The 113,767-nt window shown below is 67.7% G+C and carries 100 protein-coding genes (2 of these 100 running past the window's edge); 50 read left to right on the plus strand and 50 right to left on the minus strand.

The window, feature by feature from the left end; all coding sequences use genetic code 11:
• On the minus strand, window positions 1-684 hold the 5' portion of the coding sequence (locus tag ACTJKY_RS09430; RefSeq protein ID WP_440845641.1) for a phospholipid carrier-dependent glycosyltransferase. Its footprint begins 621 nt before the window's first position; only the first 684 of its 1,305 coding nucleotides appear in the window; it begins with the start codon at window positions 682-684; its stop codon lies beyond the left edge, outside the window.
• 230 nt (window positions 685-914) lie between these two features.
• Between ACTJKY_RS09430 and ACTJKY_RS09435 the strand changes: the two genes are divergently transcribed.
• The 4 genes from ACTJKY_RS09435 to ACTJKY_RS09450 are packed head-to-tail and all read left to right on the plus strand — an operon-like array spanning window position 915 to window position 4,910.
• Window positions 915-2,123 carry a trans-sulfuration enzyme family protein gene (locus ACTJKY_RS09435; protein WP_440845643.1) on the plus strand — a complete coding sequence of 403 codons (1,209 nt, stop codon included), beginning with the start codon at window positions 915-917 and terminating at the stop codon, window positions 2,121-2,123.
• Window positions 2,120-2,524 (plus strand): Co2+/Mg2+ efflux protein ApaG, encoded by a 405-nt coding sequence (apaG, locus tag ACTJKY_RS09440; protein WP_440845645.1) that lies wholly within the window; start codon window positions 2,120-2,122, stop codon window positions 2,522-2,524. Before ACTJKY_RS09435 ends, apaG begins: the two co-directional genes overlap by 4 nt.
• Window positions 2,521-3,315: a LysR family transcriptional regulator gene (locus ACTJKY_RS09445; RefSeq protein ID WP_440845647.1), complete on the plus strand. Its 795-nt coding sequence runs from the start codon at window positions 2,521-2,523 to the stop codon at window positions 3,313-3,315. The genes apaG and ACTJKY_RS09445 overlap by 4 nt, the downstream gene beginning before the upstream one ends.
• A gap of 32 nt (window positions 3,316-3,347) precedes the next feature.
• Window positions 3,348-4,910: an alpha/beta hydrolase gene (locus ACTJKY_RS09450; RefSeq protein ID WP_440845648.1), complete on the plus strand. Its 1,563-nt coding sequence runs from the start codon at window positions 3,348-3,350 to the stop codon at window positions 4,908-4,910.
• Here the strand turns inward: ACTJKY_RS09450 and ACTJKY_RS09455 are convergent.
• Window positions 4,907-5,686 carry an ABC transporter ATP-binding protein gene (locus ACTJKY_RS09455; RefSeq protein ID WP_440845650.1) on the minus strand — a complete coding sequence of 260 codons (780 nt, stop codon included), beginning with the start codon at window positions 5,684-5,686 and terminating at the stop codon, window positions 4,907-4,909. The two genes, ACTJKY_RS09450 and ACTJKY_RS09455, sit on opposite strands and share 4 nt — an antisense overlap.
• On the minus strand, window positions 5,677-6,648 hold the full coding sequence (locus ACTJKY_RS09460) for a FecCD family ABC transporter permease (RefSeq protein ID WP_440845652.1): 972 nt from the start codon (window positions 6,646-6,648) through the stop codon (window positions 5,677-5,679). The genes ACTJKY_RS09455 and ACTJKY_RS09460 overlap by 10 nt, the downstream gene beginning before the upstream one ends.
• A gap of 252 nt (window positions 6,649-6,900) precedes the next feature.
• Here ACTJKY_RS09460 and ACTJKY_RS09465 point away from each other — a divergent pair, with 252 nt between their 5' ends.
• From ACTJKY_RS09465 to guaA, 12 genes are all read left to right on the plus strand, one after another.
• Window positions 6,901-7,461, plus strand: coding sequence for a helix-turn-helix domain-containing protein (locus ACTJKY_RS09465; RefSeq protein ID WP_440845654.1), 561 nt, complete (start codon window positions 6,901-6,903; stop codon window positions 7,459-7,461).
• 111 nt (window positions 7,462-7,572) lie between these two features.
• Window positions 7,573-8,154 (plus strand): M17 family peptidase N-terminal domain-containing protein, encoded by a 582-nt coding sequence (locus ACTJKY_RS09470; protein WP_440845655.1) that lies wholly within the window; start codon window positions 7,573-7,575, stop codon window positions 8,152-8,154.
• A 68-nt stretch (window positions 8,155-8,222) separates the two neighbouring features.
• Entirely contained in the window at window positions 8,223-8,885 is a 663-nt protein-coding gene (locus ACTJKY_RS09475) for a response regulator (RefSeq protein WP_440845657.1), read from the plus strand.
• Window positions 8,886-9,135: 250 nt separating this feature from the next.
• Entirely contained in the window at window positions 9,136-9,792 is a 657-nt protein-coding gene (locus ACTJKY_RS09480) for a hydrolase (RefSeq protein ID WP_440845659.1), read from the plus strand.
• Between the two features lie 42 nt (window positions 9,793-9,834).
• On the plus strand, window positions 9,835-10,674 hold the full coding sequence (locus tag ACTJKY_RS09485; RefSeq protein WP_440845660.1) for an alpha/beta fold hydrolase: 840 nt from the start codon (window positions 9,835-9,837) through the stop codon (window positions 10,672-10,674).
• 27 nt (window positions 10,675-10,701) lie between these two features.
• Window positions 10,702-10,950: a DUF1427 family protein gene (locus ACTJKY_RS09490; protein WP_440845661.1), complete on the plus strand. Its 249-nt coding sequence runs from the start codon at window positions 10,702-10,704 to the stop codon at window positions 10,948-10,950.
• Between the two features lie 89 nt (window positions 10,951-11,039).
• Complete coding sequence (locus tag ACTJKY_RS09495; RefSeq protein WP_440845663.1) at window positions 11,040-12,893, plus strand: amidohydrolase; 1,854 nt, start codon at window positions 11,040-11,042, stop codon at window positions 12,891-12,893.
• A gap of 26 nt (window positions 12,894-12,919) precedes the next feature.
• Window positions 12,920-13,795, plus strand: a complete 876-nt coding sequence (locus ACTJKY_RS09500; protein ID WP_440845664.1) for a VOC family protein — start codon at window positions 12,920-12,922, stop codon at window positions 13,793-13,795.
• Window positions 13,796-13,797: 2 nt separating this feature from the next.
• A complete protein-coding gene (locus tag ACTJKY_RS09505; protein WP_440845665.1) occupies window positions 13,798-14,223 on the plus strand; it encodes a DoxX family protein in 426 nt (141 codons plus the stop codon).
• A gap of 247 nt (window positions 14,224-14,470) precedes the next feature.
• A complete protein-coding gene (locus tag ACTJKY_RS09510; RefSeq protein WP_440846320.1) occupies window positions 14,471-15,775 on the plus strand; it encodes an alginate export family protein in 1,305 nt (434 codons plus the stop codon).
• An 11-nt stretch (window positions 15,776-15,786) separates the two neighbouring features.
• Window positions 15,787-16,488 carry a YoaK family protein gene (locus ACTJKY_RS09515; protein WP_440845667.1) on the plus strand — a complete coding sequence of 234 codons (702 nt, stop codon included), beginning with the start codon at window positions 15,787-15,789 and terminating at the stop codon, window positions 16,486-16,488.
• A gap of 49 nt (window positions 16,489-16,537) precedes the next feature.
• Window positions 16,538-18,097 carry a glutamine-hydrolyzing GMP synthase gene (gene guaA / locus ACTJKY_RS09520; protein ID WP_440845668.1) on the plus strand — a complete coding sequence of 520 codons (1,560 nt, stop codon included), beginning with the start codon at window positions 16,538-16,540 and terminating at the stop codon, window positions 18,095-18,097.
• Between the two features lie 22 nt (window positions 18,098-18,119).
• On the opposite strand, the gene ACTJKY_RS09525 is transcribed toward guaA, so the two are convergent.
• Genes ACTJKY_RS09525 through ACTJKY_RS09565 form a run of 9 tightly spaced genes read right to left on the minus strand, consistent with a single transcriptional unit; the run spans window position 18,120 to window position 24,724 of the window.
• The gene (locus tag ACTJKY_RS09525; RefSeq protein ID WP_440845670.1) at window positions 18,120-18,530 is read right to left on the minus strand and encodes a c-type cytochrome; all 411 of its coding nucleotides are present in this window, start codon (window positions 18,528-18,530) and stop codon (window positions 18,120-18,122) included.
• The gene (locus ACTJKY_RS09530) at window positions 18,520-19,416 is read right to left on the minus strand and encodes a cytochrome c oxidase assembly protein (protein WP_440845671.1); all 897 of its coding nucleotides are present in this window, start codon (window positions 19,414-19,416) and stop codon (window positions 18,520-18,522) included. The genes ACTJKY_RS09525 and ACTJKY_RS09530 overlap by 11 nt, the downstream gene beginning before the upstream one ends.
• Window positions 19,404-19,730, minus strand: a complete 327-nt coding sequence (locus ACTJKY_RS09535) for a hypothetical protein (protein WP_440845673.1) — start codon at window positions 19,728-19,730, stop codon at window positions 19,404-19,406. Before ACTJKY_RS09535 ends, ACTJKY_RS09530 begins: the two co-directional genes overlap by 13 nt.
• Window positions 19,727-20,344 (minus strand): cytochrome c oxidase subunit 3, encoded by a 618-nt coding sequence (locus ACTJKY_RS09540; RefSeq protein WP_440845675.1) that lies wholly within the window; start codon window positions 20,342-20,344, stop codon window positions 19,727-19,729. Before ACTJKY_RS09540 ends, ACTJKY_RS09535 begins: the two co-directional genes overlap by 4 nt.
• Window positions 20,341-22,239 (minus strand): cbb3-type cytochrome c oxidase subunit I, encoded by a 1,899-nt coding sequence (locus ACTJKY_RS09545; protein ID WP_440845677.1) that lies wholly within the window; start codon window positions 22,237-22,239, stop codon window positions 20,341-20,343. Before ACTJKY_RS09545 ends, ACTJKY_RS09540 begins: the two co-directional genes overlap by 4 nt.
• Window positions 22,236-23,195 (minus strand): cytochrome c oxidase subunit II, encoded by a 960-nt coding sequence (coxB, locus tag ACTJKY_RS09550; RefSeq protein ID WP_440845678.1) that lies wholly within the window; start codon window positions 23,193-23,195, stop codon window positions 22,236-22,238. The genes ACTJKY_RS09545 and coxB overlap by 4 nt, the downstream gene beginning before the upstream one ends.
• Complete coding sequence (locus ACTJKY_RS09555) at window positions 23,192-23,665, minus strand: hypothetical protein (protein WP_440845679.1); 474 nt, start codon at window positions 23,663-23,665, stop codon at window positions 23,192-23,194. The genes coxB and ACTJKY_RS09555 overlap by 4 nt, the downstream gene beginning before the upstream one ends.
• Before the next feature lie 43 nt (window positions 23,666-23,708).
• Entirely contained in the window at window positions 23,709-24,089 is a 381-nt protein-coding gene (locus ACTJKY_RS09560; RefSeq protein WP_440845681.1) for a hypothetical protein, read from the minus strand.
• Window positions 23,984-24,724, minus strand: a complete 741-nt coding sequence (locus ACTJKY_RS09565; protein ID WP_440845682.1) for an ATP-dependent DNA ligase — start codon at window positions 24,722-24,724, stop codon at window positions 23,984-23,986. The genes ACTJKY_RS09560 and ACTJKY_RS09565 overlap by 106 nt, the downstream gene beginning before the upstream one ends.
• Window positions 24,725-25,450: 726 nt before the next feature.
• Between ACTJKY_RS09565 and ACTJKY_RS09570 the strand changes: the two genes are divergently transcribed.
• The gene (locus tag ACTJKY_RS09570; RefSeq protein WP_440845684.1) at window positions 25,451-27,670 is read left to right on the plus strand and encodes a hypothetical protein; all 2,220 of its coding nucleotides are present in this window, start codon (window positions 25,451-25,453) and stop codon (window positions 27,668-27,670) included.
• A 2-nt stretch (window positions 27,671-27,672) separates the two neighbouring features.
• Window positions 27,673-28,413, plus strand: a complete 741-nt coding sequence (locus tag ACTJKY_RS09575) for an SDR family oxidoreductase (protein ID WP_440845686.1) — start codon at window positions 27,673-27,675, stop codon at window positions 28,411-28,413.
• A 3-nt stretch (window positions 28,414-28,416) separates the two neighbouring features.
• Here the strand turns inward: ACTJKY_RS09575 and ACTJKY_RS09580 are convergent, their stop codons facing one another.
• Window positions 28,417-29,910 carry an MFS transporter gene (locus tag ACTJKY_RS09580; protein ID WP_440846322.1) on the minus strand — a complete coding sequence of 498 codons (1,494 nt, stop codon included), beginning with the start codon at window positions 29,908-29,910 and terminating at the stop codon, window positions 28,417-28,419.
• Between the two features lie 161 nt (window positions 29,911-30,071).
• Between ACTJKY_RS09580 and ACTJKY_RS09585 the strand changes: the two genes are divergently transcribed.
• The 3 genes from ACTJKY_RS09585 (at window position 30,072) to ACTJKY_RS09595 (ending at window position 32,454) form a co-directional block, all read left to right on the plus strand.
• Window positions 30,072-30,926: an MBL fold metallo-hydrolase gene (locus tag ACTJKY_RS09585; protein WP_440845687.1), complete on the plus strand. Its 855-nt coding sequence runs from the start codon at window positions 30,072-30,074 to the stop codon at window positions 30,924-30,926.
• Window positions 30,923-31,933, plus strand: coding sequence for a patatin-like phospholipase family protein (locus ACTJKY_RS09590; RefSeq protein ID WP_440845689.1), 1,011 nt, complete (start codon window positions 30,923-30,925; stop codon window positions 31,931-31,933). The genes ACTJKY_RS09585 and ACTJKY_RS09590 overlap by 4 nt, the downstream gene beginning before the upstream one ends.
• Before the next feature lie 95 nt (window positions 31,934-32,028).
• Window positions 32,029-32,454: an alcohol dehydrogenase catalytic domain-containing protein gene (locus ACTJKY_RS09595; RefSeq protein WP_440845691.1), complete on the plus strand. Its 426-nt coding sequence runs from the start codon at window positions 32,029-32,031 to the stop codon at window positions 32,452-32,454.
• Window positions 32,455-32,684: 230 nt separating this feature from the next.
• On the opposite strand, the gene ACTJKY_RS09600 is transcribed toward ACTJKY_RS09595, so the two are convergent.
• The 7 genes from ACTJKY_RS09600 to ACTJKY_RS09630 all read right to left on the minus strand — a co-directional run bounded on the left by ACTJKY_RS09600 (window position 32,685) and on the right by ACTJKY_RS09630 (window position 41,831).
• Complete coding sequence (locus tag ACTJKY_RS09600; RefSeq protein WP_440845692.1) at window positions 32,685-33,629, minus strand: formylglycine-generating enzyme family protein; 945 nt, start codon at window positions 33,627-33,629, stop codon at window positions 32,685-32,687.
• A complete protein-coding gene (locus ACTJKY_RS09605; RefSeq protein ID WP_440845694.1) occupies window positions 33,626-35,281 on the minus strand; it encodes an arylsulfatase in 1,656 nt (551 codons plus the stop codon). The genes ACTJKY_RS09600 and ACTJKY_RS09605 overlap by 4 nt, the downstream gene beginning before the upstream one ends.
• Before the next feature lie 67 nt (window positions 35,282-35,348).
• The gene (locus ACTJKY_RS09610; protein ID WP_440845696.1) at window positions 35,349-36,290 is read right to left on the minus strand and encodes a TauD/TfdA dioxygenase family protein; all 942 of its coding nucleotides are present in this window, start codon (window positions 36,288-36,290) and stop codon (window positions 35,349-35,351) included.
• Window positions 36,291-36,308: 18 nt separating this feature from the next.
• Entirely contained in the window at window positions 36,309-37,706 is a 1,398-nt protein-coding gene (locus tag ACTJKY_RS09615) for an MFS transporter (protein ID WP_440845698.1), read from the minus strand.
• 4 nt (window positions 37,707-37,710) lie between these two features.
• Window positions 37,711-40,116, minus strand: a complete 2,406-nt coding sequence (locus ACTJKY_RS09620; RefSeq protein WP_440845700.1) for a TonB-dependent receptor — start codon at window positions 40,114-40,116, stop codon at window positions 37,711-37,713.
• Window positions 40,117-40,361: 245 nt separating this feature from the next.
• Window positions 40,362-41,327, minus strand: a complete 966-nt coding sequence (gene cysK / locus ACTJKY_RS09625; protein ID WP_440845702.1) for a cysteine synthase A — start codon at window positions 41,325-41,327, stop codon at window positions 40,362-40,364.
• Between the two features lie 60 nt (window positions 41,328-41,387).
• Window positions 41,388-41,831, minus strand: a complete 444-nt coding sequence (locus tag ACTJKY_RS09630) for an RrF2 family transcriptional regulator (protein WP_440845704.1) — start codon at window positions 41,829-41,831, stop codon at window positions 41,388-41,390.
• A gap of 186 nt (window positions 41,832-42,017) precedes the next feature.
• Between ACTJKY_RS09630 and ACTJKY_RS09635 the strand changes: the two genes are divergently transcribed.
• Window positions 42,018-43,478 carry an MFS transporter gene (locus ACTJKY_RS09635; protein WP_440845706.1) on the plus strand — a complete coding sequence of 487 codons (1,461 nt, stop codon included), beginning with the start codon at window positions 42,018-42,020 and terminating at the stop codon, window positions 43,476-43,478.
• 835 nt (window positions 43,479-44,313) lie between these two features.
• Here the strand turns inward: ACTJKY_RS09635 and ACTJKY_RS09640 are convergent.
• Together ACTJKY_RS09640 and ACTJKY_RS09645 are read right to left on the minus strand one after the other, a co-directional pair.
• Window positions 44,314-45,465, minus strand: coding sequence for a YdcF family protein (locus ACTJKY_RS09640; protein WP_440846324.1), 1,152 nt, complete (start codon window positions 45,463-45,465; stop codon window positions 44,314-44,316).
• Window positions 45,465-47,966, minus strand: a complete 2,502-nt coding sequence (locus ACTJKY_RS09645; protein ID WP_440845708.1) for a TonB-dependent receptor — start codon at window positions 47,964-47,966, stop codon at window positions 45,465-45,467. Before ACTJKY_RS09645 ends, ACTJKY_RS09640 begins: the two co-directional genes overlap by 1 nt.
• A 124-nt stretch (window positions 47,967-48,090) precedes the next feature.
• Here ACTJKY_RS09645 and ACTJKY_RS09650 point away from each other — a divergent pair, with 124 nt between their 5' ends.
• Together ACTJKY_RS09650 and ACTJKY_RS09655 are read left to right on the plus strand one after the other, a co-directional pair.
• Window positions 48,091-49,224 (plus strand): ROK family transcriptional regulator, encoded by a 1,134-nt coding sequence (locus ACTJKY_RS09650; protein ID WP_440845710.1) that lies wholly within the window; start codon window positions 48,091-48,093, stop codon window positions 49,222-49,224.
• A gap of 254 nt (window positions 49,225-49,478) precedes the next feature.
• A complete protein-coding gene (locus tag ACTJKY_RS09655; protein ID WP_440845711.1) occupies window positions 49,479-52,502 on the plus strand; it encodes a TonB-dependent receptor domain-containing protein in 3,024 nt (1,007 codons plus the stop codon).
• 101 nt (window positions 52,503-52,603) lie between these two features.
• On the opposite strand, the gene ACTJKY_RS09660 is transcribed toward ACTJKY_RS09655, so the two are convergent.
• Window positions 52,604-53,713: an LLM class flavin-dependent oxidoreductase gene (locus ACTJKY_RS09660; RefSeq protein ID WP_440845713.1), complete on the minus strand. Its 1,110-nt coding sequence runs from the start codon at window positions 53,711-53,713 to the stop codon at window positions 52,604-52,606.
• 24 nt (window positions 53,714-53,737) lie between these two features.
• Between ACTJKY_RS09660 and ACTJKY_RS09665 the strand changes: the two genes are divergently transcribed.
• On the plus strand, window positions 53,738-54,841 hold the full coding sequence (locus ACTJKY_RS09665; protein ID WP_440845714.1) for a Gfo/Idh/MocA family protein: 1,104 nt from the start codon (window positions 53,738-53,740) through the stop codon (window positions 54,839-54,841).
• Here ACTJKY_RS09665 and ACTJKY_RS09670 read toward each other — a convergent pair.
• Together ACTJKY_RS09670 and ACTJKY_RS09675 are read right to left on the minus strand one after the other, a co-directional pair.
• Complete coding sequence (locus ACTJKY_RS09670; protein ID WP_440845715.1) at window positions 54,823-56,049, minus strand: MFS transporter; 1,227 nt, start codon at window positions 56,047-56,049, stop codon at window positions 54,823-54,825. The genes ACTJKY_RS09665 and ACTJKY_RS09670 overlap by 19 nt on opposite strands.
• The gene (locus ACTJKY_RS09675) at window positions 56,030-58,270 is read right to left on the minus strand and encodes a TonB-dependent receptor (protein ID WP_440845716.1); all 2,241 of its coding nucleotides are present in this window, start codon (window positions 58,268-58,270) and stop codon (window positions 56,030-56,032) included. Before ACTJKY_RS09675 ends, ACTJKY_RS09670 begins: the two co-directional genes overlap by 20 nt.
• A 264-nt stretch (window positions 58,271-58,534) precedes the next feature.
• Between ACTJKY_RS09675 and ACTJKY_RS09680 the strand changes: the two genes are divergently transcribed.
• The 6 genes from ACTJKY_RS09680 to ACTJKY_RS09705 all read left to right on the plus strand — a co-directional run bounded on the left by ACTJKY_RS09680 (window position 58,535) and on the right by ACTJKY_RS09705 (window position 66,412).
• Window positions 58,535-59,113 carry an RNA polymerase sigma factor gene (locus ACTJKY_RS09680; RefSeq protein WP_440845717.1) on the plus strand — a complete coding sequence of 193 codons (579 nt, stop codon included), beginning with the start codon at window positions 58,535-58,537 and terminating at the stop codon, window positions 59,111-59,113.
• The gene (locus tag ACTJKY_RS09685; protein ID WP_440845719.1) at window positions 59,110-60,087 is read left to right on the plus strand and encodes a FecR family protein; all 978 of its coding nucleotides are present in this window, start codon (window positions 59,110-59,112) and stop codon (window positions 60,085-60,087) included. Before ACTJKY_RS09680 ends, ACTJKY_RS09685 begins: the two co-directional genes overlap by 4 nt.
• Window positions 60,088-60,211: 124 nt before the next feature.
• Entirely contained in the window at window positions 60,212-63,391 is a 3,180-nt protein-coding gene (locus tag ACTJKY_RS09690) for a TonB-dependent receptor (protein WP_440845720.1), read from the plus strand.
• Window positions 63,392-63,499: 108 nt separating this feature from the next.
• Entirely contained in the window at window positions 63,500-65,035 is a 1,536-nt protein-coding gene (locus ACTJKY_RS09695; RefSeq protein ID WP_440845721.1) for a tryptophan halogenase family protein, read from the plus strand.
• 16 nt (window positions 65,036-65,051) lie between these two features.
• Window positions 65,052-65,768, plus strand: coding sequence for a SapC family protein (locus ACTJKY_RS09700; protein ID WP_440845722.1), 717 nt, complete (start codon window positions 65,052-65,054; stop codon window positions 65,766-65,768).
• Complete coding sequence (locus tag ACTJKY_RS09705) at window positions 65,765-66,412, plus strand: DUF6445 family protein (RefSeq protein ID WP_440845723.1); 648 nt, start codon at window positions 65,765-65,767, stop codon at window positions 66,410-66,412. The genes ACTJKY_RS09700 and ACTJKY_RS09705 overlap by 4 nt, the downstream gene beginning before the upstream one ends.
• A gap of 261 nt (window positions 66,413-66,673) precedes the next feature.
• Here the strand turns inward: ACTJKY_RS09705 and ACTJKY_RS09710 are convergent, their stop codons facing one another.
• The 3 genes from ACTJKY_RS09710 to ACTJKY_RS09720 all read right to left on the minus strand — a co-directional run bounded on the left by ACTJKY_RS09710 (window position 66,674) and on the right by ACTJKY_RS09720 (window position 70,475).
• On the minus strand, window positions 66,674-67,606 hold the full coding sequence (locus ACTJKY_RS09710; RefSeq protein ID WP_440845724.1) for a hypothetical protein: 933 nt from the start codon (window positions 67,604-67,606) through the stop codon (window positions 66,674-66,676).
• 90 nt (window positions 67,607-67,696) lie between these two features.
• Entirely contained in the window at window positions 67,697-68,395 is a 699-nt protein-coding gene (locus tag ACTJKY_RS09715; protein ID WP_440845725.1) for a DUF3142 domain-containing protein, read from the minus strand.
• 10 nt (window positions 68,396-68,405) lie between these two features.
• Window positions 68,406-70,475, minus strand: a complete 2,070-nt coding sequence (locus ACTJKY_RS09720) for a hypothetical protein (protein ID WP_440845726.1) — start codon at window positions 70,473-70,475, stop codon at window positions 68,406-68,408.
• Window positions 70,476-70,704: 229 nt separating this feature from the next.
• On the opposite strand from ACTJKY_RS09720, the gene ACTJKY_RS09725 reads away from it, so the two are divergent.
• The 8 genes from ACTJKY_RS09725 (at window position 70,705) to der (ending at window position 77,785) form a co-directional block, all read left to right on the plus strand.
• A complete protein-coding gene (locus tag ACTJKY_RS09725) occupies window positions 70,705-71,979 on the plus strand; it encodes a YceI family protein (RefSeq protein ID WP_440845727.1) in 1,275 nt (424 codons plus the stop codon).
• A 7-nt stretch (window positions 71,980-71,986) separates the two neighbouring features.
• Window positions 71,987-72,397: a GNAT family acetyltransferase gene (locus ACTJKY_RS09730; RefSeq protein WP_440845728.1), complete on the plus strand. Its 411-nt coding sequence runs from the start codon at window positions 71,987-71,989 to the stop codon at window positions 72,395-72,397.
• 6 nt (window positions 72,398-72,403) lie between these two features.
• Window positions 72,404-72,751, plus strand: a complete 348-nt coding sequence (locus tag ACTJKY_RS09735; RefSeq protein ID WP_440845729.1) for an ArsC family reductase — start codon at window positions 72,404-72,406, stop codon at window positions 72,749-72,751.
• Between the two features lie 138 nt (window positions 72,752-72,889).
• Entirely contained in the window at window positions 72,890-73,267 is a 378-nt protein-coding gene (locus tag ACTJKY_RS09740; protein WP_440845730.1) for a hypothetical protein, read from the plus strand.
• Window positions 73,268-73,315: 48 nt separating this feature from the next.
• Window positions 73,316-74,176 carry a 3-methyl-2-oxobutanoate hydroxymethyltransferase gene (gene panB / locus ACTJKY_RS09745; protein ID WP_440845731.1) on the plus strand — a complete coding sequence of 287 codons (861 nt, stop codon included), beginning with the start codon at window positions 73,316-73,318 and terminating at the stop codon, window positions 74,174-74,176.
• A gap of 73 nt (window positions 74,177-74,249) precedes the next feature.
• The gene (locus ACTJKY_RS09750; protein ID WP_440845732.1) at window positions 74,250-74,966 is read left to right on the plus strand and encodes a tetratricopeptide repeat protein; all 717 of its coding nucleotides are present in this window, start codon (window positions 74,250-74,252) and stop codon (window positions 74,964-74,966) included.
• Window positions 74,963-76,294 (plus strand): outer membrane protein assembly factor BamB family protein, encoded by a 1,332-nt coding sequence (locus ACTJKY_RS09755; protein WP_440845733.1) that lies wholly within the window; start codon window positions 74,963-74,965, stop codon window positions 76,292-76,294. The genes ACTJKY_RS09750 and ACTJKY_RS09755 overlap by 4 nt, the downstream gene beginning before the upstream one ends.
• A 123-nt stretch (window positions 76,295-76,417) precedes the next feature.
• Window positions 76,418-77,785, plus strand: a complete 1,368-nt coding sequence (gene der, locus ACTJKY_RS09760; RefSeq protein WP_440845734.1) for a ribosome biogenesis GTPase Der — start codon at window positions 76,418-76,420, stop codon at window positions 77,783-77,785.
• Window positions 77,786-77,855: 70 nt separating this feature from the next.
• Here the strand turns inward: der and bfr are convergent, their stop codons facing one another.
• The 7 genes from bfr to ACTJKY_RS09795 form a co-directional block, all read right to left on the minus strand.
• Window positions 77,856-78,338, minus strand: a complete 483-nt coding sequence (gene bfr, locus ACTJKY_RS09765; RefSeq protein ID WP_440845736.1) for a bacterioferritin — start codon at window positions 78,336-78,338, stop codon at window positions 77,856-77,858.
• A 69-nt stretch (window positions 78,339-78,407) separates the two neighbouring features.
• Entirely contained in the window at window positions 78,408-78,578 is a 171-nt protein-coding gene (locus ACTJKY_RS09770) for a (2Fe-2S)-binding protein (RefSeq protein WP_010545522.1), read from the minus strand.
• A 33-nt stretch (window positions 78,579-78,611) separates the two neighbouring features.
• Window positions 78,612-79,856, minus strand: a complete 1,245-nt coding sequence (locus ACTJKY_RS09775; RefSeq protein WP_440845738.1) for a DUF418 domain-containing protein — start codon at window positions 79,854-79,856, stop codon at window positions 78,612-78,614.
• A gap of 9 nt (window positions 79,857-79,865) precedes the next feature.
• Window positions 79,866-80,531 (minus strand): nitroreductase family protein, encoded by a 666-nt coding sequence (locus ACTJKY_RS09780; protein WP_440845739.1) that lies wholly within the window; start codon window positions 80,529-80,531, stop codon window positions 79,866-79,868.
• A gap of 80 nt (window positions 80,532-80,611) precedes the next feature.
• Window positions 80,612-81,013, minus strand: coding sequence for a hypothetical protein (locus tag ACTJKY_RS09785; RefSeq protein ID WP_440845740.1), 402 nt, complete (start codon window positions 81,011-81,013; stop codon window positions 80,612-80,614).
• A 66-nt stretch (window positions 81,014-81,079) separates the two neighbouring features.
• Window positions 81,080-82,108, minus strand: a complete 1,029-nt coding sequence (locus tag ACTJKY_RS09790) for a sensor histidine kinase (RefSeq protein ID WP_440845741.1) — start codon at window positions 82,106-82,108, stop codon at window positions 81,080-81,082.
• A 112-nt stretch (window positions 82,109-82,220) separates the two neighbouring features.
• On the minus strand, window positions 82,221-85,133 hold the full coding sequence (locus tag ACTJKY_RS09795) for a sensor histidine kinase (protein ID WP_440845742.1): 2,913 nt from the start codon (window positions 85,131-85,133) through the stop codon (window positions 82,221-82,223).
• A gap of 162 nt (window positions 85,134-85,295) precedes the next feature.
• Between ACTJKY_RS09795 and ACTJKY_RS09800 the strand changes: the two genes are divergently transcribed.
• Window positions 85,296-85,895: an alpha/beta hydrolase gene (locus ACTJKY_RS09800; protein WP_440845743.1), complete on the plus strand. Its 600-nt coding sequence runs from the start codon at window positions 85,296-85,298 to the stop codon at window positions 85,893-85,895.
• A gap of 10 nt (window positions 85,896-85,905) precedes the next feature.
• On the opposite strand, the gene ACTJKY_RS09805 is transcribed toward ACTJKY_RS09800, so the two are convergent.
• The 11 genes from ACTJKY_RS09805 to ACTJKY_RS09855 all read right to left on the minus strand — a co-directional run bounded on the left by ACTJKY_RS09805 (window position 85,906) and on the right by ACTJKY_RS09855 (window position 100,283).
• Window positions 85,906-86,706, minus strand: a complete 801-nt coding sequence (locus tag ACTJKY_RS09805) for a cyanophycinase (RefSeq protein WP_440845744.1) — start codon at window positions 86,704-86,706, stop codon at window positions 85,906-85,908.
• Complete coding sequence (locus ACTJKY_RS09810) at window positions 86,699-87,595, minus strand: isoaspartyl peptidase/L-asparaginase family protein (protein ID WP_440845746.1); 897 nt, start codon at window positions 87,593-87,595, stop codon at window positions 86,699-86,701. The genes ACTJKY_RS09805 and ACTJKY_RS09810 overlap by 8 nt, the downstream gene beginning before the upstream one ends.
• A complete protein-coding gene (cphA, locus tag ACTJKY_RS09815; protein ID WP_440845747.1) occupies window positions 87,588-90,350 on the minus strand; it encodes a cyanophycin synthetase in 2,763 nt (920 codons plus the stop codon). The genes ACTJKY_RS09810 and cphA overlap by 8 nt, the downstream gene beginning before the upstream one ends.
• A gap of 114 nt (window positions 90,351-90,464) precedes the next feature.
• On the minus strand, window positions 90,465-91,613 hold the full coding sequence (locus ACTJKY_RS09820) for an acyltransferase family protein (RefSeq protein WP_440845748.1): 1,149 nt from the start codon (window positions 91,611-91,613) through the stop codon (window positions 90,465-90,467).
• Window positions 91,610-93,943 (minus strand): alpha-N-acetylglucosaminidase, encoded by a 2,334-nt coding sequence (locus tag ACTJKY_RS09825; RefSeq protein ID WP_440845749.1) that lies wholly within the window; start codon window positions 93,941-93,943, stop codon window positions 91,610-91,612. The genes ACTJKY_RS09820 and ACTJKY_RS09825 overlap by 4 nt, the downstream gene beginning before the upstream one ends.
• Window positions 93,944-94,012: 69 nt before the next feature.
• Window positions 94,013-96,691: a TonB-dependent receptor gene (locus tag ACTJKY_RS09830; RefSeq protein ID WP_440845750.1), complete on the minus strand. Its 2,679-nt coding sequence runs from the start codon at window positions 96,689-96,691 to the stop codon at window positions 94,013-94,015.
• Between the two features lie 306 nt (window positions 96,692-96,997).
• Window positions 96,998-97,480 (minus strand): GAF domain-containing protein, encoded by a 483-nt coding sequence (locus tag ACTJKY_RS09835; RefSeq protein ID WP_440845751.1) that lies wholly within the window; start codon window positions 97,478-97,480, stop codon window positions 96,998-97,000.
• Between the two features lie 192 nt (window positions 97,481-97,672).
• Window positions 97,673-98,074, minus strand: a complete 402-nt coding sequence (arfB, locus tag ACTJKY_RS09840) for an alternative ribosome rescue aminoacyl-tRNA hydrolase ArfB (protein ID WP_440845752.1) — start codon at window positions 98,072-98,074, stop codon at window positions 97,673-97,675.
• Window positions 98,067-98,726: an RluA family pseudouridine synthase gene (locus tag ACTJKY_RS09845; protein WP_440845753.1), complete on the minus strand. Its 660-nt coding sequence runs from the start codon at window positions 98,724-98,726 to the stop codon at window positions 98,067-98,069. The genes arfB and ACTJKY_RS09845 overlap by 8 nt, the downstream gene beginning before the upstream one ends.
• A gap of 204 nt (window positions 98,727-98,930) precedes the next feature.
• Window positions 98,931-99,533 (minus strand): NAD(P)H:quinone oxidoreductase, encoded by a 603-nt coding sequence (wrbA, locus tag ACTJKY_RS09850; RefSeq protein ID WP_440845754.1) that lies wholly within the window; start codon window positions 99,531-99,533, stop codon window positions 98,931-98,933.
• Window positions 99,534-99,584: 51 nt separating this feature from the next.
• The gene (locus ACTJKY_RS09855) at window positions 99,585-100,283 is read right to left on the minus strand and encodes a pirin family protein (RefSeq protein ID WP_440845755.1); all 699 of its coding nucleotides are present in this window, start codon (window positions 100,281-100,283) and stop codon (window positions 99,585-99,587) included.
• A 113-nt stretch (window positions 100,284-100,396) separates the two neighbouring features.
• Here ACTJKY_RS09855 and ACTJKY_RS09860 point away from each other — a divergent pair, with 113 nt between their 5' ends.
• From ACTJKY_RS09860 to ACTJKY_RS09875, 4 genes are all read left to right on the plus strand, one after another.
• The gene (locus tag ACTJKY_RS09860; RefSeq protein ID WP_440845756.1) at window positions 100,397-101,308 is read left to right on the plus strand and encodes a LysR substrate-binding domain-containing protein; all 912 of its coding nucleotides are present in this window, start codon (window positions 100,397-100,399) and stop codon (window positions 101,306-101,308) included.
• Window positions 101,305-102,375, plus strand: a complete 1,071-nt coding sequence (locus ACTJKY_RS09865) for an AI-2E family transporter (protein WP_440845758.1) — start codon at window positions 101,305-101,307, stop codon at window positions 102,373-102,375. Before ACTJKY_RS09860 ends, ACTJKY_RS09865 begins: the two co-directional genes overlap by 4 nt.
• 134 nt (window positions 102,376-102,509) lie before the next feature.
• The gene (ctrA, locus tag ACTJKY_RS09870; protein ID WP_066722241.1) at window positions 102,510-103,217 is read left to right on the plus strand and encodes a response regulator transcription factor CtrA; all 708 of its coding nucleotides are present in this window, start codon (window positions 102,510-102,512) and stop codon (window positions 103,215-103,217) included.
• Window positions 103,218-103,322: 105 nt separating this feature from the next.
• Window positions 103,323-103,718, plus strand: coding sequence for a diacylglycerol kinase family protein (locus ACTJKY_RS09875; RefSeq protein WP_440845760.1), 396 nt, complete (start codon window positions 103,323-103,325; stop codon window positions 103,716-103,718).
• Between the two features lie 37 nt (window positions 103,719-103,755).
• Here ACTJKY_RS09875 and ACTJKY_RS09880 read toward each other — a convergent pair whose 3' ends face one another.
• Both ACTJKY_RS09880 and ACTJKY_RS09885 read right to left on the minus strand, forming a co-directional pair.
• Window positions 103,756-104,403, minus strand: coding sequence for an HPP family protein (locus ACTJKY_RS09880; RefSeq protein WP_440845762.1), 648 nt, complete (start codon window positions 104,401-104,403; stop codon window positions 103,756-103,758).
• 5 nt (window positions 104,404-104,408) lie between these two features.
• Window positions 104,409-106,064, minus strand: a complete 1,656-nt coding sequence (locus ACTJKY_RS09885; protein ID WP_440845763.1) for an amidohydrolase — start codon at window positions 106,062-106,064, stop codon at window positions 104,409-104,411.
• A 58-nt stretch (window positions 106,065-106,122) separates the two neighbouring features.
• Between ACTJKY_RS09885 and ACTJKY_RS09890 the strand changes: the two genes are divergently transcribed.
• Together ACTJKY_RS09890 and ACTJKY_RS09895 are read left to right on the plus strand one after the other, a co-directional pair.
• Window positions 106,123-107,367, plus strand: coding sequence for a threonine ammonia-lyase (locus ACTJKY_RS09890; protein ID WP_440845765.1), 1,245 nt, complete (start codon window positions 106,123-106,125; stop codon window positions 107,365-107,367).
• Window positions 107,367-107,966, plus strand: coding sequence for a TIGR02466 family protein (locus ACTJKY_RS09895; RefSeq protein ID WP_440845767.1), 600 nt, complete (start codon window positions 107,367-107,369; stop codon window positions 107,964-107,966). The genes ACTJKY_RS09890 and ACTJKY_RS09895 overlap by 1 nt, the downstream gene beginning before the upstream one ends.
• Here ACTJKY_RS09895 and ACTJKY_RS09900 read toward each other — a convergent pair.
• The gene (locus tag ACTJKY_RS09900; protein ID WP_440845769.1) at window positions 107,950-108,096 is read right to left on the minus strand and encodes a hypothetical protein; all 147 of its coding nucleotides are present in this window, start codon (window positions 108,094-108,096) and stop codon (window positions 107,950-107,952) included. The genes ACTJKY_RS09895 and ACTJKY_RS09900 overlap by 17 nt on opposite strands.
• A gap of 130 nt (window positions 108,097-108,226) precedes the next feature.
• On the opposite strand from ACTJKY_RS09900, the gene rnr reads away from it, so the two are divergent.
• The 3 genes from rnr to ACTJKY_RS09915 all read left to right on the plus strand — a co-directional run bounded on the left by rnr (window position 108,227) and on the right by ACTJKY_RS09915 (window position 112,024).
• A complete protein-coding gene (gene rnr, locus ACTJKY_RS09905; RefSeq protein ID WP_440845771.1) occupies window positions 108,227-110,470 on the plus strand; it encodes a ribonuclease R in 2,244 nt (747 codons plus the stop codon).
• Between the two features lie 133 nt (window positions 110,471-110,603).
• Entirely contained in the window at window positions 110,604-111,614 is a 1,011-nt protein-coding gene (locus ACTJKY_RS09910; RefSeq protein ID WP_440845772.1) for a LacI family DNA-binding transcriptional regulator, read from the plus strand.
• 245 nt (window positions 111,615-111,859) lie between these two features.
• Window positions 111,860-112,024, plus strand: a complete 165-nt coding sequence (locus tag ACTJKY_RS09915) for a hypothetical protein (RefSeq protein ID WP_440845774.1) — start codon at window positions 111,860-111,862, stop codon at window positions 112,022-112,024.
• A gap of 36 nt (window positions 112,025-112,060) precedes the next feature.
• Here the strand turns inward: ACTJKY_RS09915 and ACTJKY_RS09920 are convergent, their stop codons facing one another.
• The gene (locus ACTJKY_RS09920) at window positions 112,061-113,356 is read right to left on the minus strand and encodes an MFS transporter (RefSeq protein WP_440845775.1); all 1,296 of its coding nucleotides are present in this window, start codon (window positions 113,354-113,356) and stop codon (window positions 112,061-112,063) included.
• Between the two features lie 110 nt (window positions 113,357-113,466).
• On the opposite strand from ACTJKY_RS09920, the gene ACTJKY_RS09925 reads away from it, so the two are divergent.
• Window positions 113,467-113,767: the start of an APH(3') family aminoglycoside O-phosphotransferase gene (locus tag ACTJKY_RS09925; protein ID WP_440845777.1), read on the plus strand. Its footprint extends 500 nt past the window's final position; the window shows 301 of its 801 coding nt (coding positions 1-301); it begins with the start codon at window positions 113,467-113,469; the stop codon falls past the right edge of the window.

The raw sequence follows: 113,767 nt of genomic DNA on the forward strand, positions 1-113,767 counted from the left end.
CGCCAATGTCGACAGCCCCGGCCAGTGCGGCTGGTCGCCCGAGAAGAGCGCCGCGGCGATCGACCGACGGGCGTGGCGTGCGTCGCGCAGCCGGATCAGGAGCAGCGCGAGTCCGAACGCGGCGATATAGGGCGCGGCCGACCATTTGATCGCGGTGGCGAGGCCGAGCAGCGCCGCGCCTACGCACCAGCGCCACCGCACCTGCCCGCGAGTGCCGTGCATCGCCCAGAGCAGGAACACCATGCCCCACAGCAGGAAGGCGCCGAGGAACACGTCGAGCATCGCGGTACGCGCCTGGACGAACAGGCTCTGGTTGAGCATCGCCAGCACCGCGCCGGTGACCGCCACCCGCATCCGCCCGCGCATCAGGATCCACAGAAAGGCGAAGATGCCCAGCACGGTGGCGGTGCCGGCGATGGTCGGCATCAGCCGCCAGCCGAAGGGATTGTCGCCCAGCAGGTCCATCCCTGCGCCGATCAGCTCCTTGCCGAGCAGCGGATGCTCGGTGTTGCGCGGGCCGCTGAGCTCGATCAGCGACTTGGCCGCGGGCACATAATGCACCTCGTCGAACATGATGCCGCCCGGCTGGTCGATATGCAGCGAGAACAGCAGCTGCGCGGCAAGGCCGAGGAGGAGGGCGACGAGCCAGGGACGGGTGGCGAGAGCCGAGAGGCGGAGACGCATGGGGCAGGCGTAGCCGAGGCTGGAGCGGAGCGGAATACCATAGATCCTCCCCTGCAAGGGGAGGTGGCAGGCCGCAGGCCTGACGGAGGGGTGTCGCGGCTTAAGAGGCATGGCGCTGTCTCCACCGGGGACACCCCTCCGTCGCGCTACGCGCGCCACCTCCCCTTGCAGGGGAGGATTGCCAACGCAAAGGTTGACGCGCCGCCCCCAAGCGCCGCAAAGCAGCGCGCATGAAGCGTCGTACCGGACAGGATCCCAGCGTCACCCGCAACTGGAAGCCCGCGACTCAGGCAGTGCGCGGCGGCACCGCGCGCTCGGAGTTCGGCGAGACCAGCGAGGCGCTGTTCCTTACCTCGGGCTATGCATATGATTGCGCGGGCGATGCCGCAGCGCGCTTCGCCGGCGAACAGGCGGGGATGACCTATTCGCGTCTCCAGAACCCGACCGTGGAGATGCTGGAGCAGCGCATCGCCCTTCTGGAAGGCGCAGAAGCCTGCCGCACCATGGCGACCGGCATGGCCGCGATGACCGCCGCGCTCCTCTGCCAGGTGAGCCAGGGCGATCATATCGTCCAGGGCCGCGCCGCCTTCGGTTCGTGCCGCTGGCTGACCGACAGCCTGCTGCCGCGCTTCGGCGTCACCACGACGACGATCGACGCGCGCGATCCGCAGCAGTTCGAGGACGCGATCCGCCCGAACACCAAGATCTTCTTCTTCGAGACGCCCGCCAATCCGACGATGGACGTGGTGGACCTGGAAGCCGTCTGCGCGATCGCCCGGAAGCACGGCATTGTCACCGTGGTCGACAATGCCTTCGCCACCCCCGCGCTCCAGCGGCCGATGGACTTCGGCGCCGATGTCGTCGCCTATTCTGCCACCAAGATGATGGACGGACAGGGCCGGGTGCTCGCCGGCGCGGTCTGCGGCTCCGAGGATTTCATCACCAACACGCTGCTCCCCTTCACCCGCAACACCGGGCCGACGCTCAGCGCGTTCAACGCCTGGGTGGTGCTGAAGGGGATCGAGACGCTCGACCTGCGCATCCGCCGCCAGAGCGAGAATGCGATCAAGGTCGGCAGTTTCCTGGAACAGCGCGTGCCGCGCGTGAACTTCCCGGCGCTGCCCAGCCACCCGCAGCATGCCCTGTTCATTCGCCAGATGGCGGCGGCCGGCCCGATCTTCAGCTTCGAGGTCGATGGCGGCCGCGCCCAGGCGCACGCCCTGCTCGACGGGCTGGAGCTGATCGACATCTCCAACAATATCGGCGACTCGCGCTCGCTGATGACGCACCCGTCCTCGACCACCCATTCGGGTCTTGCCGAGGAGAAGCGGCTGGAGATGGGCATCACCGAAGGCATGATCCGCATCAATGTCGGTCTCGAGGACGCGGACGACCTGATCGCCGATCTCGACCAGGCGCTGCGAGGCGCCGGGCTGTGAAGGCGCTCTTCACCGACGAGGCGACGACGCGCGGCGTGGTCGTTCGCGTGTCGGTGTCGTATCTGCCCGAACAGTCCGAGCCGCATCGCGGCCGCTGGTTCTGGGCCTATCATATCCGCATCGAGAACGAAGGCGCGGTGGCGGTGCAATTGCTCACCCGCCACTGGATCATCACCGACGGGCGCGGGCTGCGCCACACGGTAGAGGGCGAGGGCGTGGTCGGCGAGCAGCCGATGATCGCGCCGGGCGGCAGCTTCGACTATGTCTCCGGGTGCCCGCTCTCGACGCCGAGCGGCTCGATGCAGGGCAGCTACCACATGATCGACGAGGACGGCGACGCGTTCGACGTGACCATCCCGCGCTTCGCATTGATCGCACCGGCGGTGGCGGGCGAGCAGTGAAGCGTACCCACCTCCCTTTGAACGGCATGCGCGTGCTTGACGCTGCCGCGCGCCATCTGTCCTTCACCCGCGCCGCCGACGAGCTGGCGGTGACGCCGGCCGCCGTCGGCCAGCAGATCCGTGCGCTGGAGGATACGCTGGGCGTCGTGCTGTTCCGCCGCACCACCAAGGGGCTGGAGCTCACCCCCGAGGCCGAAAGCGGGCTCACCGCGCTGCGCAGTGGCTTCCTCCAGTTCGAGGAAGCGGTGCGCGCGATGCAGGCGGGGCAATCCTCCAAGTCGCTGACCATCGCCGCGCCGCGCGACCTCACCGCCAAATGGCTGATGCCGCGCCTGTCGGACATCGCCCGTGCCGATCCCGACCTGCGCTTCGTGCTGGTCCCCGCCGACGATGCGCTCGACTTCACCGAGGCCAATCTCGATCTCGCCATCCGCTGGGGCGAGGGGCCCGGCGAGCATGAGGGCGAGGCGCTGGAAAGCGACGGCATGGTCACCGTGGAGCGGCCCGGCGGCGGCAGCATCGACGTGCGCATTTCCTGGCCTGGCTGCATGGCCGAGGATGCCGGATCGCTGGTCCGCGTCGCCGATGCCGGCCTTGCGATCGATGCGGCGGCGCAGGGGCTGGGCCGGGCGACCGTGCCCGAGCTGCTGGCCCGCGCCGATATCGAGGGTGGCCGCGTCGCCGTGGTCGGCGAGCCCAAGGCCTCGCGCCTCGGCTATTGGCTGGTCGCGCCGCTGCCGCAATGGCGGCAGAAGAAGGTGCAGACGCTGGTGGACGTGCTGGGCGCCTGAGCGGCTCTGCGGTGTGCAGGAGGGGGACGGTCATGCGGACGACGGCGGTGATTCTGGGAGCGTTGCTGCTGGGAGCCGCGGCGCCCGATCCCGTCACCGTGCCCGTCACCGTGGCGCCCGCGCTGGGGGCGCATTTTTCCGGCCGGCTGATCGTCTTCGTCGAGAGGGCCGGGGATGCGGACAAGCCCGATAGCCCGATCGACTTCTCGCCCTTCCAGCCGAGCAGCGCCTCGATCGCGGCGCGCGAGGTGATCGATCTCCAGCCCGGCCGCGTCGCCAGCGTCGACGGCGAGACCGACGTGTTCCCGGCGCCGCTCTCCGCGCTGCCCGCCGGGACGTACCGCGCGCAGGCGGTGCTCGATCGGAACCACGACTATAATTATGGCGGGCGCGGTCCCGGGGATCTCGTCTCCAAGAGCGTGACCTTCACCCTTCCGGGCAAGGTGCCGGTGGTGGTGCTGGACGAGGAACTGCCCTCGCAGAAGGAGGAAGGACCCGATCTCGAGCATGTTGCGCCGGCGACGCGGGCCAGGCTGGAGGCGGTGCTGGCGAAGGTGCAGCCGCTCGACATCCGCAGCGTCTCGCTGTCCGCGTTCCGGGGCACGCCGACCTCGATCCGCGGCTGGATCGCGCTACCTCCCGGCTATGACGGCAAGACGCGGTTCCCGACCGTCTACAGCGATGGCGGTTTCGGCAGCACGCTCCAGAGCGCGCGGATCAGCGCGATGCTAGCGGCGGCCGACATGGCGGAGGCTAAGCGGCCGCCGATGATCTGGGTTTTCCTCGATCACAGCGGCCCCACCGGCACCAACGAATTCGCCGATTCGGCCAATAACGGCCCCTGGGGCAAGGCGCTGACCGAGGAGTTCATCCCGGCACTGGAAGCGCGCTATGCGATGGACGCCAAGCCGACGGGTCGCTTCCTCACCGGCCACAGCTCGGGCGGCTGGTCTACGCTGTGGCTGCAGGTCCGCTATCCCAAGCTGTTCGGCGGCAGCTGGCCTACCTCCCCCGACCCGGCCGATTTCCACGACTTCACCAATGTCGACCTCTACCGCGCCGACGCCAATTTCTACCATGACGCGGCCGGCAAGCCGCTGCCGATCGTCCGGATGAACGGCAAGCTGGTCGCCACCACCGAACAGTTCGCCCGCGCCGAGGCGGTGCTGGGACCGGCGGGCGGGCAGATCGCCTCGTTCGAATGGGTGTTCAGCCCGCGCGGCGCCAATGGTCTGCCGGTGCCGCTGTTCGACCGCGCGACGGGCAAGATCGACCCGGCGGTCGCCGCCTATTGGCGCGAGCATTTCGACGTCGCGCATATCGTCACCCGCGATGCGGCGCGGCTGAAGCCCGATCTTTCGGGCAAGCTGCACCTGACCGTCGGCACGGCGGACACCTTCTATCTGGACGGCCCGGCGCATCGGCTGGAAGCCGCGATGAGCGCGGCCGGCATTCCGGCGCGCTTCACCTATCTGCCCAGCAGGACGCATTTCGATCTCTTCGAGCGCGATGGCGATCGCTCGGCGCTGCTGAAGGACATCGCCTGGCAGATGTACGCGATCGCCCGGCCAGGATGGGTGCGAGCGAAGCCCTAGGGTTTCACCCGGCCGATCGGCACCGGCAGCAGCCGGCCCTGGTCGTCGCCGATCACCATCACTTCCACCCCGAACGCATCGCGTAGCGGCTGGTGGGCGAGCGCCGTCTCGGCCGGGCCGAACGCCACCGGGCGGCCGTCGCGGAGCAGCAGCACGTCATCGGCGGCGCGGGCGGCCTGGAGCAGATCGTGGAGCACGATCACCACGCCCATGCCGCTCGCCGCAAGCGCGCGCAGGCGATCGAGCAGGTCCAGCTGGTGGACCGGATCGAGGCTCGCCAGCGGCTCGTCGGCGAGCAGCCAGTCGGGCTGGCCGGCCAGCACCCGCGCGAGCAGTACCCGCGCACGCTCGCCGCCCGAAAGCTGGGTGACCAGCCGATCGGCGAGCGGGTGGATCGCGGTCATCTCGATCGCCGCGTCGATGGCCGACCGATCCTCGGCGGACAGGCCGGCAAAGGGCGCGCGGTGCGGCAGGCGACCGAGCGCGACGAGGTCGGCGACGCGCAGGTCCCAGTGCACCGTGGCTTCCTGCGGCAGATAGCCGATCCGGCGGGCGCGCTCGCGCGGCTCCAGCCGGGCGAGCAACTTGCCTCCGAGCTTCACCTGCCCGGCATCGGGGTCGAGCAAGCCGGCGAGGGTGCGCACCAGCGTCGATTTGCCCGAGCCGTTGGGGCCGAGGATCGCGGTGACCTTGCCCGGCCGCAGCACCGCGTCGATCCCGTGCAGCACCCGCCGCTTGCCGAGGCTGACCGCGAGATCGGTGACGCTCAGTTCCATGTCGACCGCCGGAGCTTGAGGAGCAGCACGAAGAAGAAGGGGGTGCCGAGCAGCGCCATCGCCACGCCCAGGCGCACTTCGCTGGGGCCGGGCGACAGCCGCACCAGGCTGTCCGCCGCCAGCAGCAGCGCCGCGCCGCCGAGCGCGCTGGGGAGCAGCAGGGCCGAGGGCCGCGCGCCGGTGAGCGGGCGGAGCAGATGCGGCACGATCAGCCCGACAAAGCCGACGATCCCGGTCACCGCCACGCTGGCGCCCACTGCGAGGCCGGTGCCGAGCACGACGAGCAATTGGGTACGCTCCAGCCGCAGCCCCATCGAGCGTGCGGCGGCCTCGCCCAGCGTCAGCGCGTCGAGCGCGCGGCCGGTGAAAAGCAGCAGGCCGCAGCCGAGCGCGATGAAGGGCAGAGCCAGTTGCACCTCGGCATAGCTGCGATCGGTCAGCGCGCCCATGATCCAGTCGAGGATCTCGGCGGTGGCATAGGGGTTGGGCGCGATCGAAATCAAGAAGCTGGTGAGCGCCGCGCCCAGGCTGGCGAGCACCGTGCCGGCAAGGATGAAGGCGACCGCGCTCTCGGCCCGCCAGGCGAGCCCGGCCAGCAGCAGCATCGATCCGCAGGCCGCCGCCATCGCACAGCCGAACAGCACCAGCGGCGCGCTGCTCCCCAGCAGCACGATCGCACCGACCGCGCCGAGCGCCGCGCTGGAGGAAACGCCGACCACCGCTGGGTCCGCCAGCGGATTGCGCAGAAAGCCCTGCAGCACTGCGCCGGACAGCCCCAGCGCCGCGCCGATGCCGAGGCCCAGGATCGCGCGGGGTAGGCGCAGCTCGGCGATGATCCACCAGCGCGGATCGTGGCTGAACCAGGCGGCGGGCGGCACCCAGAACTTGCCCGCCATCAGCGAGCCGGTGAACAGCAGCGCGACCAGCAGCGCAAGTCCGCCATTGAGCGCGATTCGGTTCATGCGGCCGCCGCGCTCCAGTGGCGCGCGCGTCGTGCGAGAGGGTGGGCGAGGGCGATCGGCATGGAAGCGCCCATAGCATTTCGGCCGGGCACGCCTATCGAAACCTTGCTTCACTCCCGAACGGCGAGGCGGGCGCCACCCCAAACCTTGGTATAGCTACCCCAAATCAAAGCAATGTCCTGTGCTGCGGAGGTTCGATTCCGCCGGGCGCCCGGATGCGCGACAGTCCACCCGACAAGACGGGATGGAACCATGTACCACCAGGCGTTGATCGATGTTGCTGCTCCGACGCAGACGGGCGGAGCACCCGAACTCACCGCGCTGCTGGCGGGTGCGATGCGGTCGCTCGACGAAGACCCGCCGCTCGCCCGGCACTATCTCGAGCGGCTGTCGAGCCTGCTCGTCGCGCCCGATGTCGCCGAGCCGCAGGACCTGTTGCCCGAAGGGCCGATGCGCGCCGAGGGCGTCGTGAAAGGCGGGCTCGCCGGCTGGCAGCTCCGCCGCGTCGCCGTGCATGTCGACAGCTATCTGCAGGGGCCGATCCTCACCTCCACGCTGGCGGAGGTGGCGCAGCTGAGCACCGGCCATTTCTGCCGGGCGTTCAAGATCAGCACGGGCGAGACGCCGCACGGCTATATCATCCGGCAGCGCATTCGCCGTGCCCAGCAGCTGATGCGCGACACGCGCGACACGCTGTCGCAGATCGCCTGCGCCTGCGGGCTCAGCGATCAGGCGCACCTTACCCGGCTGTTCCGCCGGCTGGTCGGCACCACCCCGCTCGTCTGGCGCCGCGCCTGGCAGCAGGGCGGCTGAACGCAGCAGATTTCTTCAAGACAGGACGCCCCGCGCAGGGCAGCCGGGTTGCGGCGGCAGAATAGCGCGCCATTCCGGAGAGGCTTGCGGGGCAGGGAGCGCGTCGGCGGCATGAACAACAGGCAATCGCTGCCGATCGGCGCCTGGCGCGGCGTGTCGTTCGCGGTGGCGCAGATCGACGTTGTCGCGGCCGAAGACGACCTGCTCGTCGTCGGCATGCGCGAGAAGGATGTGGTCGGCGCGCATCGCGGCGGTGCCGACGCGGTCGATCACGCCCTGCACGGCACGCTTTCGCGATTGCGCGAGGGCGGGATCTTCGCCGGTGGCTTCGGCGAGACGCTGATGCTCACGCGCCCGTCCGCGCCCATTCGCGCGGCGACGCTGATGCTGATCGGCATGGGAGCATCGCTGAACGGCAACCCGGAGACGGTGGGCAACCTGACCGGCCTGGCGATGCGCGCGGCGCTGCGGATCGGGGCGGCCTCGGTAGGGTGCCTGCTCGGCTGGTCGGAGCTCGAATTGCCGGAAGCGCTGGTCGGGCCGAGTGCGGCGGCGATGATGCGCGGGGCGCTCGCGGCGATCGATGCGCACGATGCCGATGGCGTCCCGATGCAATGGACCTTCGACATCCGCAACGGCGCGGCGGCGCAGACCACCGCCGCGCTCTGTGATGCCCTGGCCGGCTGGCCCTGACCCATGGATGCGCAGCGCCGCCAAAGCTGCTATGCTCGGCGCTCGTCCGGGGAGTAGGTGCGCTTGCGATGTTGACCAGGGTTTCCAGCGGGCGCGCGCCGGCACGCGGCACGGCGCCGATCCGTATCCTGCTGGTGGACGATCACATGCTGCTGCGCGAAGGCGTACGCGCGGTGGTCTCCACGCAGGACGACATGGAAATCGTCGGCGAGGCGAGCGGCGGCGGCGAGGCGATCGAGGCCTATGCTCGGCTCCTGCCCGATCTGGTGCTGATGGATCTGCAGATGGCGGACATGTCCGGCCTGGAGGCGATCACGGCGATTCGCGCCGCCTCTCCGCACGCGCGGATCATCGTGCTTACCACCTATTCCGGGGACGGCCGCGCGATCAAGGCGTTGCGGGCAGGGGCGATGGGCTATCTGCTCAAGGCCAGCCTGCGCAACCAGCTGCTCGAGGCGATCCGCTCGGTCCATCATGGCGGCAAGCATCTCGATGCCAGCGTGGCCACCGCGATCGCGCTGCACGTGCTCGACGAGGACCTGACCGAGCGGGAAGTGTCGGTGCTGACGCTCGCCGCCTGGGGCAATTCGAACAAGCAGATCGCCGCCCGGCTCGAACTCTCCGAAGAGACGGTGAAGGGCCATATGAAGGCGCTGTTCGCCAAGCTGGGCGCCAATGACCGCACCCATGCGGTGACGATCGCCGCCAAGCGCGGGCTGATCGAGCTCTAGGGCACGCCTCCCGATCCGGCGCGACGCGCCCGATCGCATCAAACCCGTCCAATACCTGTTCGACTGCCGCGGCCTAGGGCTGCAGGCGGCGGTCTGCTGCTGCGCATGCTTCGGGCGATGCGGCGCTCGGACTGCCGACTGTTCGAAGGAATGGAACGGTATGCATAAGTTTATCCGAGTTTTCGGAAAACATGCGCCGGCTATTCTGCCGCCATCACCGCCGGACCCCGGCAGCAACAGGAGCCGCCTCATGACCCTCACCGCCACCGCCACGCCGGGCAAGTCGCTGATCTCGCCGACCAATCACGCGCTCGTCCTCATCGATTTCCAGTCCCAGATGGCGTTCGCCACCAAGTCGATCGACGCGACGATCCTGCGCAACAATGCCGCACTGATCAGCCGGGGCGCCAAGTCGTTCGGCGTGCCGACGATCCTCACCACCGTCGCCGAGAAGAGCTTCTCGGGTCCGATGTTCAGCGAGGTGACCGAGGCATTCCCGGGCCAGAAGCTGCTCGACCGCACCTCGATGAACACCTGGGAAGATGCGGCGGTGATCGAAGAGGTCAACCGCATCGCCAAGCCGCGCATCGTGTTTGCCGGCCTCTGGACCAGCGTCTGCATCGTCGGCCCGGTCGCCTCGGCGATCGACCAGGGATTCGAAGCCTATTTCATCGCCGATGCCTGCGGCGACATCTCCACCGAAGCGCATGAGCGCGCGGTGCAGCGGATGATCCAGCTCGGCGCGGTGCCGATGACTTCGCTCCAGTATCTGCTCGAGCTGCAGCGTGACTGGGCGCGCGGCGAGACCTACGACTCTACCACCGGCATCGCGAAGCAGTGGGGCGGGGCCTACGGCCTCGGCGTCACCTACGCCAAAACGATGTTCGGCGCCTCCGAAGGCCATTGATCACAAAGCCCGTTTCCTGACCCCAAGACAAGGAATATTGCCATGACTTCCACCGTGACAACCAAGGACGGCGTCTCGATCTTCTTCAAAGATTGGGGTCCCAAGGATGCCCAGCCGATCATGTTCCACCATGGCTGGCCGCTCTCATCGGACGATTGGGACGCGCAGCTGATGTACTTCCTGGCGAACGGCTTCCGCGTCGTCGCGCATGATCGCCGCGGCCATGGCCGTTCGGAGCAGGTTAGCGACGGCCACGACATGGACCATTATGCCGCCGACGCCGCTGCGGTCGCCGAGCATCTGGATCTGCGCAATGCCGTGCATATCGGCCACTCGACCGGCGGTGGCGAAGTTGCCCGTTATGTCGCCAAGTACGGCATTCCGCAGGGCCGTGTCGCCAAGGCGGTACTGGTCGCGGCCGTTCCGCCGATCATGGCGAAGACCGAAGCATATCCCGGCGGCCTTCCGCTCGAGGTGTTCGACGGCTTCCGCAAGGGCACCGCGGAGAACCGCGCGCAGTTTTTCCAGGATGTCGCCGCCGGGCCGTTCTACGGCTTCAACCGCGAGGGCGCGAAGGTCTATCCGGGCGTGATCGACAATTGGTGGCGCCAGGGCATGATGGGCAGCGCCAAGGCGCATGTTGACGGCATCAAGGCCTTTTCCGAGACCGACCAGACCGAAGACCTGAAGGCGATGACCGTGCCGACGCTGGTGCTGGCCGGCGATGACGATCAGGTGGTGCCGTACCACCAGGGCGCCGAGCTGCAGGCCAAGCTGCTGCCGAACCCGACGCTGAAGATCTACCCCGGCATGCCGCATGGCCTGCTGACCACGCACGCCGATGTGCTGAACCCCGACATCCTCGCCTTCGTGCGCGGCTGATCGACTGGCGCCGGGGAGGATCTGCAGATGAAACCCTATCTGATCTCGCTTGCCGTCGGCCTGCTGGTTGGGGTGATCTACAGCCTCCTCGGCGTGAAGTCGCCGGCGCCGCCCACGATCGCGCTGATCGGCCTGCTCGGCATGTTGCTGGGCGAGCAGGTGGTGCCGGTAGCGAAGCGGCTCTTCGCCGGCCACGACGTGGTGGCATACCTTCGCACCGACTGCGCCGAGCAAGTCCTCGGGCATCCGGTGAAGAAGCCTGACGACAAGGCATGAGCCTCACCCGCCGCCAGACCCTAGCAGCCGCTGGCGCCACCGCCGCCGGCGCGCTGCTGCCATCGCCTCTCTTCGCAAGGAATGCCCGCATGCCCGCTACTGACCTGATCCTCGTCAACGCCCAGGTGACGACGCTCGACCGGGAGAACCCGGTGGCCGAGGCGATCGCGATCCGCGACGGCAAATTTCTCGCGGTGGGCAGCGAAGCCGAGGTCCGCGCCGCCGCCGCGCCGGGCGCCCAGGTGATCGACGCGCATCGCCGCCGGGTGATCCCGGGGCTGATCGACAGCCACATGCACATCATCCGCGGCGGGCTGAACTATAACATGGAGCTTCGCTGGGACGGCGTGCCGACGCTGGCCGACGCCATGGCGATGCTCAAGCGGCAGGTCGACAACACGCCGGCGCCGCAATGGGTGCGCGTCGTCGGCGGCTTTACCGAGCACCAGTTCGCCGAGAAGCGGCTGCCGACGATCGACGAGCTCAACGCCGTCGCCCCCGACACGCCCGTCTTCATCCTCCACCTCTACGACCGCGCGTTGCTCAATGCCGCGGCATTGCGGGTGGTCGGCTATACCAAGGACACGCCGAACCCGCCGGGCGGCGAGATCGTCCGCGATGCCGCGGGCAATCCCACCGGGCTGTTGCTCGCGCATCCCAACGCGACGATCCTCTATTCGACGCTCGCCAAGGGCCCGAAGCTGCCCGAGGACTATCAGCTCAACTCCACGCGCCACTTCATGCGCGAAGTGAACGGGCTGGGTGTCACCGGCGTGATCGACGCCGGCGGCGGCTTCCAGAATTATCCCGACGATTACGCGATCGTCGAGAAGCTGCACGCCGATGGCCAGCTGACCGTGCGGATCAGCTACAATCTGTTCACCCAGAAGCCCAAGGAAGAGCTGGCCGATTTCGCCGGCTGGGTGAAGCAGGTGACGCCGGGGCAGGGCGACGACAGCTATCGCCACAACGGCGCGGGCGAGATGCTGGTCTATTCGGCCGCCGATTTCGAGGATTTCCGCGTCGCCCGGCCGGACATGCCGCCCAGCATGGAAGGCGATCTCGAACCGGTGATCCGCCTGCTCGCAGAGCATCGCTGGCCGTGGCGTCTCCACGCGACCTATGACGAGACGATCGGCCGCGCGCTCGACGTGTACGAGAAGGTCAATCGCGACATCCCGCTGACCGGCATTCACTGGTTCTTCGACCATGCCGAGACGATCAGCGACCGCAACATCGATCGCATCGCAGCTCTGGGCGGCGGCATCGCCGTGCAGCACCGCATGGCCTATCAGGGCGAGTATTTCGTCGAGGGCTACGGGGCGAAAGCGGCCGAGCGTACCCCGCCGATCGCCAAGATGCTCGCTGCCGGGATTCCGGTGGGTGCGGGCACCGATGCGACGCGCGTGGCGAGCTACAACCCCTGGGTGTCGCTCAGCTGGCTGGTGACCGGCCGCACGGTCGGCGGGCTCAAGCTTTATCCGGGCGCCAACCGCGTCAGCCGCGAAAAGGCGCTGGCGATGTGGACGCACGAGAATACCTGGTTCTCGAATGAAATTGGCAAGAAGGGGCAGATCAAGGCCGGCCAGCTTGCCGACCTCGCAATGCTCTCGGCCGATTACTTCTCGGTGCCCGAGGACCAGATCGTCCATATCCGCTCTGTGCTGACGCTGCTCGGCGGGGCGGTGGTGCATGGCGATGGCGACTATGCCCCGCTCGCGCCCACGCTGCCCCGCCCGATGCCCGACTGGTCGCCGGTCGCCACCTTCGGCGGCTATCACCAGTCGCCCGAGACCCGCGCCCAGCTCGCCTCCGCCTGTGCCTGCCACAGCAGCTGCTCGGTCCATGGCCACGACCATGCCGCTGCGCTGGGTGCCAATGTGCCGGCTGCCGACGTCCAGAGCTTCTGGGGCGCGCTCGGCTGCGGCTGCTGGGCGGTTTGAATCTCTTTCATTTTTAGGAGCCTGCCATGCGCCTCTTCCTCCTCGCCTCCGCCCTCATCGTCGCCACGCCGGCGCTCGCCCAGCAGACCGCCGACTATTCGGTCGGGCCCCAGTACGACACCACGCACGTCTATGTGCCGGAAGACCAGTTCGACAGCTTCGTTACCAGCTTCCAGGCGACCTTCGGGGGCACGACCAGCAAGCAGGGCGTGTTCCAGGTGACGCCCACCACCAGCCTCACTAAGTCGCAGCTGGTGCTGACCCCGGCCGGCACCGTCTCGGTGTTCGGGTTCAAGACGCCGATCCCGTTCCCCTTCGGCGACGAGCGCACCGGCTATCTGGTGACCGACATCGACGCCGCGGTGAAGTCCGCCGTGCAGCACGGCGCCGTCCGCCGTCTGGTGACCTTTCCCGATCCGATCGGCCGCGATTCGCTGATCCAGTGGCCGGGCGGGGTGAACATGCAGATCTACTGGCACACCACCAAGCCGAGCTACACGCCGCTGGAAACGGTGCCCGAGAACCGTATCTACCTGACCGAGGATGTCGCCGATCGCTTCGTGACGAGCTGGGTCGGCTATGCGCACGCCAAGGTTACCGCCGATGACCGCGCCGCGCCCGGCGCCGAGGTCGGCGAGCCCGGTAAGACGATCCGCCGCATCTCGATCACAAGCGGCTATGGCAAGATGGTGGTGTTCGTCACCGATGGCCTGCTGCCCTGGCCCTATGGCCGCGACATGACTGGCTATGCCGTGCCCGATCTCGACGCGACGCTTGCCAAGGCCAAGGCGGCGGGGGTCGAGACGCTGGTCCAGCCTGTTGCCGCAGCTGGCGGCCGCGCGGCGATCGTGCGCTTCCCGGGCAGCTATATCGCCGAGATCCACAGCCCCGCGAGCAAGTGACCATGAACGCGCCCGATCCGCGCTTCGTCGACGCCGTCCTCGACTGGCGGCCGACCTGGTTCCTCGCCCGGCTGCTGCTGGTCGGCGCCTATCTGCTCGGCGGGCTGGTGAAGCTTACCGACTGGCAGGGCGCAGTCGCGGAACAGGCGCATTTCGGCATGCACCCGCCGGCGCTGTGGGCGGCGCTGACCATCGCGATCGAGCTGATCGGGCCGGTGCTGATCCTCACCGGCCGCTGGGTGTGGCTGGGGGCGGGGATGCTGGGGGTGTTCACCCTGCTCGCCGCCTTCACCGCCAATGCCTTCTGGACCATGCCCCCGGGCCCCGAGCGGTTCGGCGCAACCAACGCGTTCTTCGAGCATCTCGGCCTGATCGGCGGCTTCGTCCTCGCGGCGCTGGTGGCCGAGCAGGCGAAGCGACGTGGCTAGCCTCGCCGCGGCGGTGGTGCTGGTGGCGCCCGTCGCCCAACTCCCGGCCTCTCCGCTAGCGTGCCCCTCCCGCTTGCGGGAGGGGCTAGGGGAGGGGCTGGAGCCTCGCAGCGCTCCTACCACGTCCGTCCCTCCCCCGACCCAGCTTCAGGTAAACGATGCCCCGCATCGTTTAGGTCAGGCCGGGGGCCTGACCGACCTGAAGCTCGCGAGCGGGAGGGGAGCGCCGACTGCGGATTCAGGAGAAATCTCCCCCATCCACGAACCTTGGCAGGCGCCGACGCTCAGCATCACCCGCTATGACGAGGACTGGTCGGACCTCGCCGATGCAGAGAAGCGCGCGCATCACTGGACCGGCCCTTTCAAATACATATCGCTCGGCGGCGATGCGTGGCTCTCCACCGGCATCGAAGTCCGACTGCGCAGCGAATCCTTCGCCAACAACGCGCTGGGCAACGCGGCCTCGCCGGACGACGCGAATCTCTGGACCCGCGTGCTGCCCTATGCCGATCTCCATGTCGGCCGCGTCCGCGCCTTCGCCCAGCCGATCCTCGCCTATGCCGCCGGCGTCCGCCCCGCCGCGGGCCCGGTCGATCAGACCCGCACCGACCTGCTTCAGGGCTTTGCCGAGATCGATCTCGGCGCGGTCACCCTGCGCGGCGGGCGGCAGATGCTGTCGCTGGGCACCGAGCGGCTGATCGGCACGCGCTACGGCCCCAATGTGCCGCTTGCCTTTGACGGCGTGCGCGGGATCGTGGCGATCGGCCAGGCCAAGATCAGCCTGCTCGCCGTCGCGCCGGTGGCGCCGCGGCTCGGCACCTTCGACGACCGCACCTCGCCGACAAAAACGCTCTGGGGCGCCTATGCGGTGCTGCCGGGCATCGACCTCTATTATCTCGGCTATCGCAACCGCACAGCGCATTTCGGCGGCCGCACCAGCCGCGAGTTGCGCCACAGCTTTGGCGCCCGCGTCTATGGCGCGCGCGACAACTGGCACTGGAATGTCGAGGGTGTCGCCCAGTTCGGCCGCTTCGCCGACGGGCCGATCGCTGCCTGGACGCTCGGCACCGAGCTCGGCCGCAAATTGCCCAGCCTGCCCTTCGCGCCGGACGCGGTGCTGCGCTTCAACGTGATCAGCGGCGACGGCCATGCCGGGGATCGCCGGCTGGGCACATTCAACGCGCTCTTTCCCAAGGGCAAATATTTCGGCGAGCTGTCGCCGGTGGGGCCGTACAACCTGATCAACCTCAACCCGCGCGTTGCCGGCACGCTGGGCGGCGGCGTCTCCGCCAGCATCGCCGGCAGCGCCTATTGGCGCTACAGCACGGCCGACGGTGTGTACGACATTCCCGGCAACCTGCTCCGCGCGCCCGGTACCAGCCGCGCCCGCTTCATCGGCAAGCAGGTCGAAGGCGCGATCGCCTGGCAGGCCACCCCCGAACTCGAGCTTTCCGCCTCGCTTTCCTTCTTCCAGGCCGGTCGCTTCCTGCGCGAAACCGGCGCGTCCCGCCCGATCCGGATGATCGGCCTGGAAAGCAACTTCCGATTCTGAGGACCCCCGCCATGGCCGACCCCAAGACCGCCGCTTCCCCGCTTCCGCCGCTGCTCCTGCTGCTCTCCGTCACCACGGGCCTTGTCGACGCGGTGAGCGTACTCGGGCTCGGCAAGGTGTTCACCGCCAACATGACCGGGAACATCGTGTTCCTCGGCTTCGCGGCGGCCGGCACGCCGGGCTTTACCATCGCGCCCTATATCGTCGCGCTGGCATCCTTCCTCGTCGGCGCGTTGGTGGCGGGCAAGGTCGGCGCGCATCTCGCCGGGCAGCCGCTGCGGCGCTGGCTGGTGCTGGCGGCAGTGACCGAGTCGGTGCTGTTCGGCGTGGCCGCAGGAGTCGCGGCCTGGGCCGGCGCGATGGGCATTTTGCCCGAGACCTGCGTGTTCGCGATCATCGCGCTGACCGCGATCGCGATGGGCTTCCGCAACGCGACGATCCGCCAGCTCAAGGTGCCCGATCTCACCACTACGGTGCTGACGCTGACGCTGACTGGCATCGCCGCCGATTCGCACTTCGCGGGTGGGCGCAATCCCAATATCGGGCGACGCCTTGCCGCGGTGGCGGCGATCCTGCTCGGGGCGTTCCTCGGCGCGGTGCTGGTCAACCGCTACGGCCTTGCCATTCCGCTGCTGGTGGCGGGGCTTACCGTGCTGGTCGGCACGCTGGCCTGCGTCCGCCATCCGATCGCTGCCGAGCCGCTGCGCGCCTGATCGCCCGCACCCCTTTGACAGTCCGGCGATCGCTCCCTATCGGCCAGCCATGACGCTCCAGCACACCGACTCCATCCTGATCGTCGATTTCGGCAGCCAGGTGACCCAGCTGATCGCACGCCGCGTTCGCGAAGCGGGGGTCTATTCCGAGATCGCTCCCTTCACCACCGCCGCCGAGGCCTTTGCCCGGATGCAGCCCAAGGGCGTAATCCTTTCCGGGTCCCCGGCTTCGGTGCTGGACGAGGGCAGCCCGCGCGTGCCGCAGGTGATCTTCGACAGCGGGCTGCCGGTGCTCGGCATCTGTTACGGCGAGCAGGTGATGATGCACCAGCTGGGCGGCCAGGTGGTGCTGGGCGACAGCGGCGAGTTCGGCCGCGCCTTTATCGAGATCGCCGATGGTTGCGCGCTGTTCGACGGCTTGTGGCAGACCGGCGAAACCCATCAGGTGTGGATGAGCCACGGCGACAAGGTGGCGGCACTCGCCCCCGGCTTCCGCCCGGTCGCGGCCAGCCCCGGCGCGCCCTATGCGGTGATCGCCAATGACGAGCGCCGCTACTATGCGATGCAGTTCCACCCCGAAGTGGTCCACACGCCCGACGGCGCCAAGCTGCTGGCGAACTTCGTGCGCCACGTCTGCGGCATGTCAGGCGACTGGACGATGGCCGAGTTCCGCGCCGCGAAGATCGCCGAGATCCGCGCGCAGGTGGGTGACGGCAAGGTGATCTGCGGCTTGTCGGGCGGCGTCGATTCCGCGGTGGCGGCGGTGCTGATCCACGAGGCGATCGGCGACCAGCTGACCTGCGTGTTCGTCGACCACGGCCTGATGCGGGCAGGGGAGGCTGACCAGGTCGTCACCATGTTCCGCGAGCATTACCATATCCCGCTCGTCCATGTGGATGCGGAAGAGCTGTTCCTCGGCGGCCTCGCCGGGGTCACCGACCCCGAGGCGAAGCGCAAGTTCATCGGCAAGACCTTCATCGACGTGTTCGAGGCCGAGGCGAAGAAGATCGGCGGCGCCGATTTCCTGGCGCAGGGCACGCTCTATCCGGACGTGATCGAGAGCGTCAGCTTCACCGGCGGCCCGTCGGTGACGATCAAGAGCCACCACAATGTCGGCGGGCTGCCGGCGCGCATGAACATGCAGCTGGTCGAGCCGCTGCGCGAGCTGTTCAAGGACGAGGTCCGCGCGCTCGGCCGCGAGCTGGGCCTGCCCGACGTGTTCGTCGGCCGCCACCCCTTCCCGGGGCCGGGCCTGGCGATCCGCATTCCGGGCGAAGTCACCAAGGAACGCTGCGACATCCTCCGCAAGGCCGATGCGATCTACCTCGAGGAGATCCGCAACGCCGGCCTCTACGACACGATCTGGCAGGCCTTCGCGGTGCTGACCCCGGTGCGCAGTGTCGGCGTGATGGGCGACGGCCGGACCTATGACAGCGTGCTGGCGCTGCGCGCGGTGACCTCGATCGACGGCATGACCGCCGAAGCCTTCGAGTTCCCCGGCGGCTTCCTGCCACGGGTGGCGACCCGTATCGTCAACGAAGTGCGCGGCGTGAACCGCGTGGCCTACGACTATACGAGCAAGCCGCCCGGCACGATCGAGTGGGAGTGAGGCCTATCTACAATCGCTCGACCTAGCGCCGCAGCGTGTAAAGGTAGGCGGCGATGTCGCGGGCGTCGCGCGGCTGAACGCCCTGGTCGGGCATGGCGTTGCCTGGCAGTACGTGCTGGGGATGCTCGATCCATTGTTGGAGATTGGCGGGGTTGTTCGGCAACATGCCGGCGATGAAGCTGCGGGTCGCGATACCGTTCAACGCTGGACCGGCTACACCGGTCGCGGCGCCGATGCCGGGAATGCGGTGGCAGGCGCCGCAGTTGTAGCGTCCGATCGCTGCCTTGCCTGCTGCCACGCTGCCGCCGGTCATCGCCTCGGCATGGGTGCGCGCCTGAGCGTTGTCCTGATAGTAGATTCCGGCCACCGAGAGCAAGCCGACGAGCGCGGCGAGTGCCGTCATTCCATAGACGAAGCGCAGCTCAGCGGGCATCGGCGGTCCTCGATGGGGCGATAAGGGTGCGGAAGAGGAGCAGCGCCGCGCCGAGATGGACGAGGCCGCCCGGCACCCACATGATCAGCCCCGCGACCTGCTGGTCCTCGGCCGGCCTGAGGCCGAAAGGGGCAAGCGCCAGTCGGGCATAGCCGGCGTACCAGGGCGAGGTGGCGAAGGCCATCAGCGCGCCTAGTGCCCCGGTGACGATCGAGGTGGCGAGCAGGCACAGCCCGGCAAGCGCGCGATCGGCAGCCGCACCGGCGCCTGCGCCGCGCCGCCCGAGCATCGCCGTCCAGAAGAGCAGGGCGCTCACCAGGAAGCAGAGGTGCTGGACGGCGTGCCAGGCTACATTGGCCAGCGCGAGGTCGAACAGGCTCGGCATGTGCCAGATCCACAGCACCGCCGCCTGCAGCAGCGTCGCGACCACGGCCCCGCTTGCCCAGCGATAGGCGGGCGCAAGCGGCGTGCCCAGAGCGCCGAGCGAGCGTCGTGTGGCGGAAGGGAAGGCCCAGAGCATCGTCGCGAGCGGCTCCGCCAGCACCAGCAAAGGGGCGGCGAGCAGCATGATCAGCTCATGCTCGATCATGTGCGCGGTGAAGCTCCGCTCGCCCGCTTCGTGCAAGGGAGAGACGAGCGCGCCCGCGAGCACCAGCCAGCCGATCGCGAACCAGGTGCCATGTCGCTGGAGGCGCGCTCGACCGCCGGTCGAGCGGGCGTGGAGGCGGCGCCATCCGCGACCGAATGCGACTGCTGCGATCAAGAGCGGCAAGGTAATCGCCGGATCCCAGGTCCAGCCCGGCGGCGCGGTGTGATCGTGGCCAGTATGGGCGAGCGCCACGCTCGGCAGCAGGAGCAAGAGGGCGGCGACGCTCAGCCGACGCATGGCGGCACGATCATAACGGCAAGCGTTTGGAAGGCGATGGCCAGCGCGAAGATAGCGGCCAGCAGCAGCGCAACGCGCGAAAGCCAAGCGCGCGGCGGCGTCTGGTCGCCGGCGGGCTTGGCGCAGGGCCAGGCGATCGCCATCGCCGCGGCGCAGACGGCCAGACTCCCCAAGCCCCAGCCCAGCCCTAGCCCGTTGCCGACGGGCGCGCACCGGACCTTCAGCACGCTGCCCAGACCCAGCTGGAAGACATACCAGGCCAGCGGCGGCGGGAGCAGCGCCGCCCAAGGGCGGATGCGATCCCAGCGGCTCATCCCAGCCTCGGCGCCAGGTAGATCAGCGCGCCGACCGGCAACCAACTGAGCACCACGAAGGTCCAGTAATTGGCATTGTCCTCAACATCGGCGAATTGGTCGTCGCCCACCTCATGGGTGAACAGCCACACTGCCTGCACCGCCGTGTCACCGATGTCGGTGATCAGGTGGCTGGTGTGGAGGATGATCAGCATCCATGTCAGCGATCCATAGGCATTGTCGCTCCAGTGGACGTTGAGATGCGCGAACTCGATCCCGCGCAGAATCAGCAAGAGCAGGCCGAAGATGGTCATGCCGAGCGTGCCGAACCGCACGCCCCATTCGTCCTTGGCGATCGCCCGGCAGCGCACCCAAAGATTGGGGATCTCGCTGAGGAGCAGACCAAGCGTGAGCACCGCCGGCCAGAAGAGGTCGGGTGGGCGGGTGCCCGCTGGCGGCCAGCCCTGCGTCTGACTCAACAGGTACAGGTACGTGCCGGCGGCGAGCGCGAAGGCGGTCCCTTCGATCGCCATGAAGCCGATATTGCCCCAACAGACGAGGTGCTTGGCCCCGCTGGCGCTCTCGGGCAGGTCGGAGACGTCGCCGACGATTCTGCAGGGGCGGGCGTCGCTCATCGGCGCACCCGCAGCGGCCCGGTGCGCGCCCGTTCGCGCTGTGGCCAGAACCATACGATCAGCGCGACCGCCACGGGCACTGCCCCCCAAACCAGCGCCCAGGGCGTGAAGATGCTGCCGATGAACAGGATCGTCACTGCCAGCGCCGACAGCAACGGCGCGATCGAAGGCTTGGGGCTCTTCTGCCGATATTCGGGCGTCGCCTCGATCACCGAGGTGACCAGCACCTCGCGGCGCTCCACAGCGAGGCCGGTCATCACCTGCAGGGCGTCCTTCTGCGTCCAGAGCGGGGTGAGGCTTTCGACCACGGGGAGATGATCGAAATTGTGCTGCGGGGGCGGGGAGGAGACCGCCCATTCGAGCGTCGACCCACCCCAGGGATCCGGCCCGGCGGGGGCGCCATGACGCCGGCTCCACCAGGCATTGGCGACGAACACCAGCCCGCCCACCACCGCGATCACTGAGCCCAGCGTGGCGACGAGGTTGAGCAGACCCCAGCCCATGCCCTCGCTGTAGGTGTAGACCCGGCGCGGCATGCCCATGAGCCCGAGCAGGTGCATCGGGAAGAAGCCGAGGTTGAACCCGCCGACGATCAGCCAGAAGGCAAGCTTGCCCAGCCGCTCGGACATCAGCCGCCCGGTCGCCTTGGGATACCAGTAGCAGAAGGCGCCGAGCAGCGGGAAGATTGCGCCGCCGATCAGCACGTAATGGAAGTGGGCGACGATGAAGTAGGTGTCGGTGATCTGCTGGTCGAGCGGGGCCGACGCGGCCATCACGCCCGAAAGTCCGCCGATCACGAAGGTGGCGATGAAGCCCAGCACCCAGAGCAGCGGCGTGTCGAAGTGCGGGCGGCCGCTCCACAGCGTCGCGATCCAGCAGAAGATCTGGAGGCCGGCGGGCAGCGCCACGGCCATGCTCGCCGCGGTGTAGAAGTCGTTGCCCAGCCGCGGCAGGCCGACCGCGAACATATGGTGCACCCACAGGCCGAAGGCGAGCGCGGCGATGCCGAGCATCGACAGCACCACCGCGACATGGCCGAACAGCGTGCGGCGCGAAAAGGTCTCGACGATCATCGAAACGAAGCCCGCGGCGGGCAGAAAGATGATGTAGACCTCCGGATGGCCGAACCACCAGAACAGGTGCTGGAACAGGATCACGTCGCCGCCCGCGGCCGGCGCGAAGAACTGCGTCGAGACGAGCCGGTCCGCAATTAGCATGCTGGTGACGAGCATCACTGCGGGCAGCGAGAAGATCGTCATCAGCCCGGCGATCGCCTGCGACCAGACGAACACCGGGATGCGCGCCAGCGTCATGCCCGGCGGTCGCATCTTGAGGACGGTGGCGACGACGTTCACCGAGGCGGCAAGCGCGGCGACTTCGGTGAAGGTGATCATCTGGGCCCAGATGTCGACACGGTGGCCGGGGCCGTATCCGGGGCCGGAGAGCGGCGGATATTCGAACCAGCCGAGATCCGGCGTGATGCCGAAGGCGTGCGGCACCCACAGCATCAGCACGCCGCCAAGATACAGCCAATAGCTGAACGCGGCGAGCCGCGGGAAGGCGAGCGCGCGCTGGCCCAGCATCAGCGGCACCAGCCAGATCGCCATCGCCTCCATCACCGGCACCGAGACGAGGAACAGCATCGTCGAGCCGTGCAGCGAGAAGCTCTCGTTGTAGAGCTGCGGCGTCATTCGGCCCATGTCCGGCCAGGCGAGCTGCAGCCGCATGTCGAGCGCGAGCATGCCCGCCAGGAACATCAGCAGCACGACGGTGAGGATGTAGCGCGCGGCGATCCGCTTGTGGTCGACGGTGGTGAGGAAGCCCCACAGCCCGGGCGCGTCACGCCAGGAGACGGCGAGCCGATCGGCCTGTTCGGGGGTGAGCGGTTCGGTCATTGTAGTCCCATCAGGTACCGTGACGCGGCATCGGCATCGGCGCCGGAAAGCGCGACCGGCGGCATCATCGTGCCCGGCTTCAGCGCCTGGGGCTGGGCGATCCAGCCCTGGATCGCGCCGCGGCTCATCGTCAGCGTGCCGGCGGCCAACGAGTGCCGGCTGCCGAGATGGGTGAGATCCGGCCCGGCGCGGCCCGTCGCGGGAGTGCCGCGGATGGCATGGCACATCCCGCACTGGCCGCCTGTCACCACCTGCTGCCCGCGCGCGGCCACGGGATCGGCGGGCGCAGCGACGGGCTTGGCCTGGCCGGCCAGCCAGCGGTCGAAATCTTCCTGCGGATCGACCTTCACGTCGAACGCCATATGCGCATGCTGGATGCCGCAGAACTCGGCGCATTGGCCGCGGAACCAGCCGGGGCGGGTGGGGGTGAGATCGAGCAGGTTGATGCGGCCGGGGATCACGTCGAGCTTCTGTGCGATGTTTGGCACCCAGAAGCTGTGGATCACGTCTGCCGATCCCAGTGCAACGCGCGTCGTGCGGCCGAGCGGCAAATGGAGTTCGTTCGCGGTCTCGATCCAGCCGCCGGTGCGCGGATCGCGATACTGGATGCGCCACCACCATTGATGGCCGGTCACACGCACTTCCAGCGCATTGCGAGCGCGGGCGGCGGCGATGTTGCGCTCGACGAGGAAGCTGGCGGTGATCAGCACGGTAAGCCCGACCACGACCAGCCCCGCCCAGCCGAGCAGGCCGCGATTGAGCCCCACGTCGGGCGGGTCGATCGTCGGCTCCCCCGCCGAGCGGCGCCGGCGTACAGCACGCCACAGCGCCCAGGCGACGCCACCAAGCACCAGCAGGTACATTGCGCCGCAGACGAGCATCATCAACCAGAACAGGCCGTGGATGCCTGCCGCCTGTTCGCCCGCCGGTGCTAGTGCCGATTGCAGCCCGTTCAACGCACCGGACCCGACCAGTTGCTCCCCTGCGGCTCGCCGACCTGGTCGAGATCCTGGCGGTGCCGCTTCTCCGGTGTCAGTCGGGGCAGGTTTCGCACATAGGCGGTAATCTGCCAGAGCTGCTCGGTGGGGATGCGGGCGGCATAGCCGGGCTGCGCGCCCGGGTGCCGATCGGCGATGAAGCCATAGACCTGATCGAGATCGCCGCCGTGCACCCATGCTCGGTCGCCGAGGTTCAGCGCGCCTCGCGCGGTACTGCCATGGCAGCTGCCGCAGCCATACCAGGTGAAATAGCGGCCGCCCTGCGCAACCTGATAGAGGTTGCGCTCATAGGCTGCCGCGCGCGGATCCTGCGCACCATTGGGCGCGGTCTGGGGCAGGTCTGGGCCTGCGGTACGGCTCTCCGCGCTGCAACTCGCAACGGGCAAGGCGATCATACCGGCAAGGAACGCGCGACGGAGAGAGTTCACACCGTTTTGTCGCGTGCCCAATAAGCCCTTTCAATTACACATATTAGTTTTGCCGAGCGTTTGCGCCGGCACCCGGAAGCGTCGACAGTTCGGCCGGGCAAACCTCGTGGATCAGTTGTTCCAACCGGCATTGTGCCGGCGCCTTGTCGGGCCGCCAGCGCAGCAGTTTGGTGCCGTGGCGGAAGCGGTCGCCGGTCACCTGGTCGTACAGCACTTCCAGAACCAGTTCGGAGCGCAGCGGCACCCATTCGCTTTCGGCACCATTGTTCCACCGGCTGGGCCCGCCCGGCGCCTTGCCGGTGAAGCCGGGTGGCGCGATCAGCGGTTCCAGCGTGCGCAGCAGCGCCAGCCGCTCGGCCGCAGGGATGCCCGAGGTGAAGCCGACATGGTGGAGCAGGCCGGCATCGTCGTAGAGGCCCAGCAACAGCGATGCGACGCCGTCTCCCGCCTGGTGCGACGAAAGCCGCCGACGACGCAATCGGCGGTGCGGTGCTGCTTCACCTTCAGCATTGCCCGCTCGCCGGGGCGATAGGGGCCGTCGAGCCGCTTGGCGACGACGCCGTCCAGCGCCCCGCCGCCCTGCGCAAGCCACGCGCGCGCAGTGTCCAGATCCTGCGTGCGGTGCGAGAGCAACAGCGCCGGTCCGCCATGCGCCAGGTGAAAGGCTTCCAGCGCAGAACGGCGTTCGTACAGCGGCGCTTCGACGAGCGAGCGGCCGTCGACGCCGAGGCAATCGAACAGCATCAGTTGGGCCGGCGTTTCCTGCGCCAGGCGCCGGATGCGGCTCGGCGCCGGGTGGAGCCGGGCCTGGAGCGCATCGAACGAGAGCACGCCGCCGACCGGCAGGATCAGTTCGCCGTCAAGAACGAACTCCGGGCGGTTGACGGCAGCGAGGGCGGCGACGATCTCAGGGAAGTAGCGGCTGAGCGGCTTGCCCGACTTCGAGTGGATCTCCACCGCATCTCCGTGGCGGAAGACGAGCGCCCGAAAGCCGTCCCATTTGGGCTCGAATTGCCAGCCGGGTTCCTCGGGTAGCGCGGCGACCAGCTTGGCTTCCATGGGGGGAGAGGTCGGGCGTCGCCATGAGGTTTCCTCGTACGGGATTGCGCGGGACGAACGCCCGGTGGTCGGTCGGGTTCAGGACGAAGGGGCTGCCGGCACGCCGGAGACGAGGTGCGAAAGCAGCAGCGCATCGCCGCGGACGAAGCCGTGTTGTCGAAATGCACCAGACAGACCGATCGGGTGTGCTGTCCGAGTTGATGGCTTCTGCCATGTCCCGCAGGCGCGTCTCGCCATAGGCGGACCGGACATCACCGGCGATCCGTGCAGCCGCCGGGGAATGCCCCCTCGGGTACGCGCGCCGGGTCGGCAGCGACGCGTGCGACGTGTCGATTGGCAAGCAGTGCGTCCGCGTCCGTCGTAAACCAGCTCGCATGCCGCGGCTCGCAGGCGATCGGGACGGCGGTGTGCCTGGACAGGGGCGTCGGCGAAGGCGGAGAACAACGCCGCGTCGAAGTCGAAGCTGGGCGGCAGCTGCAGGAGCAGGATCGGCAGCTTGTCGCCCAAGCCACCGACTTTAACGAGGAACCGGCCGAGTTCCTCCTCCACCGCAGCCACGTCGCGCGGTCCGGCGGTTTGGGCACCAATTGGTTCCTGAGCCGAAGCAGCGTGCGGACGCACCTCCTGCGGAAAACACGCTAGCCTGGATTAGAAGGCCGGCCGATCGTCGGAACCAGCGCCGCCTTCGATCTTTGCCCATGATCCTGTCATTCATCGGAGAGGCGCATGCCGAACACGGCAATCCTCGAGGCAAAACCTGCCAGCCCGTACCTTCTCACCTTGCGCGATGCACTGCGCGAGGCCGAAGCGCCCATTGCAAGCTTCGAGATCGGGGATCTCGATGTGGAGATCCTGGCAACCGGCGACTCCGTCTTCGCGGTGATCCGCCGGGACGGCAGTGGCGGGCTGGCAGTTCGGGCGGCGTTCGTCCCGGCACCCTTCGATATCGCAGTCGCGCACAAGGCGCCCGACGAGGCGGCGCGGCTGCGCGTGACGAGCCGGATGGGCGAACATGTCCTGTCGTTCGTCGCTGCGCAGGACGCGCTGGAGCAGATCCGGATCGTCACCCGGTTCACGCCCGCCGGGCTGACGGTGCTGCCGTTCGTCCCGCGCGATCTCTATCCGCTGGGCCGGGGCAACGATCCGCTGCGTGCCGAAGGGCTGGTCGAGGCGTCGCAGCGGGGCATCAACACCGGACTGCTCTACTTCCGCATCGACGAGCCGGCCTTCGGGAATGTGCTCTACGTCCAGAACCTGACGGCTTCGAACGCCTATTTTCGCGCGACCAGCACGAAGCCGTGCAAAGCGGTCGGCGGTGCCTGGCCCGAACTCGGCTACAAGCTGCCGGTGCCGCCGGAGAGCGCGGACCCTGCCGAGGTGGCACTCGCGGCGGGCGAGACGGTCACGCTGTCGGATGCGATTCTCGTCTTCCGCCACGAAGCGCCGCCGCACGAGCGCGAGTCCGCGCGGCAGTTCCTCCAGATGCTGGGCACCGCCTATCGCATGCTCGAACTGCCGCCGGTGGCCTATCGCGACTGGGTCGAGCGGGCCGAACGGTCGCTGCGCGACCTGGCGGAGGCGCCGGAAGCCACCGTCCGCCACTATGGCCACCGCTACGTCCATCCGTACACGGCGGCCGAATATCCGGACATCATGGTGCAGATGTCCGTGATATCGGCGCTGCACGACTGGGGCACCTGGTGCGGCGAGCCGCATCCGCTGGAAGCGGAGTTCAAGGGCGGCTTGCGGAAATTCTACGATCCCGATCTCCAGACCTTGCGGCGCTATCTGCCCAATGTCGGCAAGGACAAGGACGCCGATGCGGTCGACAGCTGGTATCTTTATCATCCGCTGGTGAACCTCGGCCACCTCGCGCTCGACGGCGATGCCGCGGCGCGCGAGCTGTTCCTCGGCTCGCTCGACTATGGCATCCGCGCCGCCCAGCATTTCGACTATCGCTGGCCCATCCAGTATAATGTCACGGACTTCAGCGTGATCACCGCCGAGGCGCCCGCCGACGGCCGCGGTCAGACCGATGTCGGCGGTGTCTATGCCTGGGTGATGCTGCGGGCCTTCGAGCTCACCGACGACAAACGCTATCTCGACGAAGCGCGGGCAGCGATCGATGCGGCGATGGGGCTGCGGTTCGATATCAACTATCAGGCGAACCTTACCGCCTGGGGCGCGGCCGCCTGCATGCGGCTGTGGCGGATCACCAATCGCGACGTATATCTGGAGCAAAGCTACGTCTATCTCGCCAGCTTCCTGCACAATGCGGTGATCTGGGACAGCCAGATCGGCCTTGCGGCTGCGTACGAGACCTTCCTTGCGGTCACCTGCCTGCAGGATGCGCCGTACATGGCGATGTACGAGTGCTTCGACAGCTATGTGGCATTCGGCCACTATCTCGATGACGGCGGGCCGGAGCTCGATCCGGAAGCACGGATGCTGATCGGCGAATATTGCAAATATGTGCTCTCGCGCGCCTGGTATTACTACCCTGACGCCTTGCCAAGGGAGGCCATCGCCGAGAAGCAGCGCGAGGCGAACGGGCATGTCGATCGCAACCTCTCCTTCCCGCTCGAGGATCTCTATCCGGACGGGCAGCAGGCCGGGCAGGTGGGGCAGGAAGTATATGGTGCGGGTGCAGCCTTCATCTTCGCCTCGCGCGCGTTCCACCGCATCGACGGGGCGCCGTTCCTGTTGTTCTGCGACTCGCTGGTCCGATCGGTGGAGCGCACCGGCGACCAGGCGCTGACCCTCCAGCTCGACGCCGGTGAAACTGCCACCGCCAATGTCCGTCTGGTGCGGCTGAAGCGGCGCAAGTTGCCCAAGAGCGGTCTTACCACCGCCGGCGGCGACGCGATTCGCCCGAGCGGCATCTCCGACGATCGCATCGACTATGTCGTGCCGGCGAACGGCCGGCTGATCCTCACCTGGGAATGACCATGACGCAGGAAACCACCGCCTTGACTGGCAAACGCATCATCCTGACCGGCGGGACCACCGGGATCGGCCGGGCGACGCTCGCGCTGCTGGCGGAGGAGGGCGCGCGCGTTCTCACCTTCGGGCGGCACCAGGGAGCGCTCGACGAGGCTCTCGCGCTGACCGCGACGCATGAAAAGGCCATCGGGATCGTCGCCGACGCCGCGACGAAGGAGGGCGTAGACAGCGTCTTCGCAGCCGCCGATGCGGAAATGGGCGGTGTCGACATACTGGTCACCTGCGCGGCACTGGGCGCGCAGCCGATCCACGAGATGGACGATGCCGATTGGCGCTACGTCATCGACACCAACCTGACCGGCACGCTGGCCTGCGCCCGGGCAGCCATCCGGCGCATGGAGAAGCAGGGCGGCGGCCATCTGTTGTTCGTCGGCTCGATCAGCACCGAGATCAAGGCCGAGGGCGAGAGTGTCTATGCCGCGACCAAGGCCGGCATCCAGGCCTTTGCCGAGACGCTGCGCAAGGAAGTGGCGGAGAAGAACATCAAGGTCAGCGTGATCCAGCCGGGATCGGTCGACACTGACATGCAGGAATGCAGCGACGAGCAAAAGGTGGAGGCGGTCGCGCGGGCCGAGATGCTGCACGCGGAGGAAATCGCCGAGGCGATCCGCTTCGTGCTCACCCGTGGGGCTGCAAGCGATGTGGTCAATCTGCGCATCGAGCCGCTGGTCCAGAAGACCAGCTGAGGGTTAGGGCCGCTGCGCCCGCCGCTGCCGCCTTCGCGCGCGGGCGTCGCGCAGTAGCGAGGCGGGGACGTCGGTGGCGGTACGGAGCCCGGCCACGCTGGAGATATTGCGGATGGTGCGCCGCGTCTCGTTGAGCAACTGCCCTACCATTTCGCGCCGCTCGATCTCGCCATGCTCCTGCACCAGCGACAGGCGGTGGATCGCGTAGATGCCGATCAGCCCAGCGATCAGGAAGTAGAAGTCCCAGCGCGTCAGCGCGAAGGGGAGGGCGACGACGCCGTTGGGGCTGCTCCAGCGCACCAGTAACTCGAATTGGCGCGCCGCGAAGAAGTCGGCGAGGAGGCCGCCCAGGATCGGCGCGAGGCCAGCGGCGGCGGCGGTCACCATCGCGTTGGTCGCAACATAAGCGGTGGCGGCCCCCTTGGGCGAAAGCTTGAGCGCGATGTTGGTGTTGGCCAGCGTCACCCCGGCGATCGTCGCGCCCATCAGCAGGTGCAGGCCGATCAGCCACAGCTTCACCACATCGCGATCGGCGAATTGCGAGGCACCCGCCATCGCCATGATCGCGAGGATATAGGCGGGGGCACACACCGCCATCACCGACTTGTTGGCGAAGCGGTCGCTCAGCGTGCCCCAAAGCCGCAGCGCGAGGATGTTCGCGATCTGGCTGGCCACGCTGAGCACCATCACGAAGCTGATGTTGAAGTGCAGTTGGCGGACGATGAAGACGGTGAAGAAGGGCGTCGCGAAGTTGACCGCGAACTGCCAGCTGGCGACGAACACCAGTAGCCGTCGGAAATTGCCGTCGCGCAAGGGCCGGCGCAGCAAGGCGCCGAGGTCGACCGGCCCCGGAGCTGGCGGCATCAGCGGCTCCGGCATGCTCGCGACCACGCGGGCGCTGATCAGGCCAGTGATGCAGCCCGCCGCAAACATGCCGGCGAAAACCAGATTGCGGTTGAAGGACCCGGGTCGCGTCCAGTCCAGCGCGAGCGCGGCGGCGAGCCCGAGCAACAGACTGATTGCGGTGAGCCACACCGTCCGCTTGGCGAAGACGGTGCCCAGCCGCTCCTCGGGGGCGAGATCGCGCATCCAGGCGTTCCAGGCGCAGGATCCGATCGCCCCCAGCCCGCACAACACCAGCTGCGCGGCGAGAAAAGCGAGCAGTGGCAGCGTGCCGCTGAAAAAGGCAAGCACCGCCATGATTGCCAGCATCAGCCGCCCGATCAGGCTGGTGAACACCGCGATCCGCTTGCGCGCTCGCAGCCGCTCGACGAGTCCGATCGCTGGCAGCTGGAGCAACTGCGCGAGGAAGGGAGCGCTCGCCAGGATTCCGACCATCGCGTTCGACGCGCCCAGGTGCAGCGCGAAGGCGGTGAGGATCACGCCGGTGGTCAGCGCCGCGGTACCGCCGGAAAAGATCGCGTCGGTGACGAGCAGGCGAAGCCCGCGCTCGCGTTCCTCGGACGACACTTCGCGTTGCGGCTGCAGGCTGACCATCACGCGGCAACGTGCGGCGCATGGCGAGGTGCCTCGGCGAGGCCCGGTACTTCACATAAGTTACCGAGAAAGTTGGGTGAATTCCGGACCGCGGGCGGGGCGATGTTCCTGGTTCGGAGGTTGATGGATCAGGCTTTGCAGCCAAGTCTCAGGGAGCAAGGATGCGCATCCACCATTTGAATTGCGGCACCGATTGTCCGCTCGGCGGCGCGCTGTTCGACGGGCGCTCAATTGCGCCGCTCGGGCGGCTGGTCTGCCACTGCCTGCTGATCGAGACCGATGCGCATGGTCTGGTGCTGGTCGATACCGGCTATGGCCTGCGCGACATCGCCCATCCGCATGGGCCTGGCGCACCGCGCATCACCCGTGCGTGGCGGACGATGCTCAACATCCGGCTCCACGAAGCGGAAACCGCGATCCGCCAGATCGAGGCGCTGGGCTTTCGCGCGGACGACGTGCGCCACATCGTCGTCACCCATCTCGACTTCGATCATGCCGGCGGACTGGAGGATTTTCCCAATGCCGTCGTGCATGTGATGCAGCGGGAGTATGACGACGCCACCGGCCCGCATGTCGGCACGGTCGCGCGCAACCGTTGGCGGCTGCCGCAGCTAAACGGCGTCCAGCAATGGCGCGGCTATGGCGCGCGGGGCGAGCGCTGGTTCGGCTTCGACGCGGTACGGAACTTGGAAGGATTGCCGCCCGAGATCCTGCTCATCCCGCTGCCCGGACACACCTGGGGTCATGCCGGCGTTGCCGTACGTCGTGACGACGGCAACTGGCTGCTCCACGTGGGCGACGCCTATTTCTATCGCGGAGAGATGCGCCGGGCGCGGCGGCGCTGCACGCCGGGCTTACGCGCCTATCAGAGGCTGATGGAGGTCGACGCCGAGAGCCGGATGGACAACCAGACGCGGCTGCGGCGGCTGTCGATCGAGCGCCGCGAGGAGGTCTCGATCGCCTGCGCGCATGATGCGGTCGAACTGGAGCGCTGCCAGGCGGGGCAGCCGCTTTGATCGACCTTCGCGACACCCGGGTCGTGCTGGTGCTGGCCGGCGGAAATGCGCTGGGTGCCTATCAGGCCGGCGTCTTCCAGGCCTTGCATGAGGGCGGCATCGCGCCGGAGTGGATCATCGGCACCTCCGTCGGGGCGATCAACGGCGCGATCTTCGTCGGCAACGCACACGACGTCGCGCTGGAGAAATTGGCCGCTTTCTGGCGATCGGACGGTTTCGACTGGTGGCAGGCTTGGCCCGAGACCTGGCGCAGGACGAAGGAGGCAAGTGCTACGCTGCTGGGGGGCAGGCCCGGTCTGTTCGGGCCGCTGGGTACTGCGCTGCTCGCCGCGCCCACCCCTGCACTGTACGATACCGGCTCGCTCGCGGCGACGCTGGAGTCTTTCGTCGACTTGGCTCGGCTGAACGCCGGTGCTCCGCGCTACACGGCGGTCGCCGTCGACCTGGAGAGCGGCGCGGAAGTGGCATTCGACACGCAGGATCGCTCCATCGGCACTGAACATATCCGCGCCAGCGCGGCGCTGCCGCCGGCCTTCCCGTCGGTTGCGGTAGATGGCCGGCTGTACGTGGATGGCGGCTTTGCGATCAACCTGCCGCTGGATCCGGTACTGGCGACACCCTGCGCACGCCCGACGCTATGCATCGCGGTAGACCTGCTGCCGGTGCGCAGCGGCCGGCCCGCTACGCTGGGCGCCATGGCAGCACGCGCGCAAGACCTGACCTTCGCCAGCCAGACCCGCCGCACAATTGCCCGCTGGCAGGCGCAATATGCGACAGACCCCGCTTTTGACGGCTGTTCGGTCACGCTGGCGCAACTGCTCTATGCCGACCAGCAAGTGGAAGTGGCGGGCAAGGCGATGGATTTCTCGCCCGCCTCGGTGCGCCAGCGCTGGGAGCACGGCCTTCGCGACGGCATGGAGCTCCTCCGCCGTCTTGTCGGCGGTTCGCTGCCGATCGGCAGCCCCGGTCTGCACATCGTTCCCGGCCATTTGGAGAATGCTCCATGAAAGCCGCGCTGAAGACGGTCGACGGACGCTTCACCCCCGAGGACGTGGAAGAACCCGTGCTGCCGGCCGCAAACTAGGTGAAGGCGCGCGTGCGCATGGCGGGAATCTGCGGCTCCGATCTTCGGCACTGGGAGAAGCCGGACCAGCATCTGCGTTGCTGCATCATGGGCCATGGACTAGCCGGCGAGGTCGTCGAGGTCGGCGCGGAAGTGACCCGCATTCAGCCCGGCGACCGGGTGCTGATCGTATCGGTGCTCGGCTGCGGCCGTTGCGACTGGTGCCAGGTGCAGCAATATAATCGCTGCCCCGACCTGTATCTCACCCGCCGTGCCAGCGTATCGCGCGCCTGTGCCGAGTTCGTGATCGGCCCCAGCACAAGATGCAAAAGCTGCCGGACGCGCTCGGCTTCGACGAAGGGCACGGGCTGTTCGAGGAGGCGTCCACGGTCTGTGTTCCGCCCGCATTGTGTAGGATGCCCGAGCTCGGGGTTGGGAAGCGCCTGCCCTAAATGCCTGTGCTAACCTAATGGATGGCATTTTTCATGGCATTGTGCATCTAGTGGTTCCCCATGCACTGCATTCAAATCAATTTTTCGCTTCATTGATGTTCGAGTGGGAATGCGGCACTTCGCGTGAGCGGTTAGATCCGTGCGCGTAAGATTAGATTTCCCGCCTGTTATCGGGCGCACGCAAATCAATCATAGGATGTATCGCTCGCGCGGGGTTTGTGACAATTCCGGAACCAGTTGCGTTTACCGGCTGACGGTGCGAAATCCCAGATGCGAAGCGGCGAGCGTCTCCTCCTGGGCGTGGCGGGCAGCGGGGCGATAGCGGGCGCAATAGTTGCTGGCGCAGAGATAGGAGCCGCCCTTGATGACCCGCGCCTTCGCCTCGGGCTGGCGCGGGTCGAAGCTGGGGTTGCCGGGCGAGCCGTCGCCGACCGCGAAGGGCGCATGGCTGGGCAAATACCAGCTCTCGGTCCACTCCCAGACGTTGCCGATCAGGTCATAGGCGCCCGCGCCGTTGGGCTTGAAGCAGCCGGCGGGTGCGCGACCCGTATAGCCGTCGCGTTTCGTGTTGGTGTTCGGGAAGCTGCCCTGCCAGGTGTTGGCGCGATCGGGGTTGGGCTCCGCGTCCGGATCGGCGATTCCGACCCGCGCCGCTGCTTCGAATTGCTCTTCGCTCGGCAGCGTGCGGCCCACCCAGCGGGCATAGGCTCGGGCATCGGCGAAGGTAACGGCGACCACCGGCTCTTCCTCGTGGCCCACGAGGCGGCTGCCCGGCCCTTCCGGATGCCGCCAGTTGGCGCCGGGAACGAAGCGCCACCAGCGGCGCGGATCGGGTTCGTCGATCGCGGTCTTGGGCGGCACGAACACGAAGGCGCCGCCGCCGGGCTTCTCCGCCTCGGTGCGATACCCCGTGGCGGTGACGAAGGCGGCGAACTGGCGGTTGGTCACTTCGTGCGCGTCGATGTCGAAGGCGGGCACCTCGGTCTGGGTGGGTGGGCCTTCCTCGGGGTAGTAGCGGCTGCTGCCCATCATGAAGCGGCTGGCGGGGATGCGTACCGGCCGGTCGAGATGGCTTCCCGCGCACACCCGCGGCGGCCCGGCGGGGGTGGGTGCCGCTGCCGGGCGCGTCGCCCAGAGCAGCGGCAGCGCGACCAACGGCGGGATAGCGAGGAGCGCGACCAGCTTCACGGGAAGGTCGCCGGGGTGGATTGCATCACCACGTTCGCGCCCTTGGCATAGGCATCCCACGCCGCGACCAGCGTCTTCAGCCGGGCGGGCTGCTCGGCTGCGCGGTCGCGGGTCTCGCCGGGGTCCTCGGCGAGATTGTAGAGCTTCCAGCCATCGCCGAGGTCGACGATCTTCCAGTCGCCTTGGCGGATCGCGCGGCGGCCGAACAACTCGGTGCCGACGATCTCGTCCGGTCCGTGCACCGCCTCGCTGGTCCCGCGCAGATAGGGGAGCCAACTGGCGCCGCGCACCGGCTGCACGGTCCGGCCGCCATAACTGCTGCCCTGCCAGCTGCCGCCCGCGGCCTCGACCAGCGTCGGCACCACGTCCATCACCGTGCCATAGGCATGGCTGATCCCGCCCTGCCGCTTCCACCTCGGATAGGAAAGGAACGCCGCGACGCGCGTGCCGCCCTCGCTGGTGAAGCCTTTGTAGAGGAAGGAGGGGGTGGTAGCCGCCTGTGCCCAGCCGGGGCCATAGGCAGTGTAGGAGGTGGCCGCGCCGAGATTGTCGAGCCGGTTGTCCGCTGCCTTCAGCCGCGCGGCCATGGTCGGCAGCCTGGTGGTGGCGAGGTCGATCCCCTCGGCGCCATTGTCGGCGAGGAACAGGATGATGGTGTTGTCATACTGGCCGGTCGCCTTGAGGTGGGCGATCACCTTGCCGACATTCTGGTCGAGCCGGTCGACCATCGCGGCATAGACTTCCATCAGCCGTGCCTGCTCGTGCTTCTCGGTGGGGGAGAGATGCGCCCAGTCGCGCCCGTCGGGTAGCACGAAGGGGTGCGGCTTTACGCCCGTAGGCACCAGCCCCAGCGCCTGCTGGCGCTTGAGCCGTTCGGCCTGCAGAACCTCGAACCCGGCATCGTAGCGGCCGCGATACTTGGCAATGTCTTCGGGGAGTGCCTGGAGCGGCCAATGCGGCGCGGTGAAGGTGAGATAGGCGAAGAACGGCTTGGCCGGATCGGCATGCCCGAGAAAGCCGATCAGCTTCGCGGCATAGGCATCGGACGAATAGAAGTCCTTGGGCAGGCTCGGCAGCGTGACGCCGTTTTCGCGATAGGTTGCCTGGCCGGGCAGCGGCGTGGCGGTCGCATCGACGCCGAAATGGTTGGCGCCGCCCTGGAGCAGGGTGAAGGCCTGGTCGAAGCCGTGCCTGGTCGGGTCGTCCTGCGGGCGCGTGCCGAGATGCCATTTGCCCGACATCGCGGTGGCATAGCCGAGGTCGCGCAGCCGCTCGGCGAGCGTCACCACGTCGTCAGGCAGATAGCCCTGATAGCCAGGCTTGCCGATCTGGTTGGGGGCGATCAGCTCGGCCATGTTGCCCAGGCCGGCGAGATGGTTGTCGGTGCCCGAGAGCAGCATCGACCGCGTCGGAGAGCAGGTCGGCGCGGCGTGGAAGCCGGTGAGACGCAGGCCGTGTTCGGCGAGCGCATCGAGATTGGGGGTTTGGATCTCGCCGCCGAACGCGCCGAGGTCCGAATAGCCGAGGTCGTCGGCGACGATGATCAGGATGTTGGGCCGCTTCGGGGGCGGCGCCGGGCTGGGCTGGCGCTGTGCCACCAGGGCGGGCGAGGGGAGCAGGAGCAGGAACAGGGCGGCAAGGCGAAGGCGCATGATGCGGCATATCCAGCAAAGGAGAGCCGCACTCCCCCGAGGGGAGCGCGGCCCAGGCATGGGAAGATCAGGCGGCGACGTCGACCGCGGCGACCGGCTCGGGCTTGAGCACCCGGCTCGGCTTGCCGTCGACACCGCGCGGCACGTCGCCGGCAATGGTCGCGCGGCGCAAATGGCGGGCCTGCTTGCCGAAATCGGCAATCGCGCGGTGCTGGGTGGCGCGATTGTCCCAGATGGCCACGTCGCCCGGGCTCCAGCGCCAGCGCACCGTGTTCTCGGGCTTGGTCGCGTGCTCCTGGAGGATGCCGAACAGCCGGGCGAAATCCTCGCGGCTGAAGCCGACGAAGCTCTTCACGAAGCTGCCGAGCAGCAGCAGCTTCTCGCCCGTTATAGGATGGACGCGCACCACCGGATGCTCGGTCTCGTACGCCGTGGACGCGAACACCTCGCGGTGACGTCGGACCTGCTCGCTGGTCGCCTCGGGGCGCTGCTGCGCATAGTCAAAGGCGTTGGTGTGGACCGCGCGGAGGTTCTCGACCAGCCCCTTGAGCGGCTCCGGCAGCGTCTCGTAGGCCGTCACCGCATTGGCCCAGAGCGTGTCGCCGCCCGCCGGCGGAATGGTGATCGCGCGCAGGATCGAGGCGGCTGGGTAGGCGGGCAGGAAGGTGATGTCGGTATGCCAGGCCGAGGCGGCCTCGCCTTCCTTGCTGTCGAGCTCGAGCAGGAAGCGCGAGCCCGGCGCCACCGGCACGGTCGGGTGGGCGAGCGGTTCGCCCAGGCGTTCGGCAAAGGCTTCCTGCGCGGCATCGTCGAGATGGGTCTGGTTGCGGAAGAAGATCACCTTGTGGCGGTAGAGCGCCGCGCGGATCGCCTCGACGGTGGCGTTGTCGATATCGCCGCCGAGCCGCACGTCGCGGATCTCGGCGCCGATCCGGCCGGCCACGGGGTGCACGTCGAGCACGCTGTCGGTGTCGGCGGCGTTGGGGAAGTCATGCGTCTGGATCGTCATGTGCATTCTCCTTCAGGGTCACAGGGGAAGTTGGCCGGCGGCGCGCGCATCGAGCGCGCGGCGGATGGTGGCGTGGCGCTGCTCGTTCAGTGGGAAGCGCCAGATCAGGGCGGCGGACAGGATGTGGGCAAGTGCCGGGCCCAGCGCGAAGACGTATTTCAGCGTCTCCAGCGCCTCGGGCGGGTTGGCGCCCTTGGGGCTGAACCCCATCCAGGCGACGAAGGGCAGCGCGATGCCGATGCCGATCGCCGGCCCCGCCTTGGTGGCGAGGCTGAATACCGAGAAGAACAGGCCCGTGCGGTTGTGGCCGGTCTCCAGCTCGTGATGATCGGCAACGTCGGCGACCATTGCGCGGAGCATCAGGTTGCCCGAGCCCTGGGCCAGGCCCTGCGCAATGGTGAGTGCCAGCAGCAGCCCGATCCCGCCGGGGACGACGAACAGCAGCCCCAGGTTGATCGCCACCTGCACGAGTTCGCCAACAATGGCGGTCTCGCGCTTGCCGAGGCGGCGGCCGATCTGCAGCCAGATCGGGGCGGCGAACACGCCGAAAATGAACTGGAACAGGTACAGCCCGCTCGCCCAGCCAGGCTGGCCCATATAGTTGACAGCGAAGAAGGTGATCAGGCCCGCGCGGATCGACTGGCCGGCGGTGACCGCCACGTCCGACGCCAGCACCCGCACCAGCAACCGGTCGCGCAGGATCAGGCTGGCGGTCCGCAGAAAGCCTTCGGGCCTCGGCTCGTAGGCGGGGCGCGGCGGTTCGCGGAAGGCGGTAAGGCTCAGTACCAGTGCCGGTGCCAGGGTGAGCAGGATGAAGCCGCCGACGACATGGAGCTTGAGCGCGATATCGGCGGGGCGGAGCTGTTCGAGCAGAGTCGGCAGGATCAGCACGAGCAGCAGGCCGGAGGCTTGCGCAGTCTGCTGGAAGGTCACCGATCGGGTGCGGCCGTGATAGGCGCCGGAAAGTTCCCCCGCCCAGGCGGAAAAAGGCACCTCGATCATCGTCCAGCCGGCGTAGAAGAGGAACAGCGCGGCGGCGAGGTAGAGCGGCGCCACCGCCGCGGGCGGGAAGAACAGCAGCGCCGAGCCGAGGCCGAAGAGCAGCCCGCCGGCCGCGATCCAGGGTCTGCGCCGGCCGAAGCGGCTGCGGGTGCGGTCGCTCAGCACGCCGACGAACGGATCGGCGGCGACGTCCCAGAAGCGACCGAGGAAGAAGATCAGCCCGATCGTTGCCAGCGAGAGCCCGTAGTGACTGGCGTAGAGCTGCGGCACGAACAGGATCAGCGGCAGCCCGGCGCCCGCGATCGGGATCGCCAGCGAGGCGAAGCCGATCAGCCGCCAGGCCGACGGTTCGTCGGCGCGGATCGGCGGGGAGGCGATGCGGAACCGGGTGTCGTGGGCGGGGATCGTCGCCATGGGCTCACCATTTCGTCCGGAGGGTGGCGCCCAGCGTGCGCGGATCGCCGAGGATCGCCGTGACGAGCCCGGTGTTCGCGACGCTGAGCGTCTGGAAATAGTTCTTGTCGAAGAGGTTGCGGGCCCAGACCGACAGGTCGAACTTGCCCTTGACGAGCCGCACGCCGATGCGGGCGTTGACCAGGTCATAGCCGGGGACGAGGCCGTAGCGGCTGTTGCTGGCGACAGTGTAATAGTTGGAGCGCCACGACCAGTCGGCATGACCGTACAGCGTGATCCGGTCCGTCAGCGCATGCGACGCATCGGTGCCGAGCGAGGCAGACCATTTGGGCACCCCCGCCAGCCGCTGCCCGCTCATGTTCTGGAGCGGCGATCCGCCGGGCTGCGCGGTGGTGGGGTTTAGCGTCTCCACCGGCGTCGGGCCGTTCGGATAGGTGCGATAGGTCGCATCGGTATAGGCCAGCGCGCCGGTGAAGCCGAGTGCCGCGATCGGCTGCCACGCCAGATCCGCCTCGAACCCGCGCGACCGCACCTTGGGAATATTGGCGATGTAATTGATGTAGCTGTTGGTACCGATCACCTGCTGGACGATCGTCGTCTGGTAGTTGGTGACGTCCGCCCAGAAGCCGGCCAAGTTGGCAGTAAGGGTGTGGTGAAACAGCTGCGACTTCAGGCCGAGCTCGTAATTGTCGGTCTGCTCGGGTGCGACCACGGCGCTGACGCCGGCCGGAATGGTGGTGAGGTTAAGCCCCTGCGATTTGGTGCCGCGCGCATTGGTCGCATAGAGCAGCACATCGTCGACCGGCTTCCAGCTGAGGGTCGCCAGCCAGGACCAGCTGTCGTCCTTGGCGTTCACCCTGTAATTGGCCGGCGGGGCGAGGCCGTTGCGGATCGCCTGGGCGCGCGTGGCCTGCGCTGGCGTAAGGCCCGCGAACGACTTGCCGTCAGTCTGCAGCGAGACATAGCTCCCCCATTTGTCCTCATGGGTGAAGCGCAGCCCGGTGGTGAGGCTCAACCGCGGATCGATGTGCCAGGTCGTCTGCGCGAAGGCGGCGAGGCTGCGGGTGTGCGGATCGGAGCGCGAGCGCGAGGTAAAGCCGTTCACCGCCGCATCGGACACGGCCGGCGCATCGGTCGGGTAGAGCCAGTTCGGGGCATCCGCGCCGTAGATCGTGGTGCCGACGCCGCGGACGACCTGCCAGAAATAATAGCCGCCGAGCAGCCAGTCGACGCGGTGCGCGCCGTTCGAGGCGATGCGGACTTCCTGGCTGAACTGGCGCTGGAAATTCTGCTGGTTGCTCTGGAGGTTGACCGATAGCCGGGTGACGTCGGAATCGTTCGACGGATACCAGTTCCAGTGGCGGCCGGCGGTGATCGAGGTGATCGTCGCCCCGCCCAGGTCATAGTCGATCTCGCCCGAGATCCCCCATGTGTCCATGATCGCGTAGAAGGGCGAGTTGGCGTCGGTCTTGCGCGCGAACGGATCGAAAGGGAGCGGCGTGTAGCCAGCGCGGGCGGCGCGCTGGAGCCAGTTGTTCGCGATGCTCGCGCCATTGGCATAGCTGGTGAAGACCGAGACCGGCAGGTTGATGCAGCATTGCTGGCGCTGGTTCGAATAGTCGCCGATCAGCCGGATCGACAGGCCGCTCAAGGGCGTGACGAGCAGTTGTCCGCGCGTCGTGAAGTCGTCGTAAGTATGGACGTCGCGGCCCGTCGTGACATTGTGAATGAAGCCATCGCGGTGCGTCTCGGCCAGGCTGATCCGCGCGGCGGCGAGGCCCTCGATCAGCGGCCCGCTCAGCGATCCGCGCAGCTGGCGATAGCCATAGTTGCCGAAGCTGGCCTCGCCCTGCGCTTCGGTCTCGAAGCTCGGCAGGCGCGAGCTGATGTTGATCGCGCCGGCAGTGGTGTTCTTGCCGAACAGCGTGCCCTGCGGGCCACGCAGAACCTCCACCCGCTCCAGATCGACCAGGTCGAACTGGCTCTGTCCCGGGCGGCCATAATATACGCCATCGATATAGAGGCCGACGCCGTTCTCGATCCCGTCATTGGTCAGCGCGACGTTCGAGCCCAGGCCGCGAATGTTGATGTTGGTGTTGCGCGGGTTGAAGCTGAATACCTGCAGCGTGGGCACCACCTGCTGGATCTGATCGAGCCGATAGTCGCCGCGCGCCGCCAGCGTCTCGCCGCTGATCGCGCTGAGCGCGATCGGCACGTCCTGTGCGCGCTCCTTGCGGCGGCGGGCGGTGACGAGGATGTCGTCGCCCTCGGCAGCAGGTGCGGTATCGGTCGGCGCGTCTCCCGCCGCTGCTGCGCGCACCGGGTCAATGGCGGCGAGCTGGACGGTCTGGGCCTGGGTGGCACCGGCAAAGAGCGCAACGAGGCTGGCGCCGGCAAGCCATGCCGGCACGGACGAAGCAAACGACAATGGAATCTCCCTGAGTGACGGTCGTCGGCCGATCGTCGCCGTCGGGCGCGGCTTTCCGTTGCCCGGCGCGGCATGCGCGCGGACTGTCGGACTGCGGCAGCCTAGCGGTGGATCGTCGGCTCTCTGGAACCGGTAGCGTGGGTCAGCGGCCCCGGTAGGTCGATGGGATCATGGTGCCTCCCTCTTGGTGCTTCTTATGTCTACCTATCGGGTAGAGATTTAGAAGCCTAGTTTGGCTTGGCCGTCGCCAAGTGCAGCTTGTGCGCAGCAGCGGCCTCGCCGCCAGCAAGGAAGCCGGGGACCGAAAGATAGCGCTCGCCGGTGTCGTACGCGAAGCCAAGCACGCGCAGCCCGGCAAGTTCGGGCAGCTTCGCTGCGATCGCGGCGAGGGTGGCGCCGGAGCTCAACCCCACCAGCAGTCCCTCTTGTCGTGCGGCGGCCTGGGCGAACCGGCGAGCAGCTTCCGCCTCCACCTGCAGCACGCCGTCCAGCATGTCGGCATGGAGGTTGGCGGGGACGAACCCCGCGCCGATTCCCTGTATCGGGTGTGGCCCTGCGACACCCCCGGACAGCACCGGCGAGGCGGCAGGTTCCACGGCGAATACCAGCAGCCCCGGCCACTCCATCTTCAGCGTCTCGGCGAGCGCCGTGATATGACCGCCGGTGCCGACACCGGTGATGATCGCATCGATCGGTTCGCTGCGGAAATCGGCGAGGATCTCGATCGCGGTGGTGCGGGCATGGGCGTCGATATTGGCCGGGTTGTCGAACTGGCGAGGCATCCAGGCGCCCGGCGCGCGGGCGACGACCGCTTCCGCCCTTGCGATGGCGCCAGCCATGCCATGTTCGCGTGGGGTCAGTTCCACCTCGGCGCCATAAGCCTGCATCAACCGCAGCCGTTCGATCGACATGCTTTCGGGCATTACCAGGATCAGCCGATAGCCCTTCACCGCCGCAACCATCGCCAGGCCCACCCCGGTGTTGCCGCTGGTCGGCTCGACGATGGTGCCGCCCGGCGGCAGGGCACCGCTTCGCTCGGCGGCTTCGACCATCGCGAGTGCGATCCGGTCCTTCATCGACCCGCCGGGGTTGCCCCGCTCGGACTTGATCCAGACCTCGGCCTCGGGGAACAGCCGCGACATCCGAATGTGCGGCGTGTTGCCGATGGTGCCCAGGACGCTCGCTGCCCGCATGACGCTCTACCCCATTATTGTCGGAGCAGCGTAATTCCTATCGAACAAGTGGGCAATAAATCACACCTTGTCCGCGGCCAACTCCAGATTGCCGAGGGGGAGGGGGTCCGCCAGCGTGACCTCATCCAGGATTTTAGCGGTTGTATCGCGCACGCGCAGCATCAGGCGCCGCAGGCGGCACTCGGCTTCCGGAAGGCAATTTTCGCAATGCTCATGCGGATCGCGGCTCGCGCAGGGCACCAGTGCGATCGATCCGCGCATCAGCCGGATCACGTCTCCGATCCGGACCTCGGCGGGCGCAGGCACCAGCACATAGCCGCCCTCGCGCCCTCGCTGCGCGCGGACCAGCCCCTCGCGGCCGAGTTCCGAGAGGATGACGGTGAGGAACTTGGCCGGGATATTCTGCGCCGATACGATCTCAGCCAGGGGCACGACGCCTTGCCCGTGCCGATCGGCGAGGTGTTGCAACGCGCGGATCGCGTAGCGGCTCTTCTGCGAAAGCATGACGTCGCTATGCGCGGCCAGCTACCCGTTTTCAACGCAAACCGCGCCCACGTCCCGCGACGTGCGCATCCACCAGCATGCTGGCCGGCCTGTCGGCTGATTCGTCAAACTGACATCATCGGATCGTAGGCGCGTGCTGCCCGCTATCCTGGGCGGGCGCAGCGAAAGACGGTCCCGATCCGCACGATGAACGCAGAGAGCCGTATGCTCGCCTATGCCGCCGGCAATTTCGGCAAGGCGCTGGTGTTCGGCGGCGCCGACCTGACGATCCTGTTCCTCCTGACCGACGTGCTGGGGCTCGACGCCGTGCATGCGGCGGGGCTGATGTTGTTCGCGCTGCTCGGCGACCTGGTGTTCGACCTGATCGCGGCGCGACTGGTGCTCCGCTGGCGCGCTGCGGGGCGCGGCTATCGCTGGGCGGTCGCCATCGCCGCCATCCCGTGCGGTGCCGCTTTCGCGCTGATCTATGCGATGCCGGCGCTGGGGCTGCATCGGGGCTGGATGCTGGCAGCGGCGATCCTGGTGTTCCGCGGCGCCTATGCGGTGGTCGACGTGCCGCACAACGCCCTGATGGCGCAGGTAAGCCGCGACAGCCGTGCGCGGGGGCGCGTTTCGGGGTATCGGCTGCTCTTCAGCACCGCCAGCGCGCTGACGATCGCGGTGGTGCTGACCCCGCTGGTGCAGCAGGCCGGCCATGCGCGGGCGTTCGGCGCGCTGGCGCTTACCGGCGTGGGGGCGGGGCTCGCCTTTGCGCTGACCATGCTGCTCTGCGTCTGGGCGTGCGGCGGCCAGCGCGGCGCTGCCACGGCGCTTCGCGGCGACCGCATCGCCGTGCCGATGCGCGATCCGATGGTGCTGGGCATGGGCGCGCTGGCGCTGATCACCGGCTTCGCCATGCCCTGTTTCGGCCGGATGCTGATGTATCTGGGGACCTATGTGATCGGGCGGCCGGGGGCGGTGACGCTGCTGCTCGGCGCGATGACGGTCGGGCAGTTCGGCGGCGTGCTCGCCTGGACCGCGCTCACCTACCGCTTCGGCAAAAGCCAATTGCTGGCCGCAGGACACGGCGTGAGCGCCGCCGGCCTGCTGGTCTTCGCGTTCTGCACCGCCTGGCCTGTGGGACAGATGGCCGGCGCCGCGCTGATCGGCTTCGGCTTTGCGAGCGTGTTCATGCTGCCTTGGGGGCTGCTCGCCGACGCGGTCGATGTCGTCGAGTGGCGGCACCGGCGGCGCTATGAGACCGGGCTGTTCGCCTTCTACCTGGTGCTGGTGAAGGCGAGCGGCGCCGCCTCGACGGCGATGATCGGCTGGGTGCTGGGCGCGCTCGGCTATATCCCCGGCGCGGTCCAGCCGATGGGCGTCCGCCTCGGCATGCTCGGCTTGGGGCTCGGCGTACCGCTGGCGGGGGCGCTGCTGGCGATGCTGCTGCTGCTGCGCCGCTTCACGCTCGGCCATGCCCAGCACGCGCGACTGCTGCGCGCGCTGGCGCGGCGTCAGGCGGGCGCAGAGCCGGTCTCCGGATCGAACTTCGGATTGGAGAAGTCGAGCGGCAACGGCATTACCTTGGCCGGCGGTCGCGCGCTCTCGGCCCAAGCACGGCAGAGCATGTCGCGCAGCATCGCCGCTCCCGCGGCGGTCCGTTCGTAGACCAGCGCACGCACGTCCTGGTCGGCAGCGTTGGAGAAGCCGTCGCGCTTCTCGAGCTGGTAGACGCGCTCCATCCGGTCGCCCGACTGATCGAGGAAGCCGAGCACCGCAGCGAACATGTCACCTTGCTGGTGCGCGGGTGCGGCGATCCGCGACGCGATGTCGGCCGGGGTCAGCCCGATCGCATCGACGAAGCGGCTCTCGAACCGGCCATGGATACTGCGGTCGCGGGTATAGTTGTTGGGATTGGGCCCGAGCCAGCCGTCCGAGTTGACGGAATCGTGCAGCGGCTGGGCGCCGTCGCCGATATAATGGCCGAGGCGGATCACGTCGAAGGCGCAGTGCTGCTCGGGCACCGCGGTGTCGCCGCCGCTTGCCTGCGCCGCGCGGATGCCGCGCATGCAGACGATCACCCGCTCATAGGCCTCCATCGCCGCATAGGGCAGCGTACCGGTCCAACGGACATTGGTGCGCGCGGCGGTGGCCGGATCGCTGTCCTTGATCGTCTCGTAATGCTTGTAGAGCGCGATCACGAATGCGTAGCGCGAGCGCGGGATCGGCTTCAGGAAGGCGAACTGCTCGCGGAACCAGCCATGGTTGGGATCCTCCTCGATCTTCGAGAAGCCTTCCGAGTCACCGCGCCAGCTGTCGGGCAGCGTCGCCGAGGTCGCGATATAATCGGCATAGCGCCGCAGGAAGGTGGGGCCGCCTTCCGGGATCGCCTGGATCGCCGCGCGGTCGATCACCGCATGCGCGGTATGCCCCCAGGCATGGGCGACGGCGGGGGCGAGCAGCAGGGTGGCGGCCAGGGCGAAGCGGCGCATGGCGGTTCCTTTCAGGGGTCGAGTGGGTCGCGCGGATCGACTCGCTCGGACAAGCGCGACGGGCGGAACACGAGTTCGGTGGGCGAAACGCGGCGGACGACCGTGCCGGGCTGGTAGCCGAGCTCTGCAGCGTTGCGCTCGGTGAACTTCGCGCTTTCGATATAGCCGCTCTGCAGCGGGTTGCAGACGATCACCGTCTCCATCTGCATCGGCGCGCCCATGGCGGCGAGCAGCCGGCTGGCGTTGCGCAGGTTGGTAGTGGTGTGGCGGGCATAGGGCTCGCTGACGATCGCGTCGGCGGGGATGCCGTAGCGCTCGATCAGCGCCTTGCGCATCTCGTCCGCCTCGGTGAACGGCGTCGCGCGCGGATGCGCCCGGCCGCCGGTAACGAGGATGAAGGCGATATCGCCGCGTGCGAACCGCTGCGCGGCGAGGCGGAGATGGTATTTGCCGAAGGGGCTGAGCGGCTCGCCCTCGATCTCGGGCCCGACGCCGGTGACGATCATCGCGCTGTAGCGATAGCGCTTCCAGTCGAGCGTCTTGGCGCGGGCCATCGGCGCGGCATTGGCGCCGCTGGTCAGCGGCTCGTGGCCGATCGCATCGGTACGGTCGCTCGCATCGAGCAGCGCGAGGGCATAGTCGATGCTCGGATCGAGACGCTGCGCCGATCGGTCGCGCGGCGTCTCGGCAAGCCAGTCGGCCGCCTGGAGCCGGGCAGCGAGATCCTTGGGTGCGACCGGGCCGGGACCGTCGATCGGGGTCGCCGGCGTGGCGCCGAGCGCGTAAACGCGCACGATTCCGTTGATGCCGGCGATCTCGCGGTCGACTTGCGCAGCGCGCCCATCCTCCGCAGCGGGGAGACGGTCCTCGGTCGCCACCGCACTGCGGAGCGCGGCCGCTTCGGGCTCGCTCCAAAGCAGTGCCTGCGCCCGGCAGGCGAGATCCTGCCCGCAGGCGGTGCGTCGCGCGCGACGCGCGCGCAGCACGCTCTCCATCCCCGGTGCATGGGCGATCCGGTCGAGCACCGCCGGGTCGTGCCCGGCGGCGTCGAGCGTGGGAAATAGCCGCGCCGACAGTGCCGCGATTACCGCATCGTCCGCCGCCCATGCCGGGGCAGCGAACGCGGTCACCGCCAGCGCCGCGGTGGAGAGCAATGCCCGCATCACCAGCTGCGGCTTACGATGAAGCGGAAGTTGCGGCCGAACAGCGGGCGGCCATAAATCGCCTCGGACGTACCCTGGCCGGCAAACTGGTCGGTGCGGGTATTGCCCTCGGTCAGGCCATGCGCGTTGAACAGATTGTCGCCGACCACCTGGAAGTGCCACGCGCCCCAATCGAGCGACGCACCGCCGCCGATCGTCTGGTAGCCCGGCATCGCGGTGCGGTTGAACAGGTCGACATAGCGCTTGCCCACCCATTCATAGCGACCGAAGATCGAGACCTTCTGCTCGCCCAGCGCGAAGTCGAAGCTCGGGCGCAGATTGCCGAAGAATTTGGCCTCACGAATGATCTGGTTGCCGTTCACCGCGCTGGGGTCCGCGCCCGAGGTATTCTGCAGATTGGCATATTCGGGATTCTGCCAGGTCACCGAGCCGTCGAGCGCAAACCAGCGGATCGGCGACACGCGGCCATCGACCTCGACGCCCTTGACCGAGGCCTCGCCGATGAACGGCAGCGTCTGGTCGTTGCGGCCGGTCAGCGGGTTGAACGCCGCGAACGAGGCGTTGAACGGGTTGAACTTGGTGTAGAAGCCGGTGGCGTAGAGATAGTTCGGCCCGAAGCTCGCCTTGAGGCCGACCTCGTACTGGCGCGCCTTGGTCTTGATGATGGTGGCGTTGATGCCGGTCACCACGCCCAGCTGCGGGGGCACTTCGAGGTTCGAGATGCGGCCATAGGCGCCGAAATGACCGTTGAGGTCGTAATTGACGCCGACGGTCCAGTTGGTCGCCTTGGGGCTTAGGCGCTGGTCGAGCACCTGGCCGGTGAAGGCGCGGGTGGTGTCGTCGGCCAGCGTGGTGCCGTCGCCGAGATTCACCTGCGTCGTGGGCAGCGCGATGCCCTTGTAATCATACATCTCGGTGCGGATGCCGCCATCGACGCGAAGGCCGCGGGTGATCTCCCAGGTGTCGTTGGCGTAGAAGGCGATCATCTGCGCGTCGCCCTCGCCCTGGTTGAGCGTGGTGGTGTAGCGCAGCACACCGTTCTGGGTGACCGAGCCGAGCACCTGGCCGGTCGCCGAATAGGCGAGCAAGTCGAGCGTGCGCGGCTGGCTGCGCAGCTCGATCAGCATGTCCTGATAGGCCTGGAGCAGCGTGTTGCCGTAGAAGGCGCTGTACAGGCCGACGCGGACGTCGTGGCTGCCGAAGCCGGTCTCGAACTTGCGGGTGACGCTGAGGTCGCCCTGGACCGAGTAGAAGTCCGATTCCGAGGCGCGATACTGGCCGGACAGGATCAGGCCCGAGGCGGTCGACGGATCATAGACGGACGCGCCATTGGTACCTGCGAACGCATAGCCGAGCCGCGCGACATTGGGGCCGAAGGCCGTGCGCGCGGCGGTAAGATAGCCCGCGGCGAAGGTCGTCGCATCGGCCGGGTTGGTGGTCGAGTAGAAGGCGTCGAAGCTCGACTTGCCCTTGGTTCCGCCGATCTTGGCCGAGACCTGCCAGCCGTTGAAGTCCGCGTCATAGTCGATCGCGGCGTTGAAGAAGCGCATGTGGCGGCCGTTGGACAGGTCGCGATTCATGCTCTGCAGCGCGCCCGAACCGTCGCGATACTTGATGTTGACGTTGCGCAGCGACGGCGAGTTCAGCGTGCCCTCGAAGTAATCAATGTACTTGTTGAGCGAGACCGAGGGGTTGCGCGGATCGTTGGTCGGGATCGGCAGATAGAAGACGTTGTGATCGTTGACATATTCGGCCGAGATCTTGAGCGTGCCGTTGCTCAGCTGGCGCTTGATGTTGGCGCGGATCTGGCCGCCCTTGTCGCTGGGGAAGCCGCCATAGCGATAGCCGTCATGCTGGCGGATAAAGCCGCCGATTGCATAATAGGTGTTGTCGCTGAGCGGCCCCGACTGCATCGCGTCGAGCCGGTAGAGCCCGGTATCGCCCAGCGTCAGCTGTGCCTTGCCGCGCGCCACCGGGCCGCCCGAGACGGTGATGTTGTTGGCGATCGCCGCCGCGCTGCTCGCATAGATCGGCGCCGGGCCGCCGCGCACGATCTCGACCCGCTCGGTCATCAGGTCGTAGCGGTTCATGCCCTCGCCGGAGTTGAAGAAGGGGCCGTCGATCTCGTGGTAGAGCGGCAGGCCGTCCTGCTGGAAGATCAGATAGCCGCGATCGGTCGGGATGCCGCGGATGCGGGTGATGTTCTGCACCTCGCCGCCGGTCGCCTCGACCTGGATGCCGGGCACGGTGCCGAGCAGATCGGCGAAGCTCTTCGGCGCGATCTTCTGGACGTCGGCCTGGCTCAGCGAATTGATCGCATAGGACACGTCGAAGCGGCGCTGGGCACGCGCCGAGCCGGTGACGATGATGTCGCCGCCGGTATCCTCGGCGGCCTGTGCCGGATCGGCCGCGGGCGTGTCGCTGGTCTGCGCGAAGGCGGGCGTGGCGGCGAGGCTGAGCGCGAGCAAGGCGCAGCCGGCGGCGAAATGGTGCTTCTTCATCGGATCGTTCCCCCGAGTTATTATGAACTTGGATGCGCCGATGGGCGGGGCCGATGACAGATTTATTTATTCCTGGGAAAATAAATCGCCCGCCGGATAACGCGCGGGGTAGAGGCTACCGACCATGAGACACCCGCCGCTTTCGCTGCTCGACGAAGAAAAGCGCCTGCTCTGGCAGCTGCGCACCCAGGGCCCCCAGTCGCGATCGGCACTGGCCGAGACGTTGCAGATCAGCAACGCGGCGATCTCCAAGCTGAGCAGGACGCTGATCAGCCAGGCCCTGGTGGAGGAGATGCCCGCCGCGCCGCTGGCGGGGCGTGGCCGCCCGACGGTGCCGCTGCGGATATCGCCGGCGGGGGGATATGCGGTGGGCGTGGCGATCTATGCCGGGCTGCTCGAAATCGCGCTGGTCGATTATGCGGGGGGCGTCGTGTCGCTCACCTCGGAGAAGGTTGCACCCCAGGCCCCGGAGGCGTTTGCCCGGCATGTCGATCGGCGAATTCACGAACGCGCGATCGAACATCGCCTGCTTGGCAGCCGGCTCTACGGGGTCGGGTTCAGCGTACCCGGCCCGGCGCTGTCGCGGGACGGCAATCGCTGGCATGTGGTCCGCAATCTGCCGGGCTGGAAGGACGCGCCGCTGCGCACGATCTTCGAAGAGGCACTGCGGCTGCCGGTTTGGATCGAGAACGACGCGACCGCCGCGGCGCTTGCCGAATATTATCTCGGCGGGCTGATCCAGCGCTGCACCACGGCGGTGGTGCTCCTCCTCGGCCACGGCGTCGGTGCGGGAATTATCCATCGGGGCGCGCTGATGCGGGGCGAGGCGGGCGGTGCCGGCGAGATCGGCATGTTCTACCCGGGGGACAAGCCGCGGCCGACCACCTTGGACCTGATCGCCACGTTGCAGGCCGCAGGGTGCAAGGTGCAGTCGCTCGCCGATTTTGCCGAGGCCATTCCCGGATATGAATCGGTGATCGAGCAATGGCAGGCGCGTGCGGCGGACCAGTTGCTCCAGACGATTAACTCGGCGCTGGCCTGGTTCGATCCGGGCGCCATCCGGCTGATGAGCCCGTTGCCGGCAGAGATCATGAACGGCCTGACCGATCGCCTGAACCGGCTGGCAATCACCTGGGGCGATCATGTCGCGGATAGCGAGAAAGCGCGATTCGACATCGAAGTGTCGCCGCTGGGCGGCGCTGGATGCGCGCTGGGCGCGGCGCTTCTGCCGATCCACGCGTCGATTGCACGGCACTAACTACGGGCATCACCCGCAGTAGGGATTGCTGCCGCCCAGTGGATGCAGATGGTGCTGAAATGCAACCATCCCGAAACAGCATTTTCTGGACGCAATGTTACTGATATGAAAATCAATGAAAAATACTGTAACAAACCGTTTCTGAAAAGTCACATCCGCGAACTCAAATGTCACGTTAAGCGGATTTAACTGGACTGGGATGGGGTGGATTTTCGATTGTCCGGCGCTGTTAGAGTTCACGAAAGGCGTTCCGGATGTTTCTTAGCTCCCGCAAATTCCTAACGGCCAGTTCGGTTCTGGCGATGGCGCTGGTCGCCGCGACCGCGGCCAGCGCTCAGGAACGTCCCGCCGATGCGGCCGGGCAGCTGGACGCCCCTGGCGCCAAGGATAGCGGCGAGATCGTCGTCACCGGCACCCGCACGGGCAGCAAGGTCGCGGACCAGCCGGTCGTCGCGATCACCGGCGACAGCATCGTCAACCAGGGCTTCACCCAGATCGGCCAGGCGCTGACCAACCAGCCGCAGTTCGGCGTTCCCGCGAACAGCACCGTCGGCAGCCAGGGCAGCTACGGCGCAGGCCAGTCGTTCAGCAACCTCTACAATCTCGGTGCGCAGCGCACGCTGACGCTGGTCAATGGCAGCCGCTTCGTTTCCGCCGCAGCCTCGAGCGTGTTCGGCGCCTCGGTCGGCAGCCCGGTCGATCTGGGGCAGATCGCGCCGGCCCTGGTCGAGCGCATTGACGTGGTGTCGGTCGGCGGCGCGCCGATCTATGGCTCGGATGCGATTGCCGGCACCGTGAACATCATCCTCAAGAAGAACTTCCAGGGAATCGACGTTACCGCCAGCAACGGCATCTCTGAGAAAGGCGACGGCGCGAACAGCAACGTGTCGCTGCTGGCCGGCAAGAATTTCGGCGACGGGCGCGGCAACATCACGCTGAACGTCTTCTATGACCACCAGGACGGACTGACCACGGCTAGCCGTTATGTCACCAGCGCGAGCCACCCTTTCTTCGGTGCGACGACCAGCGATACGGGACCCGCGAACGTCGTGTATTTCGGGGGGCGCAGGTTCTCCGTCGTCAGCAATACCGGTATTCCGGCTGCGCTGGACAATATCCCCTTCAACGGCCTGTCGACCGGCGGTCGCACCTATCAGGCGATCACCAACGCTGCTGGCCAGGCGCTCTTCTTCAACAATGCGGGCCAACTGGTGCCGTTCCAGCATGGGACGGTGACCGGCAGCGTCTCCACCGAAGCTGGCGGCGATGGCTTTCAAACGGCCAACTATGGCAACCTGCTGACCGACACCAGCCGCGTGCAGGGTGTGCTGATGGGGCATTATGATTTCAGCGACCATCTGCGTTTCCACGCGGAGGCCTGGGCCAGCCGCAACATCGCGACCAACAAGGCGGACCAGACGCTGTATAACACGGCATTGTTCGGGCCGGCTGGAGATGCGGCGGGAAATTATATTCTTTCCTCGACGAATCCGTACCTGAGCGCTGCCGATCAGGCTACGATTCAAACGTCGCTGGCAGCGGCGGGCCAGCCGACGAACCAGTTCTATCTTGCGCGGGCGAACACCGATTTGTTTGCCGGTGCCTTCTCGACGCGTTCCTCGCTCGCCCGGGGCGTCGCCGGCCTTGACGGTGACTTCGAGATCGGTTCCCACCAGTTCACCTGGGAAGGCACGATCACGTACGGGCAGGTCAACAGCACCTCGAGCCAGGTCGGCCTCGTCTGGCAGAATATCCAGAATGCGCTCAATGCGGTGGTCGGTCCCAACGGGCAGATCACCTGCGCGCCGAACTATACCAATGCGCCGATCGCAACGCTGAGCAGCACCTGCGCGCCGCTCAACATCTTCGGCACCGGCAATGTGAGCCAGGCGGCGCTGAACTATATCAACGCGCCCGCGATCAGCCGACAGGTCAACAAGCAGTTCGACGCCGTCTTCGACATCAAGGGGTCGTTGGCCCATCTGCCGGCGGGCGATCTGCAGGCGGTGGTAGGCGGCGAAATTCGCCGCGAAAGCCAGTTCTTCGATCCGGGTGCCTTCTTCTCCGGCGCATACAGCCAATACGCGGTAGTCGCACCGGTCGGCGGATCCTATCATACCCATGAAGGCTTCACCGAATTGACGGTGCCGTTGTTGTCGCCCGACATGCACATTCCGCTGCTGCGCGAACTGACACTGCATGGTGCGGCGCGCTACACGGACAACTCGCTGAACGGAGGCTTCTGGTCCTACACGGGTGGCGGCAATTGGTCGCCGATCAACGGCCTGACGCTGCGTGGCAACTTCACCCGTTCCTTCCGCGCGCCCTCGGTCACCGAGGCCTTCGCGCCGATCGCAACGTCGTTCGAGAGCGGCAACGACCCCTGTGACGCCCGCTTCATCAACGGCGGAGCCAGCCCGGCGACCCGTGCGAAGAACTGTGCAGCGGCCGGCGTGCCCGGAGGCTTCTCGTCGCAAATCGTGGAATCGACCGTTCAGGGCCTGGGCGGCGGCAATCCGCAGCTGAACAACGAAACCGCCAACAGCTGGACGGTGGGCGGCAATTACGCGGTGCCGTTCCTGCGGGGGCTGGTGTTGACGGCAGACTATATCCATGTGGATATCAAGAACGAGATCGTCCAGCCGGGCATCGAGAGCATCATGCAGGCTTGCTATGATTCGCCCAGCTATCCGAGCTCGCCGTTCTGCTCGGCTTTCACCCGCGACCCGGTTTCGCACGAGATCACCAACTTCTCGGACACGTTCCTCAACATCGCGTCGCAGAACTATCGTGCGCTGCAGGCTTCGGTGGCCTACACCCTGCCGCTCAGCCGGCTCGGTCTCTCGGACTCGCTGGGTGTGCTGAACCTCAGCTCCAACTATCTGCACGAGTTTAAGAACCAGCAGGTGATCGGTACCGGCAGCGCGCAAATCTATAACGGCGCGATCGGTGAGCCGGCCAATGCGGTCACCTCGATGATCGACTGGCAGACCAAGCGCTTCGACTGGTCGTGGACGGTAATCTATGATGGCCCGACCAAGGTGAATCCCAACAATCCGGCGAGCAGCTACGAATATTACAACGTTTCGCCATACTGGATGGCCAACACCTCGATCGGCGTGATGGTCAACGACCATTTCAAGCTGCGCGGTATCGTGAACAATGTGTTCAACATGGGCGTGACCTATGCCGGCCCGGTGCCCGAGTTCAGCCCGAACAAGGAATTCGATGCGGTCTTCGGGCGCAGCTATCGCATCACTGCCGAGGTGAAGTTCTAACGCCTCTGCACATCGTGTGAAGACAAGGGAAAGCGCGCCGTCCTCGACATAGGACGGCGCGCTTTTCTTGTTTTTGCCATCCGCTTGCGGCGCGCAGCCTGTTAGCGCGAGAGGAGCGGGCCGTGTTCCAGCTGCGGCAACACGTGCCGGGCGAACAGGTCCGCCTCGGCGGCGTGGGGATAGCCGGAGAGGATGAACGCCTCGATCCCCAGCGCGCGATAGGCGTTGAGCTTGGCGAGCACCTGGTCCGGATCGCCGACGATCGCCGCGCCGCAGCCCGAGCGCGCGCGGCCGATGCCGGTCCATAGATTGTCCTCGACATAACCGTCCCCGGCAGAGGCTTCGCGCAGTTCGGCCTGGCGGCGGACGCCGGCCGACTGGGCGTCGAGCGAGCGGGCGCGGATCGCCTCGCCCTGCGCGGCGTCGAGGTGCGAGAGCAGCCGGTCGGCGGCGATGCGGGCTTCGGTCTCGGTTTCGCGCACCACGACATGGACGCGGTAGCCGAAACGCAGCGTCCGGCCGCGGCTGGCGGCGCGGGCGCGCAGGTCGTCGAGCGTGGCGGCAACGGCGTCCATCCGGTCCGGCCACATCAGATAGACGTCGGCGCCTTCCGCCGCCGCCTCGCGCGCATCCTCCGAGAGGCCGCCGAAATAGAGCTGCGGCGCGCGGCCAGAGACGGTGGTGATCCGCGGCGGCTCGACCTTGAGCTGCCAGAACTCGCCCTGGTGATCGAGCGCCTCGCCGTTCAGCAGCGTCTTCAGGATGTGCATGGCCTCGATCGTGCGGCGGTAGCGCGGGGCGGAGGCCAGCGTCTCGCCCGGCAGGTCCGAGGAGATGATGTTGACCGCGAGGCGGCCGCCGAGGATCCGGTCGATCGTCGCGATCTGGCGGGCGAGCTGGGGCGGCCAGCTCTCGCCGACGCGCGCCGCCATCAGCAGCCGAATGCGGCGGACCAGCGTGGCGATCGCTGCCGCAAAGGCGGTGGTGTCGATGCCCAGCGCATAGCCCGAGGGCAGCAGGATATTGTCGAACCCTGCGCTTTCCGCCGCCAGCACGATGTCGCGGCAATGCTCCCAGCTGGAGAGCAGGCGCGGGTCGGGCTGGCCGAGAAACTCATAGTCATCGTCGCACAGGGCGGAAAACCAGCTCACTTCGCAGGGGGGAAGTTGTTCTTGCTTGCCGGATGCGTCGGTCTGGGGATGGGTGGTCATCGTTCAAAGCCTCTGGAGAAGAGTATGGCGTCGCGAATTCGGTATGGTCTGGTCGGGTGCGGGATGATGGGCGTGGAGCATATCCACAATCTCGCGATCACGGACGGCGCTGAGCTGGTGGCGATCGCCGATCCGGTCGAGGCGTCGCTCGGCTGGGCACGCGATGCGCTGGGCGGCAAGGCGCAGGACGTGACGGCCTATCGCGATGCCGAGGCGCTGGCCAAGCATGACGGGCTCGACGCGGTGATCGTCGCCAGCCCGAACTTCACGCATCGCGGCACCGTCGAGCCGCTGTTCGATGCCGGGCTGCACATCCTGTGCGAAAAGCCGCTGGCGACGACGATCGCGGATGCCCGCTGGATCGCCAAGCGCGCCGCGCGCCACTCGGCGGTGTTCTGGACGGCGATGGAATATCGCTACATGCCCCCGGTCGCCGCGCTGATCGAGGGCGTGCATGGCGGCGAGATCGGCCGGCTGCGGATGCTGGCGATGCGCGAGCACCGCTTTCCCTTCCTGGTAAAGGTGGGTGACTGGAACCGCTTCGCCCGCAACACCGGCGGCACCATGGTGGAGAAATGCTGCCATTTCTTCGACCTGATGCGCTTCATTGTCCGGAGCGAGCCGGTGCGCGTCTATTGCTCGGGCGCGCAGGACGTGAACCATCTGGGCGAGCGCTATGACGGCGCCACCCCGGACATCGTCGACAACAGCTTCACCACCGTGGACTTTGCCGACGGCACCCGCGCGCTGCTCGACCTGTGCATGTTCGCCGAAGGGGCAGAGGAGCAGGAGGAGATCGTCGCGACCGGCGATATCGCCCGGCTCGACGTGAGCATCCCGGGCAGCGTGCTCACCCGCTCGCCGCGCACGGGCTTCGGCAACCCCAAGGCGCCCGAGAAGCGGACGATCGCCGTCGATCCGGCGGCGCTGGCGGCGGGGTCGCACCATGGCTCGACCTTCTATCAGCATCAGGCCTTTGCCCGCGCGGTGCGGGGGCAGGGGCCGGTGGAGGTGACCGCCGAGGACGGGCTGAAGGCCGTCGCCATCGGCATGGCGGCGGAGATCAGTCTGCGGGAACACCGGGTGGTCGACATGGCCGAACTGCTGGGTCAGCCCGCGTCCGCATAGGCGGTGCGCGGGAGGATCCAGCGCACCAGCAGCGCGCCTGCGAGATAGGAGAAGGCGGCGATCCAGAACATCGGCGCATAGCCATGGCCATTGTCGAGCGACCAGCCGGCCAGCTCGAGAATGGCCATGCCGGCCAGATTCCCGGCAAAGGCGCCGATGCCGATCACCGATCCGACGCGGTTGGCGGGGATGATGTCGGTCGCCAGCCCGAACACGTTGGTCGAGAAGCCCTGGTGCGCGAACAGCGCTAGGCCGAGGAGGAGCGCGGCGACCCATGGGTTGCTCGTCACCAGCACCAGCGGGATCGGCAGCACGAGCAGCGCATAGCCGAGCAGCGTGGCATGCCGCACCCGCTCCGGTGCCCAGCCGCGGGCGAGCAGCCAGCCCGGCACCCAACCGCCGCTGATCGCCCCCAAGGCAGCCAGCGTATAGGCCAGCGCCACGGGCAGGCCGAGCGCGCCCTGTTCCAGCCCGAACTGGCGGTGGAACAGATCGGGCGTCCAGAACAGCAGGAACCACCAGACCTGATCGCTCAGCACCTTGGCAACGGCGATGGCGAGCGTGCGGCGGTCGCGCAGCAAGTGGAGCCATGGCACCTCCGAGCGCGGGCCCCGCACGCTGGCCGCAGCGGGCACATAGCGCAGCCAGACGGCCACCCAGACGAGGCCGAGGCCACCGGCGACCAGGAAGCTGCCCTTCCAGCCGACCCACAGCGCCAGCGCCGGGATCAGCAGAGGCGTCAGGATTGCGCCGAAATTGGGCGCGGTGTTGCCGATGCCGAGCGCGCGGGAGCGCTCGGATGGCGGGAAGAAGGTCGCGGCGGACTTCACCGCCGCCGGCGTGCCAATCGACTCCGCCGCGCCCAGCACCGCGCGCGCCGCGACGAACTGGGTGACGGTGGTGGCGAAGGCATGCGCCATGCCCGCGAGGCTCCACACCGCCACACCCAGCGCGAAGCCGCGCCGCAGCCCCACCCGGTCGAGAAACCAGCCGGTGCCGAGGAACGCCAGCGCTGCCGCGAACTGGAAGGCCGAGGCCATGTGCGCATAGTCGCGATCGGACCAGTGGAACTCGCCCTGCAGCATCGGCTTGAGCAAGGCGAGGATCTGCCGGTCGACATAGTTCAGCATCACCGCGCCGAACACGAGCGCGAGGATCGCCCAGCGGCCCTGCGCGCCGGTCGCCGGATCAGTAGTGGATGCGTGCATTCAGGCCGACATAGCGATCATTGTCCCGCGGCACGTAACGGACCACGCCCGCGGTGGTGCCATAGACCAGATAGTTCGAATAGTGCTGGTCGAGGATGTTCTTGACCAGCGCGCGCAGCTCCCACCGCTCGCCGCCGATCAGCGCTATGCTGGCGTTCCAGAGGCCATAGGCAGGCTGGATCGTGTCCGGGTTCTGGGTGATCGCATACTGCGTCTTGCTTTTGTAGCTCGCGTCGGTCTGCAGCTCGATCGCCAGGCCGTCGGTGATCGGCAGCTTCCACGCGGCGCCCCCGCTCAGCTTCCAGTCGGGGGCGAAGGGGAGGGCGCCGCCGTCGATCGAGGTGCAGCTGGTCGCCGCCGGGCAGTTGAAGTGGCGGATGCGCGCATCGGTGCGCGCCACCGCGAAGTTGAGCGTCAGCCGGTCGGTCGGCCGCGCGTTCAGATCGGCCTCGACGCCCTTGGTCCGTACCCGGCCCGCGTTGATCAGCCGGGTGACGATCGCGCCGAGATAGGTGTCGGTGTAATTGGCCTGGAAGCCGTCGTAATCGGTGAGATAGGCAGCGATCCCGCCGCTCACCCGCCCGTCGAACAGGCTGCCCTTGAGGCCGACCTCGTAGCTGGTCGAGGTCTCGGGCGCGAGCGGCTGGGTGTCGAACGCCTGCATGTTGAAGAAGACGTTGTAGGCCGGGCCCTTGTAGCCGCGCGAGAAGGTGAAATAGGTGTTGGCGTTGGCCGCCAGCTTGTACTGCACGCCCAGGCGCGCGCTGTAATCCACCCGATCGGTCTTGCCGCTGCTGGCGAAGCTGGGGCGGATGCCGGCCACGCCCGTCGCGGTGTCGGAGACGCGCTGGTGATAATAGGTTAGCGCGTCGTGGATCAGCCGGCCGCCGGCGATGAAGGTCAGGGCGTCGGTGGCGTGGAGGTTCGCTTCGCCGAACAGCGCATGGTTCTGCGCACGGATGCCGTAGTTCGCGACGCCGTTGTTGGTCACCGGCGCGCCGCCAATGAGCTGCGTCACGTTGCGTTGGTAGCGCTCGTCGGTGTCGGCGGCGAGCAGATAGGCGCCGACGACATAATCGATCAGCCCGCCTTGCGGCGAGGCTAGCCGGATTTCCTGCGAGAATTGGTCGAAATCCACCCGGCCGTCGTCACGGCCCTGCGGGAAGCCGGGGGCGAGGATCGCGCGGGCGTCCCAATCGGGCGTCTGGTGGTTGCGCCATTCGCGATAGGCGGTGATCGAGGTCAACGTGTAGCCGCCGCCCAGCCGCCAATCGAGCGTGATCGAGCCGCCATAGTTGCGGTCGCGCACCTCGGCATCGAAATTGGTGTTGATCCGGGTGTTGTTCGCGCCCGGCGTGATGCCTTCCTGCGTCAGCAGTCCGACCAGCGTCGGGTTGGGCGTCGCGACGTTGGTCGGGAAGGCGACGCGGGAGGAACTGACGTAGACGCCCTGCGGCGTGTTGTCGCGATTGTAGAGATAGTCGCCGGCGAAGGTGATCGTCACATCGTCGTTGGGTCGGGCGACGATCTTGCCGCGCAGGCCCCAGCGATCATAGCCGTTCACCTTGTGGCCGGTGCCGGCGTTGAACACATTGCCCTTGTACGAGGCATAGAGCCCGCTCAGCGCATAGCCGATGCTGTCGGTGATCGGGCCGGAGACGCTGCCCTTGATCCGCCCTTCGCCGCCTTCGTAATAGCCGGCCTCCAGCGTCTCGGTCTGTACCTTGCTCGGCGCCTTGGTGACGAGGTTGATCACGCCGGCCGAGGCGTTCTTGCCGAACAGCGTACCCTGCGGCCCGCGCAGCACCTCGAGATGGTCGAGATCGAGCAGGTCGAGCGTCGCCTGGCCCGGGCGCACCAGCACCACTCCGTCAATCACGGTCGAGACCGAGCTCTCGACGCCCGGCGAGGTCGTGATCGTGCCGACGCCGCGGACGAACACGGTGCGATCCTTGTTCGACTGGCCGGTGCGGAAATCCACCGTGGGAATGACGGTCGACAGATCCTGCAGCGTGTTGAGGTTGCGCGAGGCGGCGATGTCGCCATTCACCACCGAGACGGCGATCGGCACATCCTGCAGATTTTCGTTGCGGAAGCGCGCGGTCACGACAATGTCGCCCGAATCCTTGGCCGGAGCCGTCGCCTCCTGCGCCTGGGCGAGCGCCGGCTGCGCAACGCCCGCCAGCAGACCTGCCATCATCCAACCGTGCACGCGCCCCATCCGATCCTCCCTATGTGTCGCACAGGCTGTTAATTCCCAGCGCGGAGATCGGAAAATAAGCTTTTGCTTGGGCGCGGCAAAGCAGGCCTTCGCCGGCGTGCGAAAACCTTTTCATACAACAGGTTGGCTGGCACCCTCAACGCCGCGCGCCGCCCGCCTCGCAAAAATCGCCGCGCCTGCGGGAAGGATTTTGCTATGCCCGGTCTCTCTAAGCGCAAACAGAATATCTGCGCGCGGCCATAGGAGGGACAGGCGACACGCGACGTGAAATCTGCGCTGGAGCGCCGCCGCGGCCTGGCGCTGTGGGTCGCGCGTGAGATCGTGCCGCACGAGGCCCGCATCCGCGCCTGGTTCACGCGCCGACGGCTTGCGCCGGAAGATGTGGATGAACTGATGCAGGAAGCCTATTGCCGGATCGCGACGCTGGACTCGGTCGACCATATCGATTGCGGCCACGCCTATTTCTTCTCGATCGCGCGCAACCTGCTGCTGCGCAAACTCAAGCGCCAACAGGTCGTCCCCCTCGACGCGATCAGCGAGATCGAGAGCTTTCGCGATACGCAGACGCCTTCGCCCGAAGAGCAGGTGGCGAACCGCCTGGCCTATGAGCGGGTGATGGCGCTGATCGCGGGCCTGCCCGAACGCTGCCGCCGCGTTGTCGAACTCCGCAAGATCGAAGGCTGGTCGCAAAAGGAAATCGCCGCGCACATGGGCATGACCGAGAAGGCCGTGGAGAAGCAGGTCTGGATCGGCGTTCGCGCCATTCGCGCGGGCTGGTCTGCCGGTGACCCCTCGGCCGAGATCGGCGCGCCCACGATCGGCCGCAAGGCAGGCATTCTGTGAGCGCGCCCAGCCGCCTGTCCGAGGACGAAGCCGCGGCCCTGTGGGTCGCCCGCATGGATGCCGACACCTGGGGCGAGGCAGACGAGGCAGCGTTGCAGCGCTGGCTGGCGGAGGACCCGCGTCGCCACGGCCTGCTGCTGCGCGCGCAGGCCTTGTGGCAGGTGCCGCATATCGAACCGCACGCCGCGGCCGTGGAAGACGAGGCCCCGGTGGATGCGGGCACGCGCGGCTGGCGGCGACGCGGGGTGCTGGGCGGGCTGCTGGCGGCTTCCGCGGCCGGGATCGTCGGCGCGCTGCTGCTCCCCGGGCGCGGCGTCGGCTATGTCACCAAGCTGGGCGAGATCCGGCGGGTGCCGCTGGTCGACGGATCGGTGATGACGATCAATTCGGGCACCGAACTGCAGGTGCGCATCGCCAAGCGCGCCCGCGAAGTCGAGCTGGCGCAGGGGGAAGCCTGGTTCGAGGTCGCCGAGGATGCCGCGCGGCCGTTCGTGGTCGCCGCGGGCAAGGTGCGGGCGAAGGCAATCGGCACCGCCTTTTCGGTGCGCAAGCGCGACAATGGCGTCGAGGTGCTGGTCACCGAAGGGGTGGTCGAAACCTGGTCCGATGGCGAGGAAGCGCAGCGGGTGCGGCTTTCCGCCGGGCAATGCGCGCTGATCAACGATCATGCCATCGTCCATTACGAAACCGACAAGCCCTCGGCGGTGGATCGCGCGCTCGCCTGGCGCAGCGGCATGATCGACCTCGACGGCACCACGCTCGCCGACGCCGCCGACGAGTTCAACCGCTATAACGACCGCCAGATCGTGATCGCCGATCCCGATGCGGCGGGCGAGCGCTTCGACGGGCTGTTCCGCATCAACGATCCCGAAGGCTTTGCCGAGGCGGTCCGCAACGCGCTCGACCTGAGCGTCAATACCAGCGATCCCCGTTTCATACGTATTCAACGTGCGGCCAAGCCGCAGACCCTATAATCGGCGGATCGAAAAAATCGGTGTCGTGAAAGAATTTGCGAGAAGGAAAATCCAAACCCGGGTCTCTAGGTGTGTACAGGTCGCAAAGGCCTGACAAAAAGTAGAATGAACAGGGAGGGGTTTCATGGCGAACGCCACGTTGCGTGGAGCGCTATTCGCGTCCACGAGCATCGTCTGCATGGTCGCGATGCCTGCGGCTGCACAAGCCGCCACACAAACCAAACGCTTTTCCATCGAGGCACAGCCGGCAGAGACGGCGATCGGGCTGTTCGGCCATCAGGCCGACGTGCAGATCATCGCGGCCCGCCGGCTGACGCAATCGGTCCGCACCAACGGCGTGCGCGGCGAGTACACCGTTGGTGACGCGCTCAATCGCCTGTTCGCCGGCACTGGCCTGGTCGCGCGCCAGACCGGTCCGCGCACCTATGCCGTGGTTCCGCGACCCACCTCGGACAAGTTCGTGCCCGCCACAAGCACGAAGCTCGCGCTGTCGGCGCCGGGCGGGGGGACGCAGGCGCAGTCCCCGACGCCTGCGTCCTCCCAGTCCGTCGCTGCCGCCGCGCCGCAAGTGGCGGGCGAGGATGATCCCGCCATCGTCGTGACCGGGCTGCGCGCCAGCCTCGACAATTCGCGCGGCATCAAGCGCGAGGCATCGGGCATCGTCGACGCGATCTCGACCAAGGACATCGGCAAGCTGCCAGACGCCAATCTGGCGGAATCGCTCCAGCGCATCACCGGCGTGTCGATCGACCGTTCGGGCGGCGAGGGTGCCTTCATCACCGTCCGCGGCTTCGGGCCCGAATTCAACACGGTGCTGGTCAATGGCCGCCAGGTGGCGACGCCGACCGACCCCAGCCAGGCCTCGGGCCGCGCCTTCGCGTTCGATACGCTGGCCTCGGAGCTGGTCTCGGGTGTCGAGGTCTACAAATCCTCGACCGCGCGCTACCAGTCGGGTGGTGTCGGCTCGACCGTCAACATCAAGACCGCGCGGCCGTTCGACTATAAGGGCCTGAAATTCGGCGCGACCGTCGACGTCAATTACGACGAGAACGCGAAGAAGAGCGCGCCGGACGCCTCCTTCCTGTTCGCCGACACCTTCGCCGACGGCAAGCTCGGCGTGCTGCTCTCGGGCAGCTATCAGCATCGCTTCACCCGGCTCAAGCAGGCGCAGACCGATGGCTGGCTGGTCAACCCGGCCATTCCCGCCAATCAGGTCAATGGCGGTGCGGGTACCGTCGGCGCGGGCAATCCGCAGGGCAACGTCTTCATCCCGCAGAATTTCGACAGCAAGGTCACCCGCGAGGACCGCGAGCGCATCGGCGGCACGCTGGTGCTGCAATATCGCCCGAGTGACGCCGTGACGGTGACCGCCGACGGCCTCTACACCAAGTTCACCAACACTACCGATGCCCGCTCCTACGGCCATTGGTTCACCGCTTCGAACCTGACCAACGTCAAGACCGACGCCAACGGCACGGCGATCGACATGACGCAGGCGAGCGGCATCGCCACCGATTTCCACGACAAGAAGTTCGACAAGCGCACCAATACGCGTGCCGTGGGGCTCAACGTCGAGTGGCAGATCTCGCCGATGATTACCGCCAGCTTCGACGGCACCTATTCGCTGGCCAAGGAAGATCCCAATGGCGGCAAGGAGGCCTATCTCGCGCTGCTCGGCTATCTGACCGGATCGTCCCGCTACCAGTCGGACGGGTCGCGCCTGCCCTGGCAGACCGAAACGCTGCCGACCTTTGCCGACCCCAACAATCGCTGCGGCAGCGCCGTCACCAATTCCGGCACGCCGGGCAGCACCACCGTGGTCGGGGCGGGCCAGCCGATGTGCCAGCACGTGATGCTGCTGCGCGGCTATGGCGTCCGCGACGAGGTGAAGCAGGGCCGTGCCGACTTCACCTACAAGGGCGACGGGCTGGAGGGGCTGGTGAAGGCCAGCAGCGGTTTCTACTGGTCCGAGGACAAGAAGGACACGTCGCTCTACTCGAACGACGGCGGCACCGGCTGCACGACCTGCGGCTATAACCTGCCGGTACCTCCCGGCGTGGCGATCAGCGTGTTCAATGCCGGCAGCGACTTTCTCTCGGGGGTGAGCGGCTCCAACCGCCTGCCGACCCAGTGGCAGACCTTCGACGGGCCGACGCTGTTCAATGCCATCACCGCGCAGCAGGGGCCGGGCTTCACCTTCGCGCCGCCGCTGGTCAACGACACCCTCGTCAAGGAGCGGGTGATCGGCGGTTATCTCGAAACCGAATGGCACGGCGCGGTTGCCGGTCGGCCGATCTCGATCGTGGCGGGCGTTCGGTTCGAGGATACGTCGACCAACGTCAACGGACTCGCCACCGCCTATACCGGGCTGGTCAAGCTGGCCAATGATCAGACGCAATATGGCTCGACCGCGTCGGGCACGACCCGCACGATCGGTACGACGCATTACATCGACGTCCTGCCCAACATCGCGCTGAAGTGGCAGGTCTCGGATGCGTTCACGGTGCGCTTCGCCGCATCCCAGACGATCACCCGGCCGACGCTGGAACAGCTTTCGCCGGTGACGACGCTCGTCACACTGCGGCCGGGCAATTTCGCCGCGAGCCGCGGCAACGCCGATCTCAAGCCGTTCAAGGCCAGCAACCTCGATGTGTCGTTCGAATATTATTACGGCCGGTCGAGCTATGTGTCGCTCGGCGGCTATCTGAAGAACGTCAACAACTTCATCGTGCTGAACCAGACCACGGGGCCGGTTGCCGGGGTGTCCGGCGCGCTGCTCGATCCGGCCACCGGCCTGCCGGCGCAGTTCACCATCACCGCGCCGGTCAACGGACAGGATGCGACGGTGACCGGTCTGGAGGCCGCGTGGCAGCATGCGTTCGGCGACACCGGCTTCGGCTTCCAGCTCAACGGCACGCTGGTCGGCTCCAACCGCCATCTCAATCCGCAGGATCTCAGCAACAAGTTCGCGCTGACCGGCCTGTCCAACTCGGCAAATGCGGTGGCCTTCTATGACGCGCACGGGATCGAGGCGCGCGTCGCCCTGAACTGGCGGGACCACTTCCTCCAGTATCTCGCCCCGCCGCCGCTCAACGGCGCCGGCCAGGCGGTCACCCAGGTGCGCGCCTATTCGCAGGTCGACGCAAGCCTGACCTATCACATCAGCCCGAACTTCGCGGTGTTCGCGGAAGGCGCCAATCTGACCAATTCGATTGCCTTCAAATATGCCTATTACGCCAACCAGTTCCTCAATGCCGAGGATAGCGGGCGGCGCTTCAAGCTGGGTGCCCGGGTCAATTTCTGATCGCGGCGGCAACGGATCGGCGGCCGGGCAGGATAGATCTGCCCGGCCTCTTTGTCGGCCCGGCAATCATGGTAGACCATCGCGCAGGAAGAGGGGTGTCAGGATCGGATGAGTCGGCACATTCAGTCGGTGTGCATCGTCGGGGGCGGTTCGGCCGGGTGGCTCACCGCGGCCCTGATCGCCGCGCGCCACGGACCCGATCTGCAGGTCACGCTGGTCGAAAGCGTGCGGCTGGGCATCATCGGGGTGGGCGAGGGTACTTGGCCGACGATGCGCAACACGCTGCGCAAGATCGGCATTTCCGAGACTGATTTCCTGCGCACCTGCAAGGCCTCGTTCAAGCAGGGCGCCAAGTTCGCCGGCTGGCGTACCGGCGCGGCCGATGATTTCTACTACCACCCGCTGGTCCTGCCCGAGGGGTTTCCGGCGGTAGACCTGGCGCCGTTCTGGAACGCGCAGGCGGACGCGGGCGGCGCGCCGTCCTTCTCCGACGCGGTGTGCTTCCAGGAATTTCTGTGCGAGCACCATCTCGCGCCGAAGCAGATCACCTCGCCCGAATATGGCGGCATCGCCAACTATGCCTATCATCTCGATGCGGTGCGGCTGGGCGAGATGCTGCGCGAGCATTGCGTCGGCAAGCTGGGCGTCCGCCATGTCGACGACGATATCGTCGAGGTGAAGCAGGCCGAGAATGGCGACGTCACCGCGGTCATCGGCCAGCGGCACGGAGGCATCGCCGCCGATCTGTTCGTCGACTGCAGCGGCTTTTCCTCGCTGCTGCTCGGCCAGACGCTGGGCGTGCCGTTCATCGATTGCAGCGACATACTGTTCATCGATCGCGCGCTGGCGGTGCAGGTGCCGTACGAGCGCGAGGACGCGCCGATCGTCTCGCACACCGTCTCCACCGCGCAGGACCATGGCTGGATCTGGGACATCGGCCTGCAGAACCGCCGCGGCGTCGGCTATGTTTATTCGAGCCGTCATGCCGGTGCCGATCGGGTGGAGGAAGCGCTCGCCGCCTATGTTGGCCCGGCCTTCGCCGACCTCACGCCGCGCGAGATCACGATCCGCTCGGGCCACCGCGCAACCTTCTGGAAGAACAACGTCGTCGCCGTCGGGCTGGCGGCGGGGTTCCTCGAGCCGCTGGAGGCCTCGGCGCTGGTGCTGATCGAGCTTTCGGCTGACTATATCGCCAGCGCCACGCCCGCCACGCGCAGTGCGATGGACATCGTCGCGCGCCGCTTCAACGACATGACCCGTTATCGCTGGGACCGGATCATCGAGTTCCTCAAGCTCCACTATATGTTGTCCGAGCGCGAGGACACCGCCTTCTGGCGCGACAACCGCGATCCGGCGACCATCCCGCAGCCGCTCCAAGACCTGCTCGAACTGTGGCGCCACACCCCGCCGGGCGAGCACGACTTCGCCAGCGCGCACGAGATGTTTCCGGCGGCGAGCTACCAATATGTGCTGTACGGCATGGGCTTCCGCACCGCGTCCCGGCCCGCTGCGCTTGCCAATCGCCACGCCGCGGAGGACGCGTTCGAGCGCGTCGCCGCGATGAAGCAGCGGCTTGCCCCCGCCATGCCGACCAACCGCGCGCTGCTCGACAAGCTGGCGCAGTATCGCTTCCAGCCCGTCTGACCCTGAAAGAGAGCGCATGAATCTGGTGCAATTGACCCGCAAAGACCATGCCGGGCTGCGGCTCGATCCGCCCCGCGCACTGGCGGCGGCGGCGAGCGTCCACCTCGTGCCGCTGGTCGCCGGCGAGATCCGCAAGGTGGCGAGCCAGTTCCCCGTGTTCCTCGCCAAGGATGCGGAGACCGGCCAATTCTACCCCGCGGCGCTGCTCGGGCTGGAGCCGCAGGAGAATCTGTTCTGGGACGGCACGACCTTCGACGCCGATCATGTCCCGCTCAACCTGCTGCGGCTGCCCTTCTTCGTCGGCAGCGGCGCGCTGGAAGGGCAGGTCTGCATCGACAGCGACAGCGCGGCGATCGTGGCGGACGGCCCTGTGGGAATCGTCGAGGAGGATGGCCGCGATAGCCCCTATCTCCAATCGGTGCAGGCGATCCTCGGCCAGCTGGTCGCGGACGAGGCCCCCACCGCGGCGCTGGTCGCGCTGATCACCGAACATCGGCTGGTCAGCGAAGTGACGCTGGACGTGGCCTTCCACAACGGCACGTCCGCGTCGCTCGCGGGTCTCTACGGCATCGACGAACGGGCGCTGGGGCGCAAGGCCGCAATGCTGGCGGACTGGGACCAGGTGATGGTGCTCGCCGCGATGGCGCTGTCGCTCGATCATGTCGCGGGGCTTGTGCGGCGCAAGAATGCGCGGTTGGCGGCCGAGGCGGCGTGGTTCACCCCGGGCGCATGACCTTCTCCGCGACGCGGATGGGCGCAGAGCAGGTGCCGCTCTGGCAAGTCGACGACGCTCATCCCGCGCCGCAGGATCTGGCGGCAGCAGCGGATCGGGCCGTGTTCGGGCGGACGGAGGGCGACCTGTATCCCGGCCTGCGCGCCGCCGTGCCCGACGGCTATGCTGATTGGCTGGTGCGGGCGGCCGCAGAGATGCTGGGCGACGCTCCCGCCTTTCTGCGGGCGACGTTCGCGATCGCCAGCGACGATCCGGCCCAGCTGGCGCCGATCCAGCGCATCCCCCATTTCGACGACTGCGCGGACGCGATCGTCGCGACGGTCCATTATCTGTGCGGCCCGCCGCATGGCGGCACCAGCTTCTACCGCCATCGCGGGACCGGGTTCGAGCGGATCACCGCGGCGCGCCTGCCCTTGTGGCGGCAGGCGCTTGCGCGCGACGGGGAGACACATGGCCTGCCGCCCCGGGCGTATCACGAGGGCGACGGCGCGGCGTTCGAGCGGATCGGCCAGGTTCCGCTCAGCTTCAACCGCCTGATCCTCTACCCGGCCAACTGCCTGCATGCAGGCGACATCGCCGGTTCCTGGCAGCTGGCGGCGACCGGTCCCCGCCTGACCATCACGTCGCTGCTCCGCCTGCCCTGAGCCAGGCGCCCCGCGGCCTAACCGGAACGCTGCAAATCATCTCAATCTCCTGCCACCGCGTCTCAAACCGCCTGGCCGGTCTTGACGATTCGAGCGCGACGATGCCTGCCGCACGGGCACGGCGGGATCCTTCGGGGGGTGATACCGCGCGGGCAACGGCGGCGCCTTCCGGGGGGAGGGCGCGATCGCGCCGATCAACAGGGGGCGACGATGGTGCGCGGGCCGGGGGTGCGTGCGCCATCGTCGCATGCCGCGGCGCGCTCAATCGATCCGCTTCTTGCGCACCGTCCAGGCGGGATCGGTGCACAGCCGGCAATCGGTGCCCTGGAACCAGCGCGCTGCTCCCTTGTCGCCGCGCAGCTGCCAGTCCAGCCAGGCGACGTCCACCGGCGTCACCCGCCCGCCATTGGCATCCTGGAAGGTGCCGCCATGGCCGACATCGAGGCTGGCGAGCATTGCCGGCACCGTGTCGATCCGATCGACATCGTCGTTGCCGTTGGACCAGGCAATGTCCGACGGACCGCCCATGATGTAGAGCACCGGGGTGTGCAGCCGCCGCAGCGCTGCCTTGTCGATGGTGATGCCGCGGATCGGGTTGGTGCCGTCCTTGAACACCCCGCTATTGTGGACGATCACGGCGCGCACGCGCGGATCGGCGGCGATCTCCAGTGCCTGGAGCCCGCCGCAGCTATGGCCGGACACCGCGACCAGCCGTGGGTCGATGCGGCCGAAAAAGGGACTGCCGCGCCGCGAGTTTTCGGCGAGCGCCCAGTCGATCCCGGCGGCGACCTGTGCGGTCGTGGTCCGGATGCCGAGCGGGCCGGGCGGCGGAGTCTGTGGGCGGGGTGGGGCGCCGGGGCCGCTCAGCACTCGGCCGGCGGCGATCACCAGATAGCCGTGCGAGGCGATTTCGGCGAGGTGCAGCCGCACGCTGGCGCCGTCGTCGCTGCACGCGCCATTGCCCCACACCAGCACGCCCAGCTTCTTGGGGCCGAGCCTGGAGAGATCGGCGGGTTGGTAGAGCACATGATCAGGCAGCGTAGGATCGGTGCGCTTGACGGCGGGATAAGGGCCGGTGCCGGCGGTGTCGGGCATCGCTGCATCTGCCTGTTGCGATGCCTGCCTGGCGGATGCACCCGCCATTCCCAGTGCCCCCATGGCGACGATCGCCGCCACCCTTGCTGCCAGCTTCATCCCGTTCCTCCCCCGTTCGTTGGCTAGAGCCATACACCCGGTTGCGGTGTCCCGGCCAGCGGCGCGGTAGCTCTCGGTCGCGGGGCCGGGTCACGGATTCAGCAGGAAGACCACATAGCCCCGAAAGCGGGGATTGGCGGTGAGGCCCGGCGGCGGCGTCCATTCGCCGCCCTGGAGCAGGCCGATGCGGAAGGGAATGGGCAGCCGACCCAGCTTGGCGACATAGCCCTGGTAGCCGGGGATGACGCGCCGGCCCTGGTAGATCTGCACGACCACCTCGTCGACGACACCGGTCAGCTGTGCAAGGCCCTCGGGATCGCCATTGGCGCTCCAGTCGAGCAGCCCAGTGATGCCCAGCTTATACTGTGCGGGCAGCCTGGTGCGCAGCGCTTTCAGGAAGGTGGCATAGCGCGCGAGGTGGCGGGTGCGCGCGTCGAAATCGATCTGCAGTCCGGCGAGCCGGTTTCCCGCCCGCTGCCAGCGTTCGAGCGCGGCGCGCAGTTGCGCGTCGATCTGCGGGGTCCAGGATAGCGTCTCCACCCGCAGCACCATCCACAGCTCGGCATGGTCTATCCGCGGGACGGCCGGGCGCTGCGCGACCAGCCGCGGTGCATCGCCGCCGACCACCGCGCCCTGCAGCAAATAGATGCGGCGGGCGCGGGCAAGCGCGGGCTGCGGCTTGACCCCGGCCCAGAGCCAGAAGGCGTCGTAGCGGGCCGCATCGACCATGCCGCCGGGCGAGGTCTGCGTCGGGGCGCCGGAGAGCAGCAGCGGCAGCGCCAGCAGCAATCCGAGGCGCTTACCAATAATAGCGCAGCTCCTGCGCCCAGCGCGACTTCGGGTAGTCACGCTTCAGCCGCTGGAACCAGCCCTTGCGGACGGGCAGCTCGACGCCCTTGCCGCCACAGGTATTGGAGGCGCTGGGTGCGTAACAATTGACCGCGCGGAACAGCGCATAGGCCTTGTCGTCGGGCGAAGCGGCGGGGGAGGCCATCACCACCTGATAGGCGTCCAGCCGCGCATAGGGCGCACCCGCGAACCGGGTCGGCGTGCCGCCGAGTTCATCCTTTGCCGGCTGGCCATCGAGGAGGAACCCGTCGAAGCCGTTCACGCGGGTGAACTCGCCGAGGCAGAGCATCGCCTTCGCATCTGCGGCGGCGAGGCGGCGCTGCGTTTCCGGGAAGGCCGGGCAGCCATAGTCGCCGAGCTTCTTGCCCTTGGCGAACAGGGCAGTGGGCAGCGGCCGGGATCCGCTGAAATCGAAATAATATTCGGTTTCAACCGGCGCACCGGCCGGGATCAGCCGCAGATCGTCGACGAAATCGCGGTGCGAGCCGCGCGTCGCTTCCTTGTAGAGCAGCGTGAACAGCGCGACGTCGCGCTCGTGCGCCGAGGCGCTCGTCGCCTGCGCCTGCTGCCGCAGCAGCTTCGCATCGGCGACGTTCATCAGCAGCCGGTCGCGGATCTCCTGCGAGCGGATCGGCGAGTCGGGCGCGAACAGACGGTCGAGGCCGTCGTGCCGCTCGTCGTGCAGCGCCAGCGCGAGCTCGACGGCGGGGCGCTGGCCGGGTGCCTTGGCGCCGCTGAGCAGGTCGCTCCAGAAGCCGCGCACATTGCGGTCGGCCCGCACCTCCAGCGCCATGCCGCGCAGCATCTGGCGGCTGAATTCGAGATAGCTGAAATTGGCCTGGTGCGACGCATCGGGGAGGAGCTGCAGCGCTTCCTGCGGCTGCCCGCCGAGATGATAGGCATGGGCCGCCTGGAGGAAGGCGAACAGCGCCGGGTTGCGGGCGAACTTCGGGCGCTGGGCGTCGAGCGCGGCACGGGACAGCGGCTGGCAGCACGGGTCGCTGCCCTCCGCGGTGCGCATGTGCATCAGGTCGAACGCGGCGAGCAGGATCGGATCGTGCAGCGTCTCCGCGGTGGCGGTCGCCAGCAGCTTGGCGTCGATCTCCTGCGCCAGCGACACCGCGTCGATGCCGCGCTGCGCGTCCGGCAGCGCGATCAGCGCGACATATTCGGCTTCCAGCTTCGCACGGTCCTGCGCCAGCCAGTAGACGCGGCGCAGCAGGCCGCGTGCCGAGAAGAAATATTCGCCCTTGGGATAGGCCTTCATATAGCCGCGCAGCGCATTTTCCGCCGCGGCTACCAGCGTCGGGGCGACGGTGGCGCCTTGCTTGGGTGAGCCATAGGCATCGTAATAATCGACCTGCGCCCGGTTCACCGCCACGCGGCCCAGCATGTAGCGCGCGGTTTCGCGCAGCCACGGGTCGCGGGCGTTGGCGAGGGAGGCGAAGCGCGCCGCGGCACCGTCGAAGTCGCCGGCATAGAAGGCCGCCGCGCCGTCGAGATAGGCGGCGAAGGCCTTGCCTGCTTCCGACTTCGCGCCGTTCACTGCGGCGGTCAGCGCCGCGGTGCCGCTGGTGCCTTGGGCGCAGTCGGGATCCAGGCCTTTTCGGGCAGCGATCAATGCGGCGCGTTCGGGCTCTGGCACCTTCGCATTGGCGCGGATCGCGGTTTCGAAGTCGGCTGCCCCCGTTACGTTGCTGCGGCAGCGCGAACCTTCGCCATCCGCGAAGTACGGACTGCCGCCATCCGCCGAGCGCGGCAGCAGCAGGGACAGGTCCAGGAACACGGAAGGCGCGGCCGGTGCCTGCGGGCGCGGCGCGCCGGGCAGATCGGCGAGGAGCAGCGCCAGATTGGTCCGGCTGTCGTTGCGCGGCCCCAGCATCGCCAGATCGTCGCAGCCGCTATAGGCGGCGAAGGACAGCTTCCAGGTTGAGCTGCAGCCGTAATCGCTGCTGGCATGGGCCGGCAGGCTCCAGAGCGCGCCCATACCGAGCAAGAGGAAAAGGATCGTCCTGATCATGCTGTGCGCCCCGCAGTGAATTGCGGGCTGCGCCTACCGCAGCCGCTTCGGTCGCGCCATAGCCGCGTTCCGAACGCGCATCCCGGAACCCAGCGTTTCCGCCAGCCCACTTGTCGACCGGCGCCGGTTGCGCGCAACAGTGCATCGTTGCGCGGGCGACTCGGCTTCGGGTCGCGCGCTTCCGTGCGCCGCATCGGGCGGCGCGTGTTACCGAAGAGCGAGGCTGAGCGTGGCAGGGCTGAAACAACGATATAGCGGGATTGCGATCCTGCTCCACTGGGCGCTGGCGCTGCTGCTGCTGTTCCAGCTCGGGCTCGGCTGGTCGCTGGAAGACCTGCCGCATTCCACGCTCTTCATCGCATTCCAGTTCCACAAGTCTGTCGGCATCCTCATCCTGGTGCTGTCGCTCGCGCGGCTGCTGGTCCGCCTGTTCGTCTCGCGGCCGCCGGCAGAGGGGGTACCGGCGCTGAAGCTGCTGGCCAGCGTGGTCCATTGGGGGCTCTACGGGGTGATGATCCTCGGGCCGATCACCGGCTGGATCATCGTCTCCACCGCCCGCGTGAAGCTGCCGACGCTGCTGTTCGGCACGATCCCACTGCCGCATCTGCCGCTGGGGCAGGCGTGGAACGAGCCCGCCGAGACGATCCACGGGCTGATCGGCTGGCTGCTCGCCGGGCTTGTCGTGCTGCACATCGCCGGCGCGCTGCGACACCATCTGCTGCGCGACGATCTGATCGGCCGGATGATGCCGGCGGCGCTGTCGCGGCGCCCGGCGCTGTCGATCGCGGTGGTGGTGGCGCTGGCGGCATGCGCCGGCGCGTTCTTCGCTGGTTCCTGGCGCTACAAGGGCCATGCCGAGGTGCCCACGCCCTCGCAGCCGCTGCCGACCCCCGGCTCGACGCCGAACCTGGCGACCGCGCCCGCTCCGGCACCGACCGCGTCCGCCAGCCCGGCCGCCACGCCGGAACCGACGCCGACACCTTCTCCTTCGGCTTCGGACGCCGCGATGCCGGTGCGCAGCTGGAAGGTGGCGCCGGGCGGCACGCTCGGCTTCCGCACCGTCTATAGCGGCGAGACGATCAACGGCCGCTTCACCCGCTGGACCGGCGACATCCAGTTCAGCCCCGACGATCTGGCCCATTCCAAGATCGCGGTCGATATCGACCTCGCCTCGGTGAGCAGCGGCGATTCGGAGCGCGACGATACGCTGAAGGGCGACGATTTCTTCGGTGTCGCCGCCCACCCCAAGGCGCGCTTCACCGCCAGCCGGATCCGCAAGCAGGGCAGCGGCTATGTCGCCGATGGCATGCTGGCGCTGGCTGGTGCGAGCCGGCCGATGCCGGTCGCCTTCACGCTCAAGATCGACGGCGACCATGCGCAGGCGAGCGGTACCGCGACGGTGAAGCGTCTGTCGTTCGGCGTCGGCAAGGGCCAGTGGAGCGATGCCAGCACCATCCCCGACGCCGTTGCGGTGACCTTCCGCTTCTCCGCCGACGCGAAATAGGCGGGCAATGGAGGTTCGCGCGGCGCAGGCTGCCGATCGGGATGTCGTGATCGCCCTGTGGCAGGCCGCCGGGCTCACGCGTCCGTGGAACGATCCGGCCGCCGATTTCGATCGCGCGTTGCAGGGTGATGCCTCCACGATCCTGCTGCTGCGCGACGGCGATACGCTGCTCGGCACCGTGATGGTGGGCGAGGACGGGCATCGCGGCTGGGTCTATTACCTCGCCGTCGCCGAGTCGGCTCGGGGGCAGGGGCATGGCCGTGCGCTGATGGCGGCGGCCGAAGCCTGGCTGCGCGCGCGGGGCTGTCCCAAGCTTCAGCTGATGGTCCGCGAGGGCAATGATGCGGCGATCGGTTTCTATCGCGCGCTGGGCCTGGAGGTGCAGCCGGTTGTGACGCTCGGCCGTTTCCTTCACTAAGCGCGCATGACCATCGCGCTCTACGGAATCAAGAATTGCGACACGATGAAGAAGGCGCGGGCGTGGCTCGATGCCAACGCAATTCGCCATGTGTTTCATGATTATAAGGCCGAGGGCTTAGACCCCGCGCGGCTCGACCACTGGATTGCGACGGAGGGCTGGGAGCCGCTGCTGAACCGCGCGGGCACCACCTTTCGCAAACTTCCCGAAATGGACAAGATCGACCTCGATTCGGCCAAGGCTCGTGCGCTGATGATCGCGCAGCCGTCGATGATCAAGCGGCCGGTTTTGGAATATCCGGGCGGTTTGCTGATCGGATTCGCGGCAGAACGCTATGCTCGTGCGTTGCTCTGAGCACGAAAAATTTACACATTCATGGCCTAAGCACCGTGTTTATCCTAAATTAACACGATAAACGAAACGGGTTACTGGGATCGCATGGCGTCTTATATTCGACAACGGCCAGCCAGCTGGTTTCGCACCGTCGCAACGATGCTGGTCCTGTGGGGGCTGTTCGGCTGCCTCGTCTTCTATGCGCACGCAACGCTGGCGCTCCCGCGCGGTGTCGAGCCGAGCTTCTGGAACTGGGAATATTATCAGGCGGTGCCGCGCTGGTTCCTGGTCGATTATGCGATCGGGGTCGGCGCCAGCCTGCTGGGATCGCTGGCCATGCTGCGGCGCTCGCGCAAGGCCAATATCCTGTACGTCGTCTCGCTCGCGGCGGTGATCGTCCAGTTCGGCTATCTGTTCGCCACGGGCGGCCTTGCCGGGCCGGTGCAGGCGTTCGTGATCCCTGTCTTCATCCTCGGCGTGGCAATCTTCCAGATCTGGCTCGCCGGCATGGCGACCCGGCGGGGCTGGCTGCGCTGATCTGGAGCGGGCTGGCGGCCTCGCTCGCGACCCGCTAGACCGCGCGGCATGTCGCACCAGCTCACCCTCGATACCGCCACCAGCCGCGCCAACCCCACGCCCGCGCCGATGAAGCGCGTTACCGTGCCGGCGATCCGCAAGCGCAAGGGCGGGGAGCCGCTGGTGATGCTCACCGCCTATACCGTCCGCATGGCGCAACTGATGGACGAGGCATGCGATATGCTGCTGGTCGGCGACAGCCTGGGCCAGGTGATCTACGGGCTGCCGTCCACCGTGCCGGTCACGCTCGAGATGATGGCGGCGCACGGCGCGGCGGTGGTGCGCGGCAGCTATCATGCGCTGGTCGTCATCGACATGCCGTTCGGCAGCTACGAAGCTTCGCCGCAACAGGCGTTCGAGAGCGCCGCGCGGCTGCTCAAGGAAACCGGTGCCGCGGCGGTGAAGCTGGAAGGCGGCGCCGCGATGGCCCCGACAGTCCGGTTCCTCAACGAGCGCGGCATCCCGGTGATCGGCCATATCGGCCTGACCCCCCAGGCGATCAACGTGCTCGGCGGCTATGGCGCGCGCGGCCGCAGCGAGGCGGAGCATGCCAAGCTGGTCGGCGACGCCGTGGCGATGGACGAAGCGGGCGCCTTCGCGATCGTCGTCGAAGGCGTGGTCGAGCCGATCGCGGTGGAGATCACCAAGGCGGTCAAATGCCCCACCATCGGCATCGGCGCTTCGGCGCAGTGCGACGGCCAGGTGCTGGTCGCGGAGGACATGCTCGGCCTGTTCGAGCGCACCCCGCGCTTCGTGAAACGCTATGACGATCTGGCTGGCCGCATTTCCGCCGCGGTTGAAACCTATGCGGGCGAGGTACGGTCGCGGGCCTTTCCGGGACCGGATCAGGTCTATGCGCCGAAGGACTGACGGAGTAGGGCGATTTGCGTTCACGGCACGCGACGCTAAGGTCCGCGGCCGCATTAGACCCATGGAGTAGATTTTGGCGCTTCCTCCTTCCGGTACCACCGACGAGGCCTTTCTTCGCGAAGTCGACGAGGAATATCGGCGCGATCAGCTGATCCGCGCCGGCCGCCGCTATGGCATCTGGGTCGTGGTCGCCGTCGTGGCCTTCCTGGTCGCGGTCGCGGGCTGGCTGTTCTACGATCACAGCCAGCGCACCGCCGCCGAGGCTCGCGGCGAGGACTATGACGCCGCGCTTCAGCTCGCCGCGCAGAACCAGGCCGGCCAGGCCCAGCCCGGTCTCGACAAGCTGGCGCAGGGCGAGGACGGCTATGCCGCGATGGCGCGCTTTACCCAGGGCAACCTGCTGCTCCAGCGGGGCGACAAGAAGGGTGCTGCGGCCAAGTTCGCCAGCATCGTCACCGACAGCAAGCTCGCCCAGCCGTTCCGCGATCTGGCGCTGGTCCGCCAGACCCAGGCCGAGTTCGACACGATCAACCCGCAGGACGTGATCCAGCGGCTCGGCACGCTCGCCAACCCCGATTCGCCCTGGTTCGGCACCGCCGGCGAGATGGTGGCGGCCGCCTATCTGAAATCGGGCAAGCGCGGCGAAGCCGCTAAGCTCTATCGCCAGCTCAGCGAAGCCGGTCCCCGCGTGCCGGATTCGATCCGCGAACGCACCGCCGAACTCGCCAAGTCGCTTTCGGTCACGCCCACGGCGACGACCGCTCAGACCCAGGAAAAGCAAGCTAAATGAACACGAAGGTTCGCGTTGTAACGGCAGTGGCTGCGCTGGCGCTGGTCAGCGGCTGCGGCGTCTTCAAGGGCGGTGGCAGCAAGAAGACGCCCGTGCTCGGCGAGCGCGTGCCGATCCTGGTGACCGAAAACGACATCACCGCCGACAAGACGCTGGCGGGCATCGATGTCCAGCTGCCCGAAGCGTCGGTCAACGAGAATTGGAGCCAGCCTGGCGGCAGCGCCTCCAAGGCGATGGGCCATCTCGCGCTCGGCGAGTCGCTGTCGCGCGTCTGGTCCCGCCAGGTTGCCAAGCCGTCGAAGAGCGAGCGTCTCGCCGCCTCGCCGGTGATCGAAGGCAACAAGCTGTTCGTGATCGACCAGGTCGGCACCGTCCACGCGATGACGGCCGATACCGGCTCGGAACTGTGGACCGCGAGCACCGGCGCCGGCGACGACAAGCGCAGCCGCGGCGCGCTGTTCGGCGGGGGCGTCAGCGTCGACGGCGACCACGTCTATGCCTCGAACGGCCTCGGCGACGTGGTCGCGCTGCAGGTGGCGGACGGCAAGGAAATCTGGCGCAAGCGCCCCGGCGGCCCGCTGCGCGGCGCACCGACGCTCGCCAACGGCAATGTCTATGTGGTGACGCAGGACAACCAGCTGTTCGCGCTGACCCAGGACAAGGGCGAGGTTTCGTGGACCGCGACCGCCAGCCTCGAATCGCAGGGCGTGTTCGGCGTTGCGGCGCCGGCTTCGGCGCAGGGCACGGTGATCGCCGGCTTCTCCTCGGGCGAGCTCAACGCCTATCGCTACGAGAACGGCCTGTCGCTGTGGGGCGATGTGCTGACCCGCAACAGCATGACCACCTCGGTCTCGTCGCTCTCGGACATCGATGCCGAGCCGGTGATCGACCAGGGGCGCGTCTATGCGCTGGGCGAGGGCGGGCGGATGGTCGCGGTGGACATCACCAGCGGCTCGACGCTGTGGGAACAGAGCATCGGCGGCCTGGCCTCGCCGTACGCCGTGGGTGAGTGGCTGTTCGTCGTCACCGACGATGCGCGCCTGCTCTGCCTGTCGCGCAGCAGCGGCAAGCCGCGCTGGATCGTCCAGCTGCAGAAGTACAAGAACGAAAAGAAGCTGAAGAACCCGGTCGCCTGGAAGGGGCCGATCGTGGCGGGCGGACGCCTGTTGCTGATCAACACCCTCGGCCAGATCGTCTCGGTATCGCCCAAGGACGGCAGCATCCTCTCCACCAAGGAGACCAAGGATCCGCTGTCGCTGGCGCCGGTGATCGCCAACAAGACCCTCTACCTGCTCGACGACAAGGGTCGCCTGACCGCCTATCGTTGAGCCTGCTGCTCCGGCACGTTGCCGGGCGGAATAGCCATAAGGGGGCCGGGGCGCAGCGCTCCGGCCCCTCTCGTTTTTTCGGCGGCTTTGCGTCGCCCTTTCGACTGCGTTAGAGAATCGACCATGCCTTTGCCCACCGTCGCCATTATCGGACGCCCCAACGTGGGCAAGTCGACGCTGTTCAACCGGCTGGTCGGGAAGCGCCTGGCGCTGGTCGACGACCAGCCCGGCGTCACCCGCGATCGCCGCGAGGGCGATGCGAACCTGCTCGGCCTCGAATTCCGGGTGATCGACACCGCGGGCTATGAGGACGAGGATGCCGCGACGCTCCCCGGCCGTATGCGCGCGCAGACCGAGGCGGCGGTGCGCGAGGCCGACGTCTCGCTGTTTCTGATCGATTCCCGCGCCGGCGTGACCCCGCTGGACGAGGAAATCGCGCGCTGGCTGCGCTCGACCGATCGGCCGGTGGTGCTGATGGCCAACAAGGCGGAAGGCCGTGCCGGCGAGTCGGGCGTGCTGGAAGCGATGGCGCTGGGCCTTGGCGATCCGATCCCCTTTTCGGCCGAGCATGGCGAGGGCGTGGTCGATCTGTTCGAGGCGCTGCTACCGCATGTCGAGCGGGAGGAAGAAGCGCCGGAGGAAGATCCCGACAGCCCCGACGCACCGCTCAAGCTGGCGATTGTCGGTCGTCCGAACGCGGGCAAGTCGACGCTGGTGAATCGCATCCTCGGCGAGGATCGGATGATCACCGGGCCCGAGGCCGGGATCACCCGCGACTCGATCTCGATCGATTACGAGTGGACCGATTTCGAAGACAAGCCGCGCAAGGTGCGGCTGGTCGATACCGCGGGGCTCCGCAAGAAGGCGCGTGTCGAGGAGAAGCTGGAGAAGCTCTCCGTCGCCGACACGCTCCGCTCGATCGACTTTGCCGAAGTCGTCGTGCTGCTGCTCGACGCGACGCGTGGGCTGGAGGTGCAGGATCTCAAGATCGCCGATCGCGTGCTGCAGGAAGGCCGCGCGCTGATCATCGCCATGAACAAGTGGGACGTGGCGGAGAATGCCTCCAGCCTGTTCAACGGCGTCAAGGGCGCGCTGGACGAGGGGCTGGCGCAGGTGAAGGGCGTGCCGCTGCTCACCGTCTCGGCAGTGACCGGCAAGGGCCTGGACACGCTGATGCGTGTTGCATTCGAGACGCGCGACGCCTGGTCGCGGCGCGTGTCGACCGGCCAGCTCAACCGCTGGTTCGAGCGCGCGATCGAGGCCAACCCGCCGCCCGCTCCCGGCGGCAAGCGGATCAAGCCGCGCTACGTCACGCAGAACAAGACCCGTCCGCCCAGCTTCGTGCTGTTCGGCACACGCGTGGACCTGCTGCCGATGAGCTACCAGCGCTATCTGATCAATAGCTTGCGCCGCGAGTTCGATTTCGGCGCGGTGCCGGTCCGCCTGGTGCTGCGCGCGCCGAAGAACCCGTTCGACCGCGACAAGGACTAAGGGCTTCCTTTCCGCTTCTAAGTCCCCCCTCCCGCAAGCTGGAGGGGGGACTTAGAAGAAGGGAAGGGCCTTACTCCGCCTCGGCCGGCTTGCTGTTGAGCTGGATGTAATTCTCCAGCCCCATGCGCTCGATCATGTCGAACTGGCGCTCCAGCGTGTCGACATGCTCTTCCTCGCTCTCGAGGATCTTGAGGAACAGGTCGCGGCTGACGAAGTCGCGGACGGTTTCGCAATGCTGGATCGCGTCGCGCAGGACGGCGATCGCCTCCACTTCCAGCGCGAGATCGGCGCGGAGCAGTTCTTCGACATTCTCGCCGATGCGCAGGCGGCCGAGCAGCTGGAAATTGGGGAGACCGTCGAGGAACAGGATGCGCTCCGACAGCCAGTCGGCGTGCTTCATCTCGTCGATCGATTCGTGGCGCTCGAAATCGGCGAGCTTCTGCACGCCCCAGTGATCGAGCATGCGATAGTGCAGCCAGTACTGGTTTATCGCGGTGAGCTCGTTCTTGAGCACCTCGTTCAGATACTCGAGAACCTTGGCGTCGCCCTTCATATGCAAATCCCTTTCGTTTGAGCGACAGCCTAGCCGCGAAACGATCGGGACGGAACTGGGGAAGTGCGTTCAGGCGGCAGCCCGTTCCTCGGCAATGATGGCGCGGGCGAAGGGGACGCACTGGCCGCACTTGGCCTGGCAGCCGAGCGCGCGATAGGCCTGGCAGGCGCTCTGCGCACCGGATCGCGCCGCTTCCCGGACTTCCCGTTCCCGCAGGGCATTGCACACGCAGACGACCATCGACATTCCCTCGATTCTCTCGCTGCGAAGGATCTAGTGCGATTGCGAGCGATTCGCAAGGCTATTGCGAATGGGTTGCAGACTGCCGCGCGCCAAGCTGCGCCACAGCCATTCGAACGGGCCATAGCGGAAGACGCTCAGCCACGGCTGGGACCAGAGCAGCAGCAGCGCCCACACGCCGAATACCACCGGGTAGAGCTGCCAGCGCGAGAGATGGCCGAACCAACCCAGGCCATAGCCGTCGAAGAACCACACACAGAGCAGGCTGGTCGCGAGGTAGTTGGAAAACGCCATCCGCCCCGCTGCCGCCAGTCGCTGCGTCAGCCAGCCCTCGGGCCGCGCGGTATAGAGGATCAGGCAGGCCCAGCCCACGATCATCACCGGCCGCACCAGCCCGGGCAGCGTCACTGCCGCCATCAGCACGGCGAACAGGCTGAACTTCGCCGCGATCAGCCAGATCGCCAGCACGGCGTAGACGGGCAGGGCGATCGCCCAGCTGCGCAGCCACCAGCGCCGATAGGTTGCGCGCGGCCAGGCGCCGCTAAGCAGCCCGCTGCGCAGCGCCGCCATGCCGAACAGCATATAGCCGAGCGTCTCCCAGCCATAGACCAGCAGCATCGCGAGGGGGCTGGTCGCATATTCGCCAAAGCGCTGGCCGACCATCCCGGGATAATCGCCGCGGTGCACCGCCAGCTCGGAGGCGATGCGGGCCGCCGGGGGCAACCCGAACGCGTTGACCAGCGAGGCATATTCGCCCTGCATGGTCTGCGGCAGCAGCGACATCCGCCAGGCATCGTGGGCGAAGGTGGCGAACAACGCGGTGCTGACCAGCACCAGCACCGTACCCAGGCTCAGCAACCGCGCGATCGGCAGCTTGCGCAGGGGAAAGGCGAGCATGCCGACCAGCGCATAATGGGCAAGGATGTCGCCGTGCCAGACCAGCCAGAGATGGGCGAGGCCGAACAACAGCAGCCAGCCCATCCGCGCATAATGCGCCCGCGCCGGATCGCGCCCCCCCGCTTCCGCCGCGTCGGTGACGATCAGCAGCGAGGCGCCGAACAGGAAGGAGAACAGCCCGCGCATCCGCCCGTCGAAGAACAGGAAATTGACCAGCCACGCGGCGAGATCGGCGCCATGCCAGCCGCCATAGGCGCGCGGGTTGAAATAGGCCGCCTCGGGTATGCCGAAGCCGACGATGTTGAGCAGCAGGATGCCGAGCAGCGCGGTACCGCGGACGAGATCGAGCGAAAGCAGGCGGGCGGAAATCGGGGGATGCACTTCCGGCGCTTAGAACCAGCTGGCGATCTGATCCATCGCTTTACGCTCCAGCGCCGCCGCCGGCACCGTCGCATCTAGGGCGGGGTGCCCCGTGACGATCAGCATCACCGGCCGCTCATGCTCGGGCCGCCGGCACAATCGGTTGAGGAAGCGCGCCGGGGTGGCAGTGTGCACCAGCGTCGCCAGCCCCGCCATGTGCAGCGTGGTCAGCAGCAGACCGCAGGCGATGCTCACGCTTTCGGTAACGTGCGGGTTGGGGAAGCGATCGGTCTCGTTCGCCTTCATCTGGCCGAAGGCGACGATGATCCAGGGCGCGACTTCGAGATAGGGCTTGTCGGCATTGGTGCCGAGGTTCTGGAGCAGGCCCTGCCACTCGCTGCCGCCGATGCCGCCGTAGAAGTTGCGCTCTTCCTCTTCCACCGCCACGCGCAGCGCGGTCTTGGCGCCCGGCGACGAGATCGCGGCGAAATGCCAGGGCTGGCGATTGGCGCCGCTCGGCGCGGTGCCGGCAGCGGCGATCGCCGTCTCGATGATCGCGCGCGGCACCGGGCGGTCCGCAAAGCTTCGGCAACTGTGGCGCATCGCCATGCGCTCGCAAAAGGCTGCGGCGTTCGCGATCCGCGCGTCGTCCGGCAGATCGATGTCAGGATTCCAAGGCCGCATATCAGGTTTCATAGAGGAAATTGGGAACAAGCGTCGTCCACGGGGCGTCGCCTGTCCACCTGTGTCTTATGCGGAGACGCGCATGTCGAGTTTTATTCGGTCGCGGCCGTAAGCCGGGGCGTGAGCCGCACGCCCGACCAGCCGTCGAAGGCACAGCGGTCGTCCGCGTCCCAGCCCTGTGCCGCGGCAACGTCGGCGACGGTGGCGTCGCGCAGTTCGCTGGCGCCGGCGGGGTCGGGCCATGAAACCCAGCAAAAGCCGTTACTGGCGAGCAGCCCGCGCAATGCACCCAGTTCGCGTTCCAGATGATCGCGACGTGACGCGAACAGGTGCACGCCCTGCACGCCGTCGGTGGCGCATCCCAGCTCTTCTAGCGCGGCGCGTTCGGGTGCGATCGCGGCGCGCACCGCCGGGGGCATGTCGTGAAACCAAACGCGCATGCCCGGCTTGAAGCCGAGCCGCGTCGCCATCGGGGTGCCAGAACATTGTTCCATCATCGCCGCCCTCCTTGGATCAACCTACAGGATGCCGCCGATCGGCGCCAGCGGCCTTGATCGCGATCAGACCGTCGCGACCGCGCGGTCGATCGGAATGTTGCGCAGCTCCACCAGCGTGCCCGGGCGAGCGGGGCGGATGCGCAGTTCGGCATCCATGCCCTGGGCCAGGTTGCGCGCGATGCGCAGGCCCAGGCTGTCGACTTCGGCGAGATCGAAGCTCTCCGCCACCCCCGTGCCATCGTCGCGGATCGAGAGCGAGAGCCGGTCGCCCTCGGCGACGACCTGGACGAGGATGGTGCCGGTTTCGCGATCGGCGAAGCCATGTTCGATCGCATTGGCGATCCCCTCGGCCACGATCAGCGCGAGCGGGATCGCCCGATCGGGCGGGAGCAGCAACGCGCTGTTCGCTTCCACCACATGGCGGATGCCGGGCTTGCCGCCGCTTTCCGCCAGATCCTCGACCAAGGCCGTAACGAAGGCGTCGAGCGCGAGCGGTTCCCCGCGGCTGCCGTACAGCCTCCGCTGGATGCGGCCGATCAGCTGGAGCTTGCCGGCGGCCTCGCCGATCGCGCGCTTGGCTTCGCCATCGGCGACCCCGCGGCGCTGAAGCGCCAGCATCGCGCCGACCATCTGGAGATTGTTGGAAACGCGGTGCTGCAGTTCCTCGAACAGGATCTCCGTCCGTGCCGCAAGGCTGGCGCTGCGTTCGCGCTCCGCCAGCAGCCTGGCATTGGCGATCTGCATCCAGTGGACGAGCAGGACGTCTACCGTCACCACCCCGGCATAGAAGAACAGCGCAACCGCGGTTCCGCGGCCAAGTTCGAAGCTGCGCAGCGGCGGGATGAAGAAATACCAGGCAAGCAGCCCGCAAACGAACGCGGCGACGACGCCCGGGCCCCGCCCGAACAGGAACGAGGCGAAGATCACCGCCGGGAAGAAGGTCAGATAGGGAAAGCCGGGCGGAAAGAACGGATCGAGCACCAGCCGCAGCCACCAGGCGAGCGCGCAGAAGCCCAGCGTGATCGCATAGGCCAATGGTCGCCGCTTCTCGAGCAACGGAAGATGTTCCAGCGTCCGATGGTAGGAGTTCATTGCCACCCGTTGCCCCAGTTCTGACCCGCGAACGCGGCATCGCTCCCCAGGGATCGGAGCGGCCATGCGGCCACTCTCATCGTTCAGAAACAATGCAGACGCAAGCGCCTCGTCAACGCGGTACGGTCAGACACACCGTGGTGCCGATCGGCATGCCCCGGCGCACTTCCAGCGTTCCGCCCAGCGCCGCAGCACGTTCGTGCATGCCTTTCAGACCATAATGGCCGGGGCGCTCTCCCTTTTGCGCGATCGCCGGTGGGATGCCGCGGCCTTGGTCGGCGATCGCGATCCGCAGCCTGCCGTCGCCGCTGTTGATTCGGACCTGCGCGAGCAACGTGCCGGCATGACGGCGAACATTGGCAAGGGCCTCCTGCACGATGGCGAGGATCTGCTCCAGCTCCTCGGGCAGGAAGCGCAGCGGTGGACCGTCGCGGGTGACGGTGACGATCAACCCCTCCTCGGCCAGAAGCCGGGCAAGCTCCTCGATCAGCGGCTGCGGATCGCCGGGGCCGGCGATGCGGCGCAGCGCCAGTACCCGGTCGCGCGCTTCGATCATCACGTCGTCGGCGCGGTCCAGCGCGCTGTCGATCAGCGTCTGCGCCTTGGAGCCGGGTTCGGTGGCATAGGCGGCGGCCTGGAAGCGCAGTATCAGCCCCTGCATGCTCTGGAGCAGCGTGTCGTGCAGCTCGCGGGCGATGCGCTCGCGTTCGGCGAGCTGGGCTTCGGCACGCGCGCGGGTGCGGGCCAGCTGTTCGCGCAGTCGCCAGGCATAGAGCAGCCACAACGCGCCCGCGCCCGCACCGATGGCCAGCAGCCGGAACCACCAGGTCTGATAGAAATGCGGGGCGATGGTGACGGTGACGGTGGCGCCGTCGCGGTTCCATACCCCATCATTGTTGGCGGCGATCACCTGGAAGCGCCAGCTGCCGGGGCCGAGATTGGCGTAATAGGCCTCGCGCGCGGTGCCCGCATCGATCCAGTTGCGGTCGACGCCGATCAGCCGGTAGCGGAAGCGCACCCGTTCCGCTTCCGCAAGGCTCAGCGCGGTATAGGCGATGCGCAGATTGGCGGTGCCGGCGGGGAGTGCCACGTTGCGCGGGTCGGCATAGCTGCGGTCGTTCGCCGTCAGCCGCAGGATCGCCACGGGCGGCGGAAGCGGGTTGTGGACAATTCGGGCGGGATCGATCCAGCCGATGCCGACATTGTCCGCCACCCAAATGCGCCCGTCGCCGCCGCGTACCGCCGTGCTCTTCGGTGCGCCTTGCTGGGCGATGCCGGGCAGGCCGTCGGCGGCGGTGAAGCGTTGGTGCTGCAGCGCTGCGTGCGGGTCGGCAAAGGCCGCGTCGAGCGCCGCTTTGCTGGTCTGGACCAGCCCCTGCACGCCGTTGATCCACACCATGCCGTCCGGCGCCTGAACGATGCCGGTGATGCCGCCGAGTTCGGGCATGCGGCTGTCCGAGAGGGCCCGCAGCCGCCCCTGTTCCAGTCGCGCAAGCCCGAGTTCGCCGCCCACCAGCGTGCCCGCGGGCCCCTCCGATACCAGCGCGATGCTCCCGACCCTGTCGCCGGCGATGGCGTGGAGACCCGTCCGATCCCGTCGATACAAGCGGTCCTGCCCATAGAACCAGGTGCCGCCGCCGCTGCCCGAGGCGGCGTAAAGTCGGTTCGCCGGCTGATCGGTTGCGGGCAGGGCACGCCACCGGGGTCCGGCCAGCTGGAACACGCCGACATCCTGGACCGAGATCCACTGGGTATTCCCCTGCCGCGCCCAAGTGGAGGCTGGACCGGGCAGCGCCGGCGTCGGCAAGGTCGCGAAGCTATTGTCGTGCAGCCGCACCAGCCGGTCCTGAAGCGAGACGACGAGGTCGTTGCCGTCCGCCTCGATCATCGCGATTCCCTGATCGAAGCGGCGCAGCCAGCGCAGCGGTTCGCCGGGGCGGGCACGGTAGAGATTGTGCGGGTTCGCGGCGTAGACGGTGCCGTCCTGCGTCGCCGCCAGCTCAAAGCCGCCGAGCACGCTATCGTCGACGCGCAGCGCGGTCGCGGCGCTCACCGGCCGCAGCCGGAACAGGCCGAGATTGGTGCCGATCCAGAGATTGGCCTCGTGGTCCTCCAGCAGCGGCACCGCGACGAGCGAGGGCAGTCCTTGCTTGGTGGTGAGGCGGGTGAAGGACGGGACGGCGCTGCCCGCATCGCGAGTCTGAAGCACGCCGCCGGCGAACAGCGTTCGCCACAGCGCGCCGTCCCGCGTGAACCGCATCCGATCGGCGGCGGGCGGGTGCATGCCCGGTGCCAGCGGTGCGATCCGTATTCCGGCGGCGCGGGCGGCGGGTGCGTCCGCGGGATTGCCCGAGGCCCAGATCTCGCCGTCCGGTGCAACAGCGAGGCGCACGCGGTACAGGCTGCGCGTGACGGGGGTAAAGCGGGTGCTGCCCGGCCGCAGCACGCGAATGTCGGTTTCGGTGGCCACCCAGATCGCGCCGTCGCGGCCGGTGACGACGCTGGAGGCGCGGCCAGCGGGCATGCCCTGTGCCGCCCCCACACGCGCGATGCCGCCGGGTCCGATGCGGAACAGTCCGCCCTCCGGCCCGGACATCGCCACCCAGATCGTCCCGTCCGAGCGGCGCGCAAATTGCTCCACGACGGCGTTGGGTGCGCCGAAGCTCGACACCCGGCCACCCTGCAGGTGCGAGACCTGGCCGTCGAAATGGCCGATCCACAGGCTGCCATCGGGGTCGGCGAGCAGGGCAGTGATGTTGCGCGAGGGGAAACGGCCGATGCGCGGCACCACCGGCTCGAAGCTGATACCGTCGAACCGGTAGAGCCCCGCGCCGGTGCCGAGGTACAGGAAACCGTCGCCGCCCTGGGTCAGCGCCCAGATGTCGGGCGGGGCGCCGTCTACCAGATGCCAGGCGCGGAGGTTGTACTGGTCGATGCTGCGCTGGAGCGGCGCCTGCGCGAGGCCGGGCGCCGCGGCGAAGATCGCCGACGCCAGCAGCATCGTCCAGGTTCGTCTGCGCCGCATCGCTCGCCTATCGCCTCCTCGGCTTCCGTGCCCTGCGATCGTTCGCACGGCAAGGGGCCGCGCCGAAGCGTGCGGCAGCTGCGGCCCCGACCGCAGTATCCGCATTGCACGCGGCGCGGGGAGCATATAGCCTCACCGGATCAGCACACGGGAAGACTCGCCATGACGCTCGTGACGACCCCCTTGGATCGATTTTCGGTGATCAGCACCGGCAACGGCCCGGCCCGCGCCCTTTCCGCTCTGTTCGGCGCGCCGCTGCGGGCCGATGCGCATCTCGATTATTCGGAAGAGACGGTGCGCCAGCGCAGCTTGTGGGCGGCCAAGCTCGATTCGGCGATCCTCCATGCCGAGCGGCCGGTGCTGCTGGTCGCGAACGGCGCGAGCTGCTTCGCCGCGACCTGGTGGGCCCGGCTCTCGCCGCGCCACTACATCACCCGCGTCGCCGGCGCGCTGCTGATCGATCCGATCGCGGGGGAGGGCGATGCCGCGCATTTCGCCTCGCCCAAGATCCGGCTGCCCTTCCCCTCGCTGCTGCTGAGCGGCGACACGCCCGACGCAGCGATCGCCGAGCGGGTGCAGGCGCTCGCCACCGGCTGGGGCAGCGCCGTCGGCGGTATTCCCCAGCTGCCGCATGCTCGCCGCAGCGGCAGCCACTGGCAGGGCGCCCGCGATCTCGTGCTGCGGATGACCGCGGGCATCGTCGAGCGCCGCGCCCAGACCGCCGACGCCCTGGCGGCGGTCCTGGCGCCCGAGCAGGACTGAATTTTCGCGCTTAGTCCTTCTTGGAGAGGGGGCGGCGCTGGTCGAGGTCGAACTCGTCGCCATGGCTGAGCACGTGCAGGCGAACGTCGTGCATCGATAGCGTGCGTTCGGGGCTCGCCTCGGCGATGTTCGAGCGGGTGACGCCCGAGCCGTCGACGATCGTGACGGCGCCGGCACCCACCACGCGGAAGCAGCAGCCCTCCAGCACGATCGCGGTATCCTCGTCGATACCGATGCCCAGCACGCGCGGGTTCTGTGCCACCGCGCCGAGCAGCCGGCCGATCCGGCCGCGCTCGGCGAAATGCTGATCGATGATCACGTCGCGCACCAGCCCCAGGCCGGGGGCCATGTGCAGGTCGCCGATACGGTGCGATTCAGAACTCGAGCCCTTTACCAGCATCGTCTCGCTCATCACCGATGCACCGGCCGAGGTGCCCGCCACAACGCCGCCGCGATCGTGGATGTCGCGCACCATGCGCTCGACCGGCGTGTCGCCGATCTGGCTGGAGATACGCAACTGGTCTCCGCCGGTGAAAAAGATGCCCGCGGCACCGTCGAACAGCGATTGCGTCTCCGCCTCCAGCGTTTCGCCGCGTTCGTGGACGTAGAGCTCGACGAGGTTGTCGACGCCCAGCGCGCCGAACGCCTTCTGATAGGCTTCGAAATAGCCCTCCGGCTTGTGGCTGGCGACGGTGGCGATGACGAGCTTTCCGCCCTGCACCCGCTTGGCCACTTCCTGCAGGATCGCCTTGTCGCGTTCCTTGTCTTCATGGCCGCCGATGATGATCAGGGGTCCGCCGCGTTCAGCCATTCAGGAAATCCTTCAACTCGTCGCGGTGGACGCCCGCGCGCGGGGCATCGAGCCCACTGGAATGCAGTGCCAGCGCAAAATGATCGCTGTTATGGGCAACGCCGAACGCGCCCGAGCGCTCCACGACGATGGCACCCGCTTCGCCGCCGACGCGGCCGAGCCGGGCGATGGCGTGTTCCGCCGCCTCGCCGGCCGACCCGCCGCGTTCGAGTGCGTGCATCACCTGCGCCGCGAGCATCGTCCGCAGGATCGCCTCGCCATCGCCGGAAAAGGCGCAGCCGCCCAGCGTGTCGTCGGCATAGAGGCCGGCGCCGGGCACGGGGGAATCGCCGATCCGGCCGGGGTGCTTGCCCGGCAGCCCGCCCGTGGACGTAGCCGCGGCGATCGCGCCGGTGGTGTCGATCGCGACGCAGCCGACGGTGTCGTGCGCCTTGCTGTTTTCCGAGGCGAGCGCTTCGCGGGAGAGCATCGTCTCGGGCTCGACCAGATCGATGCCGTTGTCTGCCGCGAACCGCTCGGCACCTTCGCCAGCGAGCAGCACGGGGCGCGCAGGCAGCATTGCCCGCGCGACGCTGACCGGATTGCGCACGCGCCGCACGCCCGCCACGCCGCCGAGGGTGAGTTCGGTGCCTTCCATCAGCGCCGCGTCCATCTCGACGGTGCCGTCGCTCGTGAGCACCGAGCCGAAACCCGCGTTGAACACCGGATCATCCTCCAGTACCCGCACCGCTGCCTCCGCGGCGAGGACCGCGCTGCCGCCCGCGCGCAGCACCGCCGCGCCCGCTTCGGCGGCGGCGGCGGTCCCGGCGCGGTTGCGATCGTGGAGCGCCGTGTCGATCGTCTTGGCGCCGCCATGGACGATGATCGCCCAGCGGGTTGCTTCAGGCATGCTGCTTCTCCCGCACGGCCGCTTCGGGCTGGAAGGCGACGATCCGGTCCCACACCGCCTGGATCGCGCTGGGCATGATCACCAGCAGGTCGCCCGGGCGGCCGAGCCGGAGCACCATGTCCACCGCCTCCATCTCGTCGACGATGCGGTGCACCTGTTCGGGCCGCACGCCTGCCGCCATCGCACCTTCCGACATCAGCCCGTTGGTCTCGCCGCGCGGGCGGCCGCGGCCGTCGGGGGCTTCGCGGAACACGATCTCGTCGAAGATCGCGCCGGCGAGCTGGCCCATCTCGACGATGTCGCAGTCGCGCCGATCGCCGGGGATGCTCACCATCCCGATCACCCGGTTGTAGCGACTGCGCATCCTATCGATCACCTGGCCCAGCGCCTGCAGACCCGCGGGGTTGTGCGCATAGTCGAGGATATGGCGACGGCCATGCGCGTCATGGATGTTGAGCCGGCCGGGCGAATCCTCGAACGAGATGCTGAAGGGGCTGAGCCCGTCGCGGATCGTGTCGATCGACAGCCGCTGCGCCGCGCACATCGCCACCGCGGCGAGCGCATTGGCGATGTTGAAATCGGCGATTCCGCCTAGCGTCGCGGGGATGTCGGCCGCAGCCATCACCTCGATACGCTCGCCGCCGCGATGGAGGACGATGCAACCGCCATAGCTGCCGGGCTCGCGGACTACCGCCATGCCACCCTCGGCGATGTGGCGGCGGAGATCGTCGGACATGTCCCGGCCGCCGGCCAGCGAGAACCAGACGATCGTGCCGCGCGCATGGCGGGCGATGCGGTGGCACATCGGATCGTCGGCATTGAGCACCGAATGCCCGCGCCGCGCCACGCTCTCCACCACCACGCCCTTCACCTTGGCGAGGTCCTCAACCGTGTCGACGCCCTTGAGCCCGAGATGATCGGCGGTAACGTTGAGCACCGCGCCGACATCGGCGCCGTCGAAGCCGAGCCCTTCGCGCAGGATGCCGCCGCGCGCCGTCTCCAGCACCGCGACGTCGACGGCGGGGTTGCGCAGCACCGTGCGCGCACTCTTCGGCCCGCTGGCATCGGCCTCGACCATCAGATGGCCGTTGAAATAGATGCCGCTGGTAGAGGTCATGCCGACATTCCTGCCGGCCTGCTGCAGGATGCGGGACACCATCCGCGCCGTCGTCGACTTGCCGTTGGTGCCGGTGATCGCGAAGATCGGGATCCGGCTGCGGCTGCCGCGTGGGTACAGCATGTCGATCACCGGCGCAGCGACGTCGCGCGGGGTGCCGCTGGAGGGCTCCAGATGCATGCGGAAGCCGGGCGCCGCGTTGACCTCGACGATGCCGCCGCCGGTCTCGCCGAGCGGGCGGCGAATGTCCGGCGAGAGGAAGTCGATCCCGCACACATCGAGCCCGACCACTGCCGCCGCCTGTTCGGCGATCGCGCGGTTGGCGGGGTGGATCACGTCGGTGCGATCGACCGCCGTGCCGCCGGTGGAAAGGTTGGCGGTATCGCGCAGGATCACCTGTTCGCCGGCCATCGGGATGGTGGCAGGGGTGCGGCCGCTCTTCTCCAGCAGCGCCAGCATCGCCTCGTCGATGACGATACGGGTCAGGACATTCTCATGGCCCACCCCGCGGCGCGGATCCTGGTTGAGGTCGTCGATCAGCTGGGCGATCGAGTGGAAGCCGTCGCCGATCACCTGCGCCGGCACCCGCTCCGCCACCGCGAGCACCTTGCCGTTCACGACGAGGATGCGGTGGTCGTTACCGGGTACCTGCTGCTCGACGATCACGCGGCGACCATGCTGGAGCGCGAGATCGAAGGCGGTGCGCAGCGCGTCTTCGTCGGCAATGCCGGTGGTGACGCCGCGGCCATGGTTGCCGTCGAGCGGCTTCACCACCACCGGCCAGCGCAGCCGCTTGGCCTCGGCCAGCGCCTCCTCCACCCGGCGCACGACCACGCCGCGCGGGACGGGCAGCCCGGCCGCGCCGAGCAGCTGCTTGGTCATCGCCTTGTTGCCGGCGATGTCGACCGCGATCTGCGCGGTGTCACCGGTGATGCTGGCGCGGATGCGCTTCTGGCGGCTGCCCTGGCCGAACTGGATCAGGCTCTGCTCGTTGAGGCGCGTGACCGGGATGCCGCGCCGCTCCGCCGCCTCGACCAGCGCGCGCGTGGTGGGGCCGAGCGCGTTGGCCTTCAGGATCGCTTGCAGCGACGCGATGATCGCGCGCACGTCCTGCGGCGCATCGAGCGGGGGCGTGCCGAGCAGCTGCAGCCCCTCCACCTTGCGAAGCGGCTCGGGCAGCAGGTCGGCGACCAGCCGGATTGCTGCGAGGCCGGCGGCGAGCGCCAGCGTCTCGTCGCGATAGGTGTAGAGGATGTTGTACACCCCCGGCCGGTCCCTGACCGAGCGCGTCTTGCCGCGCGTGACGCGCGAGCCGGCGAGCGTCTGCAGCTCCAGCGCGACATGCTCGATGATATGGCCCATCCAGGTGCCTTCGCGCAGCCGCTCCACGAAGCCGCCGGGGCGCTGATAGCTGCAGCCATGGACGCCGAGGCCGGGAAGCAGGGCGAGCAGTGCATCGGTGAAGCCGGGAAGCTTGTCGCTCGGCCATTGCTCCAGATCGCGCAGATCGACCTGGATGCGGATCATCGGGCGCGTACTGAACAGATGCGGACCGCGATAGACGCTCCGCTCGAGCACCCGCAATCCGTTTGCCGAAGCCGGGCGCACGAAATCGGCCGGCTGCACCAACGCTGTCATAGTGGACCTCTAGAAGGGGGCGCTGAGAACCAGTGCCTGAGCCGCTCTAACGGACCAGATTTCCCAGCGTTCCCCGACTGATGCGGATCAACTATTTGAAATAAAACTGTCTTGTCAGGCCTTCAGGATCAGCCCCTTGCGGTCCATCCACCAGCCCACTGTCCAGCACAGCATCGTATAGGCAAAGGCGCAAAGCAGCGAGCCGAACGGTCCCGGCGCGATGGCTTGGAAAACGCCGACACCGGCCGCATCATAGGCGCCGCCATGCTCGCCCGCCGGGATCATCCCCAGCACGGTTACGAACAGCTCGGAGAACAGGTAGATCGCCAGCGGGTTGCGGCCGAGGATGGTGAAGAAGCGGGTGCCGCGCTTGAATCCGGCGATTTCGATCAGCCAGATCGCGCCGCCGAGCAGCAGCAGGTCGAGCCCGACGGTGAGCAGGACATAGGAGCCGGTCCACAGCTTCTTGGCGATCGGGAACCAGGGCGACCAGGCGAGCCCGGCCAGCACCAGCGCGACGCCGACCAGCGCCATGCGGCCGACGGTGCGGCGCAGGTCGCCGCCCTGGACGATGGCGAGGCCTGCCAGATAGCCCGCGATCACGTTGACGGTGGCGGGCAGGGTGCCGAGCAGGCCTTCGGGATCGAAGCCGGCATCCTTCTTGTAAAGATGGCCCGGTCCCAGCAGCCACAGGTCGATCTGGGTGCCGATATTGGCATATTTGTCGTAGGCCATGCCCGGCGGGCTGAACGCCAGCAGGATCGCCCAATAGCCGAGCAGCAGCGCGATCGCGGCGAGCAGCAGCTGGCGCGGCTTGAGCCAGCGGATCAGCAGCGCGGCCAGCACATAGCAGAGCGCGAGGCGCTGGAGCACGCCCGGCACGCGGGTGAGCGCGAAGGGCTTGAGCTCCCAGCCGTGTGCGCCCTGCTCGACGAAGGGGAACCAGTACATGAGGTACCCGAGCACGAAGATGATCGCGCCGCGCTTGAACAGCCGGGCGAGGAACGGCCCGGTCGCCACCGGCTTGCGGAAGGCGAAGCTCATCGCATTGCCCATCGCGAACAGGAAGGTGGGAAACACCAGGTCCGCCAGGGTGAAGCCGAACCACTTGGCATGGACCAGCTGCGGGTAGGGCGCGGCCCCGGGTCCCGAGGTATTGACCAGGATCATCAGGAAGATCGTCGCGCCGCGAAACACGTCGAGCGCGAGGAAGCGCGGCTTGCCGGCGAGCGCGGCGACGGTGTTAGCCTGGGTTTCGGTCATCGGGCGTCGCTTTCTGCGAGGAGCGTGCGGGCAAGGGCTAAGGGCTGGGCGGGGCGCTGGCGCGCCCACATCTTGCCGTCCTTGAGCCAGGCGGCCTGCCAATCGCGGATCGCGGCGGCGCTGACCTTGGCGTCGAAGGGCGTGTGGGCGGCAGCGGCGGCGCGCTGGGCCGTGAGGAAGCGCTGCCAGCGCGGCCAGTAATAGCCAGCATACAGCCCCTGCCAGGCGCGCGAGGCATAGTCGGAAAGGTGGCCGGTGCCGCCCCAGACGGTGACGACCGCCTTGGCCTGCTCCACGAACGCTGCCTTCTCGGCGGGGGTGTCGCCATAGGCGGCGGCGTCGGCGAGCCAGCTGCCCAGCGTTTCCTGTTGGTTGCCGGCAATGGCGTCGATATCCTTGGCCAGCGTCTCGGCCGCGGCGGCCGCGCGGTCGCCGGTGGCGAGGTCGCCGGCCTTGTAGGCGGCGACGGCGGTCTTGAGCCGGTCGTCGAGCTTCACGCTGGCATAGTGGCGGACGAGGTCCACCACGTCATAAGTGTAGAGCGGCTCGCCCGCATGCTGCGGCGCTTGGGCGAGCAGGGCTTCGATTCCGGCGCGGAGTGCCACCGGGTCGCCGGGGGCAGCGGGATAGTCCGCGCCATCCAGGCTGGGGAATTTGAACAGCAGATAGGCACCGGCCTGCTCGTGCCACCAGCGCGGCGTCCAGTAGCGGGTGGTGTAGGCGCCGGCGATCGCCTGGTCCCAGGCGGCGACCAGCGCGGGCGAGGTCTTGCCGTAGCGGGCCTTGGTATAGTCGCCGATCCAGGCGTCGAGCGGCCGGGCCTGTCCCTTGGCGTCGATCTCGCCCCAGGCGAGGTCATAGGCATAGGCATAGGCGATGCTGTTGCTGTGCAGCCCTTCCGGGAACAGCCCGAAGCCGCGCATCCGGCCATGCCCGGGGTTCGCCAGCGCGGCGGTGATGTCGCTGCGGTAGAAATTCAGGTCGCCATAGACCGGGTTGCTGCCGCCGTAATTGTGGACATAGCCGTATGCCCAGCCCTTGCCGTAAAAGGCCTTGGTCGCGTTCCAGATGCCGGGATAGCGGTCATTGCCGATGTCGAGGATCAGCATCCGCTCGTCGGGCACCTTGGAGAGGAAGGCGGCGATCGCGTCGGGCGTCCAGAACGCCTTGTCGGCGCCGAACAGCCAGCCCTGCATCACCCAGGTGGCATTGGGCGCGGCGGCTGTGATCGAGCGATAGAGCCGCTCGCCATAGGCTGCCAGCCGGGCATCGCGCACCTCCTTGGGGAGGGCGGCGGCGCGGGTGGCCGCGGTGTTGGCGATGGCGTCGCCATACGTGGCGGCGCGGGCGTCGCTGCCGTCCTCGGCGATCGGCGGGACCATCTCGTTGAACGCGTCGGCCAGGTAATAGTCGCCCGGGCCGTAGGTCGCCGTGTAGAGCTGCAGGAAACGCGCGGCGAGCTTGGCGAACAGCGGGTCGGACGGGTCGAGCCAATAGGTGCCGGGGAAGCCCTCCCATTGCCGCATCTGGTAGATCTTGGCCTCCGGATGCGCCTTGGCGAACGCCTCCGGCACATAGCCCGAAAAGGCCGGCAGGATCGGCTTCATGCCAAGCGCGTGCATCCGGGCGAGGATCTGGCGTTGCAGGACGCGCTTCTTCTCGATCCAGTTGGCCGAGAGCGGCGCGCGATAGCCGGCGATGTTGCCCATGCGCTGCCAGGGCAGGAAGGGCGCGGCGGAGAGGCCGTCGGCGATCTGGGCGTCGTTCATGCCCTGCTCGCGCCATAGCGCGCGCCAGACATATTCCTGCCCCTCCATCGCCAGCGGCGTGTCGACGCCGTGCGCGGCCATCCAGTCGATTTCGCGCTCCCAGCGGCCCCAGTTCCACCAGGGGGTGGTGTAGCCATAGGTGCAGGTGTTCAGATAGGCGCGCAGCGAGAAGGGCGAGGCGACCATGCCGCTGTCATAGCCGTCGCGAAGCGCCAGCGTGCGGGTGCGGACGCCTTCCCACGAGACGAACAGGCTGCCCTGCGCGCCCAGCGTGCGGGCGGCGCCGCGCACCAGCGCGACCGGCGAGGTGCCTTCGATGCGCAGCCGCCCGGCGGCGGTACGGGCGCGGAACTGCGGGGTTGCACCGGGGACCAGCGCGAGGTCGATCTTGGCGGTATCGACGCCGAGCCGCGCCAGCACGGCGCGTGCGGCGGCGGTCTCCGATTGCGGCGCGGCGGCGGATGCCGGCCGGTCGGGCAGCGCCGCGGCAGGGGTGGCGAGGACGAAGGCGGCCGCGACCGGACCGAGAAGGGGCAGGCGGCGGGCGGCGGATACGACCAAGTCAGACTCTCCAGATATCGAAACGATCGGGGGCGGCGCCGGCATCCCGGCGTCGCCCCCACTTGCGTGTTACATCTTCAGCGTCGCGGACAGGTAGAAGCTGCGTCCGTAGAAGCTGCTTTCCTGCCACACGGCGGAGTCCTTGTAATAGGCCTCCTCCCGGCTGTTGTTCAGGTTCACCACGCCGGCGGCGAAGCTCAGCCACTTGGTCGGCGCATAGCCGCCGCTCAGGTCGAACTGGGTGCGTCCCTTCACGACATGGCCTTCGCGGGCGAAGAAGCTGTCGGCGTTGTTCTGCTCATAGCTGCTGCGGTGGTTGACCGAGAGGCGGATGTTGAACTGCTCGTTCTCCCAATAGGGCGAGACGTTCCACGTCACCTTCGACAGGTTGCGGATGGTGTAGCCCGTGCCGATCGCCACTTTCTGCGGGTAGACCCGCGTGAAGTTGGCGAGCAGGCCGAAGCCGTCGAGCGGCAGGATACGATCGAACGACTGGTTCCAGCTGACCTCGAAGCCCTTCACCTTGATGGTGCTGGGATCGTTGGACGTCTGGGTGATGTCGTAGATGTTGCCCTTGGCGTCGACGCAATCATTGCCCGAATTGGTGAGCGCGGTGCCGTTGAACGACGGCGGGCAGATCAGGCGCGAGAAGGTGCCGTTCTTGATCCACTTGTAGAAGCCGTTCAGCGCGATCGAGCTCGAGCGGGTGGGGTACCATTCGACGCCGAGGTCGAGCTGGTTCGCGGTCAGCGGCTTGAGGCCCGCCTGGCCGAGGTCCACCGTGATCGTGCTGGTGTTCGGCGGCGAGGTGTTGGGCGCGCTGCTGGTGGTCTGTGCCATGGACGTGTTGCTATCCATGATCGGGCGCACCAGCACCTTGGCCGCGGCGAAGCGCACCTGCACCGTGCGGGTCGGCTCCAGCACCAGGTTCAGGCTGGGCAGCACATTGTCGTAGCTCTGGTCGACGCTGTATTCGCCAACCTTCTGCTGGACTTCGGTGTAGCTGCCGGTGCGCGGGGCGGTAATGTTCCCCTGCACCTTCTGCTTGGTGTGCTCGTAGCGCACGCCCAGATTACCGCGCAGCGTCATGCCGCCCACCGTCGTGTCGATATCCGCCATCGCATAGGTCGACGGCATGAAGCGATCGACATGGTAGCTGGCTTCCGGCGCGAAGATGTCCGGCACGGTGATGCCCGCCGCCGCCAGCGCCTTGTCATAGGCGCCGAGATCCGGGCCGATCCACGCACCCGGGATCAGGCTGCTGCCGTTGAGGAAGCCGCTGACCGGATAGTTGGTCATCGCCATCGCCGGGAATATCGGGCTCGACGGTGCCGGCTGGTTGGCCAGCGCGATCATGTCGTGGCGGCTGACATAGCGGCTGAAGATTTCGTGCCGATACTTGGCGCCGACGCTGAGCTTGGTGATCGGCCCGAACGACACTTCCTTGTACAGATCCGCCTGGCCCGAGGCCTCGCTCGACGCCATCTTGCGGGTGGCACCGTTCGGATATTCGTTCCGGGTCAGCGTCGACGGGGCGTAGAGCGCGGTGCTGGTGAGGTCGGTGCCCACCGTGTACTTCACCGCATTGGGATCGGAGAAGTCGATCGTCGCGGTGGGGATGTTCACGCCCAGGATCGCGGCGGCTTCCCGCTGATAAGTGGTGCCCTTGGTGTAGTTGAACACCGTGCGCGCCGACCAGCCATCGTCACCCGTCCACTTGCCGGACAGCGTATAGTCCTGGCTGACGAGGTTGCGGTCCTCGTGCTGGCGGTTGTTTTCCATGGTGAAGTTGGTGGCGGTCGCCTTGGTCGCGACCCCGTTCACCACGTTGCTGCCGGTGATGCTGGACGTGTTGAACAGGAAGACCTGCTGGTTCAGGTCGTAATCGGTATTGTCCTTGGCATAGATCGCGCTCGCATCGATCTCGATACGGTCGCTGGGGCGCCACTGGACGCCGCCGCTGCCCATCAGCCGCTCGGTATCACGGTCGAGGCGACGATAGCGCGGGCGGCGCGGCACGGTGATGGTGGTCCCGGCGACCTTCTGGGTGGCCCAGCGGTCCATCCAGAAATAGTCGGCGCGGTCCTTCAGCTTCTGGTAGCCGAGGTTGACGTACACGCCCAGCGTGCCGTCGGCGAACTGGTCGACATAGCTGCCGCTGATCTTCGGCGTGATCTTGCCGCCGGCATATTCGGAGTTCTGGCCCTTCACCGACAGGACCAGCTGGCGCTCCTTGTAATCGAGCGGCTTGGTGGTCTGGATGTTGACCGTGCCCGAAAGCCCGCCGGCGTCCATGTCCGCGGTCGGCGACTTGATCACCTGGATCGCGTTGGCCAGTTCGGTCTGGATGATGTCGTAGCGGAAGCCGTCGGTGAAGTCGGCGCTCTTGAAGGTCTGGCCGTTGACGGTGGTCATCGCATATTGCGGACCCAGGCCGCGGATGCTGATCGTGGCGCCGCGCCCGTTGATGTTTGACATCTGCACGCCCGAGATGCGCTGGATCGCCTCGGTGATGTTCTCGCTCGGGAACTTGCCGAGATCCTCGGCGGAGATGCCGTCGGTGACGCGCGTGTCCTTGCGCTTGGCGTCGATGGCGTTGTCGATCGCGGCGCGGATGCCGGTGACGACGATCTCGCCGCCGTCCTGGCCCGCAGGTGCTGCATCGGTCTGCGCCTGGGCAACCGTGGCGAAACCGAGCGCGGCGGCGCAGCCGGATGCGAGCAACAGGCTTCGCGCGATCCGCTGCATGCGCGCGCCCGGAATGTGATCTGTCGGCATTTCATTTCCCCCGATTGCTTGAACCCAATGTTCAGTGCGGCGCCCGTTGCCCTCCCGAGGCGTTCTGTTCTGACTCGGGCGCTGCAGGGGGTATTGGTCGATATCGGTCCTATTGTGTCAAGGCCAATTCAATACAAAAACAAATGGTGGTATTACCTCTTTGCCTGACGCGTAGCGACGGAGATCGATCAAGTGCCTAGATAAAAAGCATAAAACAGGGTGTCGCCGAACCGCAACAGGTCCGGCGAAACCGCGTGCTGGTGCGGGAGGGTCAGATCAGGCGATGCGGGGGGCGAGGATGCGCATAAGCGCCTCGCAGCCCGCCGCGTCGCCGGCATCGAAGCGCGCAGGCAGGGGGCTGTCGAGATCGAGCACGCCGAGCAGTTCGCCCTGGTGGACGATCGGCACCACCAGTTCCGAGCGGCTGGCCGCATCACAGGCGATATGGCCGGGAAAGGCATGGACGTCCTCGACCAGCTGGGTCTCGCGCGTCGCTGCGGCCGCGCCGCACACGCCCTTGCCGAACGGAATGCGGATGCAGGCCGCCTTGCCCTGGAAGGGGCCCAGCACCAGCTCGTCGTTCAGGTTACGGTAGAAGCCGGACCAGTTGAGATCGGGCAGATACTGGCCGATCAGCGCCGAGACGTTCGCCATGTTGGCGATGGGATCAGGCTCCTCGGCGGTCAGCGAATCGAGGGCGGCGGCAAGGTCGCGATAGAGCTCGGCCTTGGTGTCGGCGGTGATGTCGAAGCTGTACATGGTCGCGATGTAGGCGATCGCGGCGGCGGGTGCGAGGGGGCGTCCTTGAAGCGTATCCTCCCCCGCCAGGGGGAGGTGGGCCGCGAAGCGGCTCGGAGGGGGAGGAAGCACGACGGCTGCCGTTCTGGCATCCCTCCCCCTCCGTCGCCTTCGGCGCCACCTCCCCCTGGCGGGGGAGGATACGCTTCCCTGTCAGTCCATTGATACCTTGCCCCGCCCGGCCTTTACCGCCGATCGCCCCTTCTTGGCATCCACACGCCGCGCCTTGGCGGCCTTGCTCGGCTTGGTCTTGATCCGCTTCGCCTGGCGCTCATGGGCCTTGCCGATCAGGTCGGACAGGCGCTGTCGGGCGTCGGTGCGGTTGGCGTCCTGGGTGCGGTATTGCCGCGCGGTGATCAGCAGTTCGCCCGCCGAGGTCATCCGCGTGCCGGCCAATTCCTTCAGCCGTTCATAGGCGTAGGGCGACAACCCCAGCCGGAACACGTCCACCCGCAGCTGCACCGCGGTCGCCACCTTGTTGACGTTCTGCCCGCCGGGGCCCGTCGCGGCGAGGAATTTCTCCTCGATGATCGCCGCGTCGGGGATCTCAGCCATGGGGCGGTCGGCCGAAGCCGATATGGTGGAAGCGGGCGGGCAGGGGGGCGTCGCCATGCACGTCGGGCTTGCCGGGGCGCGGCACAGTGATCGACTGGGCGTGGAGCATCAGCGCGGGGCCGCCGCTGCCATAGACGGGATCGCCGACGATGGGGATGCCGATGCCTTCGAGCGCATGGACGCGGATCTGGTGGGTGCGGCCGGTCTCCGGATAGAAGGCGACCAGCGCGCGGCCGTCATGCACTTCCATCCGCTTCCAACGGGTGCGCGCGGACTTGCCCTTGGGGTCGTGCGTCATCCGCCAGCCTTCCTCGATGGTCGAGACCTTGCCGAGCGGCAGGTCGATCTCGCCGGTCTCGGCCTCCGGCACGCCGTCGAGAATCGCGACATAGCGCTTGGTCACCTGGCCCGCCTCGAAGGCCTGGCCGAAGCGCTTCATCGCCTTGGGGTTGCGGGCGAGCAGCAGGCAGCCGCTGGTGTCGCGGTCGAGGCGGTGGACGGGAACGGGCAGGCGCTCGAAGCCGAAGGTCAGCTGCTCGAGCAGATCCTCCAGGCTCTCGCTGCGATCGCGCGGGCGATCGACGGGAAGGCCCGCCGGCTTGTCGATGATCAGCGCTTCGCCGTCGATGAAGAGTACCCGGTCCTTGAACATGGAGGCGATATAGCGGGGTTCTTCAGTAGCGCGAGTCCGGAGCACCTACAAAATCCTCCCCTGCAAGGGGAGGTGGCAGCCCGAAGGGCTGACGGAGGGGTGTCCCCGGCGGCGGCCTGGTACGCGCACCGCAGCGGGGACACCCCTCCACCACCGCCTGCGGCGGCGGTCCCCCTCCCCTTTTCAGGGAGGATCTTCAATAGGTTATGCCTTCAGCTTGGTCGCGGTGTTGGCGACGCGGGCGCCGAGATAGCGGGCGCCGTCGAGATCGGCCTTGCTCGGCTGGCGGCTGCCGTCGCCATCGGCGAGGGTGCTCGCGCCGTAGGGCGTGCCGCCCTTCACTTCGTCGACGCCCATCTGGCCCTGGAAGCCATAGTCGAGGCCGACGATGGTCATGCCGAAATGGATCAGGTTGGTCAGGATCGAGAACAGGGTCGTCTCCTGGCCGCCATGCTGCGAGGCCGTCGAGGTGAAGGCCGCGCCCACCTTGCCGGTCAGCTGGCCCTGGAACCACACGCCGCCGGCCTTGTCCCAGAACGCCGCCATCTGGCTGGCCATGCGGCCGAAGCGGGTGGGCGAGCCGACGATGATGCCGTCATACTGGGCGAGCTGGTTGGGATCGTCGAACAGCGGGTGGCTGTCGTCGACGCGGAAGCCGGCGGCCTGCGCGACTTCTGCCGGTGCGGTCTCGGCGACGCGGCGCACGTCCACTTCGGCACCGGCATTGCGGGCGCCTTCGGCGACGGCATCGGCCATCGTCGCGAGGTGGCCGTAGGACGAGTAATAGAGAACGAGGATCTTGGTCATGGCAGAAACTCCCGGTGCGGGTGGAGGAGGAACGGGCGCAGATGCCCCCGGTTATTCGGAATCGACGAGAACGATCTCGGCGTCTTGAACGGCGGTGATGGTAACGGTCCGGCCGCCCGAAAGCGCCGCGCCGTCGCGGGCGTTCACCGCGTCTCCGTCCACGGTGATCGCACCGGCGGCGGGAACGAGATAGGCGTGGCGGCCTTCGCCGACGCTGTGGGTGACGCTCTCGCCGGCTTTCAGCGTCGCACCGAGCACGCGGGCATTGGCGCGGATCGGCAGCGCGTCCTTGTCGTCGGCGAACCCGGAGGCCAGCGTGACGAAGCGGCCCGAGCGATCGCCCTTGGGGAAGGGCTTGGCGCCCCAGCTCGGTTGGCCGCCGGCCTCGCGCGGCAGGATCCAGATCTGGAAGATCCGGGTCGTTTCCGGCTCGAGATTATATTCCGCGTGGCGCACGCCGGTGCCGGCGCTCATCACCTGCACGTCGCCCGCCTCGGTGCGGCCCTTGTTGCCCATCGAGTCCTGGTGGGTGATCGCACCCGAGCGGACATAGGTGATGATTTCCATGTTCTGGTGCGGGTGCGGCGGGAAGCCCGAATTGGGCGCGATCTCGTCGTCGTTCCACACCCGAAGCGCGCCCCAGCCCATGCGGGACGGGTCGTAATAGTCGGCGAAACTGAAATGGTGCTTGGCCTTGAGCCAGCCGTGATCGGCACCGCCCAGGCTTTCGAAACTGCGTTTGTCGATCATCGCTGATCTCCCATCTGTTGCCACCAAGATAGGCATCGGCATCACCACGTAAACGGAAACGTTGGAAACCAATCGTTTCGTGATATGGCTTCCCCCGAGCAGGAGACGCGGGGATGAAGCTACCGGATTTCGAGGCCTGGGCGGTGTTCGCCAGCGTGGTCGAGCACCGTTCGTTCAGTGGTGCGGCGCTGGCGCTGGGGGTCTCCAAGGCGACGGTTTCCAAGGCGATCACCCGGCTGGAAGAGCGGCTGGGCACCGCGCTGTTCCACCGCACCTCGCGCCGGCTGACGCTTACCGACAGCGGCCAGCAGCTCGCCGAACATGCCCAGCGCATCCTGGAAGACGGCCAGTCGGCGGAAGAGGCCGCGTTCGAAAGCGCCAGCGCGCCCTCGGGCGTGGTGCGGCTGGCGGCGCCGCTCACCTTCGGGGCGCGGCACCTTTCCGGCCTGATCGCCGAGTTCATGATCGCGCACCCGCAGATCAAGGTGGAGCTGACGCTCTCAGATGCGTTCATCGACATCGTCGGCGAGGGGATCGACGTGGCGCTGCGCATTGCGGAGCTGCCGGACAGCTCGCTGCGCGCGCGGCGGCTGGGACCGGTGACCATCCATGTCGTCGCCGCCCCGGGCTATTTCGAGCGTGCCGGGCGCCCGCAGCATCCCGCCGACCTCGCCCGTCACGCCTGCTTCGTCTACACCAACACAGCGACGCCAGGGGTCTGGCGCTTCAAGAAGGCGGGGGGCGAGGAAGCGGCGGTGCGCGTCGAGGGGCCGCTGCGCACCGATAATGGCGAGGCGATGCTGCCGGCACTCCGAGCCGGGCTGGGGATCGCGCGGTTGCCGGGCTTCCTGGTCGATGCCGAAATCGCGGCAGGGCGGCTGGAGGCGGTGCTGACCGATTGGGTCGCCGGTGCGGTGGGCCTCCATCTCGTCACGCCGCCGGGATCGCGCCGGCCGGTGCGGGTGGAAGCGCTGATCGAGTTTCTTACGGAGCGCTTGCGCAGCATCTGCGTTCGGCACGCGTGAAACGACTCGTTCCAGACGATGCCGATGCGCGGTTCATCCGCCGCGTCCTGATCCTGCTTGTCGTGGGGGCAGTGGTAGTCGCGCTCGTGCGCGCCGCCGACCTGCTGATCCTCACCTTCGGCGCCGTGCTGGGCGCGGTGGTGATCCGCGCGATCGGCGATCGCTACGCCCAGCTCGGGGTGCCGAAGCGCTGGTCGGTGGTGGCGTCGATGCTGACCGTTCTCGCGGCGATCGGCTTCCTCGTCTGGCTGTTCGCGGTGCAGTTCGGCCCGCAGGTCGAGGCGCTGGTGCGTTCGATCCCGCAGCTGGTCACGCGGCTGAAGGCCTGGGCGCAGGAAAGCCCGGTGGCGGCGAAGCTGTACGACGCGGCCGAGGCGGCGTTCGCCGGCTCCCGAGTCGCCCGCGATGCGAGCGGCTTTGCGCTCGGCTCCTTCGAGCTGTTCCTGAATGCGCTGCTGCTGCTGGTCGGCGCGCTGTTCATGGCGGCCGATCCGGGCGTCTATCTGCGCGGGCTGTTGCTGCTGGTCCCCAAGGGCGACACGCGCGACGCCTTTGCCGATGCGCTGGCCGACGTGGGCACCACGCTGCGGCTGTGGCTGCGCACCCAGCTGATCCTGATGACCAGCATGGGTCTGCTGGTCGGGCTGGGCCTGTGGATCGCGGGCGTGCCGTCCCCGGCCGCGCTGGGCCTGCTCGCGGGCCTGAGCGAGTTCATCCCCTATGTCGGCCCCACCGCGGCGATGTTGCCGGCACTGGGCCTTGCCGCGACCGGGGGATCGGGGGCGCTGATCGGCTGCCTGCTGGTCTTCGCCGGCGTGCGAATCATCCAGACCAACTTCCTCACCCCCTTCGTGCAGAGCCGGGTGATCGCGATCCCGCCGGCCGTCACGCTGTTCGCGATCATCGGCATCGGCTTCGTCTTTGGGCTGTTCGGCCTGTTCTTCTCCGCCGCGCTGCTGGTGGTGATCTTCACCCTCGTGCGCAGCCTCTATCTCCGGGAGGTTCTGGGCGAGGAAATCGACGTCCGGCCAGCGGTTTCGACAGATACGTCCGAACCCAATGCGTAGATTCCCCGGGGCTTGCGGAACTGCCCGACTTACGAGAAATTAACCTTTCGGCTTCATTGACGCTTAGGTTAATGAAGCGTCCAGCGCGTCGGGCATCGGGGCTACGTCGTGTGGTGTGGACAGGGGAACCGGCAATGCGCGTGCTGCTGATCGAAGACGAGCCTAGCACAGCCAAGGCGATCGAACTGATCCTTTCGGGCGAAGGGTTCAACGTCTACACGACCGACCTCGGTGAGGAAGGTTTGGACCTCGCCAAGCTGTATGATTACGATATCATCCTGCTCGACCTGAACCTGCCCGACATGCACGGCTATGACGTGCTGAAGAAGGTGCGCACCGCGCGGGTGCAGACCCCGGTGCTGATCCTTTCCGGCATCAGCGAGATGGATTCGAAGGTGCGCTCGTTCGGCTTCGGCGCCGACGATTACGTCACCAAGCCTTTCCACCGCGAAGAGCTGGTCGCCCGCATCCACGCCGTGGTGCGCCGCTCGAAGGGCCATTCGCAGTCGGTCATCCGCACCGGCAAGCTGGCGGTGAACCTGGACGCCAAGACCGTCGAGGTCGACGGCGCCCGCGTGCACCTGACCGGCAAGGAATATGCAATGCTGGAACTGCTCTCGCTCCGCAAGGGCACCACGCTTACCAAGGAGATGTTCCTCAACCATCTCTATGGCGGGATGGACGAGCCCGAACTCAAGATCATCGACGTCTTCATCTGCAAGCTGCGCAAGAAGCTCAGCATGGCATGCGAGGGCGACAATTACATCGAGACCGTCTGGGGCCGAGGCTATGTGCTGCGCGAGCCGGACGAGGCGATGCAAGCCGATACCCAGGTCGCCTGATTTTCCCGAGATCACGCAGGGGCAGGGCCGTCGTCACTTTCCGGTGACGGCGGCTTTTTCGTTTCGGGGCTGGCTGGAAGCGGGCGGATCGGCCACGCTGATCGGATGCAGGACTCCAGCGACCCCCACAAAGGCTTCCGTATCGCCTCGCGCCTGAAGAGCTTCCGCTACGCGATCCGGGGGCTGCGCCTATTGGTGCGCGAGGAGCATAATGCGCGGGTGCATCTGGCTGCGTCGCTATGCGCGGCGGGCGCTGGGGCGGCCTTGCGGCTGTCGCTCGCCGAATGGCGCTGGCTCGTCCTCGCCATCGCGCTGGTATGGCTGGCCGAGGCGTTCAACACGGCGATCGAGGACCTTTGCGATCGGATCTGCCCGGACTTCGATCCCGCGATAGGCCGCATCAAGGATCTGGCGGCAGGCGGGGTGTTGGTGGCGTCGCTCGCGGCGGCGGCGATCGGGGTGCTGACGCTCGGCCCCCCGTTGCTGCGGGTACTGATCTAAATAGCCCCTCCCTTCAGGGCAGGGGCTTGAGCAGGCTTCACCCGCGTCGCGCCGTCGCATGGTGTTCGGCGCGCGCCAGCAGCGCCAGCAGGTCTTCGCGGCTGACGTCGAACGCCTCGCCGGCCTCTTCCAGCGCTGCGTCGATGTCCTGCGCCAGCAGGCCTGGCGCGGGCGGGGCGGGCTGCACCCGGTGGGGGTAGCTGTGGCCGGTGACGCGGTGGACGAGCAGCCCGCACAGCGTCAGCAGCACCGCGTTCACTCCGATCGGCAGCAGCACGAAGCCGAGCCCCTGCGCCAGCACGGCGGGCGCCAGTACCGGCAGCAGCACCGTGCCGCCGCCCGGCGGGTGGAGGCTACGGGTCAGCGACATGATGAGAATCGCAAGCCCCACCGCGACTCCCGCCGCCAGCGCGCCGTGGCCCAGCCACCAGGCCACCGCTAGCCCGACCAGCGCCGAGATCACGTTGCCCCCGATCACCCGCCACGGCTGCGCCAGCGGGCTGGACGGCACCGCGAACACCAGCACCGCCGACGCCCCGATCGGCGCCGCCAGCAGGATCGTCGTGGTGCGGTCAAATCCGGCGAGCGCCGATACCCACGCCGTCACCCCGATCCCGATGGCGCCACCCAGCGCCGCGCCGATCCGGTCGCGCCACTGCGCGCCGGCCATGACCAGACGGAACATCGCGCTTAGGGCTTCGCGCCCCAGGCGCGGCGGCCGCCGACCCAGGTCTCGACCACCTTGGTGCCGCGCAGCTCCGCAGGCGAGACGGTCAGCGGATCGCGGTCGAGTATCAGGAAATCGGCCCAAAGACCCGGGGCAAGCCGCCCGATCTTGTCGTCGGCGAACCCGGCATAGGCCGCACCTATGGTGAAGCCCGCCCAGCCTTCCTCGCGGGTCAGCTTCTCCTCCGGGCGCCAGCCGCCCGGCGGGTTGCCGCTCGCGTCCTGCCGGGTGAAGCTCGCGGCCCAGCCGGCCCAGGGATCGGGGCTCTCGACCGGATAGTCTGACCCGAAGGCGAGGTGCGTCCCGTTGCGCAGCATCGTCTTCCAGGCATAGGCGCCGGTGAGGCGGTCGGGCCCGAGCCGCGCCTCGGCCATGAGCCGGTCGCTGGTCTCGTGGACCGGCTGCATCGAGGCGATGGTGCCATATTTGGCGAAGCGCGGCAGGTCCTTGGGATCGATGATCTGGGCATGTTCGATCCGCCAGCGGCGATCGCCCTTGTAGGTCTCGGACAGGATCTCGATCGCGTCGAGCACCTGCTGGTTGGCGCGGTCGCCGATCGCGTGGACGGCGATCTGGAAATTGTCCATCGCGCCGCGCGCCATCAGGTTGAGCAGCTGGTCGTCGGTGAGGAAGCCCAGCCCCTTGTTGCCCGGCGCATCGCTATAGTCGGCCTTGAGCCACGCTCCGCGCGAGCCGAGCGCGCCATCGGCATAGAGCTTGATGCCGCCCATCCGCAGCCGGTCGCCATAGAGCCAGGGCGTCGGCCCGGCACCGGCCACGCGCAGCGCGGTGTCGACGCCGTGGGCATAGCTCATGATGCGGACGAACAGCTGGCCGCTATCGGCCATGCCGCGCATCGTCTCCCAATCGTCGACCGTCGTGCCCATGTCGGCCGTCGCGGTGATGCCGAGCGAGAGCAGCTTCTGCTGGGCCGCCAGGAACGCCGCGTTGCGCTCGCGCGGGGTGGGCTGGGGCACGACTTTGGCGACCAGTTCGGTCGCGGCATCGACCAGCACGCCGGTGGGCTTGCCGCTCGCGTCGCGCTCGATCCGGCCGCCGGCGGGATCCTTGGTCGCGGCGGTGATGCCGGCGAGTTCGAGCGCCTTGCTGTTCGCCCAGCCGGCATGGCCGTCGACTCGCTCCAGCCACACCGGCCGGTCGCTCACCGCGCGGTCGAGATCGGCGGCGGTGGGGAAGCGGCCGAGCTTCCAGGCTTCCTGGTTCCAGCCGCGGCCGAGCACCCATTTCGCGCGGCTCTTGGCCGAATAGTCACCGATGCGCGCGAGCGCGTCGTCGAGGCTGGTGGTGGCGGACAGGTCGAGCTGGAGCTGCTGGAAGCCGAGGCCCATGAAATGGCCGTGCGCATCGATCATGCCCGGCACGATCGTCGCGCCCTTCAGATCGAGCCGCCAGACCAGCTTCTTCGGCCGCTTCTGGCCCTTGGCATAGACCGCGACCACCTTGCCATAGGGATCAATCTGCAGCGCCTGGAAACGCACCACCGCGCCCTGGGCATCGAGCGTGATGCCGTTGACATTGTCAACGATTCCATCGGCCTGGGCGGCGGGCGCGAGCAGCAGGGCGGTGGCGGCGGCAAGCCGCTTGAGGCGCGTGAACATGGGCGAGGGCATAGGGCCTGTTCCCCTGCCGCGCCAGATGGTCTAGGCGGACAGGATCATGGCTACCAAAGCAGCAAACGCGCCCGCCTCGCTCCCCGTGTCCATCGCCGATGTTCGGGCCGCGGCGGAGCGAATTTCGGGCGCGGTGGTGCGCACGCCCACGCTGCACAGCCGCACGCTCTCGCAGCTGACCGGCGCGAACGTGTATCTGAAGTTCGAGAATCTCCAGTTCACCGCCGCCTACAAGGAACGCGGCGCACTCAACACGCTGCTGCAGCTGGATGGCGAAGCGCGATCCAAGGGCGTGATCGCGGCGTCGGCCGGCAACCATGCCCAGGGCCTCGCCTATCATGCGACGCGGCTGGGCATCCCCAGCACGATCGTGATGCCCAAGAACACGCCGATCGTGAAGGTCACCCAGACCGAAGGGCATGGCGCCAATGTCGTACTGCACGGCGAGACCTTCGACGCCGCCTACCAGCATTCGCGCGAACTGGAGGCGGAGCGCGGCTTCACCTTCATCCACCCGTTCGACGATCCCCGCGTGATCGCAGGGCAGGGCACCGCGACGCTGGAGCTGCTCGAGGACGTGCCGAGCATCGATACGCTGGTCGTGCCGATCGGTGGCGGTGGGCTGATCTCGGGCGCGTCGGTGGTGGCCAAGGCGCAGGACCGGCCGATCGAAGTGCTGGGTGTCCAGGCCGAGCTCTACCCCTCGATGTACAACCGGGTGCACCACACCGAGATGCCGTGCGCGGGCGATACCCTCGCCGAGGGCATTGCAGTGAAGTACCCCGGCAATATGACCGCGAAGATCGTCGAGGCGCTGGTCGACGATATCGTGCTGGTCGGCGAGCGCCGACTGGAGGAGGCGGTAAGCCTGCTGCTCCAGATCGAGAAGACGGTGGTGGAAGGGGCAGGGGCTGCCGGCCTCGCCGCGCTGCTGTCCGAGCCGGAGCGCTTCAAGGGCAAGACCGTCGGCACCATCCTGTGCGGCGGCAATATCGACACGCGGCTGCTCGCCAACGTGCTGCTGCGCGACCTTGCCCGCTCGGGCCGGCTCGCGCGCCTGCGCATCCGGCTGCAGGACCGGCCCGGCGCGCTGTTCCATGTCGCGCGGATCTTCCACGAGCAGGGCGTCAACATCATTGAGGTCTATCACCAGCGGGTGTTCACCTCGCTGCCCGCCAAGGGCCTGGTGACCGACATCGAGTGTGAGACGCGCGATCGCAACCATCTCGACCGGCTGATCACCGCGCTGCGCCGCGCGCAGTATGAAGTGAGCATGGTCGAGTCCGCCTGATGCGCACGCTGTTTTCGACTCTGCTCTACCAGCAGCCGCTGGGCGACGACGCGCTGATCGCCGACCTCGAGGCCTCGTGCCTGCAACTGGCCGAGGACGATACCGCCGGCCGTCGCTGGTGCCGCGAGAACCACTATCGCGGCTATACCAGCTATGCCTCGCTGAACGACCTGCCGATCCGCGATCCGGCCTTTGCCGACCTGAAGCGGCTGCTCGACAAGCATGTCGCGAAGTTCGCCGAGGCTTGCGCGTTCGACCTCGCCGGGCGCAAGCTCAAGCTCGACAGCCTGTGGGTCAACGTGCTCGACGGCAAGGGCGGGCACGGCGCGCATATCCATCCGCACAGCGTCGTCTCGGGCACGGTCTATGTGGCGCTGCCGCAGGGCGCGCGCGGGCTCAAGCTCGAGGACCCGCGCCTCGCGATGATGATGGCCGCGCCGACCCGCCTGCCCGATGCGCCGGAATCGCTCCAGCCCTTCATCGAAGTGGTGCCGGACGTCGGCACGGTGCTGCTGTGGGAAAGCTGGCTGCGTCACGAAGTCCCGCCGGGTGCGGCCAAGGACAAGCGGATCAGCGTCAGCTTCAACTATCGCTGGTAGCGCGCTCCAGCGCCGCGACCTGCATCACCGGGCGCACGGGCTTGGCGGGATGCGGGTTCGTGGCGTGTGCAACGAACGCGACGCAGGTGCCGAGCGCGGCACCGATCAACAGACAACGCGAAATAGCCATGGACGGACTCCTCAAACGACACAGGATCCACAGTCCATTATAGTGAACGCAGCGCTTACCACGGTGCATCCCGCGCTTTTACGGAGCCCGCAGGTGACGTTCGCGCCGATCGCGCCTATGTTGGGGGCCAATGGCTAAGAACAGAACAAGCGCAGGGTTGCCGACGCGGCAGCAGATTCTCGATTTCATCGCATCCTCCGACACGCCCGCCGGCAAGCGCGAGATCGCCAAGGCCTTCGGGCTGAGCGCGCAGGACAAGATCCTGCTCAAGGCGCTGTTGAAGGACATGAGCGACGAGGGGCTGATCGACGTCGCTCCCGGCCGCGCCTTCCACAAGATGGGCGGGCTGCCCAAGGTGACCGTGCTGCGGATCACCGACGCCGACGGCGACACCACCTGGGCGGTGCCCGAGCGCTGGGAAGCCGAGCATGTCCCCGCACCGCGCCTGCGCGTCCGCGAGATGCGCGGCAAGCGCTCGGCGCTGGGGGTGGGCGACCGCATCCTCGCGCGCACCGAAGAGGCCGGCAACGGCTGGATCGCGCACCCGATGAAGCAGCTCGCCCGCGGCGAGGAGCTGATGCTCGGAGTGCTCCACGAAGAAGGCGGCAAGCTCTGGCTGCAGGGCGTCGAGAAGAAGGAGCGGCGCAGCTGGCCGGTGTCCGACGCGGGCGGTGCCGAGCCCGGCGACCTGGTGCTGGCCGAAAAGGCCGGCCGTCCGCCGCGAATCACCGCGCGGGTGGTCGAGCGGCTGGGCGATCCTTTCGCGCCGCGCAGCTTCTCGCTGATCGCGATTCATCGCCACGGCATTCCCAGTGTATTCTCTGAAGAGCTGCTCGAGGAGGCCGAGCGGGTGGCCAGGCAGCCGCTGGGCGACGGACGCGAGGACCTGCGGCACCTGCCGATCGTCGCGATCGACCCCGCCGATGCGCGTGACCATGACGATGCCGTCTGGGCGACCCCCGACGACGATCCCGCCAACGAGGGCGGCTGGAAGGCGATCGTCGCGATCGCCGACGTGTCCTTCTACGTCCGCCCGGGCTCGGAGCTGGACCGCGAGGCGCGCAAGCGGGGCAATTCGGTCTATTTCCCCGATCGCGTCGTGCCGATGCTGCCGGAGGTGCTGTCGGCGGACGTCTGCTCGCTGAAGGAAGACGTCGACCGCGCCGCGCTCGCCTGCCATTTGCAGGTGACCAAGAGCGGTGCGCTCAAGAGCTGGCGCTTCACCCGCGCGGTCGTGCGGCTGGCAGCCAACATCGCCTATGAAGACGCACAGGCGGCGATCGACGGCGATCTCGAGAATCCGCTCACCGAAACTGCCCTCCGCCCGCTGTGGGACTGCTGGCACGCGCTCAACGCCGCGCGCGACAAGCGCGAGCCGCTGGACCTCGACCTGCCCGAGCGCCGCATCGTGCTCGACGAGAAAGGCCGCATCCTCTCGGTGGCGCCGCGCGAGCGGCTCGATGCGCACAAGCTCATCGAAGATTACATGATCGCCGCCAACGTCGCCGCCGCCAAGGCGCTGGAGGCGAAGAAGACGCCGGTGATGTACCGCATCCACGAGCCGCCGGCGCGCGAGAAGCTCACCGCGCTCAAGGAATATCTCAAGACCTTCGACATCGAGTTCGCGCTCGGCCAGGTGATCCGCCCCGCCACGTTCAACCGCATCCTCGATCGGGTGGGCGAGGAGGAGTTCCGCCCACAGGTGATGGAACAGGTGCTACGCACCCAGACCCAGGCCTATTACGGCCCCGAGAATGTCGGCCATTTCGGCCTGGCGCTCGGCTCCTACGCGCACTTCACTTCGCCGATCCGCCGCTATGCCGATCTGATCGTCCACCGTGCGCTTGTCGACGCCTATCGGCTGGGGCCGGGCGGGCTCACGCCGGAAGAAGCCGGCAGCATGGACCGGATCGGCCAGTCGATCAGCCAGCTCGAACGCCGCGCGATGGAGGCCGAGCGCGAGACGATCGACCGCTATGTCGCCGCCTATCTCGCCGCGCATATCGGCGAGGTGATGGAGGCGCGGATCACCGGCGTGCAGAATTTCGGATTCTTCGCGACCGTCGAAGGGGTGGGCGGTGACGGGCTGGTCGCGGCGCGCGACCTGGGTGCCGAGTATTTCCACTTCGACGAAGCCGGCAAGCGGCTGGTCGGCGAACATAGCGGCGAGGCATTCACCCTCGGCCAGCGGATCGAGCTGCGGCTGGTGGAGGCGAACCCCGTCTCCGGCGCGCTGCGCTTCGAACTGCCCGACGGAAAGGGCTCCGCGGGCGGTCCGCAGCGGACCGGCCGGCCGGGCAAGGGGGCACCCAAGCGGGTGATCCATCGCCGGGGCCGACCGGGCAACATCCGCCACAACGGGCGCAAACGCTGAGGCGAGGTGCTGCCGGGCCGGGGGCCTGGCAGCGCTGTCCAAAATCCGTGCAAAGCCGGAACGGCCGCGCTACAAGCTGTCGCAAAGAGCATGTTGCAATGCCGATATGACGTTTGTCAGCGAAGGAGTGAGAATGGCCGGCCGTCCGACGATCAAGGAAGTTTCGAAGATCGCCGGCGTGTCGTTCAAGACCGTCTCCCGCGTGCTCAACAACGAAAAACATGTCAGCGACGAGACGCGGCGGCGCGTCGAGGAAGTGGTGGCGCAGCTCAACTTCCGGCCGAGCCACGCCGCGCGCACGCTGGCGGGGCGGCGCTCGTTCCAGGTCGCGCTGCTGTACGACAATCCCAGCCCCTACTACGTCTTCCACATCCAGTCGGGCGCGCTGGAGCGCTGCCACGAGCTGGGCTACCGCCTGCTGATGCAGCCGATCGACAGCGCCGCGCCGGACCTGGTGCCCGATGTGCTGGCGCTGGTCGACGAGGCGCATCTCGACGGGCTGATCCTGTCGCCGCCGCTGACCGAGATGCCCGAGCTGCTCGAGGCGCTGGACAAGCGCAAGCTGCCCTATGTCCGGATCGCGCCCGGCCTGCGCAAGGATCATGGGCTGGCGACGACGATGGACGACGTCGCGGCGGCGCGCGAGATCACCCGGCACCTGCTCCAGCTCGGCCACCGCAAGATCGCGTTCGTGCGTGGCCCCGAGAGCCATGTTTCCTCCGCCGACCGTCTGGCCGGCTATCGGCAGGAACTGGAGGCGCACGGCATCGCCTTCGATCCGGCGCTGGTGATCGCCGGCGACTATAGCTTCGCCTCGGGCGGCGCGGCAGCGCGGGCGCTGTTCGGCCACACGCCGCGGCCGACCGCGATCTTCGCGGGCAATGACGACATGGCCGCAGGCGCGCTGGCAGCGGCGCACGAGGCGGACATCGCCGTGCCCGATGCCATGTCGATCGCCGGGTTCGACGATTCGGATCTGGCGCGCGCGGTCTGGCCGCCGCTCACCACCATCCGCCAGCCGGTGCGCGAGCTGGCCTATGCCGCCGCGGATCTGATGCTGTCGGGGAACGCGGTGACGCCGCAGGTGATGCTGGAGCACGAGCTGATGGTGCGCGCGACGACCGGCCCCGCGCCCAAGAGCTGATTTTCCTTCCAAGCGTTAGCGTATCCTCCCCCGCCAGGGGGAGGTGGCAGGCCGAAGGCCTGACGGAGGGGGAGGAAGCACGCCGGCGGAGAGGCTCTGGCATCCTCCCCCTCCGACGCCTTCGGCGCCACCTCCCCCTGGCGGGGGAGGATTGCAAAGGCGCCAAGCGCGCCATCCCGCGCCGGGACGCCGTTAACCATGCTTGCCGCTGGTCGAAATCGTAAACGGCGCGTTAACCTCATGCCATGCAGCAGCCGTTTGCCCTACGCGGCACCCGCCGCCATCCGTTCCGCCGGCACGTCCGGGAGGTGGTCGCGCGCCAGCGCAAGGCGAGCGAAGACGGCGACGTGAAGCTTTTCGCGCTGAGCTTCACGGCCTTCTTCGTCTGCTTCTACACGTTCCTGCTATAGGCCGGCCTGCTATCGACCGGCCTGCCATAGGGCCGGTCAGTTCGGGCAGATGTCGCGGCCGCGCGGCACATCGCCTTCCTTGTGCAGCTTGCGCGCGCACCAGGCCGAGGCCAGCGCCAGCGCCGCCACCACCCACAAGGCATCCTCCACCGCGATGCCCGGAATGCGGGTGAAGGCGAAGATGCCGACCGACCCCAGCACCATCGCGCCGGAATTAACGACGTTGTTCGCCGCGACGGTGCGGGCAGTCTGGGACTTTTCGACCGTGGTCGTCAGGAAGGCGTAGAGCGGCACGACGAACATGCCGCCGGTGGTGGCGATCATGATCAGGTCGCCCAGCGCATGCCAGGCCGCGGGCATCTGGACGAAGTCCATCGTCTTGAGCAGCGGCCCTTCGTGGACCGGCCAGTAGCGGGCGGTGAAGTGGAAATCGATGACGAACACGGTCATCGCCAGCACCGAGGGCACGCAGTAGCGCGCGGATACGTTGCCTTTCAGCAGCTTGTTGATGATCACCGATCCGATCGCGATGCCGATCGAGAAGATGCCGAGGAACACGCTCGCCACGTCCTTCTGGGCGTGGAACACGTTCTTGACGAGCGGCGGGAACAGCACGCCGAGTACCGCGGCGATCGACCAGAACACGCTGATCGAGATAATCGCGAGGAACAGCCGGCGGATATGCATGGTGGCGGAGATCAGCCGGGCCGAGGCGCGGAAGATGTTGAGATCGATCTCCAGATGGGTCAGCGGCGGCGCGGGCGGGATCTGGAGCGAGGCTAGCCAGCCGATCACGGCGACGCCGATCACTGCGAAGGCGGCGGCATGGGCGCTGATCAGGCCGCCTGCGATCGTGCCGAACAGGATCGCGACATAGGTGCCCGCCTCGATCATGCCGGTGCCGCCCAGCACATCGTCTTCGGCCAGATGCTGCGGCAGCACCGCGTATTTGATCGGCCCGAAGAAGGTGGAATGCACCCCCATGCCGACCAGCGCGACCAGCATCAGCGGCAGGCTTTTGAGGAAGATGCCCGTCGCGCCGACCAGCATGATGCCGACTTCGGCCGCCTTGATGATCCGCATGATCTTGGCCTTGTCATGCGTATCGGCAAGCTGTCCTGCCAGCGCGGAAAAGAGGAAGAAGGGCAGGATGAAGATGCCGGTGGCGATCGCGCTGAACCGCGTTTCCTGCTCCACCGAGTTGAAAATCTGGTAGGTCGCGAAAAAGATCATCGCGTTCTTGAAGAGGTTGTCGTTGAACGCTCCCAGGAACTGCGTGATGAATAGGGGCAGGAACCGGCGCTCCTTCATGAGCCCGAGCGCACCGATCATTCGATAAAAGCTCCCCTGCTGCGGTCTTCCGCATGGTGAAGGGGCGGCATACCGGGGGGCGGGCGCGGCTTCAATCGATTAATCGGTACGGTGTGGAACGGGAGAGGAACATGGGCAGGGAAGTGGCGATCGAGCCGGTGGCGGTGCCGGCGGGTCGGGCTGCAGCGGTAGCGGGGCGGACCTGGTTTCGCGATCAGGTCGGCGAGTCCGGCTGTGCCGTCTATCGGCTGGCCCGCACGGGAGAAAACTACCTCTATCTGAAGGTGGCGGGGGCGGAGACGCTATCCGATCTGGTCGACGAGATGGCGCGGCTGCGCTGGCTGGGCGCGTACCTGCCCGTGCCGTTGCTGCACGGCTTCGGGCTGGAGGCGGGCGGTGGCTGGATGCTCACCGGGCGGCTGCCCGGCCGCA

It is taken from the genome of Sphingomonas sp. 22176 (genome assembly GCF_052045505.1).
Lineage (GTDB): Bacteria > Pseudomonadota > Alphaproteobacteria > Sphingomonadales > Sphingomonadaceae > Sphingomonas.

Coding starts and splice junctions, on each gene's coding strand:
- ACTJKY_RS09435 (WP_440845643.1), top strand. CDS start 915: ATGAAGCGTCGTACCGGACAGGATCCCAGCGTCACCCGCAACTGGAAG.
- ACTJKY_RS09450 (WP_440845648.1), top strand. CDS start 3,348: ATGCGGACGACGGCGGTGATTCTGGGAGCGTTGCTGCTGGGAGCCGCG.
- ACTJKY_RS09455 (WP_440845650.1), bottom strand. CDS start 5,686: ATGGAACTGAGCGTCACCGATCTCGCGGTCAGCCTCGGCAAGCGGCGG.
- ACTJKY_RS09460 (WP_440845652.1), bottom strand. CDS start 6,648: ATGAACCGAATCGCGCTCAATGGCGGACTTGCGCTGCTGGTCGCGCTG.
- ACTJKY_RS09465 (WP_440845654.1), top strand. CDS start 6,901: ATGTACCACCAGGCGTTGATCGATGTTGCTGCTCCGACGCAGACGGGC.
- ACTJKY_RS09470 (WP_440845655.1), top strand. CDS start 7,573: ATGAACAACAGGCAATCGCTGCCGATCGGCGCCTGGCGCGGCGTGTCG.
- ACTJKY_RS09475 (WP_440845657.1), top strand. CDS start 8,223: ATGTTGACCAGGGTTTCCAGCGGGCGCGCGCCGGCACGCGGCACGGCG.
- ACTJKY_RS09480 (WP_440845659.1), top strand. CDS start 9,136: ATGACCCTCACCGCCACCGCCACGCCGGGCAAGTCGCTGATCTCGCCG.
- ACTJKY_RS09485 (WP_440845660.1), top strand. CDS start 9,835: ATGACTTCCACCGTGACAACCAAGGACGGCGTCTCGATCTTCTTCAAA.
- ACTJKY_RS09490 (WP_440845661.1), top strand. CDS start 10,702: ATGAAACCCTATCTGATCTCGCTTGCCGTCGGCCTGCTGGTTGGGGTG.
- ACTJKY_RS09495 (WP_440845663.1), top strand. CDS start 11,040: ATGCCCGCTACTGACCTGATCCTCGTCAACGCCCAGGTGACGACGCTC.
- ACTJKY_RS09500 (WP_440845664.1), top strand. CDS start 12,920: ATGCGCCTCTTCCTCCTCGCCTCCGCCCTCATCGTCGCCACGCCGGCG.
- ACTJKY_RS09505 (WP_440845665.1), top strand. CDS start 13,798: ATGAACGCGCCCGATCCGCGCTTCGTCGACGCCGTCCTCGACTGGCGG.
- ACTJKY_RS09515 (WP_440845667.1), top strand. CDS start 15,787: ATGGCCGACCCCAAGACCGCCGCTTCCCCGCTTCCGCCGCTGCTCCTG.
- guaA (WP_440845668.1), top strand. CDS start 16,538: ATGACGCTCCAGCACACCGACTCCATCCTGATCGTCGATTTCGGCAGC.
- ACTJKY_RS09525 (WP_440845670.1), bottom strand. CDS start 18,530: ATGCCCGCTGAGCTGCGCTTCGTCTATGGAATGACGGCACTCGCCGCG.
- ACTJKY_RS09530 (WP_440845671.1), bottom strand. CDS start 19,416: ATGCGTCGGCTGAGCGTCGCCGCCCTCTTGCTCCTGCTGCCGAGCGTG.
- ACTJKY_RS09535 (WP_440845673.1), bottom strand. CDS start 19,730: ATGAGCCGCTGGGATCGCATCCGCCCTTGGGCGGCGCTGCTCCCGCCG.
- ACTJKY_RS09540 (WP_440845675.1), bottom strand. CDS start 20,344: ATGAGCGACGCCCGCCCCTGCAGAATCGTCGGCGACGTCTCCGACCTG.
- ACTJKY_RS09545 (WP_440845677.1), bottom strand. CDS start 22,239: ATGACCGAACCGCTCACCCCCGAACAGGCCGATCGGCTCGCCGTCTCC.
- ACTJKY_RS09565 (WP_440845682.1), bottom strand. CDS start 24,724: ATGGAAGCCAAGCTGGTCGCCGCGCTACCCGAGGAACCCGGCTGGCAA.
- ACTJKY_RS09570 (WP_440845684.1), top strand. CDS start 25,451: ATGCCGAACACGGCAATCCTCGAGGCAAAACCTGCCAGCCCGTACCTT.
- ACTJKY_RS09575 (WP_440845686.1), top strand. CDS start 27,673: ATGACGCAGGAAACCACCGCCTTGACTGGCAAACGCATCATCCTGACC.
- ACTJKY_RS09580 (WP_440846322.1), bottom strand. CDS start 29,910: ATGGTCAGCCTGCAGCCGCAACGCGAAGTGTCGTCCGAGGAACGCGAG.
- ACTJKY_RS09585 (WP_440845687.1), top strand. CDS start 30,072: ATGCGCATCCACCATTTGAATTGCGGCACCGATTGTCCGCTCGGCGGC.
- ACTJKY_RS09595 (WP_440845691.1), top strand. CDS start 32,029: ATGGCGGGAATCTGCGGCTCCGATCTTCGGCACTGGGAGAAGCCGGAC.
- ACTJKY_RS09605 (WP_440845694.1), bottom strand. CDS start 35,281: ATGCGCCTTCGCCTTGCCGCCCTGTTCCTGCTCCTGCTCCCCTCGCCC.
- ACTJKY_RS09610 (WP_440845696.1), bottom strand. CDS start 36,290: ATGACGATCCAGACGCATGACTTCCCCAACGCCGCCGACACCGACAGC.
- ACTJKY_RS09615 (WP_440845698.1), bottom strand. CDS start 37,706: ATGGCGACGATCCCCGCCCACGACACCCGGTTCCGCATCGCCTCCCCG.
- cysK (WP_440845702.1), bottom strand. CDS start 41,327: ATGCGGGCAGCGAGCGTCCTGGGCACCATCGGCAACACGCCGCACATT.
- ACTJKY_RS09630 (WP_440845704.1), bottom strand. CDS start 41,831: ATGCTTTCGCAGAAGAGCCGCTACGCGATCCGCGCGTTGCAACACCTC.
- ACTJKY_RS09635 (WP_440845706.1), top strand. CDS start 42,018: ATGAACGCAGAGAGCCGTATGCTCGCCTATGCCGCCGGCAATTTCGGC.
- ACTJKY_RS09640 (WP_440846324.1), bottom strand. CDS start 45,465: ATGCGGGCATTGCTCTCCACCGCGGCGCTGGCGGTGACCGCGTTCGCT.
- ACTJKY_RS09645 (WP_440845708.1), bottom strand. CDS start 47,966: ATGAAGAAGCACCATTTCGCCGCCGGCTGCGCCTTGCTCGCGCTCAGC.
- ACTJKY_RS09650 (WP_440845710.1), top strand. CDS start 48,091: ATGAGACACCCGCCGCTTTCGCTGCTCGACGAAGAAAAGCGCCTGCTC.
- ACTJKY_RS09655 (WP_440845711.1), top strand. CDS start 49,479: ATGTTTCTTAGCTCCCGCAAATTCCTAACGGCCAGTTCGGTTCTGGCG.
- ACTJKY_RS09660 (WP_440845713.1), bottom strand. CDS start 53,713: ATGACCACCCATCCCCAGACCGACGCATCCGGCAAGCAAGAACAACTT.
- ACTJKY_RS09665 (WP_440845714.1), top strand. CDS start 53,738: ATGGCGTCGCGAATTCGGTATGGTCTGGTCGGGTGCGGGATGATGGGC.
- ACTJKY_RS09670 (WP_440845715.1), bottom strand. CDS start 56,049: ATGCACGCATCCACTACTGATCCGGCGACCGGCGCGCAGGGCCGCTGG.
- ACTJKY_RS09675 (WP_440845716.1), bottom strand. CDS start 58,270: ATGGGGCGCGTGCACGGTTGGATGATGGCAGGTCTGCTGGCGGGCGTT.
- ACTJKY_RS09690 (WP_440845720.1), top strand. CDS start 60,212: ATGGCGAACGCCACGTTGCGTGGAGCGCTATTCGCGTCCACGAGCATC.
- ACTJKY_RS09695 (WP_440845721.1), top strand. CDS start 63,500: ATGAGTCGGCACATTCAGTCGGTGTGCATCGTCGGGGGCGGTTCGGCC.
- ACTJKY_RS09700 (WP_440845722.1), top strand. CDS start 65,052: ATGAATCTGGTGCAATTGACCCGCAAAGACCATGCCGGGCTGCGGCTC.
- ACTJKY_RS09705 (WP_440845723.1), top strand. CDS start 65,765: ATGACCTTCTCCGCGACGCGGATGGGCGCAGAGCAGGTGCCGCTCTGG.
- ACTJKY_RS09710 (WP_440845724.1), bottom strand. CDS start 67,606: ATGAAGCTGGCAGCAAGGGTGGCGGCGATCGTCGCCATGGGGGCACTG.
- ACTJKY_RS09720 (WP_440845726.1), bottom strand. CDS start 70,475: ATGATCAGGACGATCCTTTTCCTCTTGCTCGGTATGGGCGCGCTCTGG.
- ACTJKY_RS09730 (WP_440845728.1), top strand. CDS start 71,987: ATGGAGGTTCGCGCGGCGCAGGCTGCCGATCGGGATGTCGTGATCGCC.
- ACTJKY_RS09735 (WP_440845729.1), top strand. CDS start 72,404: ATGACCATCGCGCTCTACGGAATCAAGAATTGCGACACGATGAAGAAG.
- ACTJKY_RS09740 (WP_440845730.1), top strand. CDS start 72,890: ATGCTGGTCCTGTGGGGGCTGTTCGGCTGCCTCGTCTTCTATGCGCAC.
- panB (WP_440845731.1), top strand. CDS start 73,316: ATGTCGCACCAGCTCACCCTCGATACCGCCACCAGCCGCGCCAACCCC.
- ACTJKY_RS09755 (WP_440845733.1), top strand. CDS start 74,963: ATGAACACGAAGGTTCGCGTTGTAACGGCAGTGGCTGCGCTGGCGCTG.
- der (WP_440845734.1), top strand. CDS start 76,418: ATGCCTTTGCCCACCGTCGCCATTATCGGACGCCCCAACGTGGGCAAG.
- bfr (WP_440845736.1), bottom strand. CDS start 78,338: ATGAAGGGCGACGCCAAGGTTCTCGAGTATCTGAACGAGGTGCTCAAG.
- ACTJKY_RS09770 (WP_010545522.1), bottom strand. CDS start 78,578: ATGGTCGTCTGCGTGTGCAATGCCCTGCGGGAACGGGAAGTCCGGGAA.
- ACTJKY_RS09780 (WP_440845739.1), bottom strand. CDS start 80,531: ATGAAACCTGATATGCGGCCTTGGAATCCTGACATCGATCTGCCGGAC.
- ACTJKY_RS09785 (WP_440845740.1), bottom strand. CDS start 81,013: ATGGAACAATGTTCTGGCACCCCGATGGCGACGCGGCTCGGCTTCAAG.
- ACTJKY_RS09790 (WP_440845741.1), bottom strand. CDS start 82,108: ATGAACTCCTACCATCGGACGCTGGAACATCTTCCGTTGCTCGAGAAG.
- ACTJKY_RS09795 (WP_440845742.1), bottom strand. CDS start 85,133: ATGCGGCGCAGACGAACCTGGACGATGCTGCTGGCGTCGGCGATCTTC.
- ACTJKY_RS09800 (WP_440845743.1), top strand. CDS start 85,296: ATGACGCTCGTGACGACCCCCTTGGATCGATTTTCGGTGATCAGCACC.
- ACTJKY_RS09805 (WP_440845744.1), bottom strand. CDS start 86,706: ATGGCTGAACGCGGCGGACCCCTGATCATCATCGGCGGCCATGAAGAC.
- ACTJKY_RS09810 (WP_440845746.1), bottom strand. CDS start 87,595: ATGCCTGAAGCAACCCGCTGGGCGATCATCGTCCATGGCGGCGCCAAG.
- cphA (WP_440845747.1), bottom strand. CDS start 90,350: ATGACAGCGTTGGTGCAGCCGGCCGATTTCGTGCGCCCGGCTTCGGCA.
- ACTJKY_RS09820 (WP_440845748.1), bottom strand. CDS start 91,613: ATGACCGAAACCCAGGCTAACACCGTCGCCGCGCTCGCCGGCAAGCCG.
- ACTJKY_RS09830 (WP_440845750.1), bottom strand. CDS start 96,691: ATGCAGCGGATCGCGCGAAGCCTGTTGCTCGCATCCGGCTGCGCCGCC.
- ACTJKY_RS09835 (WP_440845751.1), bottom strand. CDS start 97,480: ATGTACAGCTTCGACATCACCGCCGACACCAAGGCCGAGCTCTATCGC.
- arfB (WP_440845752.1), bottom strand. CDS start 98,074: ATGGCTGAGATCCCCGACGCGGCGATCATCGAGGAGAAATTCCTCGCC.
- ACTJKY_RS09845 (WP_440845753.1), bottom strand. CDS start 98,726: ATGTTCAAGGACCGGGTACTCTTCATCGACGGCGAAGCGCTGATCATC.
- wrbA (WP_440845754.1), bottom strand. CDS start 99,533: ATGACCAAGATCCTCGTTCTCTATTACTCGTCCTACGGCCACCTCGCG.
- ACTJKY_RS09855 (WP_440845755.1), bottom strand. CDS start 100,283: ATGATCGACAAACGCAGTTTCGAAAGCCTGGGCGGTGCCGATCACGGC.
- ACTJKY_RS09860 (WP_440845756.1), top strand. CDS start 100,397: ATGAAGCTACCGGATTTCGAGGCCTGGGCGGTGTTCGCCAGCGTGGTC.
- ctrA (WP_066722241.1), top strand. CDS start 102,510: ATGCGCGTGCTGCTGATCGAAGACGAGCCTAGCACAGCCAAGGCGATC.
- ACTJKY_RS09875 (WP_440845760.1), top strand. CDS start 103,323: ATGCAGGACTCCAGCGACCCCCACAAAGGCTTCCGTATCGCCTCGCGC.
- ACTJKY_RS09880 (WP_440845762.1), bottom strand. CDS start 104,403: ATGTTCCGTCTGGTCATGGCCGGCGCGCAGTGGCGCGACCGGATCGGC.
- ACTJKY_RS09885 (WP_440845763.1), bottom strand. CDS start 106,064: ATGTTCACGCGCCTCAAGCGGCTTGCCGCCGCCACCGCCCTGCTGCTC.
- ACTJKY_RS09890 (WP_440845765.1), top strand. CDS start 106,123: ATGGCTACCAAAGCAGCAAACGCGCCCGCCTCGCTCCCCGTGTCCATC.
- ACTJKY_RS09895 (WP_440845767.1), top strand. CDS start 107,367: ATGCGCACGCTGTTTTCGACTCTGCTCTACCAGCAGCCGCTGGGCGAC.
- ACTJKY_RS09900 (WP_440845769.1), bottom strand. CDS start 108,096: ATGGCTATTTCGCGTTGTCTGTTGATCGGTGCCGCGCTCGGCACCTGC.
- rnr (WP_440845771.1), top strand. CDS start 108,227: ATGGCTAAGAACAGAACAAGCGCAGGGTTGCCGACGCGGCAGCAGATT.
- ACTJKY_RS09910 (WP_440845772.1), top strand. CDS start 110,604: ATGGCCGGCCGTCCGACGATCAAGGAAGTTTCGAAGATCGCCGGCGTG.
- ACTJKY_RS09915 (WP_440845774.1), top strand. CDS start 111,860: ATGCAGCAGCCGTTTGCCCTACGCGGCACCCGCCGCCATCCGTTCCGC.
- ACTJKY_RS09920 (WP_440845775.1), bottom strand. CDS start 113,356: ATGATCGGTGCGCTCGGGCTCATGAAGGAGCGCCGGTTCCTGCCCCTA.